The sequence below is a fragment of the Anabaena sp. CCY 0017 genome (assembly GCF_963920885.1).
GTDB lineage: Bacteria > Cyanobacteriota > Cyanobacteriia > Cyanobacteriales > Nostocaceae > Nodularia.
Genome location: NZ_CAWUDG010000002.1, coordinates 173,015 through 288,357 on the forward strand (window position 1 = coordinate 173,015; position 115,343 = coordinate 288,357).

At 41.3% G+C, this 115,343-nt stretch carries 100 protein-coding genes, 1 tRNA gene and 2 riboswitches (2 of these 103 running past the window's edge); of the genes, 54 read left to right on the plus strand and 47 right to left on the minus strand.

What is annotated here, in order from left to right; all coding sequences use genetic code 11:
- A protein-coding gene (locus tag ACM0OW_RS03005) for a type ISP restriction/modification enzyme (RefSeq protein WP_414548555.1) crosses the window boundary here: on the plus strand, window positions 1–286 show its final stretch. It extends 1,949 nt beyond the left edge of the window; only the last 286 of its 2,235 coding nucleotides appear in the window; its start codon lies beyond the left edge, outside the window; its stop codon occupies window positions 284–286.
- A gap of 85 nt (window positions 287–371) precedes the next feature.
- Here ACM0OW_RS03005 and ACM0OW_RS03010 read toward each other — a convergent pair whose 3' ends face one another.
- Window positions 372–1,925, minus strand: a complete 1,554-nt coding sequence (locus ACM0OW_RS03010; protein WP_414548556.1) for a hypothetical protein — start codon at window positions 1,923–1,925, stop codon at window positions 372–374.
- Window positions 1,926–2,271: 346 nt separating this feature from the next.
- On the opposite strand from ACM0OW_RS03010, the gene ACM0OW_RS03015 reads away from it, so the two are divergent.
- Window positions 2,272–2,826: a Uma2 family endonuclease gene (locus ACM0OW_RS03015; protein WP_414548557.1), complete on the plus strand. Its 555-nt coding sequence runs from the start codon at window positions 2,272–2,274 to the stop codon at window positions 2,824–2,826.
- 81 nt (window positions 2,827–2,907) lie between these two features.
- Here ACM0OW_RS03015 and ACM0OW_RS03020 read toward each other — a convergent pair whose 3' ends face one another.
- Window positions 2,908–4,218, minus strand: coding sequence for an aminopeptidase P N-terminal domain-containing protein (locus tag ACM0OW_RS03020; RefSeq protein ID WP_414548558.1), 1,311 nt, complete (start codon window positions 4,216–4,218; stop codon window positions 2,908–2,910).
- A gap of 444 nt (window positions 4,219–4,662) precedes the next feature.
- Here ACM0OW_RS03020 and ACM0OW_RS03025 point away from each other — a divergent pair, with 444 nt between their 5' ends.
- Complete coding sequence (locus ACM0OW_RS03025) at window positions 4,663–5,901, plus strand: FG-GAP repeat domain-containing protein (RefSeq protein WP_414548559.1); 1,239 nt, start codon at window positions 4,663–4,665, stop codon at window positions 5,899–5,901.
- A gap of 305 nt (window positions 5,902–6,206) precedes the next feature.
- Here ACM0OW_RS03025 and ACM0OW_RS03030 read toward each other — a convergent pair whose 3' ends face one another.
- The 7 genes from ACM0OW_RS03030 to ACM0OW_RS03060 form a co-directional block, all read right to left on the minus strand.
- On the minus strand, window positions 6,207–6,971 hold the full coding sequence (locus tag ACM0OW_RS03030) for an MBL fold metallo-hydrolase (protein ID WP_414548831.1): 765 nt from the start codon (window positions 6,969–6,971) through the stop codon (window positions 6,207–6,209).
- A 288-nt stretch (window positions 6,972–7,259) separates the two neighbouring features.
- The gene (locus ACM0OW_RS03035; protein ID WP_414548560.1) at window positions 7,260–7,859 is read right to left on the minus strand and encodes an anthranilate synthase component II; all 600 of its coding nucleotides are present in this window, start codon (window positions 7,857–7,859) and stop codon (window positions 7,260–7,262) included.
- Window positions 7,860–8,124: 265 nt separating this feature from the next.
- Complete coding sequence (locus tag ACM0OW_RS03040; protein WP_414548561.1) at window positions 8,125–8,580, minus strand: diacylglycerol kinase family protein; 456 nt, start codon at window positions 8,578–8,580, stop codon at window positions 8,125–8,127.
- Between the two features lie 129 nt (window positions 8,581–8,709).
- Window positions 8,710–9,237, minus strand: a complete 528-nt coding sequence (gene ybeY / locus ACM0OW_RS03045; RefSeq protein WP_414548562.1) for an rRNA maturation RNase YbeY — start codon at window positions 9,235–9,237, stop codon at window positions 8,710–8,712.
- A 42-nt stretch (window positions 9,238–9,279) separates the two neighbouring features.
- Window positions 9,280–9,432: a DUF3285 domain-containing protein gene (locus tag ACM0OW_RS03050; protein ID WP_414548563.1), complete on the minus strand. Its 153-nt coding sequence runs from the start codon at window positions 9,430–9,432 to the stop codon at window positions 9,280–9,282.
- A 187-nt stretch (window positions 9,433–9,619) separates the two neighbouring features.
- A protein-coding gene (gene prfB, locus ACM0OW_RS03055) for a peptide chain release factor 2 (RefSeq protein ID WP_414548564.1) occupies window positions 9,620–10,742 on the minus strand; the annotation gives its coding sequence in 2 pieces (ribosomal slippage) (window positions 9,620–10,669 and window positions 10,671–10,742; 1,122 coding nt in all).
- Window positions 10,743–10,879: 137 nt separating this feature from the next.
- Window positions 10,880–11,608 (minus strand): Bax inhibitor-1 family protein, encoded by a 729-nt coding sequence (locus ACM0OW_RS03060; protein WP_414548565.1) that lies wholly within the window; start codon window positions 11,606–11,608, stop codon window positions 10,880–10,882.
- A 445-nt stretch (window positions 11,609–12,053) separates the two neighbouring features.
- On the opposite strand from ACM0OW_RS03060, the gene ACM0OW_RS03065 reads away from it, so the two are divergent.
- A complete protein-coding gene (locus ACM0OW_RS03065) occupies window positions 12,054–12,839 on the plus strand; it encodes an RNA polymerase sigma factor SigF (RefSeq protein ID WP_414548566.1) in 786 nt (261 codons plus the stop codon).
- Between the two features lie 57 nt (window positions 12,840–12,896).
- On the opposite strand, the gene bchD is transcribed toward ACM0OW_RS03065, so the two are convergent.
- Window positions 12,897–14,939 (minus strand): magnesium chelatase ATPase subunit D, encoded by a 2,043-nt coding sequence (gene bchD / locus ACM0OW_RS03070; RefSeq protein ID WP_414548567.1) that lies wholly within the window; start codon window positions 14,937–14,939, stop codon window positions 12,897–12,899.
- Between the two features lie 145 nt (window positions 14,940–15,084).
- On the minus strand, window positions 15,085–16,275 hold the full coding sequence (locus tag ACM0OW_RS03075; protein WP_414548568.1) for a sensor histidine kinase: 1,191 nt from the start codon (window positions 16,273–16,275) through the stop codon (window positions 15,085–15,087).
- Between the two features lie 323 nt (window positions 16,276–16,598).
- Window positions 16,599–16,732: riboswitch (cyclic di-AMP (ydaO/yuaA leader) on the plus strand.
- Between the two features lie 153 nt (window positions 16,733–16,885).
- Between ACM0OW_RS03075 and ACM0OW_RS03080 the strand changes: the two genes are divergently transcribed.
- A complete protein-coding gene (locus ACM0OW_RS03080; RefSeq protein ID WP_414548832.1) occupies window positions 16,886–17,521 on the plus strand; it encodes a universal stress protein in 636 nt (211 codons plus the stop codon).
- A 114-nt stretch (window positions 17,522–17,635) separates the two neighbouring features.
- The gene (locus ACM0OW_RS03085) at window positions 17,636–18,973 is read left to right on the plus strand and encodes an SLC13 family permease (RefSeq protein ID WP_414548569.1); all 1,338 of its coding nucleotides are present in this window, start codon (window positions 17,636–17,638) and stop codon (window positions 18,971–18,973) included.
- Window positions 18,974–19,241: 268 nt separating this feature from the next.
- On the opposite strand, the gene ACM0OW_RS03090 is transcribed toward ACM0OW_RS03085, so the two are convergent.
- Together ACM0OW_RS03090 and ACM0OW_RS03095 are read right to left on the minus strand one after the other, a co-directional pair.
- The gene (locus ACM0OW_RS03090) at window positions 19,242–19,454 is read right to left on the minus strand and encodes a chlorophyll a/b-binding protein (protein WP_414548570.1); all 213 of its coding nucleotides are present in this window, start codon (window positions 19,452–19,454) and stop codon (window positions 19,242–19,244) included.
- A gap of 43 nt (window positions 19,455–19,497) precedes the next feature.
- A complete protein-coding gene (locus ACM0OW_RS03095) occupies window positions 19,498–19,710 on the minus strand; it encodes a chlorophyll a/b-binding protein (RefSeq protein WP_414548571.1) in 213 nt (70 codons plus the stop codon).
- Between the two features lie 636 nt (window positions 19,711–20,346).
- On the opposite strand from ACM0OW_RS03095, the gene ACM0OW_RS03100 reads away from it, so the two are divergent.
- On the plus strand, window positions 20,347–23,466 hold the full coding sequence (locus tag ACM0OW_RS03100; RefSeq protein WP_414548572.1) for an MFS transporter: 3,120 nt from the start codon (window positions 20,347–20,349) through the stop codon (window positions 23,464–23,466).
- 220 nt (window positions 23,467–23,686) lie between these two features.
- On the opposite strand, the gene ACM0OW_RS03105 is transcribed toward ACM0OW_RS03100, so the two are convergent.
- The 3 genes from ACM0OW_RS03105 to ACM0OW_RS03115 all read right to left on the minus strand — a co-directional run bounded on the left by ACM0OW_RS03105 (window position 23,687) and on the right by ACM0OW_RS03115 (window position 27,000).
- On the minus strand, window positions 23,687–24,565 hold the full coding sequence (locus ACM0OW_RS03105; RefSeq protein WP_414548573.1) for an NAD(P)-dependent oxidoreductase: 879 nt from the start codon (window positions 24,563–24,565) through the stop codon (window positions 23,687–23,689).
- 609 nt (window positions 24,566–25,174) lie between these two features.
- The gene (locus ACM0OW_RS03110; RefSeq protein WP_414548574.1) at window positions 25,175–26,347 is read right to left on the minus strand and encodes a class I SAM-dependent methyltransferase; all 1,173 of its coding nucleotides are present in this window, start codon (window positions 26,345–26,347) and stop codon (window positions 25,175–25,177) included.
- Between the two features lie 146 nt (window positions 26,348–26,493).
- Window positions 26,494–27,000: a pentapeptide repeat-containing protein gene (locus ACM0OW_RS03115; protein ID WP_414548575.1), complete on the minus strand. Its 507-nt coding sequence runs from the start codon at window positions 26,998–27,000 to the stop codon at window positions 26,494–26,496.
- Window positions 27,001–27,270: 270 nt separating this feature from the next.
- On the opposite strand from ACM0OW_RS03115, the gene ACM0OW_RS03120 reads away from it, so the two are divergent.
- From ACM0OW_RS03120 to ACM0OW_RS03155, 8 genes are all read left to right on the plus strand, one after another.
- Window positions 27,271–27,567, plus strand: coding sequence for a hypothetical protein (locus ACM0OW_RS03120; RefSeq protein WP_414548576.1), 297 nt, complete (start codon window positions 27,271–27,273; stop codon window positions 27,565–27,567).
- Entirely contained in the window at window positions 27,564–27,941 is a 378-nt protein-coding gene (locus tag ACM0OW_RS03125; RefSeq protein WP_414548577.1) for a type II toxin-antitoxin system VapC family toxin, read from the plus strand. The genes ACM0OW_RS03120 and ACM0OW_RS03125 overlap by 4 nt, the downstream gene beginning before the upstream one ends.
- Window positions 27,942–28,403: 462 nt before the next feature.
- Window positions 28,404–29,744 carry a mechanosensitive ion channel family protein gene (locus ACM0OW_RS03130; protein WP_414548578.1) on the plus strand — a complete coding sequence of 447 codons (1,341 nt, stop codon included), beginning with the start codon at window positions 28,404–28,406 and terminating at the stop codon, window positions 29,742–29,744.
- A gap of 51 nt (window positions 29,745–29,795) precedes the next feature.
- Window positions 29,796–30,149, plus strand: a complete 354-nt coding sequence (locus tag ACM0OW_RS03135; protein WP_414548579.1) for a YhjD/YihY/BrkB family envelope integrity protein — start codon at window positions 29,796–29,798, stop codon at window positions 30,147–30,149.
- Between the two features lie 185 nt (window positions 30,150–30,334).
- On the plus strand, window positions 30,335–31,372 hold the full coding sequence (locus tag ACM0OW_RS03140; protein ID WP_414548580.1) for an AI-2E family transporter: 1,038 nt from the start codon (window positions 30,335–30,337) through the stop codon (window positions 31,370–31,372).
- A 232-nt stretch (window positions 31,373–31,604) separates the two neighbouring features.
- Entirely contained in the window at window positions 31,605–32,654 is a 1,050-nt protein-coding gene (gene fni, locus ACM0OW_RS03145) for a type 2 isopentenyl-diphosphate Delta-isomerase (protein WP_414548581.1), read from the plus strand.
- Window positions 32,655–32,737: 83 nt separating this feature from the next.
- Window positions 32,738–34,573: a signal peptide peptidase SppA gene (gene sppA / locus ACM0OW_RS03150; RefSeq protein ID WP_414548582.1), complete on the plus strand. Its 1,836-nt coding sequence runs from the start codon at window positions 32,738–32,740 to the stop codon at window positions 34,571–34,573.
- Window positions 34,574–35,230: 657 nt separating this feature from the next.
- Window positions 35,231–35,449 (plus strand): DUF4327 family protein, encoded by a 219-nt coding sequence (locus ACM0OW_RS03155; protein ID WP_414548583.1) that lies wholly within the window; start codon window positions 35,231–35,233, stop codon window positions 35,447–35,449.
- A gap of 65 nt (window positions 35,450–35,514) precedes the next feature.
- On the opposite strand, the gene ACM0OW_RS03160 is transcribed toward ACM0OW_RS03155, so the two are convergent.
- From ACM0OW_RS03160 to ACM0OW_RS03170, 3 genes are all read right to left on the minus strand, one after another.
- Window positions 35,515–36,771, minus strand: a complete 1,257-nt coding sequence (locus ACM0OW_RS03160; protein ID WP_414548584.1) for a protein kinase domain-containing protein — start codon at window positions 36,769–36,771, stop codon at window positions 35,515–35,517.
- A 378-nt stretch (window positions 36,772–37,149) separates the two neighbouring features.
- Window positions 37,150–39,141, minus strand: coding sequence for a serine/threonine phosphatase (locus tag ACM0OW_RS03165; RefSeq protein ID WP_414548585.1), 1,992 nt, complete (start codon window positions 39,139–39,141; stop codon window positions 37,150–37,152).
- Window positions 39,142–39,342: 201 nt separating this feature from the next.
- Window positions 39,343–39,972, minus strand: coding sequence for an rRNA large subunit pseudouridine synthase E (locus ACM0OW_RS03170; protein WP_414548586.1), 630 nt, complete (start codon window positions 39,970–39,972; stop codon window positions 39,343–39,345).
- 185 nt (window positions 39,973–40,157) lie between these two features.
- Window positions 40,158–40,254, plus strand: a riboswitch (TPP riboswitch).
- A gap of 7 nt (window positions 40,255–40,261) precedes the next feature.
- Here ACM0OW_RS03170 and thiC point away from each other — a divergent pair.
- From thiC to ACM0OW_RS03185, 3 genes are all read left to right on the plus strand, one after another.
- Window positions 40,262–41,635 (plus strand): phosphomethylpyrimidine synthase, encoded by a 1,374-nt coding sequence (gene thiC, locus ACM0OW_RS03175; RefSeq protein ID WP_272051986.1) that lies wholly within the window; start codon window positions 40,262–40,264, stop codon window positions 41,633–41,635.
- 111 nt (window positions 41,636–41,746) lie between these two features.
- Window positions 41,747–41,914 carry a PCP reductase family protein gene (locus tag ACM0OW_RS03180; RefSeq protein WP_414548587.1) on the plus strand — a complete coding sequence of 56 codons (168 nt, stop codon included), beginning with the start codon at window positions 41,747–41,749 and terminating at the stop codon, window positions 41,912–41,914.
- Between the two features lie 64 nt (window positions 41,915–41,978).
- Entirely contained in the window at window positions 41,979–44,414 is a 2,436-nt protein-coding gene (locus ACM0OW_RS03185; RefSeq protein ID WP_414548588.1) for a restriction endonuclease, read from the plus strand.
- A gap of 214 nt (window positions 44,415–44,628) precedes the next feature.
- Here the strand turns inward: ACM0OW_RS03185 and ACM0OW_RS03190 are convergent, their stop codons facing one another.
- Window positions 44,629–44,853 carry a DUF433 domain-containing protein gene (locus ACM0OW_RS03190; protein WP_414548589.1) on the minus strand — a complete coding sequence of 75 codons (225 nt, stop codon included), beginning with the start codon at window positions 44,851–44,853 and terminating at the stop codon, window positions 44,629–44,631.
- A 135-nt stretch (window positions 44,854–44,988) separates the two neighbouring features.
- Window positions 44,989–45,129: a hypothetical protein gene (locus ACM0OW_RS03195; RefSeq protein WP_414548590.1), complete on the minus strand. Its 141-nt coding sequence runs from the start codon at window positions 45,127–45,129 to the stop codon at window positions 44,989–44,991.
- Window positions 45,130–45,146: 17 nt separating this feature from the next.
- Between ACM0OW_RS03195 and ACM0OW_RS03200 the strand changes: the two genes are divergently transcribed.
- The gene (locus ACM0OW_RS03200) at window positions 45,147–46,028 is read left to right on the plus strand and encodes a DNA-methyltransferase (protein ID WP_414548591.1); all 882 of its coding nucleotides are present in this window, start codon (window positions 45,147–45,149) and stop codon (window positions 46,026–46,028) included.
- Between the two features lie 322 nt (window positions 46,029–46,350).
- Here the strand turns inward: ACM0OW_RS03200 and pyrE are convergent, their stop codons facing one another.
- On the minus strand, window positions 46,351–46,968 hold the full coding sequence (pyrE, locus tag ACM0OW_RS03205; protein ID WP_414548592.1) for an orotate phosphoribosyltransferase: 618 nt from the start codon (window positions 46,966–46,968) through the stop codon (window positions 46,351–46,353).
- A 100-nt stretch (window positions 46,969–47,068) separates the two neighbouring features.
- Here pyrE and ACM0OW_RS03210 point away from each other — a divergent pair, with 100 nt between their 5' ends.
- Window positions 47,069–47,503, plus strand: a complete 435-nt coding sequence (locus tag ACM0OW_RS03210) for a hypothetical protein (protein WP_414548593.1) — start codon at window positions 47,069–47,071, stop codon at window positions 47,501–47,503.
- 102 nt (window positions 47,504–47,605) lie between these two features.
- On the opposite strand, the gene ACM0OW_RS03215 is transcribed toward ACM0OW_RS03210, so the two are convergent.
- Window positions 47,606–47,678 (minus strand) — tRNA-Ile (locus ACM0OW_RS03215).
- Window positions 47,679–47,956: 278 nt separating this feature from the next.
- Here ACM0OW_RS03215 and ACM0OW_RS03220 point away from each other — a divergent pair.
- Complete coding sequence (locus tag ACM0OW_RS03220) at window positions 47,957–48,655, plus strand: hypothetical protein (protein ID WP_414548594.1); 699 nt, start codon at window positions 47,957–47,959, stop codon at window positions 48,653–48,655.
- Window positions 48,656–48,718: 63 nt separating this feature from the next.
- Window positions 48,719–50,083 carry a hemolysin family protein gene (locus tag ACM0OW_RS03225; RefSeq protein ID WP_414548595.1) on the plus strand — a complete coding sequence of 455 codons (1,365 nt, stop codon included), beginning with the start codon at window positions 48,719–48,721 and terminating at the stop codon, window positions 50,081–50,083.
- An 87-nt stretch (window positions 50,084–50,170) separates the two neighbouring features.
- Here the strand turns inward: ACM0OW_RS03225 and queC are convergent, their stop codons facing one another.
- Window positions 50,171–50,845 (minus strand): 7-cyano-7-deazaguanine synthase QueC, encoded by a 675-nt coding sequence (queC, locus tag ACM0OW_RS03230; RefSeq protein WP_414548833.1) that lies wholly within the window; start codon window positions 50,843–50,845, stop codon window positions 50,171–50,173.
- Between the two features lie 628 nt (window positions 50,846–51,473).
- Here queC and ACM0OW_RS03235 point away from each other — a divergent pair.
- The 7 genes from ACM0OW_RS03235 (at window position 51,474) to ACM0OW_RS03265 (ending at window position 60,228) form a co-directional block, all read left to right on the plus strand.
- Complete coding sequence (locus tag ACM0OW_RS03235) at window positions 51,474–52,556, plus strand: Gfo/Idh/MocA family oxidoreductase (RefSeq protein ID WP_414548596.1); 1,083 nt, start codon at window positions 51,474–51,476, stop codon at window positions 52,554–52,556.
- A 521-nt stretch (window positions 52,557–53,077) separates the two neighbouring features.
- Complete coding sequence (locus tag ACM0OW_RS03240) at window positions 53,078–54,229, plus strand: ParM/StbA family protein (RefSeq protein ID WP_414548597.1); 1,152 nt, start codon at window positions 53,078–53,080, stop codon at window positions 54,227–54,229.
- Between the two features lie 5 nt (window positions 54,230–54,234).
- Window positions 54,235–54,720, plus strand: coding sequence for a plasmid segregation centromere-binding protein ParR (locus ACM0OW_RS03245; RefSeq protein WP_414548598.1), 486 nt, complete (start codon window positions 54,235–54,237; stop codon window positions 54,718–54,720).
- Between the two features lie 952 nt (window positions 54,721–55,672).
- The gene (locus ACM0OW_RS03250) at window positions 55,673–56,524 is read left to right on the plus strand and encodes an SDR family NAD(P)-dependent oxidoreductase (protein ID WP_414548599.1); all 852 of its coding nucleotides are present in this window, start codon (window positions 55,673–55,675) and stop codon (window positions 56,522–56,524) included.
- 216 nt (window positions 56,525–56,740) lie between these two features.
- Window positions 56,741–58,237, plus strand: coding sequence for a glycosyl hydrolase family 57 (locus tag ACM0OW_RS03255; protein ID WP_414548600.1), 1,497 nt, complete (start codon window positions 56,741–56,743; stop codon window positions 58,235–58,237).
- Window positions 58,238–58,459: 222 nt separating this feature from the next.
- Window positions 58,460–59,263 (plus strand): hypothetical protein, encoded by an 804-nt coding sequence (locus tag ACM0OW_RS03260; protein ID WP_414548601.1) that lies wholly within the window; start codon window positions 58,460–58,462, stop codon window positions 59,261–59,263.
- 392 nt (window positions 59,264–59,655) lie between these two features.
- Window positions 59,656–60,228 carry a hypothetical protein gene (locus ACM0OW_RS03265; protein WP_414548602.1) on the plus strand — a complete coding sequence of 191 codons (573 nt, stop codon included), beginning with the start codon at window positions 59,656–59,658 and terminating at the stop codon, window positions 60,226–60,228.
- Window positions 60,229–60,637: 409 nt separating this feature from the next.
- On the opposite strand, the gene ACM0OW_RS03270 is transcribed toward ACM0OW_RS03265, so the two are convergent.
- Entirely contained in the window at window positions 60,638–61,993 is a 1,356-nt protein-coding gene (locus ACM0OW_RS03270) for a sensor histidine kinase (protein WP_414548603.1), read from the minus strand.
- Window positions 61,994–62,461: 468 nt separating this feature from the next.
- On the opposite strand from ACM0OW_RS03270, the gene ACM0OW_RS03275 reads away from it, so the two are divergent.
- The 5 genes from ACM0OW_RS03275 to ACM0OW_RS03295 all read left to right on the plus strand — a co-directional run bounded on the left by ACM0OW_RS03275 (window position 62,462) and on the right by ACM0OW_RS03295 (window position 68,365).
- Entirely contained in the window at window positions 62,462–62,638 is a 177-nt protein-coding gene (locus tag ACM0OW_RS03275) for a hypothetical protein (RefSeq protein WP_414548604.1), read from the plus strand.
- Between the two features lie 11 nt (window positions 62,639–62,649).
- The gene (locus tag ACM0OW_RS03280; protein WP_414548605.1) at window positions 62,650–63,705 is read left to right on the plus strand and encodes a permease; all 1,056 of its coding nucleotides are present in this window, start codon (window positions 62,650–62,652) and stop codon (window positions 63,703–63,705) included.
- A gap of 168 nt (window positions 63,706–63,873) precedes the next feature.
- A complete protein-coding gene (locus ACM0OW_RS03285; RefSeq protein WP_414548606.1) occupies window positions 63,874–64,641 on the plus strand; it encodes a TIGR03943 family putative permease subunit in 768 nt (255 codons plus the stop codon).
- 200 nt (window positions 64,642–64,841) lie between these two features.
- Window positions 64,842–66,332 (plus strand): hypothetical protein, encoded by a 1,491-nt coding sequence (locus ACM0OW_RS03290; protein ID WP_414548607.1) that lies wholly within the window; start codon window positions 64,842–64,844, stop codon window positions 66,330–66,332.
- A gap of 542 nt (window positions 66,333–66,874) precedes the next feature.
- Window positions 66,875–68,365: a hypothetical protein gene (locus tag ACM0OW_RS03295; protein WP_414548608.1), complete on the plus strand. Its 1,491-nt coding sequence runs from the start codon at window positions 66,875–66,877 to the stop codon at window positions 68,363–68,365.
- Between the two features lie 247 nt (window positions 68,366–68,612).
- On the opposite strand, the gene ACM0OW_RS03300 is transcribed toward ACM0OW_RS03295, so the two are convergent.
- Window positions 68,613–70,754, minus strand: a complete 2,142-nt coding sequence (locus ACM0OW_RS03300; protein ID WP_414548609.1) for an NAD(P)/FAD-dependent oxidoreductase — start codon at window positions 70,752–70,754, stop codon at window positions 68,613–68,615.
- 165 nt (window positions 70,755–70,919) lie between these two features.
- Here ACM0OW_RS03300 and ACM0OW_RS03305 point away from each other — a divergent pair, with 165 nt between their 5' ends.
- Window positions 70,920–71,153 carry a hypothetical protein gene (locus tag ACM0OW_RS03305; RefSeq protein WP_323212104.1) on the plus strand — a complete coding sequence of 78 codons (234 nt, stop codon included), beginning with the start codon at window positions 70,920–70,922 and terminating at the stop codon, window positions 71,151–71,153.
- A 20-nt stretch (window positions 71,154–71,173) separates the two neighbouring features.
- Here ACM0OW_RS03305 and cimA read toward each other — a convergent pair whose 3' ends face one another.
- Window positions 71,174–72,844, minus strand: a complete 1,671-nt coding sequence (gene cimA, locus ACM0OW_RS03310; RefSeq protein ID WP_414548610.1) for a citramalate synthase — start codon at window positions 72,842–72,844, stop codon at window positions 71,174–71,176.
- A 75-nt stretch (window positions 72,845–72,919) separates the two neighbouring features.
- On the opposite strand from cimA, the gene ACM0OW_RS03315 reads away from it, so the two are divergent.
- From ACM0OW_RS03315 to ACM0OW_RS03335, 5 genes are all read left to right on the plus strand, one after another.
- A complete protein-coding gene (locus tag ACM0OW_RS03315; RefSeq protein ID WP_414548611.1) occupies window positions 72,920–73,258 on the plus strand; it encodes a 2Fe-2S iron-sulfur cluster-binding protein in 339 nt (112 codons plus the stop codon).
- A 24-nt stretch (window positions 73,259–73,282) separates the two neighbouring features.
- Window positions 73,283–73,744, plus strand: a complete 462-nt coding sequence (locus ACM0OW_RS03320; protein ID WP_414548612.1) for a hypothetical protein — start codon at window positions 73,283–73,285, stop codon at window positions 73,742–73,744.
- An 87-nt stretch (window positions 73,745–73,831) separates the two neighbouring features.
- Entirely contained in the window at window positions 73,832–75,805 is a 1,974-nt protein-coding gene (gene thiO, locus ACM0OW_RS03325) for a glycine oxidase ThiO (RefSeq protein WP_414548613.1), read from the plus strand.
- A gap of 166 nt (window positions 75,806–75,971) precedes the next feature.
- Window positions 75,972–76,151 carry a photosystem II assembly protein Psb34 gene (gene psb34 / locus ACM0OW_RS03330; RefSeq protein WP_414548614.1) on the plus strand — a complete coding sequence of 60 codons (180 nt, stop codon included), beginning with the start codon at window positions 75,972–75,974 and terminating at the stop codon, window positions 76,149–76,151.
- Window positions 76,152–76,555: 404 nt separating this feature from the next.
- Window positions 76,556–78,772, plus strand: coding sequence for a tetratricopeptide repeat protein (locus tag ACM0OW_RS03335; RefSeq protein ID WP_414548615.1), 2,217 nt, complete (start codon window positions 76,556–76,558; stop codon window positions 78,770–78,772).
- A 148-nt stretch (window positions 78,773–78,920) separates the two neighbouring features.
- On the opposite strand, the gene ACM0OW_RS03340 is transcribed toward ACM0OW_RS03335, so the two are convergent.
- Both ACM0OW_RS03340 and ACM0OW_RS03345 read right to left on the minus strand, forming a co-directional pair.
- Window positions 78,921–80,138, minus strand: coding sequence for a 4-hydroxy-3-methylbut-2-enyl diphosphate reductase (locus tag ACM0OW_RS03340; protein ID WP_414548616.1), 1,218 nt, complete (start codon window positions 80,136–80,138; stop codon window positions 78,921–78,923).
- Window positions 80,139–80,227: 89 nt separating this feature from the next.
- A complete protein-coding gene (locus tag ACM0OW_RS03345; RefSeq protein ID WP_414548617.1) occupies window positions 80,228–80,986 on the minus strand; it encodes an SGNH/GDSL hydrolase family protein in 759 nt (252 codons plus the stop codon).
- 50 nt (window positions 80,987–81,036) lie between these two features.
- On the opposite strand from ACM0OW_RS03345, the gene ACM0OW_RS03350 reads away from it, so the two are divergent.
- Window positions 81,037–81,216, plus strand: a complete 180-nt coding sequence (locus tag ACM0OW_RS03350) for a hypothetical protein (protein ID WP_414548618.1) — start codon at window positions 81,037–81,039, stop codon at window positions 81,214–81,216.
- A 30-nt stretch (window positions 81,217–81,246) separates the two neighbouring features.
- Here the strand turns inward: ACM0OW_RS03350 and ACM0OW_RS03355 are convergent, their stop codons facing one another.
- Together ACM0OW_RS03355 and purE are read right to left on the minus strand one after the other, a co-directional pair.
- On the minus strand, window positions 81,247–82,821 hold the full coding sequence (locus ACM0OW_RS03355; RefSeq protein WP_414548619.1) for an ammonium transporter: 1,575 nt from the start codon (window positions 82,819–82,821) through the stop codon (window positions 81,247–81,249).
- A gap of 697 nt (window positions 82,822–83,518) precedes the next feature.
- Window positions 83,519–84,037, minus strand: coding sequence for a 5-(carboxyamino)imidazole ribonucleotide mutase (purE, locus tag ACM0OW_RS03360; RefSeq protein ID WP_414548620.1), 519 nt, complete (start codon window positions 84,035–84,037; stop codon window positions 83,519–83,521).
- Between the two features lie 37 nt (window positions 84,038–84,074).
- Here purE and nagA point away from each other — a divergent pair, with 37 nt between their 5' ends.
- Window positions 84,075–85,277, plus strand: coding sequence for an N-acetylglucosamine-6-phosphate deacetylase (nagA, locus tag ACM0OW_RS03365; protein ID WP_414548621.1), 1,203 nt, complete (start codon window positions 84,075–84,077; stop codon window positions 85,275–85,277).
- Here nagA and ACM0OW_RS03370 read toward each other — a convergent pair.
- Together ACM0OW_RS03370 and ACM0OW_RS03375 are read right to left on the minus strand one after the other, a co-directional pair.
- Window positions 85,274–85,813, minus strand: a complete 540-nt coding sequence (locus ACM0OW_RS03370) for a DOMON-like domain-containing protein (protein WP_414548622.1) — start codon at window positions 85,811–85,813, stop codon at window positions 85,274–85,276. The genes nagA and ACM0OW_RS03370 overlap by 4 nt on opposite strands.
- Window positions 85,810–86,910 (minus strand): phosphotransferase enzyme family protein, encoded by a 1,101-nt coding sequence (locus ACM0OW_RS03375; protein ID WP_414548834.1) that lies wholly within the window; start codon window positions 86,908–86,910, stop codon window positions 85,810–85,812. The genes ACM0OW_RS03370 and ACM0OW_RS03375 overlap by 4 nt, the downstream gene beginning before the upstream one ends.
- Window positions 86,911–87,269: 359 nt before the next feature.
- Here ACM0OW_RS03375 and sbcC point away from each other — a divergent pair, with 359 nt between their 5' ends.
- A complete protein-coding gene (gene sbcC, locus ACM0OW_RS03380) occupies window positions 87,270–90,296 on the plus strand; it encodes an exonuclease subunit SbcC (RefSeq protein WP_414548623.1) in 3,027 nt (1,008 codons plus the stop codon).
- Between the two features lie 443 nt (window positions 90,297–90,739).
- Here the strand turns inward: sbcC and ACM0OW_RS03385 are convergent, their stop codons facing one another.
- On the minus strand, window positions 90,740–91,192 hold the full coding sequence (locus ACM0OW_RS03385; RefSeq protein ID WP_414548624.1) for an SH3 domain-containing protein: 453 nt from the start codon (window positions 91,190–91,192) through the stop codon (window positions 90,740–90,742).
- Window positions 91,193–91,300: 108 nt separating this feature from the next.
- Window positions 91,301–92,815 carry an AAA family ATPase gene (locus tag ACM0OW_RS03390; RefSeq protein ID WP_414548625.1) on the minus strand — a complete coding sequence of 505 codons (1,515 nt, stop codon included), beginning with the start codon at window positions 92,813–92,815 and terminating at the stop codon, window positions 91,301–91,303.
- Window positions 92,816–92,925: 110 nt separating this feature from the next.
- On the opposite strand from ACM0OW_RS03390, the gene ACM0OW_RS03395 reads away from it, so the two are divergent.
- Both ACM0OW_RS03395 and ACM0OW_RS03400 read left to right on the plus strand, forming a co-directional pair.
- The gene (locus ACM0OW_RS03395) at window positions 92,926–94,218 is read left to right on the plus strand and encodes a P-loop NTPase fold protein (RefSeq protein ID WP_414548626.1); all 1,293 of its coding nucleotides are present in this window, start codon (window positions 92,926–92,928) and stop codon (window positions 94,216–94,218) included.
- Window positions 94,218–96,479, plus strand: a complete 2,262-nt coding sequence (locus ACM0OW_RS03400; protein ID WP_414548627.1) for a tetratricopeptide repeat protein — start codon at window positions 94,218–94,220, stop codon at window positions 96,477–96,479. The genes ACM0OW_RS03395 and ACM0OW_RS03400 overlap by 1 nt, the downstream gene beginning before the upstream one ends.
- Window positions 96,480–96,522: 43 nt before the next feature.
- On the opposite strand, the gene ACM0OW_RS03405 is transcribed toward ACM0OW_RS03400, so the two are convergent.
- The 7 genes from ACM0OW_RS03405 to ACM0OW_RS03435 all read right to left on the minus strand — a co-directional run bounded on the left by ACM0OW_RS03405 (window position 96,523) and on the right by ACM0OW_RS03435 (window position 100,796).
- A complete protein-coding gene (locus ACM0OW_RS03405; protein WP_414548628.1) occupies window positions 96,523–97,029 on the minus strand; it encodes a YceD family protein in 507 nt (168 codons plus the stop codon).
- A 201-nt stretch (window positions 97,030–97,230) separates the two neighbouring features.
- Entirely contained in the window at window positions 97,231–97,752 is a 522-nt protein-coding gene (locus ACM0OW_RS03410) for a protein jag (RefSeq protein ID WP_414548629.1), read from the minus strand.
- Entirely contained in the window at window positions 97,752–98,894 is a 1,143-nt protein-coding gene (gene yidC, locus ACM0OW_RS03415; protein WP_414548630.1) for a membrane protein insertase YidC, read from the minus strand. Before yidC ends, ACM0OW_RS03410 begins: the two co-directional genes overlap by 1 nt.
- A gap of 255 nt (window positions 98,895–99,149) precedes the next feature.
- Complete coding sequence (locus ACM0OW_RS03420; RefSeq protein WP_414548631.1) at window positions 99,150–99,542, minus strand: PH domain-containing protein; 393 nt, start codon at window positions 99,540–99,542, stop codon at window positions 99,150–99,152.
- Entirely contained in the window at window positions 99,529–99,933 is a 405-nt protein-coding gene (rnpA, locus tag ACM0OW_RS03425) for a ribonuclease P protein component (protein ID WP_414548632.1), read from the minus strand. The genes ACM0OW_RS03420 and rnpA overlap by 14 nt, the downstream gene beginning before the upstream one ends.
- Window positions 99,934–99,958: 25 nt before the next feature.
- The gene (gene rpmH, locus ACM0OW_RS03430) at window positions 99,959–100,093 is read right to left on the minus strand and encodes a 50S ribosomal protein L34 (RefSeq protein WP_089091234.1); all 135 of its coding nucleotides are present in this window, start codon (window positions 100,091–100,093) and stop codon (window positions 99,959–99,961) included.
- Window positions 100,094–100,244: 151 nt separating this feature from the next.
- Window positions 100,245–100,796, minus strand: coding sequence for a DUF2808 domain-containing protein (locus ACM0OW_RS03435; protein ID WP_414548633.1), 552 nt, complete (start codon window positions 100,794–100,796; stop codon window positions 100,245–100,247).
- A 519-nt stretch (window positions 100,797–101,315) separates the two neighbouring features.
- Between ACM0OW_RS03435 and ACM0OW_RS03440 the strand changes: the two genes are divergently transcribed.
- From ACM0OW_RS03440 to ACM0OW_RS03460, 5 genes are all read left to right on the plus strand, one after another.
- Window positions 101,316–101,495: a hypothetical protein gene (locus tag ACM0OW_RS03440; RefSeq protein ID WP_414548634.1), complete on the plus strand. Its 180-nt coding sequence runs from the start codon at window positions 101,316–101,318 to the stop codon at window positions 101,493–101,495.
- Window positions 101,492–102,661 (plus strand): Re/Si-specific NAD(P)(+) transhydrogenase subunit alpha, encoded by a 1,170-nt coding sequence (locus tag ACM0OW_RS03445; RefSeq protein ID WP_414548635.1) that lies wholly within the window; start codon window positions 101,492–101,494, stop codon window positions 102,659–102,661. The genes ACM0OW_RS03440 and ACM0OW_RS03445 overlap by 4 nt, the downstream gene beginning before the upstream one ends.
- Window positions 102,662–102,732: 71 nt before the next feature.
- Window positions 102,733–103,026, plus strand: a complete 294-nt coding sequence (locus ACM0OW_RS03450) for an NAD(P) transhydrogenase subunit alpha (protein WP_414548636.1) — start codon at window positions 102,733–102,735, stop codon at window positions 103,024–103,026.
- Entirely contained in the window at window positions 103,023–104,429 is a 1,407-nt protein-coding gene (locus ACM0OW_RS03455; RefSeq protein WP_414548637.1) for an NAD(P)(+) transhydrogenase (Re/Si-specific) subunit beta, read from the plus strand. The genes ACM0OW_RS03450 and ACM0OW_RS03455 overlap by 4 nt, the downstream gene beginning before the upstream one ends.
- 253 nt (window positions 104,430–104,682) lie before the next feature.
- Window positions 104,683–106,440: a pentapeptide repeat-containing protein gene (locus tag ACM0OW_RS03460; RefSeq protein ID WP_414548638.1), complete on the plus strand. Its 1,758-nt coding sequence runs from the start codon at window positions 104,683–104,685 to the stop codon at window positions 106,438–106,440.
- 485 nt (window positions 106,441–106,925) lie between these two features.
- On the opposite strand, the gene ACM0OW_RS03465 is transcribed toward ACM0OW_RS03460, so the two are convergent.
- The 3 genes from ACM0OW_RS03465 to petN form a co-directional block, all read right to left on the minus strand.
- Entirely contained in the window at window positions 106,926–109,979 is a 3,054-nt protein-coding gene (locus ACM0OW_RS03465) for a GAF domain-containing protein (protein WP_414548639.1), read from the minus strand.
- A 219-nt stretch (window positions 109,980–110,198) separates the two neighbouring features.
- On the minus strand, window positions 110,199–110,360 hold the full coding sequence (locus ACM0OW_RS03470) for a hypothetical protein (protein WP_323213627.1): 162 nt from the start codon (window positions 110,358–110,360) through the stop codon (window positions 110,199–110,201).
- Between the two features lie 7 nt (window positions 110,361–110,367).
- Window positions 110,368–110,457: a cytochrome b6-f complex subunit PetN gene (petN, locus tag ACM0OW_RS03475; RefSeq protein WP_006195543.1), complete on the minus strand. Its 90-nt coding sequence runs from the start codon at window positions 110,455–110,457 to the stop codon at window positions 110,368–110,370.
- Window positions 110,458–110,923: 466 nt separating this feature from the next.
- On the opposite strand from petN, the gene ACM0OW_RS03480 reads away from it, so the two are divergent.
- The 3 genes from ACM0OW_RS03480 to ACM0OW_RS03490 are packed head-to-tail and all read left to right on the plus strand — an operon-like array spanning window position 110,924 to window position 114,038.
- Window positions 110,924–111,382, plus strand: coding sequence for a hypothetical protein (locus ACM0OW_RS03480; protein WP_414548835.1), 459 nt, complete (start codon window positions 110,924–110,926; stop codon window positions 111,380–111,382).
- Window positions 111,383–111,424: 42 nt separating this feature from the next.
- Window positions 111,425–112,807, plus strand: coding sequence for a cytochrome P450 (locus ACM0OW_RS03485; protein WP_414548640.1), 1,383 nt, complete (start codon window positions 111,425–111,427; stop codon window positions 112,805–112,807).
- Window positions 112,808–112,865: 58 nt separating this feature from the next.
- Window positions 112,866–114,038 (plus strand): pyridoxal phosphate-dependent aminotransferase, encoded by a 1,173-nt coding sequence (locus tag ACM0OW_RS03490; protein ID WP_414548641.1) that lies wholly within the window; start codon window positions 112,866–112,868, stop codon window positions 114,036–114,038.
- A gap of 146 nt (window positions 114,039–114,184) precedes the next feature.
- On the opposite strand, the gene ACM0OW_RS03495 is transcribed toward ACM0OW_RS03490, so the two are convergent.
- Window positions 114,185–114,859 carry an SDR family oxidoreductase gene (locus ACM0OW_RS03495; protein ID WP_414548642.1) on the minus strand — a complete coding sequence of 225 codons (675 nt, stop codon included), beginning with the start codon at window positions 114,857–114,859 and terminating at the stop codon, window positions 114,185–114,187.
- Window positions 114,860–114,954: 95 nt separating this feature from the next.
- Here ACM0OW_RS03495 and ACM0OW_RS03500 point away from each other — a divergent pair, with 95 nt between their 5' ends.
- Entirely contained in the window at window positions 114,955–115,116 is a 162-nt protein-coding gene (locus ACM0OW_RS03500; RefSeq protein ID WP_414548643.1) for a hypothetical protein, read from the plus strand.
- Between the two features lie 48 nt (window positions 115,117–115,164).
- Here ACM0OW_RS03500 and ACM0OW_RS03505 read toward each other — a convergent pair whose 3' ends face one another.
- Window positions 115,165–115,343, minus strand: partial view of a DUF262 domain-containing protein gene (locus ACM0OW_RS03505; protein WP_414548644.1) — the final stretch only. Its footprint extends 841 nt past the window's final position; the window shows 179 of its 1,020 coding nt (coding positions 842–1,020); the start codon falls outside the window, past its right edge — the gene reads right to left on this strand; the stop codon is at window positions 115,165–115,167.

Consider the following 115,343-nt stretch of genomic DNA (forward strand, 5'->3'; position numbering starts at 1 on the left):
AAATCAGGGAAACAACCAAGTTACCGAAGTTACCTATAATTCAGAGTCGCAAAGAGTATATATCAATAAACAGAGTTATTTTACAGATATCCCTCAATATATCTGGGAATTTAAAATAGGTGGATATCAAGTATTAGATAAATGGTTGAAAGATAGAAAAAATGCTCATCGTCTATTGTCAGAAGAAGAAATTAATCACTATCAAAAAATCGTTGTTGCTTTAACAGAGACTTTGCGCCTAATGCAGGAAATTGATAGTTTAATTCCAGGATTTCCCATAGAATAATATAAGTGTGCATGGTTGACACAATTCTCATTTTTTTATATTTTCACACACCCCAACAGATACAACAAAAAATATCTGAAATTAACTAACCTCTTTCCTTAAACCAGCGTACAATTTTATCAGCTAAAGTATTAAAAAAGTGTTCAGTCAGCGTATCTTCACCACCCCAAGCGGGAATTTTTGCCCCCAATCTAGTGAAAAAATCATAGATAATAAATTGAGCTACCTTGCTTCTTTTTCCAGTCGCTGAATAAATCATCTGACAGGGGTAAGCTAAAGTACCAACAGTAGGAAGTAAACCTACTATCAAAGCGAACCAAGGTACTTCTCTACCTTCCCTGGCTTCTTCAATCATTCTCCAGGATGTATAGATACTCCTATATACTGGACCACCAACCGCGAACCAAATTATCAATACTATTTCATTAATAATCCCGGTAGAATATAATATTGGTAATATTAAAATTTCTAGTGCTTTAAAAAATCCTTTAATGCCCAGATGTACACCAAAATCTGTCAAATAAGCACTAGCATTTTCACTAGATAAACGTGTAAATAGATCATTGGCTTCTTCAGATGTAAGTTGACCACGTTTTTGCCAAGCCAGAATTCTATTAGAAACATAATCGCTGGCAATTTTTAATCTATAACGCTGAGAAAAAAAGAATTTACCCAACTGCTTCACTATTCTTTTATAATGAATAGTTTTTAATTTGTTGAATAGTTTTGATGGCAAAGAAATTATCAACAATTTCAAGCATATACGAATTATTTTACCTAACTCGCGGATATACCAAATCAACGGATATTGAGAAAACCATTTAGCCTGTTTTTCAGTGATATAACCCTTGTGTAATTGATATTTAATACTTCTGTCAAACCTCCTCATTGATTTCCATTTTTTTTGATTATATTCGAGATGTTCGACCTGTTCTAAAATCTCCAAGTATTGTTCAGTTCCTAATATATCTTCTAAATTAACCTTTTCCTGAGAGATATATTGCTTTAATTTATGAATATCTACATCATCAAATAATGGGTTTCTATGTTTAAATGCCTTTGGTAAATAAAATGAAAAAAGGGTGAAAAAATTAATAGGGAATAAGGCCGGAACACCAGACTCGCAGTCTATAAATACAAAACTATATTTTTCTGCTATGTTACTTTCTAATAAAAAATTGTTTAAAGCTGTGGGACTACCTTTACCAGCTTGCCAAACCAGACCATCAAAGCCAGATTTTATTAGTAGTTTTTGCAAAGGTATCATAATAACGTGAACTAACTGATACAACTCTTCGCCTTGATTTTGGCTAAAAGGTTGTTGTAGTTTAACGTGTCTCCCAGCAATAAATTCTGTATCTAATTGATAGGCTTGAAATTCTTCATTCCACCCCATAGCAAATGCGTCAGCAACTCTGAGTTGAGAACCAAACCAAAATTTAACCAATTGCTTTAATATTTTGCGGCGATAGTAAGCACAGCTTAAGGCGTTTTGGTTCCAAACGTAAGGATTAGGAACACCAAAGAAAAAATAATGAATTAAATTGGCTATTTTATCTTCAAAGAATATTTTTCTGGCAATAGAACCTTCAGGTGTATTAACTAAAAAAACTTGTCCTGATCTACCTGCACCTAACAACTTTGGCGGAGAATCCTGTGGAATGTCTACCATCTGAGGTTTTATATTTTAATAAAATTAAGATCCGTCCATCAATACCTTCGCCAAATTGAAAAAAGCCTTAATTCGTAGGTTGGGTTGTTCGCGGTAGCGTTGCGGAGCAATCAGCATGAAACCCAACAAATGCGTTGGGTTGCGCTGTCGCTTAACCCAACCTACAAAAAATGGTTAAGGTATTAGTCCATATACATATTCGGATAGTTTAGTATTGACTGCTACTACCCAGAAGAGGAATTACAGCACACCACAGGCCGAATTAGCGCAGGTGTATAGTAGATGAAAGCATGATTGGGAGGAATCAATCGTCATGAACGTAATTGTGGCTAAGTGGACAATTGACGAATATCACAGCATGATTGACGCTGGTATTTTGTGCGATCGCAAGGTGGAATTATTGGAAGGAGAAATCATCGAAATGTCGCCAGAAGGAGAACCCCATGCTTATTGTAGCCATGAAGCGGGTCAGTATCTCACAAATTTGCTAGGTACACGTGCCACAATACGTCAAGCTAAACCCATTACCCTACCCAACGACTCAGAACCCGAACCTGATTTAGCCATTGTCCAAAGTTTAGGACGGGAGTATCGAGAACATCATCCCTATCCAGAAAATGTTTTTTGGTTGATTGAGTATGCTAACTCTAGTTTAGATAAAGATTTAGCACTAAAGCCTAAAATTTACGCCGCAGCAGGTATTTTAGAATATTGGTTTGTAAATCTCAAAAAGTTACATTTGGTGGTGTTTAGAGACATCCTAGATGGAGAATACGCCACAAAACAAACCTGGACTACAGGAATAATTCAACCCCTGGCATTTCCAGATATTTCTATTTCCGTAGAACAAATATGCGATCGCGCTTAAATCAGTAAACAGTTAACAGTAAACAGTTAACAAGTTATCCCTCTTAACTGATCACTGATAACTGTAAACCATCCCCATTTTTTACCGTTCTACTTCCGCAACTTCCTTGGGAACCCCAGCCGTTAAGACTTCATGTCCTGTAGGTGTTACCAAAACATCATCTTCAATGCGAATCCCAATCCCTACCCAGCGAGGATCTGTTTCTGGTTGGTCTTCTGCTAGTTTGGTCTCTGGAACTATATAAAGTCCCGGTTCCACGGTTAACACCTGTCCAGCTTGCAAAATCTGCGGTTTATCTTCGCCGTGTTGATAAACACCCACATCATGAACATCTAAGCCTAACCAATGGCTGGTGCGGTGCATATAATAAGGTTTATATTTTTCTTCCTCAATTAACTTGTCAATTTCGCCTTTGAGGATACCAAGTTCTACTAATCCTTCTGTAATCACACGCACGGCAGCATCGTGAACCGAGTTAAAAGTATTACCCGGCTTTACTTGAGCGATCGCCTGTTTTTGAGCCTCTAAAACAATCTCATACAATGTTTTTTGCTCTGGTGTAAACTTACCCCCTACCGGAAATGTCCTGGTAATATCAGAGTTGTAATAACCATAAGCACAACCAGCATCAATCAGTAGCAATTCCTGATCTTGCATTTGCCGATGATTTTCGATGTAATGTAATACACAGGCATTCACACCAGAAGCCACAATAGAAGGATAAGCTGGCCCCATCCCACCGCGTAACTTAAAGGTATGTTCTATTTCCGCCTGGATTTCGTACTCATAACGTCCAGGTGCGGTAAATTCCCTCGCGCGATTGTGTGCTTCCACAGCGATGTCCGCAGCTTGACGCATCAATTCTAATTCGGCTTCACTTTTCACCAATCTCATGCTGCTGAGGATGGTTCCAGTATCTTCAATGCCAGTCGGACCTGTGCCACGCTTGGGATACGTCCGTAGTAGATTTTGGTAATGTTTGAGGATAGTATCATTAAAAGTGCGATCGCGTCCTAAATGATAGTAAATGCGATCAGCCTTTTCCAAATACTGAGGCAACTTTTCCTCTAGTTCAGCGATGGGGTAAGCTGCATCAGCACCATACTTTTCCTTGGCTGCATCCACCCCACATAAATAACCGGTCCAAACTTCCTTTTCTCGATCCTTCGGTTGGACAAACAACACAAACCGATGTTCTGGATGGTGTGGCGCTAATACTGCTACGGCTTGCGGTTCGTTAAACCCAGTTAGATAGAAAAAATCACTGTCCTGACGATAAGTGTATTCAACATCGTTGTGCATTACGGCCATTGGCGCACTGCGAAAAATCGCCGTACCATTACCAATTTTTGCCATTAAGCGATCGCGACGTTGCTGATATTCTGCTTGCATAAGTAATCAATTTGTAATTTTTAGTATTATTCTACACTTTAGACGACTGTAACTAGGGAAACTTGTGTCTAATTTAAATTATTTTAGCTAATATTTCTTTGATTAATTACTCACACCCAGATATTAATCTGGGTTGAACTCAAATGCAGTATTTTTAATGTATTGAGAATAACAGTATCTTTGGCAATATTAGCCGTTATTTAAATATAGTTTTTTCATGATAATTCACCTTAGTAAACATTTGACAATTGTCTATTAATCCTGATAATTGACGCAGAAAATAGAATCATTAATTAAACTAAGAAATGTGTAGAATGACTGACATTTACATTTAATAAATGTTTATGAAAAAATATTTAAATTAGAAATAATGTTTTTTGAGTACAGAAAGCAAGACAACAAAAAAGATAAAACTTGTATGACAACAAGTCATAAAAATACACTATGTTTGGACAGCAAAAACCCTCTGGATTTGAGGAAGCAATGAAGATAGCATTTGATAATTCTTTGGCAAAATCGGCATTGTTAGTATCTAATTCTGACACAGAATTAAATACTGGTTTACCAAGTAGTAATAGTTCCTCACCATCAAACCCTATACCAACACTTCCCAATTTGTTTGGAGGAGCAAACCCCAATCCTAATCCTTACTTAACCAGTGCCGCAATAGTTCCTGATTTCAACGCTGATGGCAAAACAGACAAACTGTGGGTAAATGCCGCAACAGGTGAAATCGTCGTTCGGCTGATGGATGGTACAAGGATTATCGAAGAAGCTTCCTTGGGCCAATATGATCTATCAGCTATGACTTACACAATTGCCGATTTCAACGCTGATGGCAAGACTGACTTCTTATTACGTAATGAAGTCACAGGTGAAAATCGCATTGTGTTAATGGATGGCACAAGAGTAGCTAATACAGTTGCACTGGAAACAGTTGACCCCAATTGGACTGCTAAAATTGGCGATTTCAATGGCGATCGCAAGACCGATATCTTCTGGCATAATGCTGAAAGTGGTCAAAATGCTATTTGGACAATGGATGGCATCACAGTTATTGATGCCGCCGTTCTAGAAAACACAGACACAACCTATGCTCCCACCATTGTTGATTTCGACGGTAATGGCAAGAGTGATATCTTCTGGCGCAATCAGACAACCGGTGAGAACAAAGTCTGGTTTATGGATGGCACGAACAAGACCGAGTTTGGTCTCCAATCGCAAGACCCTACCTGGAACTATACCCTTGGTGATTTCAACGGTGATTTAAGAACTGATATTCTGTGGCGTAATGCAGAAACAGGTGAAAACAAGATTTGGACAATGAATGGTATTTTTGTCACTGAAGGAGCGCTAGCAACACTAGACTCATCCTGGCAATCTTCTATTGGTGACTTCAATGGCGATGGTAAAACTGATATCTTCTGGCATAACCAGGTAACTGGTGAAAACACAGCCTGGTTGATGGATGGTACCACAGTCAGCACAGAAGCCTTCCTACCCAGTATTGCTCCTGGCTTGACTCCATCATTGGGTGACTTCGATGGTAATGGCACAACTGACATCTACTGGCGCGACCAACAAACAAGTGTAGATAGAATTTGGTCTATGAATGGCACAACAGCAACTGAGTCTTTTGTCGCTGAAGAAAATAGACTGTCACCAGAATGGTTCACCGCCTAAATCAGTGCTGAGTGCTGAGTATAAACTCAGTTTAATTACATCTTAAAGCTGATAAAAACCCCTATACTCTTTTCCCCTCCTCGCTTGCGGGGCTACCGTGTACACACAAGTCTTATCAAGTTGCCTAAGAGCGTTTCGATCCCCCCTAACCCCCCTTGATAAGGGGGGAACTAGAATCAAAGTCCCCCTTTTTCTACGCCGAAGGCGCATCCCCGAAGGGGTTTAGGGGGATTTAGGGGGATCAGATCACTTGTGTGTACACCGTAGGCTTGCGGGGAGGGGCTAGGGGTGGGGTCTTTTATTAATTAAAACTTGTAAGTTAAAAGCTGAATCTCACTAGTTTCGGGGAGATTACTAGAGCTAATGGCAATAGTATCAGAATTAGCACGACGAACTCTCATCCCCTCCATCAGATTTAAAAATTCATCCACTGGCGTAATATCACACGCAGCATCAGCAGCTGGTGTCCGGTAGTGAGTGGGAACCACTAACCTAGGATTTAACACCCCAATAGCCTGCTTGGCTTCTTGGGCATTATACGCCTTATCACTTCCTCCCACTGGGATTAACGCCACATCAGGACGACCCATCATAATTCTTTGTTCAGTGGAAATAGGTGCAGCAGCGCCTCCTAGATGCAAGATATTAATTCCCCCTTGCTGCCAACGCCAAGCCGTATTTATCCCAAATTGCCTACCACCTCTGCGGTCATGGTCTATAGCAATTCCCTGCAATTTAATACGTTGAAACTCGTAAGCACCAGGCGCAAATACTAACTTCGGGTTTCCTGGTAGTCCGTCTACAGCACCTTCATCTAATAACTGACTACTAATTAGGACTAAATCTGCTGTAACTTTTGGTGGACGATAGCCAGCAGTACAGCCGACTGTGTGAAATGGATTGACAAGAATCCTCACTCCACCACCAGTAAATAAAAAACAAGTATGACCCAACCACTGAACTGATAAACCGCTAGATTGCGCGTCAGCTGTCAGGTGGGAACCTAAATTAGTAACCAGCGCTGTGACTAAACCCGCCCCAGCATAGCCCATCAAATCTCGTCGTTTCATCATAAAAATGGGTAGAAACCCCGTGCTTTGAGCATCGGCTTTTTAAATACTGGTTTTTAAATGGCGATAAGCCCAGGAACCAGCAAACCTGTTTAAGTCCCTTCGGTGCAACAAGGTTAGAATGTCTTGGCTTGACCCAACGCTTAACCAATTAAGCTTACAGGAGGCTCAACTAGGGAAGTATTGAGCCGTGTGTACCAAACCTTGTCTCAATGCGGTATTCACAAATTACGTCACCCAAACTGGTTTGGGCAATCCTCACCCTTAAAGGGTGAGGTTGGTGAATAATTACTCTCTTGACTCTAATTGTTCCAGAAAATTGCGTAATAACTGCTTTCCTGAAGATGTTAAAACACTCTCTGGATGAAACTGGACTCCTTGAATGTGAGGATAGTTCCGGTGTCGCACGCCCATAATTGTGCCATCTTCTACCCAAGCAGTAATTTCTAGAACTTCTGGGCAGGTGTCACGGTCAATAACTAGACTATGATATCTGGTTGCCACCATCGGATTTTCTAACCCCTGGAAAACACCTACTCCAGCGTGAGACACCTGAGAAGTTTTACCATGCATCAAATCTGTGGCCGAAACGATTTTACCACCAAATACTTGACCAATGCTTTGATGCCCCAAACAGACACCCAAAATTGGTAAATTGTGACCTAGCTGTTTAATCAAATCTTGGGATATTCCGGCATTTTCTGGACGACCAGGCCCAGGAGAAATAACTACAAGTGCCGGATTTAATGCTTGAATTTCGTCTACTGTGATTTTGTCGTTGCGAAAAACTTTAATATCTGATGCTACAGGGAACTCTGCTGCTAGTTCTCCTAAATACTGCACCAAATTATATGTAAAACTATCATAATTATCGATAACTATAATCAAAGCTTATAACTCCTGGGTTATATCTCCCATACTATTTATAGTTATTAATTATCGCAAATAACTAGACATATCAATGAATGTCCTGCTTGAAGTCGAATCAAGAAGACATTGACAAACTAAACCTTGTCCATCATGAAAAGTGGAGTTTTTGTCATTGCGACGTAAGGAAGCAATCTCACCATCTTGACTAAAAACTACGGGTCTCAACCTAGACGAGGTTTATGTCCACCTATAAAATATCATCAGGGTGGGAGAACAAGCAAACCTAGAAATTTGACATAATTAAAATCACTAGAGGCGGTAACAAGAGCGTACCCGCAACCAGTAAAGCTACTAAGGCGGAAACTAGCACAGCACCAGCAGCGCAGTCTTTGGCAATTTTCGCCAACTCATGATAAGTCTGCTTAACTGTTAAGTCTACAAGAGACTCAACGGCTGTATTTAGTAATTCCAATGCCAACACTAAACCACTGGTTATAGCAATGACGGCAATTTCTACTGCTTGTAAATGTAAGAAAATGCTTAAAGCGATCGCTAAGGCACAGACACTGAGGTGGATGCGAAAGTTGCGTTGAGTATGAAAACTGTAACTGATTCCAGCCCAGGCATATTTAAAGCTGATGAATAAATTAGAAGCAACTTGCCAGGACAGTTCCCGTTCCTTTGTGACTAGTGTTGGTAGACAGTTTGGTGTTGATGGAGGGGAAACTTGTTGGGACATAAGGTTAAAAATTGAACAATAAAGTAATTACAGAAGAATTTGACTGATTTTACGATTTTTGATGATGCAATCAAGTTGGAAGTATTTTTCTACAGAAGTATTATAAACACTTACAGACATAAAGAATATTTAATATTCTATGTCAATATCAATACTAATAGTCTTCAGTAATATTACTTGCTGCTTTAACATTTGCATCAACTGCTCTTCATCTGGATGATCCCAACCCAACAGATGTAGTAGCCCGTGAGCTGTTAACCAAGCTAATTCGGTTAGCAAACTATGCCCCTGCTGTTGAGCTTGACGTTGAGCCGTATTTACCGAAATTACAATATCACCTAGATACAAAGATGCATCCAACATTTCCGGACTTTGAGGAAAATCTACCTCTAAAGCCGCAAAAGACAAAACATCTGTGGGTTTATCTTGTTGGCGATATTGAGCATTCAATGACTGAATTTCCGCGTCATCTGTCAAACGCAGTCCTATTTCATAACCTACTGCTGGCGGCAGATGCGGGTGTAGAGTTTCCAGCCAGCGATTAAACCAGTTTTCCCAAGTTTCCGTAGCAATTCGACTATTGTTATCCCCAATATCAATAGCTTCTATTGGGGACGATTCGTAAAATAAATCCTGTACATCTAGTTCAACTTGCACCAGCTTTAAACTCTCCTCACAGCTTGTGATGTTGCTTTGTTGTTAGTGAGTTAGGTAAGCAAGACCCACGAAAACAGCTAAAAGCCCTACAGCAGTCAGTAGAAAATGTTTCATGGAAGTGCCTCCCTTCCTCACCATGTTTCGCATGGCCAGTTTTACGTAACTAGGCTTGGGTTCTGTTGGCGAGTTGCTCATAATAATTTGCTCACAAATCTCTATTACATATAAATTTAACAGTTTAACTAGGCTTCTGATGCCATTGCGCCTATTCTGAGTGCTGAGTGGGGAAAGTGCTGTTAGCGGTAGCGGGGCGTTTAGCCCGTGCTGAGTGCTGAGTGAATAAAGTTTTGAGTCAGTTTCTTTCCCCCCTGCCCCCTGCACCCTAAGCAGAAGTGCTGTCTACCAGCTGGTTTTCCTGCCGGAGATAGGCTTGAATAAACGCATCGAGGTCGCCATCCATGACATCAGAGATTGCAGTTGTTTCCACGTTGGTTCGCAAATCTTTCACCATTTGGTAAGGGTGAAACACATAGTTACGAATTTGATTGCCCCAAGAAGCTTCCACCATATCACCTCTAATTTCGGCGACTTCTTGCGCTCTTTGCTCTCTGGCAATCACCAGCAGTTTAGCTTTCAGACGGGCGAGGGCTTTGTCTTTGTTTTGCAGTTGAGAGCGTTCCTCTGTACAACGCACTGCCAGTCCGGTGGGTAGGTGAACAATTCGGACTGCTGTTTCTACTTTGTTGACATTCTGCCCTCCTTTACCACCAGCTCTGGATGTCGTAATTTCCAAATCCTTTTCGGGAATGTCCAGTTGTACAGAGTGGTCTAGTTGCGGCATGATTTCCACTCCAGCAAAACTGGTTTGGCGCTTACCGTTAGCATTAAAGGGTGAAATGCGTACTAAACGATGTGTGCCTGTTTCCGAGCGTAGATAACCATAAGCGTAGCGACCAGTAATTTCCAGGGTGGCTGATTTAATCCCAGCCTCATCACCCTCTGATTCTTCAGCTAAACTGACTTTGTAACCGTGGGATTCTGCCCAACGGGTATACATCCGCATCAACATAAACGCCCAGTCTTGGGCATCTGTGCCGCCAGCGCCAGCATTGATTGTCAACACTGCCCCTTCCACATCATAAGGGCCAGAAAGTAACTGTTGTAACTCCCATTGGTCAAGTTCACGATTGAGCTTGGTGGCTGTAGATTCTGCTTCTTGCAATAGTGCTTCGTCAGTTTCCAACTCCAATAGCTCAACAACTGCTTTGGTATCTTCCAAACTAGAACGCCACTGCTCATATTGCTGGAGGTGGGCTTTGAGGTCGTTCAGTTCTTGCAGCGTTTGTTGTGCTTGAGTTTGGTCGTCCCACAATTCTGGCTGTGCGGCGATTTGTTCTAAATCTTGAATTTTGGCAGTCAGTGCAGGTATGTCAAAGATAGTCCTGGGCTTTACCCAGACGACCGGACAATATTTCGATTTCGCGTTTGAGTTCTAATACTTCCATAGTGCTTTGCTAAAGAAGGTCAATTAATTATTGTAGTATAAAATTGCCATTTTTTTACCTTGCCACAGAAAACCGTGGTTACTGTAGATGAACCACGGCGAACAATTATTGATTAATTTGGATTGTTTTCAGGACGCTTAATCACGACCATTCAGGGCAATTAGCAACCGCAAGATAAATACAAACAAATTGATGTAGGTGAGGTACATCGACAAGGCAGCAGGTAGATATTGGTCATCCTGATAAGTACGGGGCAAGATGTAGAAATCAACCACAGAGACTCCCACAAATAGGAAAACCCCTAAACCTGAGATGCCAATTTCTAACCAACTGGGTGTGTAAACACCAAACATGGCAAATGCAAATTGGGCTAGACAAACAACAACCAAGGCAATGACACCCAGGCTGATAGTTTTGGTCAAAGCCATCCCATCTTTTTCAGAGAGATTGGAACCAATTTGACGGGCGAGAATGAAGGTAACGCCACAACCAAGGGCAGCTAACCCAATACCTTGAATGCCAACGCCTTGGGTTTGCAAGGCAACGAACACTAAGCCACTGAGGGTGTATCCAGATAAGAGACCATAGGTTGCTAGTAGAGGTAGTGCCAAACCTTTGTTACCTTTTTCCGCAACATTCCGGGCAACAAAGAACAGAATTAACTGCACAATCATTGCACCAATGAAGGTGGGAAAGAAAATACTGGGGTTGGTACGGATAACGTTCAGACCGCCATAGGTTCCCACGGCTGTTAGCACCAGACCGCCACCTACAAACGGTAAGGCATTGGCAATGACATTTGGACCAATGAGGGCTTGACTTTTAGCCTCACGAATAGCCTCACGAAAGTTGCTAGTATTACTCATTTGTCAATTTTTTGAGATGAATATTCGGTTTAATTCCATTTTTACCAACTTTTGTGGTGAATAGCGAAATTTGACGCTGAGAAATGAGCGAATTTCTAGATACTATTTCTGAACTAAACTTAGTATCAGACTTTGTTTCGCTCAGGTAGAAATACGGCTATGGGGTAAGGTATGCATTTTTGATCATAAATAGCTAGGTTCTATTGCCAAAACTCAACATTTGTTAGGGAACTATTATTACTTGGAAAAATAAAATAACTCGCAACAGCCAAAACAATAAAAATTTGCGTAAAATTACCGATGATACTAGTAAGACTTTCCCTAATTTCAGTAAAACGACGATGGTTTATTCAGGCTTGACTAAGGAAAATAATGAGAGATTTGAAGGCAATATACGCAACTCCTTTCTTTTGACAAAAGGGAGTTATAAAAAAGGAATTTTTATATGACAACCTGTGAAACCTCTATGCAAATTGATGGTGTGGAGTTATTGCACTCATACCACCAAAATCCCTCTATTAAACTTCGTAATCAACTCGTACAGTTACATACTGGCTTAGTCAGAAAGATAGCTCATAAATTTAGCCATCAATGTAATGAACCTTATGAAGATTTAGAACAAATAGGTTATTTTGGTTTAATTAGGGCTATTGAACGCTTCGACCCTAGCCAAGGATATGCGTTTAGTTCCTTTGCTGTGCCATACATTCGAGGCGAGATGCTGCACTTTTTACGCGATCGCAGTAGTCTAGTAAAAATCCCCCGTCGTTGGCAAGAACTGTACAACGAAGGCCAAAAAGTTCGTAAAGAATTATCAATTTCTTTGGGTCGTTCTCCCAGAGATACTGAAATCGCCGAGCAACTGCACGTCTCTGTCCAAGAATGGCAAGAAACTAAGTTAGCCTCTCAAAATCGGATGCCTTTGAGTTTAGACGCTACCGCAACCCATTATGTGGATTGCCAAATCACTTTAGGTGAGGCGCTTCCTTGTCCTCGTTCTACTGCGCTTCAGCAGCAAGATGAAGAACGGCAACAACTCCAAGGAGCCATTAATATGTTAGAAGACAAGCCCCGGATGGCAGTGGAAATGGTGTTTTTAAAGGAACTTTCTCGGAAGGATGCGGCTAAAAATATTGGCACCAGTCCGATGACAGTCACACGATATTTACAAAAAGGCATTCAGGATCTAATTTGCTATTTACAACCACAAACAGTACCTACAGGTTATTAGAAAGTGTTGCGTGGGGAGACGCGATAAATCGCGTCTGTACAAGAAATTTATGACTAATTATCTTGATTTTAAATCAGCGATCGCACCTTTAGTCATAGCAGCAATGGTTTTATCGCTGGCTTTCGGTAAATGATAATACTTACCTGCGGCTGTTTGCGATAACTCTTTAGCAAAACCCGTAGACACAAATTTACTCTCAGTATCAATTACCAATAGTTGCATCCCCAAAGCTCGGATTCTCGCCGCAATTTCTAACAATTCAGCTTTAATGTCTGGTTTTTCTCCTGGTTCTAACGGTTCACCCAAGGAACGCGCCAAGGGAATATTACCCCTGCCATCGGTGATGGCGACAATCACAACTTGCCCAATATCTCCACTCATTTGGGCATTTACACCCACACGGACTGCTTGAGTTAAACCATGTGCTAGAGGCGAACCACCGCCACAAGGTAGCCTCTCTAAACGGTTACGGGCTAAGGCTATGGAACGTGTTGGGGGTAATAATACTTCTGCTTGTTCTCCTCGGAACGGAATCAAGGCTACTTGGTCACGGTTTTGATAAGCTTCTGTCAACAGTTGCATGACAGCACCTTTGGCTGATTGCATCCGGTTAAGAGCCATTGAACCAGAAGCATCCACTACAAATACTACCAAGGCTCCAGCTTTGCGTACCAAACGCTTGGAACGGATATCGCCTTGCTCGACAATCACCTTTTTATTGGGCTGTCTTTCCCTTCTAGCTTTTTGATAGGGTGCAGCCGCCCTTAGAGTTGCATCTACCGCAATGCGGCGGACTTTCCCTTTGGGTAACATCGGCTTAATGTAACGTCCCCGGTCATCAGAGAAAATAATGCTGCGATTCCCCGATTTGCCTTGTCGTTTCGCCATTTGGGCAAAATAAAGCACGCTCTCATCCAGAATTACTCCTTCAGGGTCAAACACAAATTCCTCTGGAATGTCGGGGGGTTGTTGTTCGTCTTGTTCGTCTTGTTCCTGTTCTTCTTTGTCTTCCTCGTCGTCGTCTTCTTGTTCTTGCTGGTCTTCTTCGTCTTGATTCTGAGGTGGTGGTGGTGGGGGTGGTGGTGGTTGGTCTGGTGGTGGGGTCTGGACGATTGTAGAACGTGGTACAATCACTAATTCCACAGCCCGACGTAAATCTTCGGCGTTGACTGTTGTCCGTCCCTCCAAAGCCGCCGCAGCTTTAGCAACACGCACAGCAAATAATTCAGCGCGATGTCCTTGGACTCCTCCCCGAATCGCTTCATCGACTAAATAGGCAATTTGTTCTTGGGTGATGGTGACTTCTTTCAACCATTCCCGTGCTAGAAGAATTTGGGTTTTCAGCGAGTCTAAGTCTTCTTCGTATTGCTGGAGAAATACTTGGGGAGATTTTGAATAGGCGATCGCTTGCTCTACAGCTGATACTCTTTGATCTAAGCCTAGTACACCATCAGCAGACAGGGAAATGGCAATTCTATCGAGTAAATGCTCTCGTAGTGCGCCTTCTTCGGGGTTATAGGTGGCTATAAATAAGGATTTGCAAGGATGCTGAAAACTAATTCCTTCCCGTTCAATCTGGTTGCGTCCTTCAGATAATACTGTTAAAAGCTGATTGGAGATTTGATCATCTAATAAATTCAGTTCATCTACATACAGCACGCCCCGGTTAGCTGAGGCGAGTAACCCAGGCTGAAATATAGTATCACCTTGCTGTACTGACTTTTCTACATCCACAGAACCCAGGAGTCTATCTTCTGTCACTCCTAAAGGAATCTGAATAAAGGGTGCGGGAATAATTTCTGTAGGGATATCTTGAATATCTTTGTCTGCATACTCAGCAAACAGATAATCATCCCAGTCTTCTGGGTGGTTGGGGTCACAGTTACTAATGGAGCCTTGGACAACTTCGATGGGTGGTAGTAGAGCGTGAATAGCACGAGCCATGACTGATTTTGCCGTACCGCGACGACCTGCGATCGCTACTCCTCCCAATCCGGGATCGACTGCTGCTAATAGTAAGGCTATTTTTATGGCTTCTTGACCGACTACAGCTGTTAAGGGAAAGGCTGTGATTGTGGGGTTAATAGTGGGCGCGGGCATGGTTGGCAAAATAGCTGATCTTGGTTTTTAGCATAGCAATTTTTGGCACATGAAGTTAAGAGTTTTTTTCTCACGCAGAGGCGCAGAGGCGCAAAGGAAGAAGGCAGAAGGGAGAAGAGAGGAATAAAAACTTTTCTTTTGGCTTTTATAACTTTAGTTCCAAAGGCATAGTTACTGTGAAAGTAGAACCTCTTCCTACTTCAGAAACTAAATCAATTTCACCTTGTAATAATTTTACCAAACGAGAAACTATAGCCAATCCCAAACCAGTACTATCGGGAAGATAAGACCGATTCCCAGAATTACCGCGAAAGTAGGGTTCAAAGATTTGGGTTTGGTTTTCTGGACTAATTCCAATTCCTGTGTCACAAACTTCGATTGACCACTTTTGATTATTTAGCAAGTGACATTCTATGCTAATAGTCCCTGAGTCTGTATACCGAATCGCATTACTTAGCAGATTAATCATAATCTGTTGTAATTGAAATTCATCTGTGACTACTTTTTGCGGGATGCTATCGTAATCTGCTACCAGTTTTAATTTCTTTTCGTCAGCTAAAGGCTGCAACATTTCACACACATTGTCGATTAACTCGCGGACATTAATCAGTGCTGGTTTTAATTGTGTCTGTCCAGCATCAAACCGCGAAATTTCGAGGACATCATTAATCAAACGAAGTAACTGTCTACCATTGCGTAACACCCGTTCAATATGTTCAATGTTAGCGTAGTTGTCTTTTATTTCCGGCTTTTTTCGTTGTTGGCGTAAAAATAAATCTGAGTACCCAATAATTGAACTTAAAGGATGTTTTAAATCATGGGCTAGTTGAGAAATATGATCTTGATTGGCAATCACTAAGCGATTGAGTTGCTGATTATGAAGCTCTAGTGACGAATGTAACTGCTTAAATTCCTGTAAGCGTTCTTCAATATAACTATTAACACACTGCGCGATCGCTTCGTCTATGACAGCATCAATCAAACGCATCGAACGGATAATTTCTGAAGGTGTTCCCTTGAGTAACTCTAATTCAAGTGTATCGAATATTACCATTCTTAGTAGATGGTATTCATGAGTAATTTCTGCTGGATCAAAGCCTTGTTTAGCCCGCAGTATCCCATGATGCCAACTAGCAGTAATTATCGACTGAATATCATTACCCTGAGACTTAGACAGCACTGTGACCATTGCTTTTAACACATCGGGAAGATCATTTCGGATTGCTGTATAAGGTAAATCTTCGGCACTTTCAATTTCCCGATCTTTAAGAACTGCTGCAACCCATTTTTTGAGAATGATATCAACATTTTCAGCCAGTAACAGACTAAAATCCATTATTCTAAAGTGCGTTTGGAGTAGATGAGTAAACCTAATATATACAATTATTTTAGCGATTTTTGGACATATTCATAAAATTAGTTATCTGGTTCAACAGCGCCAAAAATAACTCTTGTATGCTTTTATTTAAATTCAACACTGACCTTTGCCTGGAGTGACTGTGGGAAGCCTTGTATAAGTCACAACTTTAGTTAGAAGCCTGGCAACTAAATACAATTGAGGTGTATGGTCGAGCATTGTAATAAATTATCAAGATTATTTCCCATACGGCTGATTAAAGTAGATAATAAATTTGCTGTAATTAGTTAGAATACTATTTATTTAGTGGGTAGCCTAATTCAAATTCATCAAAACTGGATTTGGAACGGAGGAACCAATGTTTGGGGCTAATCTTAACGAGAGACACCTTCCAGTCTTAGCCCGTCAGCTAACTCCGTCGGCAATGGAAGGAACTCCCAAAACTTTGGCTTTAACACCAGTTGTTATTGGGGTTTCTTTGCGGATATGACTTGTTTATCCTCTGGGATAGGGGTTATCCGTTTTTAACCTACTTCTCATTCACCATTCGTTCCTTTGGGGAGAAGTCCAAATCGTGAAAATCAAGCCCATGTTAGTGCGTTTGCAAAGCGCCATCGGTCGAGATGACTTAATTGAGCAAATGGTATTATTACCAGAGCCACAAAAACCTTTGTCTCCAGAAGCTCAAACTGTTAACTTAATCGTTGCTTATGATACTTCAACTAATAGTCATACTGCACTAGATTTAGCCTTCTGCATTGCCCATCAAACGCGTTTAGCTACAAATGCACAAGTGAACGTGCAAGCCGTTTATGTGGTAGAAAATCATGATCGTAATCAGGTTACAGATGTATTTAGTTTTACGAAACCCCTGCCGAATTTAGAATGTCCAGTAAGTGCAGTATCAAGGTCTGAAATCCCGGTTTTAACTCAATCAAAATTCAGAGGGATGACCCAATGCTTACCAGAAAAAACTATTGCTCCTCTCCAAGCAGCCGACAAAATTATTTGGCAAGCACGAAGCCTAGCTGAAGAATGGCAAGGTTCTTTTAAATCTCATCTGCGGTTTGGTTGTGTTGCGATAGAACTGAAAAAAGTTGTGGAATTGGAAGCTGCTAGTATCTTGTTTTTGGGATGTAAGTCTGTTAATCATTCCATCTTCCAAACACTAGGTTCTAATTTTCCCTGTGCCATTTTAGGTATACCCAATTGTATTGATGAATAATTCCTATGCAGGATTATAGTAATTTTTCATCTCATTAAAATTGCCGGAAAGTCATCTATATATAGGTGGCTTTTTCTCTAACATACAACTTCGTTAAACTTCAAGAGGTATAGCGTGGAAAATTGGCAAGCGGTTTTCAGTTTGTTCATTTTTATCAGTGTAATTTTCTTAGTCATAACGGAATGGGTGCATCTCACCATTGCGGCCTTCCTGGGAGCATTATTGTTAGTTTTTGCTAACGTCATGACTTTACCAGAAGCTATCGATTACATCAGTAAAAGTCATGGAACACTGAGTTTATTTTTCGGCGTTATGGTATTTGTGCGAGCATTTGAGTCTACGAAGATATTTGATTATGTCGCGACTCAAATAGTTGTATTCGCTAAAGGTGAAGGCAAGCGTCTATTACTTGGTATTGTCGCAATTGTCACTCCCATTTGTGCAGTTTTACCCAATGCTACAACAGTGATGCTATTAGCACCGTTAATTCCACCAATGGCGCAAGAATTAGGGATAAATTTTGTCCCCTTATTAATTTTAATGGTCTTAGTTGCTAATAGTGCGGGACTCTTAACACTAGTTGGTGATCCGGCTACATTTATTGTGGGAGATGCAGTTAATATCAGTTTTATAGATTATTTATGGCACTTAAGTTTAGGGGGAGTAATTGCCGTTGCTGTTGTCATCTTATCACTACCGATTTTATTCCGAAAAATTTGGCATACGAAACTAGCAACTTTGTCAGAACTCCCACACCCACAAATCAATCATCCACGAGTTCTCACTTTGGGTGCAGTGATTGTAGTTTTAGTATTAATCTTTTTTGTGATTGGTGAATCTTTGCCCATACCTATTTCACCTGCGGGGGCGGCTTTATTAGGTGCAGCTTTAGCTTTGCTGCTATCTCACCATAGCAAAATTGATTCTGTGAATCAGATATTGCGAGATGTAGACTGGAGTACATTAATATTTTTCATGAGTATTTTTGTGCTAATTGGAGGACTGGAGAAAACAGGTGTAATTAATGCTTTATCAGGAATATTTTCCGCACTTATCGGTAAAAATATTTTTCTGGGTTCTCTAGTTTTGTTATTTTTTGTAGGGATATTATCTAGCCTGATACCCAATATTCCCTTAGTAGTAGGGATGGTTCCTTTACTCAAACAATATCTCGTGACTGTGGGGTTAGCACCTACGGAAATTTTAGCCCCAGATTTTATGGGCGAGTTCCCCCCAGAAGTGCTACCACTGTTTTACGCTATGATGTTTGGTGCGACCTTGGGAGGAAATGGCACATTAGTGGGAGCATCTTCTAATATCGTAGCCGCCGGTATTGCGGAACAACACGGACGACGCATTTCGTTTAAAACTTTTCTCCATTATGGGATTCCAATCATGCTAGTCCAACTGGTGGCATTAGCATTGTATGTAATGGTGCGTTTTCTGCTTTGATATATGAATTACCCATAGTTGGGTTCACCTGAACTAGCGCCCCTACCCCGTGGTCTATTTACTTAAAAATAGCTGTAAATGTAGAGACGGTACAGGAAGTTCTTTACAGGGGTTTTGACATGATTACAAATCGTGTTCATACTTCAAATCAGCCCAAAAAAGGGCGTGCTTCAAAAGGCGGTCACCAATTTTGGTTCCGCCTTCTCACATTTGTATTATTGAGGAGTTAATAACTGTCAAATTTTAGCTCCTCGTACCACATTCAGGACTAATATCTAACAAAGTGGAGTATGTCCCGTAAGACACTATATCCAGCTAAATCCCAAAGTAAGTAAGCCAGAAAACCAATCATTGCTAGCCGACCATTCCACAGTTCGGCTTGAGGATTAAAACCAAACAGAAATGAATTGCGGTCTACACCGTTATAAGCTTTAGCAACTGGTGGTAAATCGGTGGAAGGACGAGTTTCTCTAGTTTCCATTTTTTTTACTCCAAAATCAAACTAATTCTTCAGTATTTAAGCGTTAATAACCAATGAGATGTAGCACGTCCCGTAGAACGCTATATCCAGCTAAATCCCAAAGTAAATAGGCAAGAAAGCCAATCATTGCGAACCGACCATTCCACAGTTCGGCTTGAGGAGTCCAACCAAATAGAAATGTATTGCGGTCTCTACCATTGTATTCCAGTGCAACTGGTGGTAAATCAGTGGAAGGGCGAGTCTCTCGAGTTTCCATGTTTTTGTCCTAAATCATTTATTGCTTAACTTAAATTTACCAATTAATCAGTAAATTGCTGTCCACCTGTAGGTACAAACTACACGCACCTCTTGCGGACGATTATCAGAAACTTATACGTAAGGGCATATCCACCTTGAGGAGGTGATAGAAATGCTAATTATAAATAAATGTAAATTAACACTTGAGTAAAGAGCATATCTCTATAATTTAAAAATTAATAGTTATGAGTTATCAGTTACTAGTCAAGAGACATAACTGTGTTGATTTTCTAAGACATCGGGGTTAAGTGACAACTGAAAACTGATAACCCAAATCTGATGAGTGATTGGTGTTGATTGCAGGTCTAAATCCCCTAAAGTAACACTTAGTAACTGCTTACTGTTCACTGTTAACTGATTTAAATAGCTACGATTTATTTATCAAAATTTACCTTGTGAGATACCCAAACTTCTACCTAGCGTTAGATATGGTTTTCAAACTTTAGGGGGATGCACTAAACAGCTAAATTCCAGGATTCTGTAAAGTGATGAAGAGTTGGGTATTGCCATATATACACCGAATAAATAGATGTTTATTTGCTTCTGATGAAATTCCTCATCCTCCCCAAATTTAACCCTAGAAAAAGGAAATATAATGTTTCAATGTACGGAAAATTTACTGGGAGTCTACAACCCACTATTGTGGTTGGCACAGATTCCGGTAGTTCCCACGGGGATTACACCAGCGCAAGCATCAGTTCTTAATTCTGGGCCGCGCTTTTTTGTCGCTTTAATCTCTGGTGTGATTCTCTCTTTTGCTTTCCAACTAGTATTAACTAACCTCTCCGTCGCTGCTGGTATATCCTACTTGGGGCGGCCATCTGACTCAGATGGGACTGTTGGGGAAGCGGGAAGTTTCGGTGGCACAATTCGCAAAATTGGCACAGCACTGGGTTTGTGGACATTAGTGACTGTAACGATCGCTTTATTAATCGCTTGCTTTCTCTCAGTAAAATTAAGTCTACTGGTTTTAGATCCCAGACTGGGAGCAATTCTGGGATTAGTCATCTGGGGCGCATATTTTTTGCTTCTGGTGTGGGTGAGTTCGACTACCGTGGGTTCCTTAGTTGGTTCGGTAGTCAATTCCGCTACTTCCGGTTTTCAGGCGATTATGGGTACTGCTACGGCTGCACTGGGTGCTAAAGCGGTGAATCAGCAGGTAGTAGCAACAGCTGAAGCTGCGGCGGCTGCTGTGCGTCGGGAATTAGGGAATGCTGTTGATCCTGCTAGTATTCGAGAAAATATCGAAGATTACCTCGAACAGCTACGTCCCCCAGAATTAGATTTATCCCGCATTCGTGGGGATTTTGAAAGTTTACTCAAAGATCCGCAATTTCAAGCCATCGCCGGCAGTCCAGACCTCCGCCACATTGACCGCCAAAAGTTTATTGATTTAGTCAGCAGTCGCACCGACCTTTCTAAACGAGATGTTAACCGAATCACCGATACCCTATACAATGTTTGGCAGCAGGTAGTAAGTCAACAACAACCCATCCAAGACAACTTAGGTGAGTTAGTCAATTATCTCAAATCACTGCCACCAGGACAAGCGAAGACAGATGAACTCAACGCCAAATTGGATCGGTTAATTTCACAAAGGCGGACTTCTGAGACAGGAACACCAGCAGAAAAACCTGGTATGATGCAACAGACCTTACAACAGGGAATCACTGCACTGACTGGTATTGTGTTGGGAAGAGCAGATTTATCTGATATTGATGTAGAGAAAATTTGGCGATCGCTGACTACAGCCAAAGACAAAGCCACGGCACAAGCTGATAAACTGGGTTTACCCATGCCATCAGAACCCTATAGCCCCATTCGGGCTGATGTAGAAAACTATCTACTCAACACCTACTCTTGGCAATTGAGTCCAGGAAGAATCGCCGCAGAATTTCGTAATGTCATTTATGACCCAGCCGCAGACCCTGGTATAGTTAAAAGGGAACTAGAACGGCTTGATCGCCAAGATTTCGCCAATACATTGCAACAACGAGGACTACTAACTCAAGAACAAATCCAGGGTATTAGCGACCAGCTAGAAACTGTACGTCAAGAGGTATTAATCGTAGTCAGCGCTGCTGAACAAAGAGAGATTGCACAAGACTTGCAACGGCGAGTAGAAAGTTATCTCTTGGTGACTGATAAAGCAGATTTGACTTCAGAAGGAATTGAGCAAAACTTTAAACCATTATTAGAAGACTCAGAAGCAGATTACGAAACTCTTTCGCTGCGATTGTCACAATTTGATCGCCAGGGAATGCAGGAAATCTTGCTAGAACGCAATGATCTTCAACCATACGAAGTAGACCCGATTCTCAACGACTTAGAAGACCAACGCGATCGCGTTTTGGTAGAATCTCAAGGATTGGCAGAACAAGCTAAATATCAAGCCGAAACCCTATGGTTGAATGTAGAATCATATCTGCGGAATACTGGCAAAGCCGAGTTAAATCCTGATGCGATTCGTGCTGATATTCAAAAGCTGATTGAAGATCCCCAATCGGGAATGATCGCTATGCGTGCGCGATTAGCTCGCTTTGACCGTAATACTTTAGTACAGTTATTGAGTCAACGCCAAGACTTGAGTGAACAGCAAGTTAATCAAATCATTGATGCTGTGGAAGACTCTTGGCATAATATCCGCCATACACCCCAAGCTTTAGCACACAAAGCCAAGGAACAGTACGACTCTGTAACCGCGACCATTGCCGATTATTTGCGGAATACTGGCAAACAAGAGTTAAATCCTGAAGGTATTCAACGAGATTTTACCAGATTATTTGAACAGCCCAGAGAAGGAGCCGTAGCTCTGCGCCGTCGCTTGTCTCAGGTAGACCGAGATACTTTAGTCCAGTTACTCAGTCAACGACGAGATTTAAGTGAAGAACAAGTCAATGAAGTCATTGATTCTGTACAAACTTCGATTCAGAATATTGTGCGCGCGCCTCGTCGTTTAGCTACCCGCACACAGCAAAGAATAGAAACATTCCAAGCTTATTTACAAGAGTATTTGCGGCAAACTGGTAAAGAAGAACTCAACCCAGAAGCGATTAAACGCGACGTACAATTATTGTTGCATGATCCGCGCGTGGGAATGGAAAGTTTGAGCGATCGCCTGTCCCATTTCGACCGTGACACAGTGATCGCTTTGCTGAAAATTCGCGAAGATATGACTGATGCAGAAGCCGCCACAATTGCCGATAATATCGTCTCCGTGCGGGATCAATTTGTAGAACAAATCAGTGGGATTCAACGGCGGATTCAAGATGTGGTAGAAGGGATTTTTGCCCGGATTCGTAATTATCTCAACTCCTTAGAGCGTCCTGAACTTAACTATGACGGCATCAAGCGTGATGTTCGCACGTTCTTTGACGATCCACAGGCAGGGTTTGATGCGTTACGCGATCGCCTGTCACATTTCGACCGCGACACCCTAGTGGCGATTCTCAGTTCCCGTGAGGACATATCTGAAGCGGATGTCAACCGAGTTATTGACCAAATTGAAGGCGCACGGAACAAAGTATTACAACGCGCCGAACGCTTACAGCATGAAACCCAACGCCGTCTAGAAGAAGTCAAGCATCAAGCACAACTGCAAGCAGAAGAAACCCGCAAAGCCGCCGCCACAGCTTCTTGGTGGTTGTTTGCCACTGCCTTCGTCTCAGCCGTATTTGCCGCATTAGGAGGAGCGCTAGCCGTGGTTTTGGTGTAATTCGTAGTTCGTAGTTCGTAATTCGTAATTCGTAATTCCGATACTACAAGCGTTTCATTGATGTGGAATGGGTGGTTGATTTACGCCGTGCTGTACTAGGAATTGGGACTGGGTATTGAGAAAAACTTTCTCCCTCCCTGCTCCCTGCTCCCTACTCCCCTGCTCCCTACTCCCCTGCTCCCTGCTCCCCTGCTCCCTGCCCCCTGCACCCCTGCCTCTTCTACTCCCCAACTCCTTCTCCCCATTGATTAATGGCAGAAAATATTGATGAGTAGTCATCATTAGCAAATGACATTTTTACGGCTGTTTGCACAAGTTGGCGCACAGCTTCAATACTGCCGAGATCCAAACCCAGTGATTTGGCTTCTGAGATAAACAAATCTGTATCTTTGAGTAAGTGTTTTGTGGGGAAATTGGGGTTGGTATAATTGCCATCTAACATCCGCCGAAATTTTTTGTCGAAAGTAGGCGCATAAAGTGAACTTTCGCGCAGGATTTGCATAAATAAATCTATGTCAATACCTTGACGCTCAACAAAAGCTAAACTCAGCGCAAAGCTAGTGGTTAGGGAAGCAATGAGTTGATTTAGTGCCAATTTTACCCCAGCCGCAGCACCTACTGAACCTATAAGTAATGGTTCTGAACCGAAATTTTGCAGTAGTTTTAAATGGCGTTGATATTGTTCTGGTTCAGCACCTACCATCACAATTAGCTTGCCAGCCTTTGCTTCGGGAATACTACCTAATACGGGAGCTTCTATATACTCGCCACCACCACCAATTACGGCATCTCTAATTTCTTGGCTTTCTGTGGGAGTAATAGTTCCCATCTGAATCACAGTCCGCCCTTCTAGTGTTCTCCAAGAAGTATCAGAAAGCAGAACATGATAAATTGCGGCGGCGTTAGTCAGCATGAGAATAATGCAATCAGCCGCCCGAATTGCTTGACGGGGATGTACGGCAATTTCCGCACCAGCTGCCTGTAATGGGGCTAATTTTTCTGGGGTGCGATTGTAGGCCACTAGCTCGATGTTGGCTGCTAACAACCTTTGAGCCATCGGTAATCCCATGAGTCCAGTTCCCAGAAATGCCACCTTCATTTTTCACGTTCCTTTAGTACAGGTGTAGCTAGTCCTATAGCAGTTATCGGTTGAGTGAGTGAGATACAAGAACCCCACCCCCAACCCCCTCCCCCCCAACGAGGCTACGGTGTACACACAAGTGATCTGATCCCCCTAAATCCCCCTAAACCCCTTCGGGGATGCGCCTTCGGCGTAGAAAAAGGGGGACTTTGATTCTAGTTCCCCCCTTATCAAGGGGGGTTAGGGGGGATCGAAACGCTCTTAGGCAACTTGATAAGACTTGTGTGTACACGGTAGCCCAACGAGGAGGGGGCTATGATGTACTTCATTCAAGTGCATACCGCTATATGTTTGATTGTACGTTTACTGAACAATTATCTTTGTCCAGTGATAACTGTTCACTGTTTACTGATAACTGACTAAAAATCAGCCACCTGCGGCGAATGTCACCATAATGATTACGGATAGCAAGATGCCGGGGCTAAGTAATGTTATTAATAAAAAAAGTTCATGAGCCGTCATAATTAATACTTTCCTGTTATCTTTATCTGCACAGTAGTCAATGTCATGCTAATCTATATCACCATCAGATAGCATTGTTAAAGACTGTTTTAACTTTTCTCAAGTTTAACCTGGCACTGTTAGCCCTTTGAGCGGTTGAGTTATTTCTGTCTGCTGGAGTCCTTTGCTTTGAACTAACACGCCAAAGTTACCTAATTCCGTAGGGTCTATCAGTTGGTGTAATGCTTCGCGTCGTTGCAGCAGTTGTGAGAGGGGTAATTCTTGCTGAGAAATGGCGGAAAGACGCTCGCCTAAACCCAAAGCCATTAAAAATAACCCTTGCTGGATAAAGCCGATTTTTTTTAACTTGAAGCGATCGCCCCAGCGTTCCAAAGCTGTAAAATCAACATGGGCGGTAATATCTTGCATCCCGACGTTGATATAAGGGTTATCGTGGTGGCGATGATTGTAGTAGCACTGTAAACTTCCTTGGGAACGCCTGGGATTATAATAACGATCAGCCGGGTAGCCATAATCAATAGTTAACACATACCCCCGATGCAAGCGGTCTGCTACAATACTCAACCAGTCACCAGCCGCCAAACTAATTTCACTGCGATAGCCATCTTCATAACCACGAGCCGTTAAATCAATCTCTACTAAATCCAGATATTTTTGCAGTTCAGGTGTAGAAAGTTTTCCCGTAACTTCCACAAATACCGGCTCAGACTCATCTTTCCCGGTTGTCACATAAACTTCGTGCATTTCCCCATCTGCTAAAATAAACTGATGTACAGGCAAAGCATCCACCAATTCATTAGAAAAAAAGCAGCCAGTTATCGAGTCAGAAGGGATATCTGCTAAACTGCACCAACGCACAGAAAAATTTTGCAAACGTTGCTGCTGTTCTTGCTGAAATCCTGGCGACTTTTCCACAATCACATAATCCAGCGCCGCAAAAAAATCTGGATGATTTAGCTGAGAGTAATTGAGGATATGCATAGCCAGCAGACCTTGACCGGCTCCCATTTCCACCAAAGAAAACGGTACAGGACGGGCTAAAATCTCCCACATCTGCCAAAATTGTTCCGCCAGTAACTCGCCAAAATCAGCACCAAGATGAGGCGAAGTAAAAAAATCACTACCCTCAAATCCAATTTTCACAGCATGGCTAGAATAGTAACCGTGTTCAGGGTGATATAAAGCCAGATCCATAAATTCAGCGAAAGTAATTCGCCCTTGAGGACTGGTAGAAATATGATAGGCGATCGCGTTACACAATGCTGGATTTGAAGTCATGGAAAAACTATAAAAATGTAGGGTATGGCTACGCTAAAGCTACAGCGTCACCCACCATCATCCTAAAACACCCGCCCTGGAGTCGCATTAAAATCCCCCCTCTCCTTGATAAGGAGAGGGGCTGGGGGTGAGGTTCTTCCCTATTCCTAATCTAAAATTGTTCCGCCTACATCCGCATTCTCTAAATTAGCACCATTCAAATTAGCCGCGTGCAAATCAGCTTCAGAAAGATTTGCATGAGTCAAATCAGCTACACTTAAATCGGCTCCACTTAGGTCTGCGCCATCTAAATTTGCTGCTTGTAAATTTGCTTCCTGCAAATCGGCCGCACTTAAATCAGTTTCAATCAGCTTGGCAAGTTCCAAATTAGCCTGACTCAAATCAGCACCATCTAAAATAGCACCATCTAAAATAGCACCAACTAACTTGCTTTCAGTCAGATTAGCATTACTCAAATCGGCTCCATTCAGGTCAGCTTCAATCAAACTGGTTTGGACTAAATTAGCATAATTCAGTTTAGCGCCATCTAAAATAGCTCTATCTAAAATTGCGCCACTGAGGTCAGATTCTCTTAAATCCGCCTCGCTGAGATTAACGCCAGTAAAATCTCTAACGCCTGCATTATAGCTTTTCAGGAGTTCGTGTACTTTCATATTTGTCGTGCGAGGATCTGTTAATTCGGTTAGTAATTTTGAGAAAATCCAGATTGAGTTCAGCAATCCTCAGTACGCGCTGCCAAGAATTAATGTGGTGAATTCTGGTTTCCATTTATCTAGATTATCTATTTTAAATTGCTTCTGCCACTATCTAGAGTAGTAAATTAATTTCATCCTTTAGAAATATATATTAAATAATTGCCCCTCGACAAATGATATACTGTTAAAATAAGTCTTTTTATTCTGTGATTAATAAGGGAAACAAAAATGATAGCCCAAGAAATAATGGGAAGTGTTGACCAAAACGGTCAACTTTGTTTAGATACCCCCTTAATGGCTCACAAACATAGCCGTGTCAAAGTAATTGTTTTGTTCATAGATGATGAAAATGATTCTGGTTTAAGCAATTTGGAAACTTCGCTTAAAAATACACCAGTTTCTCAATTTGGGGAAGCAGTTGACCAGGACTATGAAAAAATTACTCAATCCCAAGGCATTTTAAAGCATAAAAAAGCAGCTATGCTGGCTCATTTAGATACTCTGCGTCAGGAATGGGACGAATGAGATATATTTATGATACGAATATTTTTATTTACTATCTGGCTGATGAGTTAACAGTTAGTTCATTATTTACAGAAAAATTTCTGCATTTGCACGAAGTCCTTATTTCACCAATTATCCGTATGGAATTACTGAGTTTTGCGGGTTTATCAGCAGATGAACAGCAGTCGATTGAAGATTTACTATCTCAGTTTAAGTCAGTTCCACTGTTAAGAGATATTGAAGATCAAACAATTAAATTAAAACGACTATACAAAATTAAGCTTCCTGATGCAATTATCGCTGCTACAGCAATACATCAAGATGCAGTTTTAATTACAAGAAATGTTAATGATTTTCAAGGAATTACTGGACTAAAGATTGATAATCCTTTTTAACGCAAAGGTATGCGGAGGTTTAAATTGAGATTGCTGCAACTGGGGCAAAATTTCGTATCTTCGTGAACTGGCGGGTTATCACACTCTGGATTGAGACAACATATCTGGTTCATAGCTGGGTGGCGATAGACACATTTATTATAAAATATTTATCAGTATATAGGAAATTATGGCAATATAAAAAGAGGCTCAGATCCCCGACTTCTTGAAGAAGTCGGGGATCTTTGTTTTCGTAACTTATTTAGGATGGCTATATCTATAGTAGTAAGTTTATATCATCCTGAAGAGAGATATTTAGTAATTGTTATAAATCAATACTGAGGGTCAAGCGATCGCACTGAATATTATGATATAAATCAAACAAATTCCACTGATTTTTTGAACAATGAGAACTGGCGATCGCTCAGTTATACTTCTTAAAAGTGGGGAATCTCTTTTAGTGACAAAATTACTCTCTTAACAATGATGGTGAGTTTCATTCCAAAAGTTAATAGCAGATATTACTCCCGCCAATTTCTAGCTGTAATCTTCCTCTTGAGTGTGCTAATTGTACCTACACAAAAAGCCATCTCACAGGAGGTTTCCCCTATACCTGTAACATCCCCATCCTCTGAAACCGAAGACACTCCCACAACTGGACTATTTTTTGCTGACATCCTCGTTAGAGGACGGCCTGTGTTTCAAATTGGTAGCTTGGGAGAACTCACTGCTACACAACGGGCGCAGATTATCAATCGCCGCATTGCTAGCATTTTAGTCCGTTCCCCAACTGACAAACAAGTTTCTGTAGTCACAGATTCCCAGCGTGGTATCGCCACATTACAACTGAATAACCGGGTTTTGATGACTGTCACCCAACAAGATGCCGAAGATTTTAACTTAGAAGTGGAAGCATTAGGACAATGGTGGGCAAATCAGTTAAATCGAGCATTTGACCAACCTCCACTAGCAATTGATGTGGGGCAAAGATTATTATCAACCCTGAGAACATTTCAGCGAGAAACCATCGATAACCTCCCCTCTGTTTTAGGAATGCTATTAGTAGTAATTATGACAGGAATAATAGCAGCTATTATGCGCCATCTCACCCTGACTGGGGCGCAACATTGGGAAGTAGATCGCAACTCGAAAATATTAGTTAGTCGTTTAGTATATGGCTTTATTTGGGTAATAGGTTCAATTGTAGCTTTGGGAGTTTTAGGGTTAGACTTTGCCACATTACTGGGAACTTTGGGATTAACCAGTGTAGCCATAGGTTTTAGTCTTAAAGACATTTTAAGTAACTATTTTTCTGGTATTATTTTACTGGTATCTCGTTCATTTCATTTAGGAGACCAGATAGTTATTAAAGAATTTGAAGGTACTGTTACCCAAATTCAACTGCGAGCTACAACTTTAAAAACTTACGATGGGCGTGTGGTTTATATCCCTAATCAAGAAGTTTTTAGTGCCATCATTATTAATAATACAGCCACAACGATTCGCCGCAATACCATTATAGTTGGTATTAATTATAATGCAAATATTGCCAAGGCTAAAAAAGTTATAAATGATGCTGTTTTGGAAGTGCCAGGAATTGAAAAAGAACCAAAACCAGATGTCTTAGTCCGCGAATTAGCTGCTAGTACAGTTAATATTGAAGTGCGGTGTTGGGTAAATTCTCGGCGATTAACATTCTTAGAAACAACTTCTTTAATGGCTCAAGCAATTAAAGAGGCATTAGAAGCAGCACAAATTGATATGCCGACAGATATTTACACATTGAAATTTAGTGATGTCTTAGCAGTTTCAGATCAAAAATAGCAAAAATAAATTGCCTTTTATGCCTATTTCTTGATTCAAAAATTATTGGACATGGTGACTTTGCAGAAAATTCGGCGATTATTTAGAGAAATTGCTTCGGAGTGGCAAGTTAACGAAGTCTCTTTATTAGCTTCATCACTAGCATATTACACAGTGTTTTTCCTAGCGCCACTGATGGTACTAGTGATTATGATTGTGGGGACAATTTTTGGGGAAGCTGCGGTTCAAGACGAGTTGAGTTCTCAGTTGAGTAAACTGTTTGGTGAGGAGGGGGCGCAATTAATCTCTACAGCTATTGCCAATTTGAAAGTCGATCCTGGAGAACAAACCTGGCAAATTCTGCTGAATATTGCTTTTTACTATTTGGTGCGACTGGAGTATTTACCCAAATTCAAACAGCACTAGACAGGATTTGGGAGGTAAAGCCAGCCCCAGGACACCGTGTTTTTAATTTATTGCGTAAAACAGTCATCTAAACCGAAAAAACGTTACCGTAGATAAATGAAATTATCTTTAATTATTTAAGACAATTTTTTCGGCAGGTATCGATAATTATTCCTGATTAGTATCAGATAAAATTTGTCTAATTTATGAATGAGCCAAGTGTCAAAAGATTTTGGGATCAATTAAATCATACAAAGCTATTACGCTATGTATTACTATTAGCTATTGGTTGGGCAATTGTTCAAGTTATGGCTTATTTTTCTACAGTAATTGTTATTTTTATGTTTGCTGGTATTCTCGCATTTTTACTGAGTTATCCAGTTAAGTGGTCTGAACGCTTTTTACCACATGGTATTGCGGTTATTATAGTTTTTTTACTGAGTCTGGTGATTTTGGGTGGGTTGATAGCAACCCTGGGCTTTGCGATATTATCTCAATTTCAACAAATAATTGAACAAGCGCCTCAATTTATTGATTATGTAATTTCTATATTAGAATCTTTACAAAAAATCCTAACTAGATTCAATTTTAATATAGATTTAAAAGCAGTTGAAGAGGAGTTACGCAATCAAATTCTAGTAGGTATTGGCACGGGCTGGTCAACGTTTCAAGTTTTATTAACTAATTTAGTCGATTTAATTTTGATTGCTGTTGTAGCTTTTTTTATGTTGTTGGATGGTCAAAGAGTTTGGAATTTCATGATCAAAATTTTACCACGAAATGTTCGTCATAAGTTTACCCTAGCCGTCCAACAAAACTTTTTAGGCTTCTTTTGGGGTCGTTTATTATTATCTTTATTTTTTGGTGTTTCAATATTTGTTGTATTTGTTTTTCTGCAACTACCTTATGCCTTATTTTTAGCAGCGATCGCCGGAGTATTTGATTTAATTCCTGGCATTGGGGCTACAATTGGAATTACCCTAGTTTCTCTGATTGTTTTACCTCAAGGAATTTGGCTGAGTGTGAAAGTCTTAATCGGTTGCGTTGTCCTTCAGCAAATCGAAGAAAATCTACTTATGCCGCGCATTATGCAAGGCTCAATCAATATGAATCCTGTCTTCATGTTCTTTGCTTTATTAGTAGGTGCAAGAGTGGCGGGTTTAGTAGGTATTTTTCTCTCAATTCCTCTAGCAGGAGTATTAATTAGTATGTTTAAAGTTGAAGAAATGCAGGGGGGAAATTAGCCCAACAGAATCCTTCCCATTTGTAGAGACGCGATTCATCGCGTCTATTCATAGATTCATAGATTCATCGCGTCTATATTTCCAGCGTCTTTCTCATAACGAACCGCTTTCGCGTTAGCGTCTCCCTTTGGGAGAAAGGCACAAAGTACACAAAGGAAAGAAGGAAATCAGACCATAAAAATCCGATAACTGTAACAATAGTGAAAACAACTGCTTTAAGTTAGATTTACCAGTGAACGCCTCTACCCACAACTCAGAACAAATCCAGTCACGCAAAGCAGATCATATCCGGATCTGTTTGGAAGAAGATGTTCAATTTCGTCAACTCAGCAGTGGACTGGAACGCTATCGCTTTAACCACTGCTGCTTACCAGAACTAAACTACGACGATATTGATCTTAGTACAACTTTCCTGGGGAAAGACCTCGCAGCACCTCTGTTAATCTCTTCTATGACGGGAGGAACAGAACAAGCTGCAATCATTAACCAGCGTCTGGCAACAGTAGCTCAACACTATAAAATTGCTATGGGTGTTGGTTCCCAACGGGTAGCTGTGGAAAAACCTCAAGTGGCTGATACCTTTGCTATCCGCAAGTACGCGCCCGATGTTTTGCTATTTGCCAATTTGGGCGCAGTACAACTGAATTACAAGTATGGCTTGGATGAATGTCTCAAGATTATTGATATTTTAGAGGCTGATGCCCTGATTTTACATATTAACCCACTGCAAGAGTGTATTCAGCCTAGTGGTGATACTAACTTTCGAGGATTGCTTGACAAAATTAATTTATTGTGCAGTAAGTTGACAGTGCCAGTAATTGCCAAGGAAGTGGGTAATGGTATTTCTGCAACAATCACAGAAAAACTCTTAGCTGCTGGAGTGACGGCTATTGATGTGGCCGGTGCGGGTGGTACTTCTTGGGCAAAAGTGGAAAGTGAACGGGCGGAAAATGCCTTGCAAAGGCGCTTAGGTAAGACTTTTGCGGATTGGGGCTTACCAACGGCAGACTGTATTACCAGTATTCGCGCGATCGCACCTCATGTCCCCTTAATTGCTTCGGGAGGACTGCGTAATGGCTTAGATGTAGCTAAAGCGATCGCTCTAGGAGCAGATATTGCCGGTTTAGCTATGCCTTTCCTCCAAGCCGCAGTGGAATCAGAAACAGCATTGTATGATTTAGTTAAGGTATTATTTGCTGAAATTACCACAGTATTATTTTGTACTGGCAACAAGACATTAAATAACTTGCAAAACTCACAAAGTTTACAAAGAATACAATAAATTGTTTCGTGATTCCTCCCACACTCCCCGATGGGTGCAAATTTGGGGCTTTTTGACGATTATGATTATGTTAAATAACTAAAATGCGTAATTTTTTCAAACAAACCTTTGCCAGTTTAATCGGTACTGTACTAGGACTGTTCATTTTCTTCGGTATCAGCACAACAGGAATATTATTACTGTTATTTGCAGTTTCCTCCTCCAGAGATACTACTCCCCAAGTCACAGATAAGTCAGTCGTGGTTTTTGACTTGTCAATGACTATTACCGATAGAGCGCCTGGTTCTGGAGAATTGCTACAACGAGCCTTATCAGGAGCCGAAGCCCCCAGGATGACCCTTCGTAGCGTTCTCGATACCTTGGAAAAAGCCAGGCTTGATCCGCGTATTGTCGGGATATATTTAGACGCAAGAGGTACAACTACATCCGGTAACACGGGCTTTGCTTCCCTAACAGAAATTCGCCAGGCGTTGGAGAAGTTCCGCGAATCGGGAAAAAAGGTTGTCGCCTATGGAATGGGTTTAAGTGAACGGGACTATTACCTGAGTTCGGTGGCGGATACAATCATCCTGAATCCTATCGGCTTGATGGAAGTTAAAGGTTTGAGTAGCCAACCGATGTTTCTGGCTGGGGCTTTAGAAAAGTTCGGGCTTGGTGTTCAGGTAGTGCGGGTGGGCAAATTTAAAGGCGGAATCGAACCATTTATCCTGAACGAATTAAGTCCAGAAAACCGCCAACAAATTCAAAAATTACTTGACGATGTTTGGGGCGATTGGCGGACTACAGTCGGTTCTAATCGTAAAATTACCCCTCAAAAGTTGCAAGCGATCGCAGATACTCAAGCAATCCTGACAGCCAGCGAAGCTAAAGCCAGTGGTTTGGTAGATCAAGTAGCATATATGGATGAGGTAGTTACTGACCTCAAAAAATTGACAGCCAGCAAAGAAACAGATCGGACTTTCCGGCAAATTAATCTCCGAAACTACGCTGAAGTTCCCGATAAAGCCTTGGGTGTAGAACGCAACTCCCAAAATAAAATTGCTGTAGTTTATGCTGAAGGCGAGATTGTCGATGGGCAAGGGGAAGATGAGCAAGTCGGAGGCGATCGCTTTGCGAGAATTTTGAATCAAATCCGCCAAGATAATGATATCAAAGCAGTTGTCTTGCGAATTAATAGTCCCGGCGGCAGCGCTACGGCATCCGAGGTAATGCAGCGAGAAGTACAATTAACTCGCAAAGTCAAACCGGTTGTAGTCTCAATGGGTGATATCGCCGCCTCTGGTGGTTACTGGATTGCGAGCGATTCCAGCCGCATTTTTGCCGAACCAACTACAATTACAGGTTCTATTGGCGTGTTTGGAGTGCTGTTTAATGGGCAAAAACTAGCGAATGATAATGGTATTACCTGGGATACGGTAAAAACTGCACGTTATGCCGATAATCAAACCGTGACACGCCCGAAATCACCCCAAGAGTTAGAAATTTATCAGCGCAGCGTTAACCGGATTTATAGTCTATTCCTCGATAAAGTTGTTCAAGGTCGCAAATTACCAGCACAAAAGGTAGCAGAAATTGCCCAGGGAAGAGTTTGGTCAGGGATGGGGGCGAAAGAAATCGGTTTAGTAGATGAAATAGGCGGTCTGAATGCAGCTATTAATTATGCTGCCCAGGAAGCTAAACTGGATAACGATTGGCAATTGCAAGAATATCCCAGAGTCAGTAGCTTGGAAGAACGGTTTTTTGGACGGGCGGTTCAAGAAATCACCACTATTTTAGAGATAGCGGGAGTGTCTGTTCAACCGACTAATCCTTTGATTACGGAATTCCAGAAACTGCAACAGGAAATGCTGATTCTGCAAAAGATGAACGATCCTTACGGAATTTACACTCGTTTACCCTTTAATTTTCGCCTTGAGTAGGTTTTTCTTGGGTGTAATCACCGAATGCTGAGTGCTGAGTGCTGAGTAGAAACCAAGTAGGGGCGGGTTTACAGATACAGCAGTTTTCATGTCTTTGAACCACATTTGTCGTAGGGGCGCAAGGACTTGCACCCCTACCGCGTGGTCTATTTACCTGAAAATAGCTGTAAGCTGCTGTGGATTTTACGGACAAATATTAAATTTGTATAAAGATTGAGCAGAAGTTTGTTTAATTCTCGATGTTTGCGATAGTCTATATAAGGGTTAAATATGCGTAATCAATTGTCTTGCACCATTACGCAAAAATCATCAAAAATCCCCAGGTTCTATCGTCTTTTAAAAATCACACAGATTCTGGTGACTATAAAACAAAAAAATTTGCAGGTCGTCCCCAGTAATTTATCCATGTAATTTTTCGGACGGCTAACTTTCTCGTATAGCATTCACGATGACGGCTTGGCCTGATATAAGTTTTGTAGTGGTGATTACCGTACAAAACCGAATTTCCCAACCAACTAGTAGAGTTTGTTATGGTATAGTTAAGAGGTTAAGACTAGCTTTGCCAATTACAATACTCCACGCATCGATGAAAATTGCAAAACGGAAAGCAGTTTTGATAAAGCATTTACCAAACATAATCTGAATTGAATCGAGGCTATGACTCAGCAAGTGATTCACCCAATGGTGAAATTGCAGCGTAACGTGCAATCACTCATCGAATCTAATATCATCAAACCAACTGACAGCATTTGGAAAATCGCATTACTCTATGGCAATGACTGGCAGCACTGGAAACAGGAACTGCAAGAGTTTGGCTTTGAGATGCAAGATCCAATTGGCGATTTACTAGAAGTAGAAGCTTGGGACGAAGAGTAGGGCATAAAGCATTGGGAGTCATTATTTCTAACACTCCCAACATCCAACTCCCTATTCCCCAATCCCTATACTTTGCAAGCAGCTAATGCTCCAGCCAGTTCTTTAGCACTTTGGTAGCGATCGCGTGGCAACTGCTGCGTAACGCATTCAATAATTTCTCTCAGTTGAGGGCTAATTGTGGGAATTTTGACCACATCAAACCGGGAACTTTGACCCCGGTGGCGATAAAACTTGAAAGGATTTTCGCCAGTGAGCAGAAAAATTAGCGTCGGACCAATGGCATATAAATCGGATTGCGTTAAGGGTTGTCCTCGCTCTTGTTCAGGGGCGCAGTAACCCTCCGCACCAATCCGAGTGCCAGGGGTAGTACCAATCTCCTTCACCGCCCCAAAATCCAATACTACTATCTGATTATTGGCATTTCGCACCATCAGGTTAGCGGGTTTGATGTCACGGTGGATCAGTGGTGGCTTTTGGCGATGGAGATAGTCTAATATTTCGCAGGTTTGAATCATCCAAGCGATCGCTTGGCTAGGTGTCACTGGCCCAGTGGCATAAACTCTTTTTTCTAAATCTTGCCCATGAACTAATTCCATGGCCAAGTATTTTTTGCCACCAACCACAAAAAAGTCATAATACTTAGGAATCCCCGAATGGTCAAGGGATTTAAGGGTATGTGCCTCCCGTTCAAATAACTCTTGGGCTTTGGCAATTTTAGCCATGTCAGCATTCATTTGCTTTAAAACCAACAATTGTGGTTTTTTTTCAGTCAGACTTGCTCCATCCCAAGCCAGATAAGTAGTACCCATACCTCCCTGTCCCAGAGTTTGCAGCACCTGGTATTGGCGAATTTTATGTTGAACAGACAGAGGCTGACCGCAATGAATACAAAATAGATTATTTGGTGAATTACCTTCGTGTTTGCAGGTGTAGGCTGAACTTGTCTCAATTTTGGCTTGAGCGTTGCCACCTTCAGACTTTAGCACCAAAGTATCAGGTATCTTCTGCAATTGAAATTGTAATATTGGCCCTCCCTGCGCCAGTTGTAGTAAGGAATTATCCGGCAAAGGACACTGAAGTACAAGCTTACCGTCCAAAAAAGTGCCATTAGTACCTTTACTAAACATCTGCCAAGAAGCAACATTTGTATTTTTGGCAGAATTAATTTGCCTCAATTCCAAATGGTGTCGCGAAACCAAACTATCAGATAAAACCACATCATTATCCCCCGCGCGACCAATGCGAATCACGGAGGAATTTTCAAAGCACCACTCCTTGAGTGACGTTTTTTTTTGCGGTTCTAACAAAGTCAGAATAACCACGATACAACCTGCATAAGCTTAAACAATTAGGGATTGGGAATTAGGGAAGGGGAAGTAATCAAAATATAGTAACTGGTTTTCTACTCAGCACCCAGCACTCAGCACTGATAAATCCTGTACGGGCGGGTTTACTAAGGATTTTGGCGAACCACAGACTGACTGCTTAAACCCGCCCCTACCCATTCAGAACTCTTGTACGGGCAGGTTTACTAAGGATTTTGACAAACCACAGACTGACTGCTTAAACCCGCCCCTACCCATTCAGAACTCCTGTACGGGCGGGTTCACTAAGGATTTTGGCGAAGAACCACAGACTGACTGCTTAAACCCGCCCCTACCCACTCAGAACTTTCCTCACTCAGCACTCAGCACTTATTTTTAACTATCCATATTGGGGCGCACTTTGGCCCGGATAACTATAGCAGTAATATTGTCATGCCCATTATGTTGGTTTGCTAAATCAATTAATTCCGTCACCCCCTTTTCCAAGTTAGCGCCGGAACTAAGTAAGGGAATGAGTTGATTCTCCGCATGAATTTCTAATAGATCATTATCTGTTAAACCATCCGATGCCAGGATAAAAAGGCAATCTTCAGTAATCTCGAAAAACTCGACATCAGGATTAATTGAATTGTGATCACGAGGTCCCAAGGCTTGAGTTAGCTGGTAAGCATCTGGACGAGCATAGGCTATGCTAGCTTCCACACCTCTAGAAATTTCTCGTTGACCTACTTCGTGATCTACTGTGATTTGTTCCAATCCCCGCTTGCGTGTCAGGCGGTAAAGGCGACTATCTCCTACATGGGCGACTGCGGCTTGAGTACCTTGAATTAAGAGCATAACCAAGGTAGTACCCATTCGCTTAGTGCCAGAACGGACTTCTTCTTGATTTACCTCATAAATTGCTTGATTAGCTAAATGTACCGCCTCTGTGAGCATAGCTTCCAGGGGCATTTGTTTCTCAACCCAATGTTCATCAAAGTATTGTCTGAGAGTTTTAACTGCCAATTCACTGGCTACCTCACCTCCCGCGTGTCCACCCATCCCATCGCAAAGAATATACAAACCACGAGCTTGTAAGACTCGGTTTTTGGGCAAGTCCAACTTGCTGATTTTGGTTTCAATTCCAAAGTAGTCCTCATTATGATTACGTTGACGGCCAACATCAGTGCGTCCTGCATCTTCCAAACTATTCAATTGCATTGACAGCACAACAGTGGGCAAATCATCAACTTTAGTAGAGAAATCGTCTACATCATCTGATTGCAAAATTGTGGGTGCGGCAGTATTGTTTTCTTCCATGTGATCAGAAGTTGTGGTGATGGGTGGTTCTAATTCAGTGGCGATTTCTTCTAAACGCGATCGCAACTGCTCAATAGTCTGAATGTTACATAATTCCAAATCTTCTAAAATCTGAATTACAGAACCAAATTGAGTGCGTTGGGATTCTCTAAATAGTGCTTGCCAAACTTTCCCCAAAGCTTGGATAGTTAAAGGTTTCTCTGAGGTTGTTAATGATTCAACTTCACCCTCTTCCGAGGATACCGTTTGGGGCGGCTCATTCAGTGGTTCCAGGTACAATTGCTGTAGCGCTAGTGTTTGGTCTTCATCTAAGCGGAGATTCGATAAATCCAACAAACTTTGACGACAATTCACTGTTCCCAACACATCCCAAAGTTGGGTCATCTGATAAAAGCAGTGTAAAATCTGTAACCCCGATGTTTCCTCAGATTGCCATAAATCCAGTAAAGACTGCCAATTGGAACGGTCTTCAATTAATAGCACCTGCACATCAGATTGTTGCCAGGCATCATGAATTGTTGGTATACCTGGGTGACTTTGAGATTGTAAGACAATATAAGCTTTAGCAAGGCGAGAAATTTCACTCATTTCAACTGATGGCATCACCAGTCCCTGTTGCTGATTAGCTAGTATGGCCTCAATCGGCGATATTTGATATGGCTGACAATCCAACACTTTCACGCACATTTCAGCCTGAGACGTATTTTTCTCTCTGGCTGATAGCGGTTCTAACAATTGATAACGCTGTTCTTTGTCTAAATAAGAACCTGCTGTGAGTTGTAATAGAGAAATAGCGGGAGTAACTGAGATTCCTTGATTATCTTGTCCTACAGTCGTTTCTTCAGTTTCCTCCTCCATTTTTAATTTCCAGACATTATTCCCTTCTTTCCCAATAATTGCTTGCCAAACTGTTCCGCATTCCGCACCACAGTTATGACAAAGTTGTGCGTTCACCGGGACTTCGGTGCTGCACTCAGGACAAACCTTGTGAGTCAGGGACGCACCACAGCTTTGGCAATATTTATTTGTGTTGGGGTTTTCAAATGTACACTGAGGGCAAATCAGCATAATGGAAGTTCCTTTATTCCCTTTCCAAGCTGCTTTTAGTCACTAATATCCAAAGTGCCACAATTGGCTGTCCCTGCCTAGAGTAGAAGTACAATTAATTGTGGTTTTACCAATGAATGTTGGTGTTAGTATTAATTGTGACTCATATTAGCTTAATATTTCAGATATTGGTAGCTAATTTTTCTTGACAGATCACTAGCATCATTTCCGCCTGGCAATCATAGCCTGAGCAGAGTTTTTGTAGTTTTTAGGCAAATTGTGCAAAAATTCCAGTTCTGACGGCATCAGGTCGCGCCACTCACCCAACTCTAAACCATCGAGATTGAGATGGGCTATACTCACCCTCACCAGTCGCAAAGTTGGAAATCCCACAGCCGCAGTCATTCGCCGCACTTGACGGTTTTTGCCTTCAGTCAGCGTCATTTCTAACCAAGCTGTAGGAATATTTTTGCGAAATCTAATTGGCGGGTTACGTTCAGGTAAGTGCGGTGCTGCTAACAACAACCGAACTTCTGCGGGTTGAGTGCGATAATCTTGAATTTCCACACCTGTTTGTAACTTGTGAATTGCATCCACATCAGGAATGCGCTCAACCTGCACCCAGTAAGTGCGTTGATGTCCAAAGCGAGGATGAGCGAGGCGATGTTGTAACTGTCCATCGTTCGTCAAGAGTAATAAACCTTCGCTATCCCAGTCCAACCGCCCCACTGGATAAACATCCCGAACCGGGATATAGTCTTTCAATGTGCTATGTTTCGGTGTTTCCTGCGTAAACTGGCTGAGAACTCCATAGGGTTTGTAAAAAATAATATATCGGTAATGGTTAGCCATTAGTTATTAGTCATTGCTCATCAGTCAATTTTAATTTGAAAAAATTCTTGATAAATATCTAAAGACATAAGAAGTGTAGGGTGTGTTGTCACGCAGCGCAACGCACCTGCAACAATTTCAGGTCACTTTCACCTCAGAAACTCTCAACAGCCCAACCCGTATTCATAACTAAAATGGTACAATTTCATTCATGCTAGGGGTGCCTGAATTTTCAGGCTGAGATCACACCCTTAACACCTGAGTCTGGCTAATACCAGCGGAGGGAAGCTGTTTATTGAGGAATTCAAATATGCGGACAGAATGGGTTGCTAAACGTCGTGGCCAGAGTAACGTAACTCAAATGCACTACGCGCGTCAGGGTGTTATTACCGAAGAAATGCACTACGTAGCCAAGCGGGAAAACCTGCCTGTAGACCTGATTCGTGATGAAGTAGCGCGGGGACGGATGATTATCCCAGCTAACATTAATCACACCAATTTAGAACCGATGGCGATCGGCATCGCGTCCAGATGTAAAGTTAATGCTAATATCGGCGCTTCTCCCAACTCTTCTAATCTTCAAGAAGAAGTGGATAAGTTAAACCTAGCCGTTAAATACGGTGCTGATACCCTGATGGACTTATCCACAGGTGGCGGTAACTTAGATGAAATTCGCACCGCTATTATTAATGCTTCATCTATTCCTATTGGTACTGTACCAGTTTATCAAGCCTTAGAAAGTGTCCACGGCACAATTGAAAATCTCACCGCCGACGACTTTCTGCACATTATCGAAAAACACGCCCAACAAGGTGTAGATTATCAAACTATTCACGCCGGGATTTTAATTGAACATTTACCGTTAGTCAGAGACCGGATTACTGGTATTGTCTCTCGTGGTGGTGGTATTTTGGCGCGGTGGATGCTGCATCACCACAAACAAAACCCCCTGTATACCCATTACAACGACATCATTGAGATTTTCAAAAGATACGATGTTTCTTTCAGTTTGGGTGATTCCCTGCGTCCTGGCTGTACTCATGATGCCTCAGATGCTGCACAATTAGCCGAACTGAAAACCCTCGGACAGCTAACCCGCAAAGCCTGGGAACATGATGTACAGGTGATGGTAGAAGGACCTGGACACGTCCCAATGGATCAAATTGAGTTCAATGTCCGCAAGCAAATGGAAGAGTGTTCTGAAGCACCTTTCTATGTGTTGGGACCATTGGTGACAGATATTGCTCCTGGTTATGACCACATTACCTCGGCAATTGGGGCGGCAATGGCTGGGTGGTACGGTACAGCAATGCTGTGTTATGTTACACCTAAAGAACATTTAGGCTTACCCAATGCTGAAGATGTCCGCAATGGTTTGATTGCTTATAAAATAGCGGCTCATGCGGCGGATATTGCTAGACATCGCCCAGGTGCGAGAGACAGAGATGATGAACTCTCAGCAGCTCGTTATAACTTTGATTGGAACCGTCAGTTTGAATTATCTTTAGACCCCGAAAGAGCTAAGGAATATCACGACGAAACTCTACCAGCAGATATTTATAAAACTGCTGAGTTTTGTTCCATGTGTGGTCCTAAGTTCTGCCCCATGCAAACCAAAGTTGATGCTGATGCGTTGACTGAACTTGAGAAGTTCTTGGCGAAGGAACCTGTAACTCAAGGTTAAGTTAATTCTCGTTAAATGTCGTTACTGGGGTTAACCTGGTAACGATGTTTATGTTGAGGGTAAATTTGGAACAATCGAAATATTTATATTGAAATTAAAGCCTAAAAATCAATGAGTGAATCAATTAAATGGACTGCGGACGCTGAAGCTAAACTCAAGGAAATCCCTTTTTTTGTCCGTCCTTTTGCCCGTAAAAAGATTGAAACCTATGCTCAAGAGAATAGTATCTCTCTAATCACTCTGGAAATTTATGAACAGCTTAAACAACAATTTAACTGAAATTTTAACTAATATTTTAACTAAAATATCCACCTAAATCATCAGGCTATCAAACTGTTAAGCAATGAATACACTATCAAATATTAATAAAAAATTAAAGGTTGTCGTTCCTAAACACTGGAGTAATGATAAAAAAGGTAAGTTTTGGGAAAAGATTATAGCACCCTTATTTATTGAACTACGTTGCGAACCAATAAGTAATATTGAATTTGAAGGAATGCAAACTGATATATATGTTAAGGATTTATTAACTGGAAAAACAGGATTGGTAGAGTGTAAATTTCACGAAAAACATATTTCGCCTGATATAATACACCAGCTAATGGGTCAAGCAGATGATGAAGGAGTAGAATATGCTTATTTAATTTCAACTTCAGAACTGACTCCAAAAGCAAAAGCTGTTATGGAAAGGCAGGAAAAGAAGACAAAAAATCAAAGATATAATCTATTATTTTGGGGACCTGATACACTAGCAGACTTGTTTATCAAATTGCAAAATATTCCATTACCTGATTTTACAAAATTAAACATAGATACAAAAAAAATTAAACAGTTAACTCTATTATTAACTCAAGCAGAGGATTTTTGGTGGATTGCGGATGAGATGGGTCAAGATGGGGATATCAATAGAGCTATTATTTTCTCAATTAGAAATCAAAATTTATCTATAAATGAATGGAAAGAATATTTTTATCAACATAGTCTTTATTGGTCTAGCCTTGATATTGCGGTTGTTAATGATGGTGAAAACATATTCCAAAATAATGCACCTTTAGAAAATATTGATATAACAATCTCAGAAATTAATGAAGCAGATAGTTTTGATGATTATCATCGTCCTTGTCGTCCAGAAGATTTTTTTGGAATGAATAATACTCAGGATAAGTTTTGGGATTTTGTCAAAAAAGTCAGAGATAACAAAACTAAACTAAGAATTCTTTGCTTCTCAGGAAAAACTGGTATCGGAAAATCATCTTTAGTTATAAAATTAGCATCAGACTGTTTAGATACACCGGAATATCAAAATAGTTTCTACATATATCATGTTGATGTTACAAGTGTTGATCCTGCACAGTCAACGCTTTTTATTCCTAGCATTATTACTAAAGCATTGCAAACAGCTATTGATAATAAATTTATTGAAATACAAAATCATAAAATATCTACTAACCTTGAACCACAATTCTTTGCTACTGAATCAATTAGATTAATATTTGATCATCTCAAGAAAAATAATAAAATATTAATTCTTTTCTTTGATCAATTTGAAGAAATAATAATGAAAGAAAATCTATCGCCTTTGTTTGATATCTTTAAAAGATTAGTATATGAAGTTGATAGCTTAAAAGAAAATATAGTTTTGGGATTTTCCTGGAGAAATGATCTTTACATCCCAATGGACGATCCTAGATATTATTCTTGGCAAGAATTAGAAAAAATTAGTAAAAAAATTGAATTTGATGATTTTTCAAATCAGGATGCATTAAAATTACTAGATAGATTTTCAGAATATCTAAAGCAAAATGGTAAAGACTTAGACCAGAAAATAAAAAACTGGTTATATGAAAATTGTCAGAATTTACCTTGGTTGCTCAAAAAGCTATGTAGTGATATTTACAATCAAAACATTGATCAAAGACAAATATCTTCAGGAAACAAAAATCTAATTAATAAATTTGATATTAAAAAAATCTTTGATGCTGATATTCAAAGATATGTAAATAATAATCCAGAATATTATAATTGTTTAGAATTTATTGCTAAACAATCTATACAATCTACCGTTAGCAAAAGTGAAGTATGTGATAAATTTAATCCTGATGTAATTAATAGACTTGTAAAAGCAAAACTAATAATTGAAACAGGAAAAAATTATAAAATATATTGGGATATTTTCAGGGAGTTTATTATAGATGGAACTTTACCTAAAATCACCATAACGTATAGATTTAGAACAAGAATTTCAACGTTATTTAATGTTTTTAGGCTCATTCAACCTACTACAACTATAGTAGAACTTATAGAAAAAACTAAAAATGTAGAACTTACAGTTATTAATGCAATTCAGGATTTACAAAACTTTTTCCAAGTAGAAAAAGATATAGAAAGTAATAAAATCATTGCTCCAGAAAATTTAGTGCCGTTACAGGATTATGAACTTGCTGAATATCTAGCAGACCAAATAGAGGATCACATTATTATTCGAGAAATTTATGAAACTCTTCTGCCTGATCAATATATTTGGGATGACGAATTTAAAGATTTAGTACGCAAAAGATATGGTATTCTAAAGCCAAAAACTGCAAAAGACTATAGTAGCAAAATGCTTTCATGGTTTTGTTTTACAGGGCTACTAGAAATAAGACAAACTCGTTTGATAGCAAGACCTATTAGAGCAAGAGACGGACAGCAAAAGGGTAAACTTGCAGAATGTGAATTTGACAAGCCCAAAATCCATAAATCTTATATCACTCCAGGACAAACCAGCTTTTTAGATTGATTAGATTCATGATTTACATAAGTTATTAAACATAAACATCTTTATTGATGGGTATGAAGTTAATAAATCACCTCTTTTCTTAACTAACATTCTCAATGTTAATTGTGATTATTATACACAGGTTTTATTACTTAACTTATCTTTGAAAAAATGCGCGATCACCTATGATGAAAGTACCAAAATGTTGCCAGTAACTGAGCATCAATCTAAATCTTCATGCTGTCAACCGGACAAAATCAGTGCGACGTGCAGCAAACACAAGACAAGCTTGAATATCTTCTGGTTCTAAATCAGGAAAGTCCTCTAGAATTTCGCTAACGCTGACATTTTCCGCTAACATTTCTAAAATGTCACTGACTCTAATTCTCATACCTCGAATGCAAGGACGACCCCCACATTGACCCGGAATTTGCGTGATACGAGTCAATAATTCACTCATTTAATTAATGGTTTATTGGAATATAAAATTATATTTTACCATAATTTCGATATGATAAATTGGCTGTACATTTTTTTTCAACATTTTCAATATTCATTATGATTGTTGTATACAGATTTTATTACTTAATTTATTTTAATAAAATGCGCGATGGGCAAAGCCCCGCCTCCGGCGATCGCATATCATGAAAATAGCAAGCTGACAAAGTGCCTCTCCTTGGCGTTCTTTGCGTCTTGGCGGTTCGTTGTTCCATTCTTCTGCAAGCCAAAATCCCATAAATCAATCAGAAAAAATTGCAACCTTTAACACAGGGATTTCAACTGCAATATACACATCCTCACGGAAAACTTTATCAAGGTAATTCCCTAGATTGGCTGAAATCACTTGCAGATGAAAGCATTGATCTAGTTTTTGCTGACCCACCTTATAACATTAAAAAAGCTGAGTGGGACAACTTTGAAAACCAAGACAAATATATCGAGTGGTCAATTGAATGGATTAGCCAAGCTTCACGTATTCTTAAGCCCACTGGCTCACTTTATATTTGTGGTTTTTCGGAAATATTAGCTGATTTAAAACATCCAGCCTCAAAGTATTTTAAAAGTTGCCGTTGGTTAATTTGGCACTATAAAAACAAAGCTAACTTAGGTAATGATTGGGGACGTTCCCATGAAAGCATCATTCATTTTCGTAAATCTGATTCCGTTAAACTCAACATTGACGATGTGCGAATTCCTTATGGCGCACACACATTAAAATATCCCTCTCACCCGCAAGCCCAAACCAGCGCCTACGGAAAAGGAACAAAGAAGAAACACAATAACTGGACACCTAACCCAAAAGGTGCAAAGCCTAAAGATGTTATAGAAATTCCTACTACTTGTAATGGAATGGATGAGAAAACACCCCACCCAACTCAAAAACCAGAAGAATTAATCAGAAAATTTGTATTAGCATCCTCTCAAGAAGGAGATTTGATTATTGATCCATTTTCAGGTTCAGGAACAACTGTTGTAGTTGCAGAACAACTTAATCGTTATTGGATGGGATGTGATCTAAATATTGAGTATAACGATTGGGCTACTAAACGATTAGAAAATGTCCGTCGCCTGACCAAAGAAGAATGGCTAGCCTTTGATCGGAAAAATACCGAAAGAAGAGTATCTATCAGATGAATATAGAAGCTAAATTATCAGGAATAATGGTGCGTTACGCTACCGCTAACACACCCTACTAAAATGTTGCAATAGTCAATGTAGGTTGGGTTGAACGAGAGTGAAACCCAACGCTGTCGATGATGTTGGGTTTCGCAAAGCCTCTACCCAACCTACTTTAATTATAAGTGTTTAACCGAACCCAAAATTAAACGTTTTGTGCTGACATCTGCGGATTTGGTCATGGTGTTGTAGATGCGCCTACAAGTAGTAGATATAAATATTAAAGAACGCAATTAAAAATTTTGCTAGGGAGAGTCGCAGCGCGACTCTCATCCCCTGACTAATTAGCTAATTCTTGATACCGTTTTTGCAGGTCAGCAATTGTGAATACCGTCTGAAAGTTCAACCCCACTGACTGATAAAACTCTGCGCCACCTTGTAATCGGTCTACAAGTGTAATTACGGTATCAACCGTATAACCAGCGTCCCGAAGACGCTCAACGGCTTTCATGGCTGATTTCCCAGTTGTCACCACATCTTCCAAAACGATGACTTTTGCACCTTCTGGCAAATTTGGCCCTTCAATATAAGCCCTTGTCCCATGACCTTTGGCTTCTTTACGAATAATCAGCGCTGGTATGGGGCGATTTTCATAAGCAGAAACCACACTCACGGCTGACACAATGGGATCAGCACCCAATGTTAAACCGGCTACAGCTTGAGTATCTGTAGGTAACAGGGATAAGAGAATGCGACCAATAGCTAAAGCACCTTGGGGATGAAGTGTTACTTGCTTACCATTGATGTAGTAAGAACTGCTTTGTCCTGAAGAAAGGACAAAATCACCCTCTTGATAAGCGAGTTGGCAAAATAAATTTAGTAGTTTGTCGTGCAGGGTTGTCAGGTCAGTAGTAGCTGCACTATCTGATTGGGTAAAGGTTTCAGTAGTATACGTCATTACAAAACAGGCAAAATTATGTTACACCAAAGGTTGAACTAATCAGAGTTCTGAAATTAAGCATAAGTTACGATTGCCCAAAAGTTGAGGAGTACAGAATATGGGTATTAATTTTAAAACCTTTGGTGGTTTATTAGTGTTGCTAGTTTCTGGTGTGGCTTTTCCTGCTGTTGTAGTTGCTCAGACGGAAACACCCAATTATGAAACTACAAATGATACATTTGAGCGATCTTTTTTTCAAAACGATCGCAACTTCTACGAAAATAGCACCCCCAAGCGTCAGATAGACTCATTTGTGGGTACTGGTTCGATTTTGCGTAATTCTTTCCCAGAAAATGAAATCGCCCGTGATGCTGAGTTGGTTAACATTCTATATCGTGATGTCCTCCAACAGCAGGTAAGCAATGATCCCTATCTTCGCACACCAGATTTACCAAATCCTTATGACACATCTATGCTGATGTCTCCTCGCTTTAATGCTAACAAGCTGAGAGTTGGGACTGAGTTTAGATTTGAAAATGTGACCAGACGGTAAAATTTTTAAGTTTTACTTGGAGTCTGAGAAATTAACTATTCAGCACTTAAAAAATTCTTATGGAGACGCGATGAATCGCGTCTCTACTTAGCACTGAAAAAATCCAGGGTGCAGGAGTTGAACCTGCCTTGGGCAAATTATGAGTTTGCTGCCTCAACCGCTCGGCCAACCCTGGTCGAGTTTCTATTGTAGCTTAAATTGATGACTTGTGTAAACTCCACAATAGTTTATCTACTGGAATGACCACTTTGCTATATGCAGCATATTTAATTTTTGAGAGGTACACTAATGCTAGCAGTCCTTGCCCTCCCTGATAAGACTTTTAGGATTAATATCTGTACCTCATCTACCTGCAAACTGCTGTGAAGTATTTTTAGATGGGGGCGGCAGTCAACATTTTTTGTGCAATAGGCTTAGAATAGGGCAGGATTTTTCCGCAATAGCTTGTCAGCGATGAAAATAAATTCAACTGTACTTCTAACTTTAACGTTGTTAATTCTGATGCTGGGTGCAGGTTCTGTCAGTGCATTTTTAGGTTTTGAGATGGGGAGTTCAGCCCTCAAAGGTGTCACAACACCAGATGGCCGCCCTACTACCAAATTTCCGAATAGTAAGACCAATAACTCTCAACAGTTAGGGGTGACACTATTGAAAGAAGATGAGATCCTGAAAATTGTTAAGGCTCGCATCGAAGGTAAAACCAAGGCTGCTAAATCAGAAAAGCTAGAGGAAAATGACGAGGAAACTAGAAGCAGTCGGCAAAAGCCCAAGGAACAACCCGCCGTGGTTGCAGAAAAACTTCAACCAGGATTTCCAGTGACTGCTGAAAGTGAGGGCGTGACTTTTGCTGTGCAATCTGTTCGTTACTCTGGTGGTGATTTACTGATGAGAGTGAATATGCAGAATAAAGGTAGTGATTCTGTGCGCTTTTTGTATAGTTTTTTGGATGTTAGTGACGACAAAGGAAGAACACTGAGTGCCAGCACCGAGGGTTTACCATCAGAGTTAGCTCCCGATAGCCCAGCCGTCTCAGGGACAGTGATTATTCCTACGGCTTTATTGGATGATGTAAATAAGATATCTCTGTCTCTAACAGATTATCCTGCTCAAAAACTGAAGCTAGAGGTGTTAAATGTGCCTGTAGAAAGGTAAATAGGGAGTGGGGAAGAGTTTTCTGGCGACCTAAGACCCGATATTTAATCCCAAAATGGGGGCGTGATTTTTACACGATCTTTGGCGGTGACTGGTTTTTCTAGCTTAATTTGGACGGATGTGGGACTGAGATTGTTATCAGCACTATTGCTGATTGCGATCAATGCTTTTTTTGTGACGGCAGAGTTTTCAATGGTGACGGTCAGGCGATCGCGTATCCATCAGCTCGTTGAGGCTGGTGACATTCCGGCGATCGCTGTTCAAGGACTACAACGTAGTATCGAAAGATTATTATCTACAACTCAGTTAGGTATTACCCTTTCTAGTTTGGCGCTGGGATGGATTGGTGAAAGTTCCATTGTCGTCTTGGTGAGGTCATGGCTTAAATCCTGGCCTTTACCTTTAGAGATGAGTAATGTGATCGCTCATTCCCTATCAATTCCCATCGCCTTTTTTCTTATCGCCTATCTGCAAATTGTTTTAGGTGAATTATGTCCTAAATCACTAGCGATGTTGTACTCCGAAGAACTGGCAAGATTTTTGGGGCCTTCGATCAAAGCGATTGTCCGTTTTTTTAATCCCTTCATCTGGATTCTCAACCAATCAACCCGGTTTTTATTGCGGCTTTTTGGCATTGAATACACGGGTCAAAGTTGGCGATCGCCTGTAACTTCAGAGGAGTTGCAACTGATTATCTCCACAGAAAGAGAATCTACTGGTTTAGAACTTTCAGAACGAGAATTGCTGAATAATGTCTTTGAGTTCGGGGATGTCATCGCCCAAGAAGTGATGACTCCCCGGACTAGCATTGCAGCCTTGTCAAAAGATGCCAATTTCCAGACCTTACTTGAGGAAATGATCTCTACTGGTCATTCACGCTATCCCATCATTGGAGAGTCTTTAGATGACATTCTCGGCATAGTTTACTTTAAAGATTTGGCACAACCCTTAGCAATGGGGAAACTAACCTTAGAAGCAAACATCCAACCTTGGATGCGTCACGCCCGCTTTGTACCGGAACAAACACCCTTGAGTGAATTATTACCTATGATGCAGCAAGAGAAGCCCGCTATGGTGATAGTAGTCAATGAGTTTGGCGGGACTGTGGGCTTAGTCACCATCCAAGATGTGATTGCTGAAATTATTGGTAACGCCGGCGACCCTGACAACTTCGACGACTTGCTGGTGGAGATGTTAGACAACCAGACATTTTTGGTACAAGCCCAAATTAACCTCGAAGACTTTAACGAAGCCTTACATCTCAATTTACCTCTAACAAAGGAATACCAAACCCTGGGAGGTTTTGTGCTGTATCAATTACAGAAAATACCCGTCAAAGACGAAACCTTCTGCTATGAAAATCTGGAATTTACCGTAGTTTCAGCCGTTGGTCCACGCCTGCATCAAATTCAAATCCGACGATTATGAGTGCTGAGTGGGGAGAGTTAAGAGTAAGTTTATTTCCCCCTGCTCCCTGCTCCCCTTCTCCCTGCCCCCTGCCTCTTCCCTGAGCCTCTAGGCATAAGGTAATGGGTCTTTCAAGCCTAATTCGGCGAAAGCTGCTAGCCTTAAACGGCAAGAATCACAGACTCCGCAAGCGACATCGTTACCTGCATAGCAAGACCAAGTTAGATCCCAAGGCACTCCCAATTGGTTGCCAAGTTGGATGATTTCAGTTTTTTTTAAATCAATTAGGGGTGCAACAATTTCGATAGGTTTGCCCTCACGTCCTTGTTTGGTTCCTAGCTGGAAAACTTTCTGCATCGCCTGGATATAGTCTGGACGACAATCAGGATATCCAGAGTAATCTAAGGCATTCACACCAATATAGACCCGTTCAGCTGCGATCGCTTCCGCATAGCCTAGAGCAAAGCTTAAAAAGATAGTATTCCGTGCAGGTACGTAGGTTACAGGAATATTTTGAGACATTTGCTCAAGCGATCGCTCTTGGGGTAAATTAATTGTGTCGTCTGTCAGTGCGGAACCCCCCCATTGTCTTAAGTCAAAATTCACTACCTGATGTTTAACTATCCCGGCTTTTTCAGCTACCAGGAAGGCTGAGTTTAACTCTCGGCGATGTCGCTGCTGGTAATCGAAAGAAATCGGGTAACATTCATAACCATCAGCTTTGGCTTGATACAAAACGGTAGCAGAGTCTAACCCTCCAGATAACAAAATTACAGCTTTCATCTCAGTTTTAACTTTCGGATTTCTCATGAACAAATTACACTTCCACAAAATGCCATAAACAATGCTACAGTCCTCCTAAACCCATTTTAGTTATGGCGGTTTTTACTGGATTTACCATAGCCAAACAAAACTGACTATACCAACGGTTGTAAAAACTATACGGGTCAAGATGTAAAAATTGCAGATAATTATGCAAAAATTATTTGAGTGTTTAAGCGGTAGCGATCGCGTGAAACATCCAAGACTAACATCACCTTACAGTTTTTTCAAATTTCTGTATTTTTAACAACAAAATAATCTTATTTTTGAATAATGCCAAGTTCAGAATTGATTCCAACCATTAATTGCCCAACTGTTTTTATGAGTTATTACTTACGTCTTTCTGGGTTTCTAAAGTCAATAAAGGAACTTGTCATATTTTATGTAAAGAAAAAAATATTGATCAATTTACAACTGAATATCCAAAAAAAGCCAGATTTGGGGAACTGAATACAAACTTTGAAATTCTTCATAAATGTAACCTCTATGTTACCATCTGGATGGTTTTCGACAGAGCATAACTGGCTTTCAAGTATAAATGCCAACGGCCGTAGCATCTCTAAATTTGGTGGTTGAGGAGAGAATAATAGTGCAAAATAGCATTTCAGTGGCGGAACCAAATTCATATACACAGCGCAGTCAACCAAAACCAATTCGCATAGGCGTAATTGGCGTAGGTAACATGGGACAACATCATGCCCGCATACTGAGTTCAATGAAAGATGTTGAACTAGTGGGTGTGTCAGATATTAATGTTGAACGAGGCTTAGAAACAGCTAGTAGATATAAGGGACACTTTTTTGAAGATTACTGTGACCTGCTACCCCACGTGGAAGCAGTTTGTGTTGCTGTCCCCACCCGGATGCATTACGCAGTCGGCATCAACTGTCTTTTGGCCGGAATTCATGTTTTGATTGAAAAGCCAATTGCTGCCAGCATTTCTGAAGCAGAATCATTAGTAAATGCTGCGGCTGATTCTCAGTGCATCCTGCAAGTGGGACATATTGAGCGCTTCAATCCCGCATTTAAGGAACTGAGTAAAGTTCTGAAAACAGAAAATTTGCTAGCCCTAGAAGCTCATCGCATGAGTCCTTACTCAGACCGAGCCAATGATGTTTCAGTGGTTCTGGATTTAATGATCCACGACATTGACCTGCTACTGGAACTAGCGGCTTCTCCAGTGGTCAAGTTAACGGCTAGCGGTACTCGTTCTTTAGATTCTGGGTATTTGGATTACGTCACAGCTACCTTGGGCTTTGCCAATGGAATTGTTGCTACTTTAACTGCCAGCAAAGTCACTCACCGAAAAATCCGCCGCATTGTAGCCCATTGTAAAAACTCATTTACAGAAGCCGATTTTCTGAATAATGAAATTTTAATTCACCGACAAACAAATCACAATACTCTAACTGACCATCGACAAGTGCTTTACAGGCAGGATGGTTTGATTGAGAAAGTTTACACCACTAACGTCCAACCCCTGAGCGCAGAATTAGAGCATTTTGTCAACTGCGTACACGGTGGTAATCAACCTTCAGTCGGTGGTGAACAAGCCCTGAAAGCTCTCAGATTAGCAAGTTTAATTGAGCAAATGGCTTTGGAAGATCGGGTTTTGAATCCATTAGACTGGCAATCTGAATCGAGAGTGCAATCATTAACCCCAACAGTTTAAAACCAGCAGGGGCATGAGGCATGAAGAACAAAGTTTTCCTCTTGTCTGTTTGCCCCTACTCCTGGTTTTCTCGGTTTTACCGATACAGCAAAGCACTCAGCACTTTCCTATACTTGATATTCTTTTTATTTTATACAATTATCAGTAGCAATAGGTGAGTAAATTTGCTAACATATTATGGATACGTATTGGTAGTCAGTACGAACTTGTAGACAAGTACCTTAACCTTAGATATACAATCGTGCTGGGGAGTTGGTTTTTAGCATTTTTTGGCTAGTTACTCAAACGGCAAAACAAAAGCACTAAAAGCTAAAATATGCTGATTTTAGTTGGAATTAAGGAACACACCTGGTCAAATTTCGCCTACACTATGCCAAATAATGCTGAAATCGTGATTGCCTAAACTAAACATTTGACGTATTTCTAGTTACACTTGACTGAACCTAGAATTTTTCGTATGTCAAATGTTTGTAAGATGAGCATGATAAATTTTTAAAGTTAAGTAAGGATTAGGAGCTTTCATGACAGACCAACCTTCCGCAGCTACCCCAATGAATGCCGCTGCCATACCTCTAAATAGAGTGTCAGCATCAACCCCGATGAATGCTAATCCAGGAGCCAATAGGCCCAATACTGGACCCGGCAAAACCATTCTCAGTGTTGATTTAGGCAGAACTTCCACCAAAACTTGTATCAGCCGCGAACCAGCTAATGTAGTGTTCGTACCTGCCAACGTTAAGAAAATGTCCATAGAACAGGTTAGAGGTGGCGTTTTTGAAGCCAGAGCTACTGACCCTCTCATGGATTTATGGCTGGAATATCAAGGCAATGGTTATGCTGTAGGTCAGCTAGCAGCAGACTTTGGAGCCAATTTAGGTGTTGGACAATCTAAAGTAGAAGATGCACTGGTAAAAGTTTTAGCAAGTGCGGGCTACTTCAAGCTCAAAGACGAAATCTCAGTGATACTGGGTTTGCCTTTTCTGTCTTTAGAACAATTTGAAAAGGAAAAAGCACAGTTAACCAGCCAAGTCACTGGGCCTCATGTCTTAACCTTCCGAGGCGAATCTATTTCACTGAACATTACCAAAGTTTGGGTCATGCCAGAAGGTTACGGCAGCCTTCTCTGGTCGGAAGCTCAACCTAAAACAGGCGGTAGAGTTCCTGATTTTACTAAAATATCGGTAGCAGTTGTCGATATCGGACATCAAACCATCGATCTTTTGATGGTGGATAACTTCCGTTTTGCGCGAGGTGCTTCTAAGAGTGAAGACTTCGGAATGAACAAGTTTTATGAAATGGTTGCTGCCGAAATAGACGGTGCTGATAGTCAATCTTTAGCACTGATTACTGCTGTTAACAAACCCAAAGGTGAACGCTTCTATCGTCCTAAAGGCGCAAGCAAGCCTACCAACTTGGATGATTTTCTCCCCAATCTCATAGAAATGTTTTCTAGAGACATTTGTAGTCGTGTGCTAGCCTGGTTGCCAGAGAGAGTCACCGACGTAATTATCACCGGTGGCGGCGGTGAATTCTTCTGGGAAGACGTTCAACGTTTACTCAAAGAAGCCCAAATTAATGCCCATTTATCTGCACCTTCCCGCCAGGCTAACGCTTTGGGGCAGTATATTTATGGAGAGGCGCAATTGTCCGCCGTTCGAGCTGCTAGGGCTTAAAACTGATGTTCCAATGGTCAAAAAAGGTAGTTAAGTCGGTAACATTCAACCCAGAAGTTGCTGATGAGAGTTTGTTAGCAGTTGTGGACAACTATTTGGAGCAACTACCTGACAAAACTTTTAGTGACATCTGTAAAGAAGCTTTATGGCAAGCTTTATGTGTACCGGAAACTGTAAAACCTAGTCCAAAAACAGCAGCAACAAATTCGGTTGAACAAAAAATCGATGAGTTGCAACGTCAAGTGACTGACCTAGAGGAACGTTTTTTTGCTAAGGAATCTCATCGTTTGGAGTCGATAGAACACCATATTTTGCAACTTACGCAACAAATAGTGCATTTAGCAGCTATGGTGACTGAGCAGCCAGTTATTCAGTCTTCAACTCCGTCAGCGACAGTACCAGAAGTAGCTAATACTACTTATGCTGATAACCCTCCAGAAGAGGTTGATCCCGTCATCAGCCGCCTAAGTCAGTTTCTTGATGATTTTTAAGAAAGAATTAGGTTTGTGAGCATTTTTCGCTCCTTTTAGCAATCCTTAATAGTTTTTACTATTAAGGATTATTAATATCTTTGAGTATTAAAAACACAGTGAATATGCTGAGATGGTAGCAAGCAAAAGTTACCCATAACTGCGTGCGGAGAAAGTAGGCGCGGGGTTTAAAAAATTTCTCTCATTAATCAATAATTTTCGTGATAGCTGAGGTGGTGTAGCCAGAGCTATTCTTATTCTGCTGCCTTGTACACACAAGTCTAAAAACCTAGATTTGGGTAGTATAGCAAAGTGCAAAGTGCTGTAAAGCCCTGCGGGCATGGCTGCGCTTAAAGCGGTAGCGGGGCGTTAGCCCGTAGAAACCAAGTTAGCTCAAGGCTTTGGGCAATTAACAATGTCCTAACCTCCTTGGCAGTTGCTATATCTGTAAGCGCAAAGCGCAGGCTACACCAACAAAAATTAAATAATAGTAATATATATTAAGAACTGTTAAGAAATTCTTATTAAAGAATATTGCAATACATTGATTTAATTGTTAACGTGTGTATTGTTGGTAACGATGCTGGTGAACGCTCTGAATTTAGGAGAGATAAAACCTATGAGCTATGTCCATTCAGCCCATTATGTGCGGTGTTGATTTTTGATCGAGAAAACACGGCTGAGATGCCTTTAATAAACAATGCAAATTAGTTGAGAAATATTTCGTTGCCAAAGGCTTATTTATAGAGAGGAGGGGCGTAAGCAGATGCGATAAATCGTGTCTCTACAAAACCCAACTCCCAGCTTTGAGTAATCAACACTGTCCTCACATATCTGACTACAGCTATATCTTTTAATTTCAATAACGACTGATTAATTGTCTTACCTTGTGCAAGCCAGCGAGTCGCTTTGATTGTATCTGTCGGCAATCACTAAGAGTAGGGTAAGACCACAATTTTGGAGGTTAAATCCGATGAATATTCAAGGCAAAGTTGCTCTAATTACTGGGGCTTCTCGTGGTATTGGTAAAGCGATCGCACTCGCACTCGCACAACGAGGGATCAAGCGGTTGATTTTGGTAGCACGCGATCGCCAAAAATTAACCGCAGTGGCTGACCAAATTCAGGAAATGGGCGTAGAAACCACAATCTTATCAATTGATTTAACTAAAACTGTTGAAGTCAATATTGCTGTAGCCCAATTGTGGCGCAACTATGGCCCCATTCATCTCCTGGTTAACTGTGCAGGTGTCGCCTATCAAACTTCCTTCTTGCAAACCAAACTACCCCAAGTGCAAGAAGAACTGTCAGTCAACTTATTGGGAATGTACAACCTCACCAGCCTCATAGCCCGACGCATGGTGAGTCAAAAGCAAGGAACAATCGTCAATGTCTCCAGTTTGATGGGGAAAGTAGCTGCACCGACAATGGCGACTTACTCAGCCACCAAATTTGCCATCATCGGCTTTACTCAAGCCTTGCGGCGCGAACTCGCCGAACACAACATCCGGGTGATTGCCTTATTACCCACTCTTACAGACACAGATATGGCGCGTGACTTAAAATTATTTCGCTGGGTGATCCCCATGAACCCTGACGAAGTAGCGGAAGTTCTCGTGTCTGGGTTGCAAAAAGATGCACCAGAAATTCTAGTAGGTTGGCAAAGTCATTTAGCCGTTTGGTGTCAACGTCTAGCCCCTTGGCTGCTAGAAATAATATTACAAATCGCCACTCCGCCCACCTTGGTAAAACCACAGCGCCCCTTCCAACGGAGTTTTATGAGAAAAATTTATCGCTTTAGCGATTTATTATGGTCAAGAACCTAAATTTTCTCTCTCCCTAAAATTTGATAATTTTACCCTGCGGTCAATCACTTAAGCTTTTCAGGTAAAAACGGTAATCACCCACCAGGTAGAACACATTGACCGCAATTAGCATAAATTTAGCCCAGTTTGTCAACAGATTGAGAATTGCGTGGTTGGGAGTATTGATGTAATCGGTGCAAGTTAGAATGGATTGAACGTATTTCGGAGCAAGCATAAATGCTGACATTACCTACCACGCTTCCTACTTTGCCCGAAATCATCGACGACTTACCAAATATCTCCGGTTGGGAAACAGAGGTGCTTTCTGTAGTTAATCATGATGCACCTGTCTTTTTACCCTCCACAAATATCCGTTTAGAGGATGTAAAAGCTGTATTTGCGATCGCCTTACACATGCACCAGCCCACAATCCCGGCTGGACATGATGGTGGCTTAATCAACAATCTGCAATATATGTTTGAGCATACCCACGAAGGGGACAACCATAACGCTGCACCTTTCGCCCATTGTTACAGTCGCATGGGTGACTTGATCCCCGAACTCGTCCATCAAGGTTGCAATCCCCGTGTAATGTTGGACTACTCAGGTAATCTGTTGTGGGGACTCAGACAAATGGGACGCAACGATATTTTAGATAATCTCAAACGCATCACCTGCGATCGCACTTATCAACCTTATGTAGAATGGTTGGGAACAATGTGGGGTCATGCTGTCATTCCTTCCACACCCATAGCTGATATTAAATTGCATATCGTGGCATGGCAACATCATTTTGCCGCCATTTTTGGGTGGGATGCACTAGCGAGAGTCAAAGGATTTTCTCCCCCAGAAATGCACCTCCCCAATCATCCTGATACTTTATTTGCATTTATCAAAGCCTTAAAAGAATGTGGCTATCGTTGGTTACTTGTGCAAGAACATTCCGTAGAAACAATTAGCGGACAATCTCTGATTTACAAACACTTACCACATCGTCTCATAGCCCGTAATTCTCAAGGCGAAACAATTAGTATTACAGCCTTAATTAAAACTCAAGGTTCAGATACTAAATTAGTTGCTCAGATGCAGCCTTACTATGAAGCTAAAACTTTAGATAAACAACAAGTAAGAAATGTTTTAATTCCACCTATTGTGAGTCAAATTGGTGATGGTGAAAATGGTGGAGTCATGATGAATGAATTTCCCAGTGCTTTCAAACAAGCTTGGGGAGATATGGTCAATAATGGAGGAGGTAAATCTGGCGTTGTTGGGGTGTGTGGCACAGAATATTTAGAATTAATCACAGCCGCCGGTTGTCTACCTGAAGACTACCCCACCTGTCAGCCAGTAGGACAACATCAAATCTGGCAGAGAGTTTCACCTGAAAACGGCCAACCTGAGACTGTAGAAACAGCTATTCAAGAATTAAAGCAAATTAATCCTAATTTTCATGTAGATGGAGCTTCATGGACAAATCATATTAGTTGGGTAAAAGGATATGAAAATGTTATTTCTCCCATGTATGAATTAAGCAGTTTATTTCATCAAAAAGTTGATAACTTATTGCCTACTAATTCATCGACATACCGTAATCTGCTTTTGCATAATCTTTTGCTGCAAACTAGCTGTTTTCGTTATTGGGGACAAGGTTCATGGACTGACCATGCACGGAATATTCACCAAAGAGGAGAAAACTTGCTGCAAAGTATATCTGACTCCCCAAATAAACTGTAAATTAGCGGATTAATAGCCATTTTCAAACTTTAATTAGCTTGTGTTTGTAGCTACAAATCAAAGTTACAATTTACTCAACTATAGACAGACTGTATACTTTAATATGTCTGCCTTGAGAACGGTTAAGCATTCAGCTATAATCGCTAAATTAGCCTTAGATAACAAGACAACACCAAGATTAACTTAATCGTTCTTACCTTCTTATCTAAGGAGAATATTAATATGGTTGAAAGTAAGCAGGCTGTAAATAATCAAAGTCAAAATGTTAACCGTACAACTACAGACCAATCTTGCGTCGGGACAGGCAGGGCGGACATAGGAAATGGGATATCGAGTACAGAAGAGGCTAACCGCCCAAAAACAGGCGAGTCTCGTTCGGAAGCAGCAAAAACTGAATCTCAATCTGAAGGTCGGTCCGAAAACGGCAGAATGAATTCGGCATTAAGTAGGGCTTTAATAGGTGGACTGATTGGTGGAACTTTAGGCTCATTAGCTGGCGCGTTAGCTGGGAGAAGAATTGGTGAAGGATTTAACCACACCATGAGAGGTGTTGGAGAAGCAGCCAAAACTATAGGTGAAGGTCTTGGTTATACTGCAAAAGGTGTCGGAGACGTAGCCAAGAGTTTTGCTGAAGGTGCTAGCCACGCGGTTGTTGGTGGTGCAATAGATACAGTCCAAGGTGCTGCTGAGAATGTTAAGCAAACCGCAGTCAGTACATTGGATACAGTACAGAAGACGGCGCAGAATGTTAACCAAGCTGTACAAGACACGACTGAATGGACAAAGCAAGCCGCAGAAAATTCTTCAATGTCTGAAAATGGAGGTAAGCAAGATAGCCAGCAGACTCAAAATCAAGATGTTGGTATGAGTCCGCGAGAAACTAGCACCCAGTCAATTTACATTTCTACTCCAGAATATTCAGAAGGATATTTAGGGGAAACAACAACTTTTGTCAATGAGGAAATTTCAGTAAATTCTTTTGAAGATAGTTCACTTGAAGAAGAAATTAATCGGATTGATAGTTAAGCAGAATTTTGCAGTCAAGATAATCAGCCATTGTTAATAAATTCGCAGTCTAAAAGTAGGTTGGGTTAAGCGCAGCGCCACCCAACGAAGCAAACCAAATATTGGGTAAAGTTGGATTTCCAAAAACCTCAACCCAACCTACATTTACGTCTAATTTTGGGTTTAAAAACAGTCACTAGGCTTTTTATGGATTTTGAATAGGTAAAGGGAGCAGAAGAAACTTTCTTCACTCAGCACTCAGCACTCCCTAATCAGCACTTTGCTATATCTGGAGTTACTGACATCTTCTTGCACCAGGTGACTGGAAATTACAACTCAGGGCTAGGTGCAAGATATAGCAAAATGATTTAAAACCTCAAATCCTTACCCTTAAAATAAATCAAGAGGTATTGATGATGAATGGAAATCAGCAGTTTTCGGATAGGCTTGAGGATAATGATATTCAAAAAAATCAGGACTCAAGTAATGAGTTTTCTAAAATAGTCTTTGGAACTTTCATGGGTGCTACTTTAGGCGCATTAGCTGGTGCTTTAGCTATGAAGGGTTCAGACCAAAAAGTTAACGAAACTATTAAAAATTTAGGAAACTTTGTTAAGGGGACAACTAATAATTTTAATCAAACTGTAAAAGCGGTAGGGGATGCAGTCAAGTCTGTGGCTGAGGGTGTTAACTATACTGTCAAAGATGTGAGTGAAGCTGTTAAGGGTACAGCAGTGGATGTTAATGATACTGTCAAAAATACTGCGGTAAGTGTGAAAGGTGTTGCAGTAGATATTAACGATACTGTACAAAACACTGCGGAGATTGTTAAGGGTGCAGACAAAGGTATTAGCGATACTTTCAAAGGGACAGTCAATATAGCAAAAAGCGTTGTTCAAGATGTAAAACCATCTGGTAGTCAGAATGTTAATTTACCTAACAATGAGACTGCATATATTTTGGTTCCTGTAGACAAGCAAAAGTGAATTTATTAAGTTTATGGTGGGTTACTGACTATCGTCCTAACGCTCTTTTATTACTCTCGTCATATAAAAATCATAAACCCTTATTTTTTATGACTTTGATCAATTTAGACGTAGGTTGGGTAGAGGAACGTTAACGTAGTTTGCCGAAGGCGTAACCCAACACCCACAATCCTTGTTTTCGTTGGGTTACTCTACGAGAAGGCTACGCCTACACAAGGCTTCAACCCAACCTACTCTTTTTTCTTTCATCAGAGTCATAAAAGAGCGCTAACCCACCCTACTGGACTGACAAGTTTAAAATAGTTAATTAGAAGTAAATTGGGTTAAGCGCAACGCTGCCAATGATGTTGGGTTTCCTTTCGTCAACCCAACCTACAATTTTTTGCCACATTTTAAGCTTGCTACGCCACTATAAAGGTAATAATATTTTAAATTCAGTACCTATACCCAGTTGGGAACTAAAATTTAGTTTACCACCATGTCTTCCTGCTATAATTCGATAACTCATTGCTAAACTAGTTTCTTGGTCAGCCCATTTTTCTAACGAAAAAGATTCCATAATTTGCTGTTGTGATTCTGGAGACATTCCAGGTCCATTATCAGCAATGCAGACGGAAACCCAACGAGAATCTGCTGTGTCTCCTTCGTTTGCTGCTAGGGAAATGATTTCTGTAGTAATTTCAATTCGCGGTTTGCTAGCAGTATTCGCATATTCTTGATCAAACTTTTGCCGCACTGATTCATTAATCAAAGCATCTATAGATTGGGTAATAATATTAATAATTACTTGGTTTAACTGTCCGGCAAAACAAGAAATTGGCGGCAGCTTACCGTAGTTTATACTTAGTTGAATTTCTCCTTTCAATCGGCTTTTAACAAGTAGGAGAATACCATCTATACAGGCATTTAAGTCTACTGGCTTGGGATGAACTTCATCGATATAGCAAAAGTTCTGTAATCCTGTTACCAGTTTTTTCAATCTTTCGGCTCCGGTACGAATACTGCTAAGAGCTTTTAATAAATCCTTTTCTAAAAAATCAAACTCAATTTCTTGTTTAAAGTTGTTAATTTTATAAGATGTTTGAGGTAATTCTTTGTCATACTCAGCTATGAGCTTGAGTAAATCTTGACTGTAGTTAAATATATAAGTTAAATTACCCCAGATAAAACTCAGGGGGTCGAGAATTTCGTGTGCTACCCCATCGACTAAACGCCCTAAGCGTGACATTTTGTCATTTTGAATCATTTGGGCTTGGTTGCGTTCATAGCGCACCTGAGTTTCTATTCCTTGAATTTGCCAAGCGGCGATGTTTAAGTCATGTATATCTAATAATTTGTAGGTATTGTCTGCTGTTTGGACTACAATTGGTTCTGCTAAGAATTCAGGCGATCGCCTGAGAGTATGTTGTAGGGCTGTTAAAATCGATGTTGTTCCCGGTAACAGCAAAATAGCTGTGCGTGCATAACTATAAAGCACACCCAATGTTTCTTGGGTAAATAACTCTTGTCCATGAGGACGAATCAAAAATTCTAGCAGTCTTCGCCGCGAAATCATCCCCAGAAATTGCCCTTGTTCTAGCAAGATTGCACCTGGTAGCAGTGGATATTTGTCTAAAAAATGAGCAACTTCAGCACTACTACAACTTATTTCTACCTGAAAGTTGCATATTGGCAGTTCTTCGATTACTGACTCTAAATTGAGATCGCGATCGCTACCACGAGAAAAAATGGGCGGCGAGATGAGAGAATAAAATTCTTGTGGCACTGGTGACTCTAATTTGTATAAAATCTGGCAAGTAATCAGCTAATATTTTAGTCTTTGTGAGTCTCTACTTATCTGAGAAAATTTTACCTGGGTAGATGAGGAAATCTTATATGCAATTTTACGGCGTATTTCAGTCCTTGGGAAGTCTTTACGTAAAAGTACTCTTTTTTATTTACCCCTTTTGTTGGATCTAGGGCTTGCAGTTTTGAAGTTTTTATAGTACAAAATCAACCATCCCTGATCGAGAATTTTGCCAAAAAGCTAGAAAATTACAAAAGTTAGCGATCCCCGAATGTTTAAACACTGTGAACAGTTTATGAAATTTCATGGAAGATCACATCCTGACGCACTAACTTACAGTAAGTATAAACATTAAGTAATCACAGGTCATGCAGCTAGATCCTTATTTCCCAAAACTCGGAACCATTTCGGAAGTGGGACAATCTTCAAATTAGTCAGCGTCAGTAAATGCACACAATTAAACAAAACTATCCACAACACCCTCGTGGTGAACAGCGCTTAAGCTTAACTAGAAACAAAATACTAACTTCGGGTTCAAATCAGTTGGAGTTACCCATAGATGCTTTTGATCCCCATTCCGATAGAATGGCTAAACATAACCTAAAAACTTTCAACCGCTTTTGACTGCGACACCCATGAATCAACTGAACAATGGTTTCACTATATTTCTGAGTTTGCTAGTCGAGGCGATGCCGTTTCTGCTATTTGGGGTTTTATTCTCTAGCGTGCTGCTGATTTTTATCGATGAACGACGATTAGTAGCCAGAATGCCCAGAAATCCGGTATTAGGTGCTTTAGCCGGCAGTCTCATTGGCTTTATGTTCCCGGTGTGTGAGTGCGGTAATGTCCCGGTAGCGCGGCGGTTGCTGATGCAGGGAGTACCCACACCCGTGGCCATTGGGTTTTTGCTAGCAGCGCCAACAATTAACCCAATTGTGATTTGGGCAACTTGGTTAGCCTTTCGCGATCAGCCAGAAATAGTAGTTTTACGAGTGGTATTTTCGCTGTTAATTGCCGTAATTATTGGCGTTGTATTCAGTTTTCAGAAAGATGTAACTCCTCTGGTGCAACCAGCGATCGCCCGTTATATCAAATTCAACCCCCCACCACAGCCAGAAACTCAACGCCGTGGCCAAGGTTACGGAACAACACCACAGGTAAAAGTACCCAGTGTATTGAAATCAGGGACTTATATTCTAGGAGGAAAACCAGGCTTAACTCAGCGCTTAGATCCAAATTTATTGCAGGCGACTAACCCAACCGCCAGCCCCAGTAAATCTGTTAGGGATAAATTCCGCCTGGTTTTGGATAATGTCATGCAGGAATTGCGAGAACTGGGCGGCGTAATGGTCATAGGTAGTGCGATCGCAGCTTGTGTACAAGTATTTGCACCCCGTGACTTAATTCTCAGTTTGGGTGCGGGACACATTAGTTCAATTGTGGTCATGCTGATATTAGCCGCAGTTGTATCAATCTGTTCTACCGTTGATTCCTTTTTCGCCCTGTCATTTGCCTCGGCTTTTAGCAGTGGTTCCTTGTTAGCATTTTTAGTATTTGGCCCTATGGTTGACATCAAAAGTATCGGATTGATGTTAACCGTTTTTAATCCCAAAACTATATTTTACTTATTTGCCTTAGCTGCACAGTTGACCTTTTTGTTCACCCTGTTCCTCAACTTGTATGTGCTGTAAACCAGTTAACAGTTATCAGTGATTAAGCTGGATGGGAGAGAATTTCAGGGATTTCCAGAAAATAAATTGCCCAATTTGATCAAACCATATTTGTTCTTTATCCCCCTTGCCCCCTGCCCCCTGCCTCCCTGCCTCTTCTCCCCTGCTCCCTTTCCTCTTTTTTGACCAATGGCTAAAAAAACCAAAATTTCCCTGCAAAATATTTTATTACCCTGGATTGATGCCTTAGCAGTGACAACGTGGGGATTTTTAATGCTGCAATACTGGATATCGGGCAAATTATATTTGTTGATTCACCCTAATTTCTTCGGATTAGTGATCGTTTGTGGCATAATCCTGCTCGTGATTGGTTTCTTGAAAATGCGAGAGCTTTGGCGGCAACGTCGCCGGGCTAATACATCTAACCTTCAGCATATTAATTTATTCCCACCCGGTTGGGGTAGTGCCTTGTTATTAACTGCTGCAATTTTGGGTTTAACGATTACACCCCGCGTTTTTGCTAGTGAAACTGCCTTACAGCTGGGTGTGACTGATTTACTATCTACCGGACGCGTTCAACCCCAATCCTTTCGTCCCTCTATTCGTCCAGAGGATCGCTCACTGGTAGATTGGGCGCGTACACTTAACGTCTACCCAGAACCAGACTCTTATATAGGTCAAGATGCCAAAGTTCAAGGGTTTGTTATTCACCCCCCGGATATAGGAGAAGATTATATTTTCTTAGCGCGATTTGTGCTGACTTGTTGTGCCGCAGATGCTTATCCTGTAGGATTACCAGTCAAACTCCCAGAAAATCAAAAACGCTATCCTCCTGACACTTGGCTGGAAATAGAAGGAAAAATGATCACAGAAACTTTAGCAGGTAAACGCAACTTGACCATTGCCGCTACCTCCATAAAAGAAATTCCCCAACCCCGCAATCCTTATAGTTATTAATATAGCAACCGCCAAGGTGCTTAAGACCGTGTTGAGCGCTCAAAACCTTGATGTAGGGGTGGGTATGGCTACGCCACGCAAGCTATGACAGATATGCTCAATTACTAATAATAATTTTAATAAACCCGCCCCTACCCACTCAGCACTCTCCCCACTCCCCAATAACTGACGACGAAAAACTAATCACTGATAATTGAAAAATGGCTACATCCAAGACATTTATCCAACCACTAGACCGAGCGGCGATCGCACTGATGCTGCTATTGACTGTACTGATTGGATTCATGATATTAAAAGGTGATGTTGTAGCAGTTCGTGTCCGGGAATTTACTTGGCAAAATCAACAAATTGGAGCAGAAGATGTTTCCTTCACTCTCAATTTTAGTCGCCCAATGGACATCAAAAGCGTAGAGGAAAACTTGAAAATTGAGCCGCCTCTAGCAGGTAAAATTAGTTGGGCAGGGCGGAGGATGGTTTATACACTGCTAACACCAGCACCCTATGGTACGAATTATGAAGTACGGTTGCAAGACGCGAGTGATAGGTTTGCTCTAAAAGAAGGAAAAAATCGAGTTATACAGCCCTTTGTAGGTAACTTTAGATCCCGCGATCGCGTCATTATGTACATAGGAGCCGATGCAGATAATAAAGGTCAGTTAGTTCTCTACAACTTAACCGAAGAAAAGAAAAATATAGTTACCCCCAAAGACCTGATTGTGATGGACTTTAAACCATTTCCAGATGGGGAGAAGATTTTATTTTCGGCTCGTACTTCCAATAACCAAGACCTACTGTCAGCACAGTTATATACAGTGACAACGGGCATTTCTGCAAAGCCTCAAACACCAGCAGAACCAGCAGGTAAAGTTGACCTAGTTTTAGATAATAAGCAATATCAAAACCTGAAATTTGATTTATCGCCAGATGGCAAAACAATTGTTGTGCAACGAGGGAACAAAAACGATCCCAGCGACTTTGGGCTATGGTTTATGTCCACGACTAGCAATAGCAGAGAAAAACCCACCCCTCAACGCTTAAAAAGCCAACCAGGGGGAGATTTTATGATTACCCCCGATAGTAAAGCTGTCGCCGTTGCCCAAGGTCAAGGTGCGGCTATCCTACCACTACAAACCGATGCCAGCAAACCTCTGGATTTTCTCCCACAATTTGGATTAGTACAGTCTTTTTCCAAAGACGGTTCCCAAGCAGCAATGGTAAAATTTAATACAGACTATACCAGGGATTTGTTTTTAGTCACCAACCAAGGCATCCAGAAACCTCTGTTAAAAACTACAGGTTCAATTATTAACTGCCAATTTGACCCCGCCTCACCAACCCTCTACTGCTTGCTGACACAGCTAGTATCTGCTGAAGAGTATGTAGAACAGCCTTATTTATTGGCAATTGACTTGAAAACTGGAGAACAAAAACCATTGTTGTTACTACCAGTTGAACAGAGGAATGTGCAAATGAGTTTAGCACCGGATGGTTTGGGCTTGCTCTTTGATCAAGTTATGCCACAAGTAGATCCCGTACCTTTAACTGCAAATGTACTCAAGACCGAAGATGGAGAGGCGATCGCTACTAGTAGCCTGTGGTTAATGCCTTTATTACCCATTGATGATACTAATACCACCATCCAACCAGAAAAATTACCTCTAGTAGGATTTCATCCCCGTTGGTTGCCTTAAGGAGTGCTGAGTGCTGAGTGCTGAGTGGGGAGAGTGGGGAGTGCTAAGTGAGTAGGGGCGGGTTCAAGAGTCAGTCTGTGGTTTGTTGAAATTCTTAGTAAACCCGCCCGTACAGGAGTGGGGAATGCTGAGTTATAACTATGGAAAATACAATGCATAAATATCAATAAAAGTCAAGCAGGTTTAAACCCTTTCTCTGCATCTGTAAGCAAGCCTGTATATTGGTGGTATTTCCATAATTCCCTTCAATCGGTGAAGCTTGACGGGAGATAAGCTCTTAATGTTATAAAGAAGGCTAGCTGAAAATCCTCTGACCTTTAGGTAAAGGATTGCCAAACTGGCATCAGTTCCAGACACAACAATGGGAGCATTGACTCATAACTAATGACTCACAGTTGGCAATAGTCTAACTTAAGCTTCTGGAGTAAACCCTGATCTGATGTAATTGATCAGTAATGTTAAATATGGCAATACTGAACATTTTGTAAGTGCGTGGGTCAAGAGTCATTAATAAACCTGACACCTCAAACAACAGGGCTGGAATGGAATCCCTAAATTCTGATAATTCGCTACACCCGGAACAGCCTAGCTGTCCATTTTACTCAATTGTGCCTTCTGAAAATATGGCGAATAGACACTTGCCGCTTCTCAAACCTGCGGCCGAACCACAGCCAGAAGAACAAATGCCTGACTCCCCGCAGGATACAACTCAGTCTGACTGGGTTGTGGAGCCTAATCGCGAACAACAAATATTTGTTGATACTGAATTTCAAAAGCTATTGGCATTGAATGAAGAATTGCGGGCGACAAATAATCAGTTATATCAGGAGGTGGAGCATCTCAAAGATGACTTCGCTGAGTCAGAGAAGGCTTTGCAATGGCAAAAAAGGCGTTCTAGCGTCGCTGAGACGATGCTTAACCAACAAACCAAAGAACTGGCCGCAGCTCAAGTACAAATTAAATCTCTATTCAAAGAGTTAGAAACAGTTGTACAAACTGTTCAGCGCCAAGAAAACTTTATTGAAACTTATAAAGCACAACTACAACTTAGCCAACAGCGTCTAGCTCAGTTAGAGCGAGAATGTGCGCTGCTACAAACTAACTATAACGAACAGTCTCAACAGGCATCACAATCAGAAAATACTTGTCGAGAGCTACGTAGTAGGCTCATGCGTCAACAACGCCAGACTCTACAATTTAAAGCAGCTCTGGAAAAATGTCTGGAGTCACCAGGAATGAATGATTCTACTGACGATACAGCCAACCACCAAACGAGATTTTCGCGAAAGGCTCGGTCTTTGTTTCCTAATGTGCAGCCAATTAGGCCTTGGTCGGCAGAATCAGAATCCAATGGTGATCAATTTGATTCTCATTGGAATCCATCTACGGTTCCAACCCCATGCAGTCATGATTCTGAGCATATACCATCATCGCCTGAGAATTTGCCAGTTAAGGAAGAAACACCAGTTGTTTCAGAACCAGTAGCTTCAGAAATTGACGATTCTCTCACTACTTCAGAACCAATTTCATCTCTGGGGTCATCAAAACTAGATGATCAATTGGATAGTCTGATTCAAATGTTTTTTACTCCTGAAGCTGCACCTGCATCGCCACCCCCGGCTGAAGTTCATGTAGAGAACAATCAAATTGAAGCACCTATTTGGGAGACTTGGGCGATAAACAGGGAAAATGAGCATCAATCAGAAATTTTACCAGAACAGCAATTTGAAATCCTGGCAAAAGAGGAAGATTCCCCACCTGCATCTGTAAATAATTCATCAGAGTATTTCACTTTGCCTTTGAGCGAGACGACTATAGACAAGTCATCTAGTGAAGCGTTGGAAAATTATTGGTTAAAAAACTCACAGTCGCATCAGGCTGATTTTGTTTCCGATGATTCTGAGGAGTATGCTAATGATAGTCAATCGCCGTCACCAGTGGTTTATCCTCAGCGTCCACCAAAAGGGCGAAAGTCTTTGTCATCTGTGGAATTACCGAGTTTCCGCATAAATAATAAGTATAATCCTCAGTGATTTTTCAATCAATTAGGATTCAAAACTCAGCACTCCTGTACGGGCGGGTTTACTAAGGATTTTGACGAACCACAGACTGACTGATTAAACCCGCCCGTACTCCCCACTCCCCACTCAGCACTCAGCACTCAGCACTCAGCACTTTCCTAATGGTGGGTTACGCTGTCGCTTTAGCGTAGCCATGCCCCTTGGGCTATACCCACCCTACGATTTGGAAGATTTGGACGATTTTGGGCGTATCTTGCCGCTAATTCAGGATTTTAGCTTCTGATTTGGAGATGATGGCATCTGGATTGACTGGTGCTGAATCGTTTGGCGATCGCACTGACAAGTTAGTTCCCAGTTTACCAGCAGCGATCGCATAGTTAATCACCAACAGCCGCAACCACAACGCCGGATACCGGGGTTCCAGCCAAGATTGACTCCGCATCAACAAGCGGGGAAACCATCCTCTGAGTAAAGCACTGACGAGGGAATCAAGACCGAAGCTAAAATAATTACCCAGCCACCGGACTAAATCCCTAAATCCAGCTAGTTGCCAAATCCATAACAGCAAGGCTGGATTTTTGCGCGCAGCTTTCAGTGCTAAACGGTTAAAAGTCCACCAATCACACCGATCTTTGATGAAATTGTCTGCTACCTCTGGTGGTTCATCGGCTAATAAACCAAAGAAGGTATTCAGCATTGAGTTTATCCGTTGGGGTGGTAAAAATTTCCCAGTGGGAACCATCATGCCTTTAGAAAATAGCCAAGTTACAGAAACGTTACTTTGGTAAGCCCGAATCCTGTTTAAATCGCGGAAACTCAGCAAGTCATGCTTGAGGGCTGTATCTAACAGTGTTGTTAAACGGTCTAAGTTGCGAACTAGAGAACCAAAACCTGTGAACACCAAGGGCGACTGGAGGGATGCAGCATCACCAATGGCAATTAAGCGATCAAAGGCAATGGTGCGATCGCTACTTCCTACACTAAAATGTCCCGGTATATAGCCAAATGTCGGCTTTTTCCACACCAGTTTATCTAAATCACAGCGTCGATACTCTGGCAAAATCGCGAAAAAGTCCTCATACATTTCCAGCAAAGAACCAGGATTTTTGGCATTGACTTCGTGGTAATGAAATAAATAAATTGTCAATTCTTCACCAAATCCGGGGAATAATTCCCAAATTAACTGCCTTCCCCTGGAAATATCACCGTGACTGTAAAGCACATCTCCATACTGGGAATCCCAAACCCCTGGTTCAAATCCCCCCTCAATCACTGCGCCCACAGTGGGACATACACTGTCAAAGGCACGACCACCATTTAATTGCCAAGCAATAGGCGAAGCAGTTCCCATAGCATCAATTAATAGTAGCCCACTGACGCGCTGCTGATTTTTACTGGGTAAATGCTTGACTGTAATCGTCACCTGTGATTCGTCAATATCGGCACGCATGAACTCTGTTTCATCCCAGATGTCGCCCCCGGCATCTCGGAGTTTTTCCCCGCACATCCGCAGCCATTTCTCAGAGTCTAAGGCGATATTTAAGACAGTGGGGGTGTGTAGAATAGGCGATCGCAATTTAACCGGATTATTGCCATCAAAAAACTTATTGAATCCGTCCTTATATTCCCGAACAATCACAGTTTCTAACTCGGCGGCTGTTACCAAACCCAAATTAATTAAACTTTGCAGCTCATCACGAGAAATATTCCATTCTCGATTCATCCGTCCAAAAGGCAAACGTTCCACTAGCAGCACTTTATATCCCAATCTGGCCATCACAGCCGCATGAATTACCCCTAACGCGCCGCCGATGTAAATCAGATCGTAAGTAGATGGTAAGGAAGATGTTATACTACTGTCTTTCTGACCTCCCCCAAATTCTCCATTTTGGGAAAAAATTACTTGACGGGGCTGCCGAGGATTTCGGACACCTTCGCGCCATCTTTGCTCCCACCAGTAAGCACGATTGAGGTCATATTCCCCATTCGGCATTTGCTGAAAATATTTGACTGTCAGGGGGTAAACAGGTTCTAATTCCTCGAAAATCGATTTTTGGGAATCAATAGCCGGAGGTTCAGGGTATTTATGGGCAAATTGCTTTCTGATTTCCTGACTTAGACGTTGCAGAATTTGTCCTTCTCCAGAAACAGGCTGATCTCCCCAACGAAATACTTTTAGATAAGTAGTTCGCTGCACTGACCAGACAAATACAGAAAGTTCCCTCGGTAATTTTCCGGTAATGGCTGCGTCATCATTTTTAGCTGCTGTCGGTACTTTCAGGCGAAAGCCATCCGGTCGGAGTAATTTTTCCCCGGTTCCTGGTTCAAATTCAATTTGCAACCAAGTAAGTACAGTTGCAGTATCCGGTGTGGGAACTTCCAAATAAAGTATTTCTTCCATGATTTTTTGCTGACATCTCCGATGAATCTATTCACTCAGACAGATTTTATAAAGGTAGAAACTACGCTAGACTCCGCCCTATTGGTTCAATAAAGATTGAGTAAAGAATTTTTAATAGTTTGTCAAAGTTTATTGTTCATTTTGTATTTTTTTTAATCCTACGCCATGAATTATCCCATCCCAGACAGTCCCCAGGAAATTTTTGCCCTACGGCAACAGCCAATTGATGCAGAATTAGTCGCCTCAGCCATCGCCGGAGTGATCAAACTTGTGCGTTCTCAGGGACAATCCTTAGAAGAATTAACTGCTCAACTACTAGCTGACGATCCCATGTTAAATCAGCAACAACGGCGTTGGCTGAGTCAATTGGTCACGCAATCCTGGGAACAGTTTTCTTGATGGTCATTAGTCATTGGTCATTAGGAAGTTGCCGTCTTCTCCCCCCGGCTCCCTGCACCCTGCCCCCCTGCCTCTTCCCCCCTGGCTTGGGAATGTAACAACAAACCATATTCCAAGCCCTCTACAACTGCTTGATAGGAAGCTGCCAAAATGTTGGGGGAAACTCCGACAGTTGTCCAACGTTCAGAACCAGTACCTGATTCTACTAATACACGAGTTTTCGCTGCTGTACCAGTATGTCCGTTAAGAATCCGCACTTTGTAATCTGTTAATTCAAAGGTGGCAATTTGGGGATAAAAATTCACTAAAGCTTTGCGTAATGCGGCATCCAAAGCGGCAACGGGGCCATTTCCTTCTGCTGCTTCCAAAATATTTTTCCCATTCACCCCTAATTTTACTGTGGCTAGGGCATTGTTAGTTTCTTTACCTTCAACTAAATCACAATGTACTTGGAAACCTTTGACTTCAAAAAACTTCTGACGACCACCCAAAGCTTCGTACATCAACAGGGCAAAACTCGCTTCTGCTGCTTCAAATTGATATCCTTCACTTTCTAATTCTTTGAGGCGTTGTAGAATTTGTCGGGCGGCTGGTTTGTCCTTATCTAGTTCAATGCCAAAACTCCGGGCTTTGGCTAAAACATTACTGAGTCCAGATTGTTCGGAAATTACTATGCGGCGAAGATTACCGACTTCTTCTGGTTGAATGTGTTCGTAAGTGAGGGGGTTTCGTTCTACTGCTGAGACATGGATACCACCTTTATGAGCAAAAGCTGAACGTCCTACAAAGGGGGCGTGTTCGTCGGGGGCGAGGTTTACGACCTCACTCACAAAGCGACTAACTTCTGTAAGTTGATTTAGCTGGTGTTCTGCGATACAGCTATAACCAAGCTTAAGTTGTAGATTGGGAATTAATGAACAGAGGTTAGCATTACCACATCGTTCACCGTAGCCGTTAATTGTACCTTGTACCATTTTGGCCCCTGCCATGACAGCAGCTAAAGCGTTAGCTACGGCTGTATCTGAATCGTTATGAGTGTGGATGCCGATTTGGGGGGTTGGTTTTTGACTATTAACTGATGAGACATAATTAATTACTGATTCCACGACTTGACCAACTTCGTGGGGTAAAGTACCACCATTTGTATCACAGAGGACTAGCCATTCTGCACCTGCTGCGATCGCCACTTCTAATGTCTGTAAAGCATAATCTTGATTGTGCTTGTAGCCATCAAACCAGTGTTCAGCATCATAAATCACCCGTCGCCCTTGTAAACAAAGATACTCGATAGTATCTCGAATCATGGCGAGATTTTCTGTTAAAGTCGTCTTGAGTCCGGCTGTAACGTGTAAATCCCAAGATTTGCCAAACACTGTCACCCAACGAGTACCCGCAGTTAAAATTGCTTGCAGCATTGGCTCCGTGTCAGCAGTGGTATGAGGGCGGCGTGTAGAACAAAAAGCCACAACTTCTGCTTGTTTTAGCGGATACTCTTGCAATTGCCAGAAGAACTGAACATCCTTGGGATTGGCACCAGGCCAACCACCTTCGATGAATGGAACTCCCAATTGGTCGAGTCTGCGGGCAATGCGTAACTTATCTTCTATAGAAACTGAGAGCATCTCGCGCTGAGTGCCATCGCGTAGCGTGGTGTCATATAGCCAAAGTTGAGGTGAGGGGTTTGTGGTCATAAAACTGAGACTTGCGAGACAACTAGTAAGGCGATGTGCCAATATACAACAAAAAGCCTGTTTGGTAATTAAGATATGCCCAAGGTACTAGCTCAAGGTAAGACAATTGAGTGCTACGCGGGAGCTAATTTACGGCGAGTTTTGCAGCAAAATGATATTGACCTTTATAATGGCGGCGCTAAGTTAATCAACTGTCGAGGTATTGGCAGTTGTGGAACCTGTGCAGTCAAAGTAGAAGGTGAGGTATCTGCTGCAAATTGGCGAGACAAAGCGAGACGTTCGCTTCCTCCCCATTCTCCTACAACAGAACTCCGTTTAGCTTGTCAAACTGAGGTACTAGGGGATGTAAAAGTCACAAAATTTGATGGATTTTGGGGACAAGGTTCCCAAATAGTATGGACACCAGAAGGTTAGGTTAAAAAAGGAGAAAATATTAAGATGGGTAGATGGACTCCACTAATTCTCATGGCCGGAGGCTTGGCAATTTTACTGGGTACGTTATTAGGGATTAATTTCCCGATGGGTGGACAACAAACCGCCAGTAATGATGCTGCTGACGGCAAAACATCCAAAGTACTTCCAGCTAATATTAATGTAAATAGCTCCTCTCCTAGCAGGACTACAAGTAATGAAACAGCCCCTGAAAGTAGCGGTAGCGTTGCTCAGGATAATTTTTCTACTTCTGAAAATAGAGGTAGTGTTGCTCAAGATAGCTTTTCTACTTCTGAAAATAGAGGTAGTGTTGCTCAAAGTAATGATTCTTCTTCCAGTTCTGAGAGGACGACATCAGGTACTAGAAGCACAGGCTTTGGGTCAAGTACAACCTCAACTTCAACCAGCACAGCTAGCACAGCCAGCACCAGCAATCAGGGTAGAAGTCCAATTCGGGCTTTGTGGTAAACCAGCATAGTCGTGACGAGTTATTAGTTATGGGTTATTAGTTTATGTACTAATGGTAAATAGCTAATGATAAATGACTAATGACTAATGACTAGTGACGTTTTGATTATTGGTGGCGGCGTGATTGGCTTGGCGATCGCCGTGGAATTAAAATTGCGCGGAGGCTCTGTCACCGTGCTTTGCCGTGATTTTCAGGCTGCTGCTACCCACGCCGCCGCCGGGATGTTAGCACCAGATGCGGAAAACATTCCCAATGGTGCAATGCTTTCTTTGTGTAGGCGATCGCGTGCCTTATATTCAGACTGGACGCACAAACTCGAAGACTTAACTGGTTTAAATACTGGTTACTGGTCTTGTGGAATTTTAGCACCAGTTTATCAAGGACAAGAAGATAAATTAGATACTGCTCCTGCCCAATTTCCATATTGGCTAAATCAAGCCGCAATTCATCAATATCAGCCAGGATTGGGTTCGGAAGTCGTTGGTGGCTGGTGGTATCCAGAAGATGGACAAGTTGACAATCGGGCTTTAATAAATGTACTGAGGACAGCTGCTGAGTCTCTAGGTGTTGAACTCAAAGATGGCATTAAAGTAGAAGCATTTTTACAGCAGTCTGGAGAAGTTGTTGGCGTACAAACAAACACAGGCGTGATTCGTGCTGACCATTATGTTTTAGCCACTGGTGCATGGTCTAATGAATTATTACCATTACCTGTAAGTCCTCGCAAAGGACAAATGTTGAGGGTGCGAGTCCCAGACTTTATCCCCGAATTACCCCTGACGCGGGTTTTGTTTGGAGATAATATTTACATCGTACCGAGGCGAAACCGTTCTATTATTATTGGGGCAACAAGTGAAGATGTGGGTTTTACGCCCCACAACACCCCCGCAGGTATTCAAACTTTACTTCAACAAGCCATAAGTCTATATCCCCAATTACAGGATTATCCCATTCAGGAATTTTGGTGGGGATTTCGTCCAGCGACACCTGATGAGTTACCGATTTTCGGCACTAGCCACTGTAAAAATTTAACTTTGGCTACAGGTCATTATCGTAATGGTATATTACTTGCGCCGCTCACAGCAGCATTAATTGCCGATTTGATTTGGGAACACAAATCTGATCCCATATTGTCTAATTTCCACTATTCCCGCTTTCATAGTCAGTCATCTACCCCCACTTCTATGCTTACCCACTCTGCCAACTTCTCTAACGGAAATATTGCGGTTGAAGAAAAAGTGGAAGACGCGATGAATCGCGTCTCTACAAGTCCACCTTTGGTAATTGCTGGGAGGACGTTTCAATCGCGTTTAATGACGGGGACAGGCAAATATCGCAGTATTGAGGAAATGCAGCAAAGTGTTGTTGCTAGTGGTTGCCAGATTGTAACTGTGGCAGTTAGAAGGGTACAAACGAAAGCCGCAGGACATGAAGGTTTAGCTGAAGCTTTGGATTGGACAAAAATCTGGATGTTGCCCAATACTGCCGGCTGTGAAACCGCAGAAGAGGCGATTCGGGTGGCGCGTTTGGGGCGTGAAATGGCGAAACTTTTGGGACAGGAAGATAATAATTTTGTGAAATTGGAAGTTATACCTGATCCGAAATATTTACTTCCTGATCCGATTGGGACACTGCAAGCTGCTGAACAGCTAGTCAAAGAAGGTTTTGCTGTACTGCCTTACATTAATGCCGATCCGATGTTAGCCAAGCGTCTAGAAGATGTAGGCTGTGCCACAGTTATGCCTTTAGCGTCCCCCATTGGTTCAGGACAAGGGCTGAAAACAACGGCTAATATTCAAATTATCATTGAGAATGCCAATATCCCTGTAGTGGTAGATGCCGGCATTGGCTCACCCTCTGAAGCTGCCCAGGCGATGGAATTAGGTGCAGATGCTTTATTAATTAATAGTGCGATCGCCCTTTCCCAAAACCCCCCAGCAATGGCTCAAGCCATGAATTTAGCAGCCGTAGCCGGTCGTATGGCTTACCTAGCTGGCAGAATGCCCCTGAAAACCTATGCTAGTGCCAGTTCACCACTCACCGGTACAATTACTAATTAGAGAATCGGTGAAGAAGCAGGGGGGCAGGGGACAGGGGGGAGTTAGAAATTACTTTAACTTTCCTCTGCTTGCTTTTCAACGTAAAGATTTGTCTCTAAGTATGAAAGCAGAATATAGGGCTTATGTAACATAAAACGAATAAAAGCAAATAATCAGGAATTTATTCATGCCCTATACAAACGAAGAAGGCGGTCGTCTGAACAATTTCGCCCGCGAACCAAAGGTTTACCAAGCAGAACCTCCGACAAACAGCCAAAAACGTACCTATATTTTCTTAGGATTCGCTGCTATATTGTTGGTTGCTGGGTTAATTGTTGTTGCCTTCTCTGTTTCTCATGTTACTTGAGCATCCAATTTTTTAATAAAATTTAAAAAATTTAAATCTTGAGTTTCAAGGTTTCTATGTGAGCAGGAACCTTGTTTTTTGTTTTTTTGTTAGAATTATATATAAAGTTTTAAGTATAAATAAATACTTTCTACTTTATATAGCAACTGTCAAGGAAGTTAGCACATTTTTGCTTCCTGAAAGCCTTGATGTAGAGGTGGGTTTATTAAAATTATTATTAGTAATTGAGTATATCTGTAAACCCGCCCCTATTTGGTTTCTATTCAGCACTTGGCTGTACTTCCACAAATCTGAAAAAGCTAAAGCATACTGAGCAGATCAACAGTCATAATTAAATTTTTGTCTGTCTGCTGTCATTTAACCTGTAAAACTTATACATACCATGTTTGGGCTTCTTAGCCGCCATGAGCGTGAATGATACTAAAAACCGCAGTAATTTTACTTGGAACCGACAAGTATATCATCGTTTAAAACTTGCCCTTAGTCTTGGTTTAAGACGACAATTTTTTTTGGCAGTTAGTGACAATTTACACTTACGCAATCAAGTGGCCGCCCGTTTGCATTCTACTTTAGCTTATCCAGTCGGGCAAGTGCTATATAAACCTGTGAACAGTTATGAAACTAGCACTCCAGCTTATCCACGATTGGTGACATTAAGGTTGAATTTAAGTGATCCTAATCCTATTGAACAGATAAATCAATGGCTGGCTAATTATCCGCCACCAATTGTTGGGGCATCAAAAAATACGTCAGGTAGACCTTTACCCATACCGATATTTCAGATTGTCGGTGTGGAACAGTTAACTAAACAACCAGTGGCGATACAGCGTTTATTTTTACATTATTTGCGCTTAAGTGAGCAGACTTTTTCTAGTCAAGAGTCTACTCAGTCTCTAGAATCCAGCGTACTGTTGTGGGTATCGCGTCCTTGGTTATCCGCTATTGAGCAATCAGCACCACAATTCTGGCGCTGGCGGACTGGTGTGTTTGTATTTGCGGGAGAACCCACACCAACGACAGAAAATCAAGGTTATCCAGAACGTTATGACCGTTCTAGAAATGTGGATTTAGAAGATATTGAGCAATCTGTTCTCGATGAATCAATCATCGAAGCTGAACTTAAAGCCTCGTCTGCTAACGGCTTAAAATTTGGGGATGATTTTGACTTTCCAGTGGAATCAACAACGCATTCTTCAGAACAACAACAAGAAACTTTAGCGTTAACTGCGGAATTGTTGAAGACTGCAAAGCAGCAACAAAAATTCACTACCAGATCCAGTCAAGGTAATAACCCATTGCAATTTTCGTTATCTCATATTAATAAAGATTTAACCGAACTAATTATACCAACGCTCAACAGGACTACGGCTGAAAATGGAGAGGATAATCAACCAGCGCAGCAAATTCTCTTCGAGATTGAAGAACTACACTCACAACAAGCTTCTGGAGAGGTATTAGCAGCCGAGTATCTTCGTTTAGGAAATTTATATCGTCTACGCATTGAACAGGGAAAGTCAAGTCTAGAAAATTTGATGGTGGCAATTCTCGCTTATCAGGAGGCGGCTACCTACGATGAAACTTCACCGCAACTGCCAGATATTTTAAATGACTTGGGTACACTTTACTGGATGCTGCACCGCGCCCCTCATAATACAGGCGATGGAAAAGTTTATATAGAGCAGGGAATTGAGTTTTATAATTTAGCTGCAAAGTTGATATATCCCACAGAACAATCAGATACTTATGCACGGGTACAAAATAATCTCGGTACTGCTTATGGTGATTTAGCTCGTTTTGCTCAACCTTCGGAAAATTGGCAAAAAGCAGTCTTAGCTTACAGTGAAGCACTGCGATATCGGACAGCCGATATAGAACCATTAAAGTATGCTGCTTGTCAAAATAATTTAGGCACTGCCTACTGGCATTTAGGGCAGTATAATCAACCAGTGGTGAATTTGCAGAAAGCGATCGCATCATACAGTAAAGCGTTAGTTCACTACAGTCCGAAACAGGAACCGTTGAAATATGGGATGATTCAAAATAATATTGGTACTGCCTTTTGGAATTTGGCACAATATGACGAACAACCAGCAAAAAATCTGCAACTAGCGATTGATGTCTACCTCGACGCTTTAAAATATCGCACTCCTGCGAATGTTCCCACTGCTTGTGCTGCGACACAAAATAATCTGGGTACTGCCTATTGGCATTTAGCCAACTTATCACAAACAACTCAGGAGTCACGACAAAATTTATTACAATTGTCTATTGAGGCTTATGATGAAGCTATTGCCTTGGCTCACTCACTTAGCGGTACACCTTTAAGTTTTGATTTGTTTGCTGCTCATAATAATTTGGCTTTAGCTCATTATCAGCTAATCACAGATAATTCTTTCAATAGTGACAAAGCTGCAAGTTCACAACACCTGGAGGCAGCATTAAAGAATCATTTGCAAGCCTTAAATGGATTTAGCCCAGACTCAGAGGCTTATCAAACAACTTTCACTTATATTCTGAAAACAATTCGAGCTTTCCACAGTCAATTGGGGATACAAGGACAAAATTTAGCTTTATCTCAGATTCCTGGTCATTTGTTGCCGGAAATTTTACCCAGGTTGTAGTTATAGAGAAGTGCTGAGTGCTGAGTGCTGAGTGCTGAGTAGAAATTAAGTAAAAAATTGTAGGTTGGGTTGACGTAAGGAAACCCAACATCATTATTATTGGCAGCGTTGGGTTGCGCTGCGCTTAACCCAACCTACGTTTAATTTACTACTCAGCACTCATTACTGGTACTAATGCCTTTAATGCGAAAATATTTTCCATGATGTCTTCGACTACTTTATCTGGAGTGGAAGCACCAGAGGTTACTCCTACGACTATTTTGCCATTGGGTAGCCAGTTTTGTGCGATCGCTAATTCTCCATTTAACTGGCGATGTTCTATAGCATTTGCTGATTTAATGCGTTCTACACAGTCAATGTGATAAGAAGGAATTTTCCTTTCAGCTGCAATTTGTTGTAATTGAGCCGTATTCGATGAATTAAATCCCCCAATTACTAACATTAAATCTAATTTTTCTTGTACTAATTCCAACATGGCATCTTGCCGTTCTTGAGTAGCATCACAGATGGTATTAAAGCTTTGGAAATGCTGATTTAGCTCAATGGTTCCATACTTCTGCATCATTGTCCGCTCAAACAGCTTACCAATTTGCTCAGTTTCATCTTTGAGCATGGTGGTTTGGTTGGCAATCCCCACTCTTTGCAAGTCCTGATCAGGGTCAAATCCTGCCGAACAAGCTTTAGCGAATTTTTGCAAGAATTCTTCGCGATTGCCTCCATTCAGAATATAATCTGCAACATATTGGGCTTCTTTTAAATTCAGCACAATCAGATATTTGCCAGCGAAGGAACTAGTAGCAATTGTTTCTTCGTGCTTATATTTACCGTGAATAATGGAAGTGTAAGCAACTTTTTTGTGCTTTTCTACGGTATTCCAAACTTTAGACACCCAAGGACAAGTGGTATCTACAATTTTGCAACCTTGATCATGGAGGATTTGCATTTCTTGAACGCTGGCTCCAAATGCGGGTAGGATGACTACATCACCGCTCTGCACTACAGAAAAATCCTTTATACCAGCTTCCATCGGTACAAAACCAATATTCATTTCCTGCATTCGTTGATTCACAGAGGGATTGTGAATAATCTCGTTGGTAATCCAGATGCGTTCTGTGGGGAAATGCTGACGGGTTTCATAAGCCATTGCTATAGCGCGTTCTACACCCCAGCAAAAACCAAAGGCTTGGGCTAGTCTGATGGTGACATCACCTCTTTGCAAGATGTAATTGCGATCGCGAATTTCTTGAATCAAGTTACTTTGATACTCAGATTGCAACTGGGTAGTCACTTCGGCTTTGTGTCCAAATCCCTTGCGGTTGTAATTGTCTGAATGTTGGAGTGTACGTTTAAAAGCTTTTGTATCCATTGTATTGGCAATTTAAATCACTATTTCTTATTTTCTCGTGCTAAGACACGATTTGATAGAAGATGTAAAAATTTAAGTAGAAATTAAGCCTACTTTCTACTCCCTACTTCCATATTGTTATACATTTGTAACGCAGTTCGCCAAACTAGATAACCTGTGGAATTCAGATGTAAACCATCAGTAGTAAATTGACTGCGGAGATTACCCTGCTGATTGGTAAACAAAGGATACAAGTCGAGGTATTTAACACCTACTTTGGTAGCTGTTTTTTGTAGTTGTTGATTTAACTGGCGAATCCGACTGTTGGGAATCTTCAGCAGTTTATCTTTTCCCTCCCAAGTTGCTTCTTCATCCCCATGAGGCAAAATTGACTGGATAACGATTTGCGCTTGCGGATGGGTTTTACGGAGGTAAGTCATAATTTTTCTCTGATTTTCTATAATGACTCGATCACTTACCCCCCGGACGAGATCATTAATCCCAATCATCACAAAAATTACCTCTGGCTGGGTACTGTCAAATAAATCTAATCTTCTTAATAGTCCATCACTGGATTCACCAGAAATCGCCTGATTGAGCCAATTTCTATCTTCAGGTAACAACTCAGGCGGAAACCACAGACTCAGAGAATCTCCTGTAAGGATACTTAAACGCTCAGGAGGTTGGTCAGAGGCCACTTTAGCTTCTTGCTTAAGAATATCTACCCACTGCTGATAAGTGAGTTGATGACGGGAACCTAACTCTGGTGTGGCGACTTGGGTTTGACGAACTTGATCTGGGGAGAGTGGATTGCCAAAAACAGCTTTAAATCGCTGTTGTTGCCAAATGAGCAAGATAACCGCCAACATGAGTATGCTGTTGGTTACTAGCAAGAAAAATCCCCAGAGAGGAAAGGTTTTTGCAGAAGTGGACACGAATAGCAAAATATACCAATGATTTGACTCAGATTTTAAATCCTTCGCGCCAATATGTCATTAGTGCTGACTGTAGAGACGCGATTTATCGCGTCTTGATTTATCAGCTAGAAAAAATTTTGCATGAAAAAACCCGCCAGTTAGACCAAGGTCAAAAATTTTAGGGGCGGGTGTTGTTGAATAATCAAACAGAATTAATATTTATCTTGTGAGATTCCAGATGAACCATATCCTTCAGGAAATCCACCAGGACTAGTTTCTGTGACAAATCCATTGTATGCTTCCATACCGTGTTCGCTGATATCCAAACCTTCTAACTCTTCTTCACGAGAGACTCGGATACCTAAAGTAGCCTTAAGTAATAGCCAGAAGATGCTGCTAACAACAACTGTGATCCCACCTACACTCAGAATACCCACCAGTTGAATGAATAACTGTCCTAAACCACCACCGGCAAATAAACCCGCAGTGGGTCCAGCACCTTCACCGTACCAAGAATAAACACCAGGACCGACAGACCAGAGTCCAACTGCTAGAGTTCCCCAGATACCGCAAACTAGGTGAACTGATGTTGCTCCTACTGGGTCATCAATCTTAATTTTGTCAAAGAGTGTGACTGAGAAGACTACAATGACTCCGGCAATAAAGCCGATGAGTAAAGAAGCCGGAATACCTACGTAAGCACAAGGGGCTGTAATTGCTACCAAGCCAGCCAATACGCCGTTGATAATCATTGATAGGTCTGGCTTACCTAAGTAAATCCAAGCTGTACCTGTAGCGGCAACTGCACCCGCAGCAGCAGCCATATTAGTTGTAACAGCTATGTGAGCGATCGCGTTAGCATCAGCAGCCATTGTGGAACCGGGGTTAAAACCAAACCAGCCCAACCACAGAATTAAACAGCCCAAGGTAGCAATACTCATATTGTGACCTGGTAAAGCCACAGTTTGATCGTCTTGATATTTACCGATGCGTGGACCGAGAAATGCTGCTCCCATTAAAGCCGCCCAACCACCAACGGAGTGAACCACGGTAGAACCCGCAAAATCCCAGAATCCAAATTCACTTAACCAACCACCACCCCAAATCCAATGTCCGGTGATGGGGTAAGCAATACCGACAAGTAGGATGCTGAAGATTAAGAAGTCAGCAAATTTAATGCGTTCGGCGACTGCACCAGAAACAATTGTGGCCGCAGTTCCTGCAAATGCTAATTGAAATAAAAACTTGGCGGCTAAAGGTACACCAGCCCAACTCAGAGAACTGAAGACACCTTGATAAGCATCGCCTGTTACAGGACTGTTATCTGCTCCTGAGATGAAAAACCCAGAGGTTCCCAAGAAGCTATTACCATCACCAAACATAATCCCAAAGCCAATTGCCCAAAAAGCAATACTAGCTAGAGCAAAAACAATTAAGTTTTTAGAAAGAACGTTGACGGCGTTTTTCTGGCGACAGAAGCCAGTTTCTAACATCCCGAAACCAGCATTCATAAAGAATACTAAAAAGGCCGCAACTGCTACCCAAAGCGTGTCCAGAGCTACTTTCAATTCTGCTGTGGTTGGTCCGGCATCTGGTGTTTGGGCAACTGCTACATAACCCCAGCCCAAAACAATCAAACAAGCTAGAGGTATACAGGCTTGCCAGCTAGGAGAGAGTTTCTGAATTCCTAGCTTTAATTTTTGGAATTTTGAGTTAAATTGTGTATTTTTAGCGTATTTTCTTGCAGACAGTGACCTATTTTTTCTTCGGGATTTTTGTTTGTACATGAGTTTAAATTACAGCCTCCAATCTTGTACGAAAAAGATTACTTTAGCCAACAGAATAGAGCCAAAAGTTAAACCTAATGGATTATGATATGTGTCATTTAGACCACTATTTTGCAAAGCATAAATTCACATGAACTAACTAAAATCTTAGGCAAATACTAGTACATTTGTAAATACTTCGTGATGCTCTTTTGGAAAAAGTATTATGCATTTTATGCAACTGTCAAGCCTCCCTCTCTTAAACTTTGAACCTAGAAATAGTCATGTTTTGGAACGAAGAATCTCCACAATTGCCAATTTTTGCGGAAAAATTCCGCTAGAAGGCGATAATTATACTACAAGTTGACTCTTTGAATGCCCAACAACTGGCATGATTAAAATAATTTATGTAACAACTTTTGGTAAAGTCGCTCACAAATTTGATTGATTTTCTATTTCCTGCCACTGAAAGTCTGTATTTTCGGATACTTTTTTATTTTCTTTGACTCTTGTAGCCGTCTGTAACTATTCGGAGCGAGAAACTGTATCCTTTACAGTGTCAGCATTCTCTGACTTCAAGCTCAAAAAGTCAAGAAGATTATTAAAATTTTATAAAAATGTTAAATAAACTGTTAATAACCAATCATGTTCAATGATCAAAATCGGCGAAAATCAACGAATACAGTTGGATAGCAGATATATTGTTGCTGTTACGCAATTACAGTTCCTGTTGCAAATATTGCTGATATCCTAGTTGTTCTAGTTTTGCTTGCTTTGCCATTACCGATTCTGAGAGATTTTGGCGATATTGTTGCACTTTTTCCAGTAATTTTGGTTGATGTGTAGCCAGAATTTGCACTGCTAACAGTCCAGCATTCTTAGCATTACCTATGGCCACTGTTGCGACTGGAATACCTCCAGGCATCTGTACAATCGAATATAAAGAATCAACGCCTTGTAAATTGCGAGTAGCTACGGGAACGCCTATTACCGGAAGTGGAGTTAAAGATGCTACCATGCCAGGAAGATGGGCTGCACCACCTGCGCCAGCAATAATCACCTTTAAACCTCTTTCGTGGGCTTGTTGGGCATACTGCACCATGCGTTCTGGAGTTCGATGGGCTGAAACAATTGCTACTTCAGTTTCTACGCCAAATTCTTCACAAATTGCGATCGCATCTTTCATGGTGGGTAAATCTGAATCGCTGCCCATGATAATACCGATAAGAGGAGCCATATTAATTTTAGATTTTGGATTTTAGCGAACTAAGGTGATGACAACAGCAACACAAAAGCCCATAGATATTATTAATGCACGAGTACCTGATTATCAAGATTTACAAAGAATCTCTGTTAACGATGAGGGGATAATTGAGCAAATCTTGCCCATGAGTTCTGTAGTTACAGGCTGTGAGTCTTCAATAGATGTTGCTGGTGATTGGATTTCTTTGGGTGGTGTCGATTTACAGATTAATGGGGCTTTGGGGTTGGCATTTCCAGATTTGAACGCTGAAAATTCTCATATTCTGCCCAAAATATCGCAATACCTCTGGGATGTGGGTGTGGATGAATTTTTACCCACATTAGTAACAACCTCAGTAGAAAATATACAGCGATCGCTCGCCATAATTGCTGATACTATTTCCACTCAAAAAGTAGGCGCAAAGATTTTGGGGGTACATTTAGAAGGGCCATTTTTAAATTACCAAAAGCGAGGCGCACACCCAGCCGAGTATTTGTTACCTCTGACAATTGATCAGGTTAAAAGAGTTTTGGGCGATTATGCCCATGTTGTGAAAGTTATCACTTTAGCCCCCGAATTAGACCCCACTGGGGAAGTAATTCCATATTTGCGTTCTTTGGGGATAATTGTCAGTTTAGGGCATTCCCTGGCAACAGCAGCCCAGGCAAAAGCGGCTTTTACACTAGGGGCAACAATGGTAACTCATGCTTTTAATGCCATGCCGCCATTACATCACCGTGAACCTGGGCTTTTAGGTGTAGCAATTAATCATCCTGATGTGATGTGTGGTTTTATTGCCGACGGTGAACACGTTACACCCACTATGCTGCAAATTCTCCTCCGCGCCAGTAACTACGCACAAGGGCTATTTTTGGTGAGTGATGCCCTCGCACCTCTGGGGCTACCCGATGGGGTGTATCCTTGGGATAATCGGCACATTGAGGTGAAAAATGGGACGGCAAGATTACCTGATGGGACTTTATCAGGGACTACTTTACCTTTGTTGCTGGGTGTGCAAAATTTGGTGAGGTGGGGAATTTGTGATTTAGGAAGTGCGATCGCTTTAGCAACTAATTCACCTAGAAAAGCGATTAATTTACCGGGTATTATTTCTAGTCCTGCTGCTAATTTGTTGCGTTGGGATGGGGATGGAAGTAATCGGCAAATAACTTGGGCAAGATTGTTTGGCACGCAGAGGCGCAGAGGCGCAGAGAGGGGAGTTGAGGAGGTTTAATTTGGGCGGATTAAAAAGCTATCTCGCAGATGGAAGTCTGGTTTTACTCCTGGATGCGTTAATGCCCAATAAGTAATATCACTATTTTTGTCTTTGATTACTGTTGTAATTGCAACTTCAATTTTTTGTGTTTGCGTCAAGATTTTACTCAAATCTACTTCTAATATCAGGGTTAAATTATCCGATTGTTTTTGAACAGTAAATGGAAGGATGTTAAAGGCTGTTTCTTCTTGCATTCCTTGACGGTAGCTATCAAAATGATAAATATTCCAATGTCCAGATGGGGAAAGGTTAAATTCCCAATACTGGGCAGAATCTTTGATGGCAATGAAGAATTCAAAAGAAGTATTTTCCCATAGTTCATGCTTTCGGGTTGGTGTATCTGATAACGGGGGAATCATGACTTGGTTTAAGTCTCCGAGAAGTTGGTAATGGAGGCTAAGTTTATTGGCATATCGGGCGATATTACCCGTAATTTGTATAGGTAGAGATTTTTCAGACGGAAATGGTTGTAGGGAAAATGTCTGATTTTTCATCTCAAATCTTGGATAATTTGGCGAATATTGGTTTCTTGAGATTCAATACTCTCAGTTAGCTTAAACTGGACTAACGCCCTGGCTAAGTTGTGTTCTGGATACTTAATTTTGAAGTAGACATCCCCGGCTAGATAGTCAGTCAAGAATCTCAGCCCTAACTCAAAGCTAATCAGACGAATCGCAGGGTAAATATAGATATAATCATTTTCTGAGAGAAAAGCTTGAGCAACATCAAGATATCCCTGTAAAATTCCTTGACACAAGTCTGTATCAAAATAAACTTCTTCCCACTGTTCCGTTTCTTCTCCCGCCGGATTACAACCCGACCGCAAACAGTCGCCAATGTCATAATGTACTAATCCCGGCTTTACAGTGTCGAGGTCGATGATGCTAATTGCTTTGTGAGTATTAATATCAAATAAGACATTATTGATTTTAGGGTCGCCATGTATTAGGCGTAGTGGTAATTTGCCTGTAGCTTTAGCATTTTCTAAGATATCTACAAAAGTAGTGCAACTCCTGACAAATTGTAAGCAATAATTAACTTCTGGGGATGAGTGTGGGCAAGCTTTTCTCAGGATATTTTCGTATTCTTGACAATAAGTCGGTGTAATGTGGAAACCTGGTAAAGTATCAGCGAGTTTTGCTGGGGGTAAATCACTGATGAGATTGTGGAACATCCCCAAGGCATAGCCGATTTCGGAAGCTTGTGAACTATCTGCTAAAGTGTCGAATGATTGGGCGTTTTCTACGAAGCTGATAGCCCGCCAGTAACCGCCATTCTGGTCTGTCCAGAGGTTTTGGCTTTCCTGAGTTAATAAAACACGGGGAACCTCCCAACGCCGATTGCCTGCGGCGTGGCTTTGCCGAGCGTTAACATGATCTGTTAAAATCTGCATATTCTGCATCACTAGTGCCGGCTGCCGAAACACCTGCGTATTGATGCGTTGTAGTACAAAATGCTTTTTCCCTGGTGAATCTAGAGTTACTAGGAAAGTGTCATTAATATTACCATTTCCCAATGATTGAATGCCCTTAATCTGACCTTGAGGCGTAAATTGTTCGGCTATAGCAATTAAATTTATCTCATTTATCATGTTCATTGACCTGCACTACTCCCCACATACACTGCACAAAGGCAATAGGGGATATAGTAGCCTAAGTTTTGCGTCAGGTCAGTATAAAATTCATTCCGGTTTGGGAAAGAAAGATTTTCAAACCATAAAAATACAACCCAAGTTAGCAGGTTTAAGTTTTTTCAGGAAATGGAAGTTCCATTTTTCTCCCATATTAAGCAAAATATTTTGCCTAAATGAAAAACCTGGTCTAAATATTGTTAAGATTAGTAAAATTACCGACTTCAAGACTAGAATAGTGATAATCACATAGGTAAACTATCAAATAGTGCATCTGTACTGCAAGTTCGTAAAACATTAGATGCGGCACTATAGCCTCAATGATTCCAGTACAACTTATCCTCAAAAACTTCCTCAGTTACCGTGATGCAACTTTAGATTTTCGGGGTTTGCATACGGCTTGTATTTGTGGTTCTAATGGTGCGGGTAAATCTTCTCTTCTAGAAGCAATTACATGGGCAATTTGGGGTCAAAGTCGCGCCGGTGTTGAAGATGATGTGATTCATTCAGGTGCGAAAGAAGTTAGGGTTGATTATGTTTTTCAATGTAATCAGCAGAAATATCGGGTAATTCGCACCAGAGTTCGGGGTGCTAGTGGTGTTTTAGAATTTCAAATAGAAACAGCTTCTGGGTTTCGCGCCTTAACTGGGAAAGGAGTCAGAGCTACACAAGATTTAATTTTAGAACACATCAAACTTGATTACGATACTTTTATTAATTCTGCCTATTTGCGTCAAGGTCGTGCTGATGAGTTCATGATCAAGCGTCCCAGTGAACGGAAGGAAATTTTAGCAGAATTATTAAAACTAAATCAATATGATCAATTGGAAGAACGGGCAAAAGAGACATATCGCCAGTTTAAAGCGAGGGCGGAAGAATTAGAGCGTTCTCTGGAATCGAGCCAAGTTCAGCTGCAACAACGGGAAGCAACACAAGCCCAAAAAACCGAGTTAGAAACTGAACTGAATCAACTGCAACAAGTCCAAGCTTTTGAGAATATTCAATTACAAAGTTTGCAAGTTGTGCAGCACCAGAGGCAAAATTGGGAACAACAACTGAATTTTGTCAGGCAACAACATCAAAATTTAACTCAAGATGGCGATCGCTTGCAACAAGAACAGTCAGCTGTGCAGAGTCAATTATCAGATTTAGCAGCCATCTTAAATCAGGAAGCTGAAATTAAATCTGGTTTTACCCAGTATCAAACTCTGCAAGCTCAAGAAGAAGCTTTTGCTACTAAATTTCAAGAATACACCCATGCAACGGCTTTACTGCAACAAAAGCAACAGCAATTAACTAACCAAATTCACGAACTAGAAAGGGAACTGCAACAAGTTCAAGGACAATTACTCGCATTAGAACAACAAGAGCCAGAAATTCAGCAGACTCTAAATAAATCGGCGGATGTCGAAGCGGCTTTAACCCAACTTACCGCAGCTCGTCGCCGTGTGACTCAATTAGATGAACTGCAAATGCAAGTTTCTCCTTTGTTGCAACAACGGCAAAATTTGCAAAGTCAACTGGATAAAGTTCATGCTGGTTTATTAGCACGCCTAGAACAGTTACAAGCTACAGAAAACCAACTACAACGCTCCTCCCAACGTCAACCGCAATTACAGCAAGCGGCGAGAGAGTTAGAACTCCAGATTTCGCAGATGGAGAAAGACAAAGTTTATCTGCAACGAGTCCAGGAAAAAGGGCAGGAAAGACGGCATTTTATGGAACGTCTACAAGCTCAACAACGGGAATATGAAAGGTTATTGGGGGAATTAGAGCAAAAACTGGAAATGCTCCGTACTCCTGATGCCACGTGTCCCCTGTGTGAGCGTCCTTTAGATGAACATCATTGGAATCGTGTGGTAGATAAAACCAAAGACGAGTACAAGGATACTGAAGGACAGTTGTGGGTATTTCGGGAACAAAAGGCAGTTTCAGACCGAGAAATTCAGGTACTGAGGCAGGAATATCGGGAGATATTGCAAAAAGTATCACCTTATGACACTCTCAGAGAACAAAGAGGTCAATTAGCCGCACAACTCCAATCTACCAGTGATGCTGACCAACAATTACAACAACTGGCTGAGGAAAAGCAACATTTAGAGCGATCGCTGCAAGCAGGTGATTACGCCCCTGACAAACAAGCCCAACTGCGACAATTAGAAGAATATTTACAACAATTGAATTATAATGAACAAGACCATGCTCTAGCTAGAAGTGAAGCAGAGCGTTGGCGATGGGCAGAAATTAAACAAGGGCAGATTAAAGACGCAGCTAAACGACAAGCTCAAATAGCCGCCCGTAAGCCAGAATTACAAGCAACTATTTCTCAGTTACAGAATCAAATCCAAAAAGATAAAATTGATTCTGACTGTGCTAAAGAAATCACTGAACTTCAGCGTCGTATTGCGGAAATTGCTTACAGTTCAGAGGAACATAATAACCTGCGCGTAGCTGTACGCCAAGCCCAATCTTGGCAATTACGTTATCAACAGCTTTTATCCGCGCAACAGCAGTATCCCCAACTCCAGCAACGATGGCAAGATTTAGAGGTTTCGAGAAGCGAGAGATTACAAGAACGGCAAAAACTACTGACTCAGATTGAAAGTATTACCCAGGAGTTAGCCAAATCAGCCAATCCCACTGAACAAATTAACGCTTTAGAGCAGCAAATTCAAACCCGTCGCCGACAACTTGATGAAAAAATCGCCAGTTTAGGGCGTTTAGAACAGCTGATGCTGCAATTGGAAACTCTGCAAAATCAGTATGAGCAACAGCAGCAGCAGTTACAATCTTGTAAGCAGGAACAACGGGTTTATCAGGAATTAGCGCAGGCGTTTGGTAAAAATGGTATCCAAGCACTGATGATTGAGAATGTGTTGCCGCAACTGGAAGCTGAGACAAATCAACTGTTATCGCGTTTGAGTGCTAATCAACTACACGTACAATTTATTACTCAGAAATCTGGACGCAGTAGTAAAGCTAAGAAGAAAAACGCCAAGCTGATTGATACTTTAGATATTTTAATTGCCGATTCCAGGGGAACAAGAGCTTATGAGACTTACTCTGGTGGAGAAGCATTTAGAATTAACTTTGCTATCCGTTTAGCCCTGGCGAAATTATTGGCACAAAGGGCGGGTGCGGCGTTGCAGTTATTAATTATAGATGAAGGCTTTGGTACACAGGATGCGGAAGGATGCGATCGCTTGATTGCGTCAATTAATGCGATCGCTTGTGACTTCGCCTGTATACTGACTGTAACCCATATGCCCCATCTCAAAGAAGCCTTTCAAGCCCGCATTGAGGTTAATAAAACCCAGCAAGGTTCCCAAGTCAGTTTGTCAATGTGAGTATACCTCTAAGAGGTTGTTTGAAAAGTCTAATTTATTACTAGCCCAGGCGACTAGAAGTCGCGGCTATACAGACAAAACCCGCCTGCGCGGGTTAAAAGCCTTAATTCTTCATTAGTCCACGGAGGTGGACTTCGTTTGTGTAGTAGCGTATCGCTAACGCGAAGCGTAGCCATATTATATTCGCCCAAAACTTTTCAAACACCCTCTAACTAACATTGTTGAAGCTAGAGGTTCATTACAGCGCTTCCGGCTATTATGCAATACAGATTTATCCTGTGTCCCTCTCCTATCATAGCTTTCAGTTTTGGGGATGTACCTCATAGCTGCCGGAAGTGCTGTAACAGCTAAATTACGAACTACGAACTACGAACTACGAATTACGAATTACGAATTACGAATTACGAACTACGAACTACGAATTACGAATTACGAATTACGAATTATTCCACCCGTTCAGTATTACCTATTTTGACCCAACCTTCTTGTTTCCCTGCTGTGCGAATCTTTTGCCAATTTTTATCCTGACTTTCTTCCAAGACAATCACTTCTTCATTAGCACCAACTCCAGCCACACGTTCAGCATCCATGTTTGGTTCAGCTCGCACACTCAAGCCTTGAGGCCAAGTCACACGTCCTTGGTAAGCCCCCGGTGGTAATTCGTCCGTGGGAGTTGGAGTTGGCGTTGGCGTTGGTTTTGGTGTAGATGCACTGCTTACCTCAGTCGCTGGAGGAGCTTCCTCTTTCAACGCCGGAGTATCATTGGCAAACAGAGGTTTAGGTGGGGGCATAAAAGCGCGATTCATGAAATAGAGTGCAACTGCTACACCGCTACCCGTTAAAATGGCGATCGCTAAGATCACCCCTAGAATAAACTTTAGTAAATTAGTAAACATTTTTAAAACCTCATCACCAATGGTCAATAGTCAATAGTAGTTCTTAAATATTGACTATTGACATCTGAATGATTAATTACCTAATTATTACAGCTGTAGCTGAATACGTTAACGTAACTTACCGAAAGTATCAGTCAAAGGATTGTGTTTCGAGGCTAAACGCGCTCTTCCAGATGCAGCCCATTCTTGTAGTTGTTGAATTTGCTCCACAGCCGTTCGCGCCAGGGGTATAATTTGGCTAGCAGCTTCGAGAATATCGTCATTAGTAAAATCGCGATTTTGACTAAATCCAATGTGCATCGCTTCAACCAAGGTTTGTTCAATCTCAGCCCCAGAAAAATCGGGCGTTTCATAAGCTAATCTGTCAATATCATAACTTTTCAGGTTATGGGGGCGCAGTCGGGATAAATGAACGTTAAAAATTGCTTTTCTCTCGTCTTGGGTAGGTAAACCCACAAAGAAAATTTCATCAAATCGCCCTTTACGCAGCATTTCCGGCGGTAAGGCTTGGATGTCGTTAGCGGTGGAAACAACAAACACAGGTGAGGTTTTTTCGGCTAACCAGGTAATAAAAGTTCCAAATACCCGGCTAGCAGTACCTGCATCACCTTTGGCACCAAGTCCCGAAAAGCCTTTATCGATTTCATCAATCCACAAAACGCAAGGCGCGAGGGCTTCAGCAACTTGAATCATTTGGCGAGTGCGGGATTCTGATTCACCGACTAAACCACCGAATAAGCGTCCAACATCGAGGCGTAATAGGGGTAAATGCCAATGATGCGCGATCGCTTTTGCTGTTAAAGATTTACCAGTACCTTGAATACCTAATAACATTAAACCACGGGGGTGTGGTAATCCGTACTGACGCGCCCGATCAGTAAATGAGCCTCCCCGACGCAGTAACCAATCTTTAAGGTTATCTAGTCCCCCTATATCAGAAATCTGCTCAGTGGCGGGGTAAAAGTCCAGGATTTGGGTTTGGCGGATAGTTTGGCGCTTTTCCTCCAAAACCAAGTCTACATCCTCTGGTTGCAGTTCTCCGTGGGATGCGATCGCTCTGGCTAAAACCCGCCGAATCCTTTCCATTGAAAGGCCTTGACAAGAACGCACCAAGTCATCCAGAATTTTTCCAGAAAGGGAGTTGCTACCAGTGCTTTGTAGTAAGCGTTCCACCTCAGTTTTAATTTCTGCGGCTGCGGGTAATGGGAATTCAACCACTGTGAGAACTTCTGTTAAATCGTCAGGAATGGCGATGCGTGGCGATAGTAATACCACATTTTTAGGTTGGGATTTGAGGAGTCTAGCTAAGTTGCGAAGTTTGCGTGCGATCGCTACATCATCTAAAAACCGATGATAATCGCGTAAAATCAAGACAGCAGGAGCAGAGGCTGGCAACTTTTCCACAAATTCCAAAGCTTGTAACGGGTTACGCTTACCAAATCCCGCATCATTGGGGTTTCCCTGGTAGCCATCCACAAAATCCCAAGTATATACAGGACGATTACCTTGATTTGCGGCTTCTTCCCGAATCGCCGTTTCTACCCGTTCCTCCTCATAAGTAGGAATATAAATCAAAGGATAGCGGGCGCGTAGCAGCAATTTAAATTCTTCACGAAAGTTCATATACTAACTCCTATGGATAATTCATAATTTGTAATTAAGAATGGCATATTAAATGTAATTATCCTGCCGGACTTGAAGATGATAATTTAAGTATTCTAAAATATATGGACATGGAAGAAAAAGTTTTGTTAGAAAAGTTTCGCCAATCATATCGAGATTTAGAACTATTTCCCCTGATAGATTGGAGAAAAGTTGAACAGTTTCGAGTTGATTTTGCTAATCATACAATCGCTCGTTTGGAGCAAGCAGTAGAAGATGCACCTGCTAACGGCAAACTTATATTTGCTGGACATCGTGGTTGCGGTAAGTCTACGCTATTGGCAAAATTTTCTGCACAAATGATGGAACAGGGATATGTAGTTACTTTATTTTCTGTAGCTGACATGATTGAAATGTCAGACATTAATCATGTGAATATTTTGTATGCTATTACCCTGACTCTTTTAAACAAACTTCAAGAACTAAAAATTAATATTTCTCCTGACACCGAAAAGTCTTTAAGAGAATGGTTTACTACCACACAGACAGAAACAGTTACTAAAGATTTAAAAACTGAAGTAGGACTAGGTGGCGATTTCTTCAAATTAATTACCGCTAAACTTAAAAACGAAGCAACATTTCGAGAAGAAATCAAGAAAACCTATGAACGAAAAGTTTCGGAACTAGCAAAAAAAGCTGATGAAATTGCGGCGCTGATTCAAGCATATACTAAAAAAGAAGTTTTAGTAATAATTGATGATTTAGATAAACTCGATTTAAGTTTAGTAGAAGAGATTTATAAAAATAATATTAATTCTTTATTCCTACCTAAGTTTAGAATTATCTATACAATTCCCATTGCGGTAATTCGTAATAATGATTTACTAGCTACCTTACAATCAGTAACACCACGTGTCTATCTGATGGCAGTTTGTAAATTCTTTAAGCAAGGAGATAGCCATAAACCTGACGGTGTACCAAAGGAAGAACTGATAAACTTGTTTCTGCAAATTCTCAAAAAGCGGATTCCCGAAGAATTAATGGAACCAGACACTGCAAGGCAAATTGTCTTAAAAAGTGGTGGTGTAGTTAGAGAATTGGTGAGAATAGGTAGAGAATGTTGCTCTCAATGTTTGCTATTAATTCGTTCTGAACCACAGCGAACGGATATCAAAATTAATGATGAAATTCTGCAATTAGCAATCAAAGATTTGCGGAATGATTTTGCTCGTCCATTGGGCGATAAATTATATAGCATATTAGTAACTACCTACAATCATCTGACACCTCCAGACGCAAAAAGTGAAGAATTTCTGTCTTTACTACATGGATTGTCTGTACTGGAATATGAAAATGATGATTTATGGTATGACGTGCATCCCATTGTGGCAGATTTACTCAAACGCAAAAAGTTGATTGAATAATGTTACCAGATGATGTTAAAGCGGAAAATCAACGAAATTATCAGAAATTGATTGTATCCTTGGAAGCCAGCCAAGGAATTTTAAATTTGCTGATTGCGGTTTGTGATGACCCCAATTTACGAGCTAATTTAATTCAGCAGTATGAAAGTGAACTCAAACAGCAGAACTTTCTAACCTATCGCGTGAGGGTACGTAGGCAAGATCCCAGTTTACGTTATGCTTTGGCACATTTGGTAGAAACCGAGCCAGATTTACAACCAGGTGAGGCTGCTGTAATTACAGTTTTGGGAATAGATGAACTGTTATCTGTGAAGTTAGACGCACCCAAATCAGAGCAGGATAGGTTTTTTGGTTATTTACAATGGACAAGGGAAGCGCTAAGAGAATTTACTTTTCCCATTGTGTTGTGGGTAACTGAGTCAGTCTTGATTCGTTTAGCAGAACGCGCACCAGATTTTTGGAGTTGGCGGGGTGGGGTATTTTGCTTTACACGCGAGTCTGTGACTGTAGAAAGTAGAGGGATTTCAGGAACAAATAAAATATCCAAATCTGCACCAGAGGACATTGGTGGTTTACCTCTAGAAGAAATATTACAACTGATTGCAGAAATTGAGGCAAAAGGAAAGGAAGCACCTTTACTGGCGACTTTATATGAAAGTCTGGCAAAAGCCTATGAACAAAGATATGAAAATCATCAAAATCGTCAATTAGCAATTCAAGCCTATCAAAAAGCCATTGCGTTACAAACAAAGTTGGGGTTAAAGGCTGATTTAGCGGATAGTTTGAAGAATTTGGGGCATCTTTATTTTGAACTGAAGAATGAGGTCAAATTAGCTAAAGATTATTATCAACAAGCATTGGAATTGTACCGCGATATTGGTTCTCGCTTGGGGGAAGCATATACATTAAAAGCCATCGGCGATGTTTTACAGTTTCTCAACCGACGCAGCGAAGCTTTAGAAAAATACGAACAAGCTTTGGCATTATACCGCGATGTTGGCGATCTCTTGGGAGAAGCATATACATTAAAAGCCATCGGCGATATTTTGCAGTTCCTCAACCGCACCAGCGAAGCCTTAGAAAAATACGAACAAGCTTTGGCATTATACCGCGATACTGGCGATCTCTTGGGAGAACCTAATACATTAAGAGCCATCGGTAATGTTTTGCAGTTCCTCGACCGCAGCAGCGAAGCCTTAGAAAAATATGAACAAGCATTAGTATTCTATCGCGATATTGGCGATCGCTTGGGGGAAGCAAATACATTACAAGCCATCGGCGATGTTTTGCAGTTCCTTAAATGCAGCAGCGAAGCCTTAGAAAAATACGAACAAGCATTAGCATTCTATCGCGATGTTGGTTCTCGCTTGGGGGAAGCAAATACATTACAAGGCATCGGCGATGTTTTGCAGTTCCTCAAATGTAGCAGTGAAGCTTTAGAAAAATACGAACAAGCATTGGCATTCTACCGCGATATTGGCGATCGCTTGGGGGAAGCAAATACATTAAGAGCCATCGGCGATGTTTTGCAGTTCCTCAAATGTAGCAGTGAAGCTTTAGAAAAATACGAACAAGCATTGGCATTCTATCGCGATGTTGGTTCTCGCTTGGGGGAAGCAAATACATTACAAGCCATCGGCGATGTTTTGCAGTTTCTTAAATGCAGCAGCGAAGCCTTAGAAAAATACGAACAAGCATTAGCATTCTATCGCGATATTGGCGATCGCTTGGGGGAAGCAAATACATTACAAGCCATCGGCAATGTTTTGCAGTTCCTTAAATGCAGCAGTGAAGCTTTAGAAAAATACGAACAAGCATTAGCATTCTATCGCGATGTTGGCGATCGCTTGGGGGAAGCAAATACATTACAAGGCATCGGCGATGTTTTGCAGTTCCTTAAACGCAACAGCGAAGCCTTAGAAAAATACAAACAAGCATTAGCATTCTATCGCGATATTGGTTCTCGCTTGGGGGAAGCTAACGTACTGCAAGAGTTTGGTAAATTACAAGATGACCCAGCACAAGCACTAGAATATCTCCAACAAGCCCAAAGCCTCTATAATCCAATTGGCAATATTTACAGCCAAAGCCGCAACCTGTTATTGATTGCCGATATGCAATTTAAAATGGGACAGACAGAAGCTGCACTTAATTCTTTAACCCAGGCGGCTGAACTCGCTGATGCTATTAACTACGAACCTAAAAAAAAACGCGCCCAAGAAATATTAGCCCAAATTAAAAATAATCCCAAAAACTTGTAGAGACGCGATTCATCGCGTCTAAATCTATCACGTCCCCTTTAAATCATCCCGGAAGTTGCTTTTTCAACGCTTCCAAAGAAGCCCAACGACTATCCCCCGGCTTATCCGAACCATCAGCATCATCGCTCAAAATACCCGGACAATCGAGATTACAAAGCTGACGCTGAGGGAATGCTAAACACATCTGCTCGTATAACCATTCACTGGGATAAAAATAACCTTTAGGTGAGAGCGTTTCCACCAAATCTTCCATCACCACTTCCCGTTCTAAAGGCAAATCCTCTATTTGAGCAGCAGCTTCATCTAACCAAATAACTTCTTTGGTATTTACCGTCAAACGTTGATTATATTGCTGCAAACAACGGTTACAAGTACAAGTGATAATTGTTTCCGCCTGACTGGACACTTCCAAGTAACTACCTTGATGATGCACCCGCAAGCGACCGCGAACAGGTGTCAAGCTTTCCAAACCAGGGAGAAACTCTTGAACTTGAATTTCCTCTGTTTGCTCCGGGGCTTTGGTGAGCTGCGGAATAAAAATTGCGTCCATAGGATTTTGATATAATCACAAAAATTCAGGTTTTACCATCAGCAGTTTTGCTAACAATACAACCCTATTTTAACTCTTCAGAACCATAGAAATTTTGTATTTACAGCAGTTTACAGGTAAGTGTAATACATCAAAAAAAAGACTACAAACAAACACAGATAAATTTGTATTTCTTCTCAATGAAAACTGCTGTAACTACTATTATTCAACCGCCGTTGCTGGACAAACCACCAAATTACGGTGTGGCTCTCTACCACGGCTGAAAGTTTGCAAATCTGCAAATTCTTTCAATAAAGAGTGGATTTGCCGCCTTTCTGCTGCACTCAGAGATTTTAGTTCTACTTCTCCACCAGAAGCCCGGACTTCATTAACTGCGGCTTCTGCCATTGCGTGAATTTCTGCTTGTCTTTTGACACGGTAGCCATTCAACTCAATGGTATAAAAGGCTTGTTCTGCTTCGGGTAAGCCAAGGTTTAGTACAGAATTAGCTAAATACTGAATCGAATCAATAACCGAACCATCAGCGCCAATTAACACGCGAATTTGTTCGGTTGTTAAATTAGTTTGGTCAATGGTTAACCAATAGCTATCTAATTCTGGGGAATCGCCAAATTGAGGCGGGTCAACTTCTAAATTACCCTTAATTTCGGCAGGTGTTCCTGTTAGTTGCAGCAGGGTTGTTAACCACTGCTGCCCTCTTTGCATTGGACTTTCCAGCATCATCAACCTGTAGTCTTTTTCTTAGAACTCTTTGGCTCAAATGGTAAAGTTCTTTGTTCTGCTGCTGTTTCTTTCTCTTGGGTGGCGACGATTTCTTGTAGTCCCTCTGGTAGAGGTTCACGCGAGAGAATATAAGTTTGAGCAGTTTGGAAAATATTACCAATTACCATATACATCAACACCCCAGCCGGTAGGGGGAAGAACAAAAACATCCCAGAAAATATAACTGGTGTGATTTTATTAACTGTATCTTGTTGTGGATTACCTCCACTGGAATTCTGCCCGGAAATCATTTGGCTGACATAAAGACTCACCCCGAAAAACAGGATCATGGAGACGATATCCCAATTAATCTGTCCGTCAGGATTTTGAGCGCCAACCCTACCTAAAGCTTGAATGAATAAAAATCCTTTTTCTGCTGCTAGTCCAGGAATTGAGCCTTGAATTGTCACATCTCCTGGTTCTAAGGCTTCTATATTGCCTTCAGCATCTATTTTTACCCTCTCTTCCCCTTTAGTAATTTTCCATTCAGGAACTAGGTTACTTTCGGGATGTTCTGCTAACAGCGCCTGAAATGGTTTGCCTTCAACAGTCTGATATTGCAGCTTAGTTTTTTCTCCTACGGCTAATTTGTTACCAGCAGGCAGAATAGCTGTGACACGAGTACGTTCCCCATCAGCAATGTAGATGTTTTGGGGAGCAGTCGCAAAAGCTTGGGGTTGAATGCGTTCAATTTGTTCGGAGGGAAAAATTTGCAGGTTAACGCTATAGTTTGCACCAGCAAAAGGTGAACCCCGCAATGTGGCAAACAGCGCTAATAATACTGGCATTTGCAGTACAAGGGGCAGACATCCAGCCAATGGGTTGCCAAATTCTTTTTGGACATTGACCATTTCCTCTTGCTGCTTTTGCGGATTATCCTTGTGCCGCTCTTTAATTTCTGCCATCCGCTTCTGCATCAGAGGTTGTACAATTCGCATTTTCCGCATATTACGAATTGAACCAGCACTCAGGGGATAGAGCGCGAAGCGGATTATCAATGTCAAGGCAACGATCGCCAATCCGTAACTAGGCACAATTCCATAGAAAAAGTCTATGATTGGCAGCATCACGTTGTTTGAAAGAAACCCGATACCAAAATCCATTATTCTGAATTTAACCTGAGCTACTGTAAACTGAACTGAATCTAATTTATCTAAATCATGATTCCTATATAACTATCCTACGCTACGGATAGCCGCACATTCCAAAATTTTGGGAATGGTTAATCAGTAGGGAGTTGGAAGTTGTATGTTTTATTGTGAGCAAATTTAACTTCGCTACTTCCAACTATTTTGTACAGACGCGATCAATACAGATAAATACAGACGCGATGAATCGCGTCTCTACAATTTTATTCCCTATGATTTTTTAGCCCCGCTATAGAGGGGATTTTTAGCTGTAACTCTTTCGTTGATGTAGTCATAAGTTTCGCGGAAATTGGGAACAGCCCGCATTTCTAGGCGACTACCATTTCTCAGGGTTAGTACCATATCTCCCCAAAAGCCAATGCCACGGGGAACTTTGACGATTTTAACCACTTCTGAATAGATAATATCAGTGCGATCGCGTCCTCTCCAACCTCCCGTCACCGAAATTCGGCGGTCGGTGATGCGGTAGCGTAGCCATAAAGCCCTTACGATGGCTCCAACTGCCAATGGTAGCCCCACAACAGTTAGTCCAATCAACGAATTGAGAATTAAGTCCCCAATGTGGGGGCCACCTTCATAATAAACTTCTTCACGAATGCCCATCAAATACCTCAGCTTTTACCAACAACTGCTCTAATTCTTGCAGAAATTGTTGGCTTACGCACTTAGATTCTGCTGCTGTTGGTTTAACAACGATGACTACCCGCCAGCCTGGGGACAATTTTGGCAATAAATCATGCAAAGCCGCCGTAATTTGGCGTTTGATTCGATTACGAATTACTGCTCTTTTGCTGACTTTGGTGCTAATAGAAACGCCAAATTGTGTGCTGGATAGGGGTTTGTCACTGGTAGCAGTATCCAAGGAAGGCTTTTTTGAACTTGAAGGTCGTAAAGCTCTCAAGATGAAATGAGAACTGTGACGACGAATTCCTTCCCGGAAAACTGCCTGGAAATCTTTTCGAGATTTTAATCTATTTGCTTTGGGCAAAGCCACATCTGTTCTTTGTGCTGGAAATTTCCTAAACGCTCAGACGATGACGACCTCTTTTTCTCCTCGCCCGGATCACGTTTCTTCCGGTTGGTGTCTGCATTCTGGCACGAAAACCAGAGGTTCTTTTTCTCTTACGGCAAGTGCCGCCCAGGGTTCTCTTCATACCGTTCTCCTCTTAGGCGATTTTTATAAAAAGTTACAATCCATAACTATATCACTTCAAGAGCCAAAAATCATAAATAATTGCTTAAAATGTGGTCAACGGTTAATGGTGCTGGTAAGTTACCAATTAACAACTGACCACTGACAAATGTTTAATTTATACTCACAAGCCAGGTTCCCACATAACGCAGTAGTGGGACATCCCCAGGAGAAAGAATCTGGCAGTTAAAATGATACATTCCTCCAAAACGCGAAGTTCGCATATCAGATACCACTAACTCCACCTCTCGTCCTGCTGGGACTGGCTCTTCGGGGAAAATTTCCAGTAGGCGAGCTTCTTTGTTCCACTTCACTTCAGTCAGAGGAACTTTTTTGCCTCCAACTTTGACCTCAATCTTTTCGGGATTGAAAGTTCCTTTGAAATAATCTGGATAGCTAACGGCAAACTGAGCTGCTGCTAAATTCATTTTTTTGGCTGGTATTCTCAGTCTGACTCGATCCCAGCTATTAGCATTACCACCAAAATCGAATCTGTAGGGTAGCCGACTTTCGCTTTTGACACCGCCAAATAATATAAGTCCCTCTGAACTTTGCGCTTCATTTACCACTACAAAACCAGCCAGCAAAGAGCTAGTCAAGGCTAAAGCCGAAAGCAGTCTCAGAGGCAATTTGCCCTTAGAACCTGGAAATCGTAAATTTTGCATAGTATAGGCCTCCACCACCAGAAAATAGGTTTGTTACTAAATAAATAACCAAAATTTAGTCGTTGTGACTAAACTGTACTACTGACCCCCTGGCAATTGACGTTAAATTTAAGAAAGAAGTGCCTTCATCTCTATAAGCTCAAGTACCAGAATAATTATTAGGTAATAATTTTAACTTTTGCTTACGTAGACATTTTGACCACCAAATTGGTAAGATTTACACTAAATGAAAATCCAGTTGAGATTTGATTCTGTTTATAAATATGTATAAATGTATCTTAATATAAACCTTTTGTGATAAAAATTGATCTGTATATTCAGCGATCGCCTATGAACTTGGGATAGATTGATGAAAATGGGCTGTAATTAAAGCACTAATCATCCAGAAATAACTGAAAAAATTATCAAGATTCAAAAATATTAGCCAGGAATCCTAAAACAACCTAAAGACAAAGATGCAAATTTGGTAATCAACTTAGGATTTGCAATATGTGAACCTATTTGTAACTATCAGCAAGTGTGACATCTGCAAGGGTCAAAGTGTGGCGGAAACTGGAGAATCAAGATATTCAAGGAAAAATTATCGGTTCAATCTCTCAAAACAAGCCATCGCAGACAGTTACTGCCCTCAAGGTTGAGTCAGGGGAAAATGACCGATTCCCCAAACAAAGAGGTATTTATCTCCAGGAGATTTCATGAAAATAGCGGTTGCTAAAGAAATTGAAGTTTGTGAACGACGTGTAGCATTAAACCCTGACACCGTAGCCAAATTAATCAAACAAGGTTTGGAAGTATCGGTGGAAACAGGTGCGGGAGAGCGCTCTTATTTTAGCGATTCTGCCTACGAAGCAGCAGGAGCGACAATTGTCAGTGATACTGCTAAATTATGGGGCGAAGCAGATATTTTATTAAAAGTTAGCCCACCGCAAGAGCGAGAAAATGGTGGTTCAGAAGTGGAATTACTCAAGGAAGGGGCTGTATTAATCAGCTTCCTGAATCCTTTGGCAAATCCCGCAGTAGCGCAAGAACTGGCAAATCGCCAAATTACAGCCTTTAGTATAGAGATGATCCCCCGTACTACTAGGGCGCAAAGTATGGATGCTTTGTCTTCCCAAGCGTCACTAGCTGGTTATAAGGCTGTATTAATCGCCGCAGCTGCATTACCAAAGTATTTCCCCATGCTGACAACAGCCGCCGGCACGATCGCCCCAGCGAAAGTATTTATTATGGGTGCTGGTGTAGCTGGATTGCAAGCGATCGCCACAGCCAGACGCTTGGGTGCGGTAGTAGAAGCCTTTGATATTCGTCCCGCCGTTAAAGAAGAAGTGCAAAGTCTGGGGGCTAAATTCGTCGAAGTCAAACTCGAAGAAGAAACCACCGCAGCTGGTGGCTACGCCAAAGAAATTTCTGAAGCTAGTAAACAACGAACTCAGGAAGTTGTCGCCGAACACGTAAAAAATGCCGATGTCGTAATTACCACCGCCCAAGTACCAGGGAGAAAAGCACCACGGCTCGTTACAGAAGAAATGGTGGCACAAATGAAACCCGGTTCGGTGATTGTCGATTTAGCGGCTGATCAGGGTGGTAACTGCGCCTGCACGGAAGCAGGTAAAGATATTGTTTGGAATGGCGTAACCATTATTGGCCCGATTAATTTGCCTTCATCAATGCCAATTCACGCTAGCCAGTTATATTCTAAGAACCTAACATCCTTAGTGCAATTATTAGTCAAGGACAAAGCTTTACAGATAGACTTTGCTGACGACATCGTAAATGCAGCTTGTATTACCCACGCTGGGGAAATTCGTAATCAACGGGTGCGGGATGCTTTACAGGCTTTGAGTACTCAGATTGGCACACATTAATTAACCGCCAATAAACACCGATAAAAGTTTATCTGTGTCGATGGGCGGTGATCAACAGGAGATTTTATTTCATGACAGAGGCATTACTTGCTGCTTTGTTTGTGTTTGTTCTGGCATCTTTTATTGGCTTTGAAGTCATCAACAAAATCCCACCGACTTTACACACGCCTTTAATGTCCGGCTCAAATGCAATTTCTGGGATTGCGGTATTAGGGGCGATTGTGGCTGCTGGTGCTAAAGATACCAGCATCTCAGTGATTCTCGGTTTAATTGCTGTGGTACTGGCGACAATTAACGTCGTCGGTGGTTTTCTCGTCACAGATCGGATGTTGCAAATGTTCAAAAAAAAGGAAGTTAAGGCGTGAGCGATTTTCTACCAACTGGGATTCAGCTGACGTACTTAGTCGCTGCATCGTTATTTATTCTGGGTTTGAAAAAACTCGGTTCTCCAGCTACAGCGCGGAATGGTAACGTTGTCGCGGCTGTGGGTATGTTGCTGGCGATTGTCGCCACACTCTTAGATCAGCAGGTGTTGAACTACCAGATGATTTTGGTGGGCTTGGCGATTGGTAGCGGAATTGGTGCGATCGCCGCTTACAAAGTCCAAATGACAGAAATGCCCCAAATGGTGGGTTTACTCAATGGTTTAGGTGGTGCAGCTTCCGCACTCATCGCCGTTGCTGAATTTTGGCGGTTAATCGCAGCATCTGAACCCATCCCTCTAGATGTGAACATTTCCATTTTGCTGGACGTGTTAATCGGTGGTGTCACCTTAACCGGTAGTTTTGTCGCCTTTGCCAAATTACAAGGTTTAATCAGTGGTTCACCGATTAAATTACCTTTCCAGCAACCATTTAACCTCTTACTGCTAGTTGGTTATATAGTAGGCAGTGCCTATTTAATCATCACACCCGACAGCTTACCCATATTCTTCGGAGTCGTGGGAGTTTCTTTAGTATTGGGTGTCATGTTCGTTCTCCCTATTGGTGGAGGCGATATGCCTGTGGTAATTTCGCTGTTAAACTCCCTATCTGGGATAGCAGCAGCCGCAGCTGGTTTCGTGGTCATGAACAATATGTTGATTATCGCTGGCGCACTGGTGGGGGCTTCTGGCTTAATTCTCACCCAGATTATGTGTAAGGCGATGAATCGTTCTCTATTCAGCGTGCTGTTTGGTGCGTTTGGTGGGGCGGTTGCTGGTGGTGCTACAGGTGCTACAGGTGCTACAGGCGATCAAACTGTTCGCAGCATCGATGCTGAAGAAGGCGCGATGATGTTGGGTTATGCCCGTAGCGTTGTAATTGTCCCTGGTTATGGGATGGCTGTTGCCCAAGCACAGCACACTGTGCGGGAATTGGCAGATCAGTTAGAACGCATGGGTGTTGATGTTAAGTATGCCATTCACCCTGTAGCTGGAAGAATGCCAGGACACATGAATGTGTTATTGGCTGAGGCTAATGTGGCTTATACGCAGTTATACGACATGGATGACATCAATCCTCAATTAGAAGCTGCGGATGTGGCTTTGGTAATTGGGGCTAATGATGTAGTAAATCCGGCAGCACGTAGTGATGTAAATAGTCCAATTTATGGTATGCCGATTTTGGAAGTAGATCGGGCGAAGCAGACAATTGTGATTAAGCGCGGGATGAGTACAGGTTTTGCCGGTGTAGATAATGAATTATTCTACAAAGAAAAAACTACAATGCTTTTTGGTGGCGCAAAGGATATGGTTTCTAAGTTGGTTTCAGAAGTGAAGCAGCTTTAACCTTCGCGTAACGCATACCACCAAGGCACAAAGGGCGCGAAGGGACAAAAGAATTTAGTATCCCCTCAATATTTGGGGGTGTGATGCTGCTGCAAACACCGAGAGACTTAGATCCCCGACTTCTTGAAGAAGTCGGGGATCTTTATGTTAGTCACTTATTTAAGTTTCCTATATAAGTGTTAGTTGTTAGTGTGGGTTTTAAATTGGGTAATTTATAGATATAGGCATTCGATATACAGTTGGTGATAAATTAATGAATATTTCTGACCCTGAACTTAATTTAGAATCTTTGGCAGCACGGATTGCCAAATTAGAGATTGAAGAGGATAACCGTAAAAAAAACATTGCTTGGTTAAAACAGTACTTTGATAAATTGAAACAAGCATTTCAGCGCCGACCTGAAATACAGCAAGTTGAATTGATACAACAAGAAATTGCACTTTTAAATGTCCAATTTGCTGAGTTAAAAAAATCCTTTAAGGCATCAGCAAATTTGCCTAAAACTGTGGATAATACTGACTCCGCAATTGAGTCAGGGAATTTTGATGATGCTGAAGTTGTTAAGCACTTTTTTGAAAGAGTTGAACAGCAAAAAAGTCAACCAAGTTTGGTGGTAGCAGTTGCTGATGATAAAAATGATGATATTACAGTGTTTGAACAAGAATTTGTCACATCACTTACTGAAAAAGAGGTAGAAAATAATACTGATTTCGCGAATTTAGAATTTCAGCTTGAGAGAATGATGTGGTTAGTTAACAGAATTTACGCATCAGAATCAGAAAGTCTGGATATACCTATTCATGCTAAAGAATTTTTGCGGCGTTATGAAGCTGGAGAACGAGACTTTAGTCATTTGAATTTAACCGGAATCAATTTGAGTGGGAAAACTCTGAGAAATATTAATTTAAGTCAAGCTAACCTAAAAAATGCCAATCTTAGTAGTATTTGCATTATTTCGGGAAATTTAAGTGCTGCAAATCTTGAGTATGCAGATATTAGTAAAGCCAGTTTACTTGATACAAAATTGAAGCAAGCAAATTTTGATCATGCCAATCTTTATAAAATCACATTCACTTCCATAAGTCTAGAAAAAATCTCACTCAGAAAAGCTAACCTTGTTGGAGCCTATCTTGATAACATTAACTTGAGTGGAGCTAACTTAAGTGGAGCTAACTTAAGTAGTTTAAATTTGCGAAAACTTAATTTAAGCGGAGCAAATTTGAGTAATGCTAATCTTAGTAGTGCTAACTTATTGGAAACCAATCTTGAAGGTGCAAATCTTCAGGAAGCGGATTTGCAAACAGCCATTTACAATGAAAGTACTATTTTTCCCCAAGATTTTATTCCTACTGAATCAGGGGCTTATTTAATTGCTCCAGGTGCATCATTGGCAAATGCTAACTTAGCAGGTGCTGATTTAAGTCGGGTTAATTTAACAGGGGCTAATCTACAATCGGCTAACCTCTATTCGGCAAGATTAGATGGTACAAATTTAAGTCAGGCTAACTTGAGCAATGCAAATTTAACCAAAGCAAATTTAAGTAATACAAAACTTATTCAGGCTAAGATATCAGGGGCAAACTTGAATCAAGTGAATTTAACTGGTGCTAATCTTACTGCTGCTATACTGACAAATGCAGAACTAATGTTATCAAATTTAAGTGGAACTAACCTCACTGCGGCTGTATTAAGTGGGGCTAGTTTGACAAACGCAACATTATCTTATGTCAACTGTAGTGGTGCTGATTTAAGTAGAGTAAATTTTATTGGTGTGAGTCTTCACGGTAATTTCAGTGGTGCAAATTTTCACGAAGCCAACCTCTGTGGAATATCCCTTCAGAATCTCAACCTAGCGGGAGCCAATTTCACTGCGGCTGACTTACGTGGTGCAAATTTGAGCAGTTCCGAACTAGAAAAAGTCAACTTAAAAGACGCGAATATCAGTGGGGCTAACTTAGAAGGAGCGACTCTAGCTGGTGCTATTATGCCAGATGGTACAATTCATGATTAGATTTGAACCATAGCAAAGTGCTGAGTGCTGAGTCAAAACCAGGTAGGGGTGGGTTTACAGATATGCTCAATTACTAATAAGAATTTTAATAAACCCGCCCCTACATCATTGGCAGCGTTGGGTTGCGCTGCGCTTAACCCAACCTACGTTTAGACTTTGAAAACACGCCCTAACGTCCCGCTTCTCTACGAGACGCTACACGAACGCCGCAGGGCTAACACTCAGCACTCGGTGTCCGGGCGGGTTTACTAAGGATTTTGACGCTGACTTTTCACGGTAAGTCCTCAAGCAAAGGAAGTACGTTACTTTTTTCACAGGCTTTTTATCAATAGCTTAAAACTAATGATAATAGCCAACGAAAAAATCAGGGCTTGAGAAAACGTTAAAATCGCCTTTTCCACATCTCGTGAAAAGTCAGATTTTGACGAACCACAGACTGACTGCTTAAACCCGCCCCTACCAACTCAGCACTTTTTTATCCCTGATTATTTTATGGGAATTTCTAAGCAAAACTCACAACCATTACCAGATTCAGAAACGCATTCAATTTTACCACCGTGTTTTTCGACAATAATTTGATAACTAATAGATAAACCTAAACCAGTACCTTTTCCCGGTTCTTTAGTGGTAAAGAAAGGTTCAAAAATGCGCGATCGCAGATTCTCAGGAACACCACAACCATTATCAAAAATCCGAATTGAAATTCTATTTTGGGCTATGACTTCAGTACAAATAGAAATTTTAGGCTGTGCAGTTATTATTCCATCTGCTACAGACTGTTCCAAAGCATCAATAGCATTATTAATGATATTCATAAATACCTGATTCATTTGGGCTGCATAACAGAGGACTGGAGGCAAATCACCATATTCCTTAACTACCTCAATGGAGAAAGAATCTCCATGTGGTTGCAGGCGATGCTTTAAAATAGATAGAGTGCTATCGATACCTTCATGAAGGTCAACATACTTCATTCCAGATTCATCCAGCCGAGAAAAATTTCTTAAGGACAGAACTAGTTGAGAAATACGATTTGCTCCCATGCTGATGGAAGCCAGAATTCTTGGCAAGTCATCAACAATAAAATCTAAATCTAATTCGGCTGCTTGTGCTTCAATTTCTGCTACTGCTTGAGGATATTTTTGCTGGTAAAAATCCAAAAATTTCAATAAATTTTCTGTGTGTTCGTGAAGATGAGAAATATTCCCGTAAATGAAGGTAATTGGGTTATTAATTTCATGTGCTATTCCGGCAACTAACTGACCCAAGCCTGCCATTTTCTCGCTTTGAATTAATCGGCTTTGAGCTTTTTGCAATTCCTTCAGAGTCTGTGCGAGTTCTTCTTTTTGCCTTTGCGTCTGTTCCAGTAATTCTGCTTGCTGAATACCTACGCCTAATTGAGTGCCAATCTGGACTAGCAAATCTATCTCATCCTCTTGCCAGTTGCGAGGTTCAATATTATTGTATGCAGCTAGTAAACCCCAAAGTTGCTCACCTTGAAAAATTGACACTATCATCAAGGCCCTAGCTAAAATTGGCGTGGTGAGGGGAATATAACTTTGAGTATTATTGATATGATAAATATCTGGAATCACCAAAATTTTACCATCAGCAAAATCTGACCCTTGAGTTGATTGCAAATATTCATCTGCAATCATCGGTAAAAGTTCTTGTACGGATGTCAAACTTGGAGATAAGGATTCAGCCACAAATTCGCCACTCCAATCAGAATTGAAGCGATAAATTGTGACTCTATCAACTTCTAATAGCCGTTGGACTTCTTGAGTAGTAGCTTTAAAAATGGTGTCGATATCCAGAGACTGACGAATCTTTTCCACAGTTACAGCTAAGGTTTTTTCTCTTTGTGCTGCTTTGCGTTCTCTTTTAGCCGCTTGAGAAAGTTTTTGGGCTTGGTTTTTCACCTGCTGTAAAGATTCGGCCTGCTGTAATGCTACCCCCAGTTGAATACCAACCTGTGTCAGCAAATTTATTTCTTCTTCTTGCCAATAACGGGGCTGGGAGTTTTGATAAGCTACTAACAATCCCCAGAGTTTTTCCCCTTGAGCAATTATTGGCACAAATACTTCATTCCGTGCGTATTTATTCCCTTGTATATCTAAGGACAGAACATTTTCTGTTATGGGTTGTGGCTTAACCACTGGTGTCCGACCATCAACAATGGAATCAGCAACAAATTCACCATTCCAGTCCGAGTCAAAACGATAAATTGCAACTCTTTCTACTTTTAATAGTTGTAATACTTCTTGAGTCGTGGTTTTAAAAATAGTATCAATATCTAGAGATTGACGAATTTTTTCTATAGTGTTCGCTAGGGCTTTTTGCCTTTTTGCAGCTTTGCTGATTTCTGCTGCTTGGGTTTGCATTTGTTGCAAAAATTCTGCTTGCTGCAAAGCTACACCTAATTGAGTGCCTACTTGAGTGAGTAAATAGACTTCATCTTCTTGCCAAACACGACTGCCTGTGTTTTGGTATACTGCTAACAAGCCCCAGAGTGTTTGACTTTGGTAAATAGCGATGATTACATAAGCTTTGGCCTGATATGTCTCTAAAACTTCTAAGTAACACTCACTAAAATCTGCATTGTAAATATCATTACAAATACGATAGACTTCACCTCTAGTAAAGCGACCACCGGCTGTATCTTGCAAGTAAGTATCTATTTCGGGAATTTTCGCTAAATCTTTAACAGTACATTCGCTAATATTTTCACGTAATTTTGTTTGTTGTGATTGCTGACCAACGAGAGAAGTCCAGCCATCTCCCACAGATTCAAAGGCAAATTCACCACTCCAATCTGGATTGAAGCGATAGATAGCTACACGGTCAGCATTCAACAACTGACGCAGTTCGGCGGTACTGGTGTGAAAAATTATTTCTATGTCAAGAGTTTGACGGATTTTTTCTATAGTTATGGCTATGGTTTTTTGCCATTCTGCGGCTTTTTCTCTGGCTTTTGCTTCTGCTAGTTGTGTCGATTTAATTTTTACCTGTTCTAAGTAGTCTGCTTGCTGCAAAGCTACTCCCAGATGTTCGGCAATTAGTTGCACAAACTCAATTTCCGATGTATTCCATTGGCGAGGACCACTACACTGATGAATACACAATAATCCCCATAAATCTTTGCCCTTCATCAAAGGCGAAGCTATATTGGCACGGACTTGAAACGCTTCTAACATCTGGATATGGCATTCACTCATATCGGCTTGATAGATATCAGCTATGACGTTAATTCGCCCTTGCTGATACAGTCCAACAAACTCCCTAGCAAAGCAGTGGTCATGCAGTTGAGCTTTTAATGCCGAATTCCATTCTGCTGTGACATTTTCATAAATAAATTCTCCTTCCCATCCCAAGTTAGGATAAAAACGAAATACCCCTACCCGGTCAGTATTTAAAAGTTGGCGGACTTCTGTTACCGTGGTTTTAAAAATAGTGTCTATATCCAGAGACTCACGAATGCGGGAAATTACTCCAGATAGAGTTTTCTGCTTGTCGCTGTGAGATAGAGGGGATGTCATATCAGACTTGTTTGGTTATTGTCTAGGATTCAGTCTTATTGCTGGTCTCTGAGCAGGTTTATCGATATCCAGGGAGATTTTCAATATTGAAAGTTTTTTATCTTGTTGTAGAATTACCCTATTGAATAATAATTTAACATTAATTAATTTTTTTATACAACAATGTAGGGACACGATATGCTCATGTCCCTACGAAAAGAGTTTTCAAGTGTGAGTGAATTATCGCCGTTTGGGAGAACTGCGGCGGATTTCGCGTTTTTCGTCTTCTCGGCGACGGCGATCGCGCCAATCTGCTAGGGTTAAGTAACCAACACCACCTGTAACAGCTACGAGCAGTAATAAGGCTAATAAAGCCAAAATATTCAGGAATGGATTTTCCACGCTTCCCCTATAATCCGTTACGTCCCCAAACTACCATCGCAATCGACCAAGTGAACACAACCAAGAGCGATACCCAACCCAGTGTCAACGTTGCCATAGTCTTACTTTCTAAATAATTACAAAACGTCTCTAATACCTATGATAATGGGAAAGGGCTATTGATTCTGCAACGCTTTGGCTCAGGATCATGATGGGTTAAGCGATCGCTCACCCACGCTACTGGACTGACAAGCCTAAAATAGTGCATAAGCATAAATATTGTGGGATAAGCTTCTAGTCCCCCCAGAACAGGCAAGAGGCCTGTTCCATAAGAGAAACATAATGCATTATTTTAAGCATATAGGGCTTACGCATTGACAATAAATACCAAATATGTATAACACTAAAAAACACATATTGCGTAGGGGTTTAGCATTGCTAAACCCCTACAACACGGGTATATTTACTATCAACATAATCATTTTTCAAAGCCGGAAATTGGCTATTTTGGTAACTGCATACCATGATGAATTTGTACAGTGCGTAAGTCCTAGCATAGATCCAAGGTGAACAAAACTTCCGATATGCAATTAATGGCAGAACGCCTAGAATCTCTGAAGGCTGGAATAATTGGGAGTTTTACTCTGTATCTGGCTTTCCTGATGACCAATTTGGTAAATACTCTGGTGTTAGCAAGGTATTTTCCGACACTTGCAAGTCTGGAAAGAGAGATTAATTGGCATTGGTGGCTGAGTGGGGGAATTGCGGCTTTCTCTGGCTTGTTATTTGGTGTCACCTATCGCTATATCATCCGCACAGACCAAAATCCTCAACTCAAATCTGGTGGTGTACTGGCTTTTGGTTTAGTACGAGGCTTAACTCAAATAGATGGTGCTGATTTAGTTTTACCTGATTTTATCTTAGCTGGGGAGAGCGTTTTGTGGTTTGCAATTGGGGCGATCGCTCTCGATACCACAATTAAAATCGGCTGGCTCAAACCTTTTAAGTTGAGTCAAGGGAGTGATGAAGCTAGCAAAAATTAAAAGTTACACTGAAATAATCATAATTTCGGGAGCAAATACCTCATGTCAGCACCTAATAGTTTAAAAACTCCTGCTTTTCTCCAGCAGTTACAGTGGGTAGCCGATCCTGTAGGGTATATGGAAAAAGCCAGCCAACAATATCCTGATATTTTCACGGCTCAAGTCGTCGGTTTTGGTAATAACTTGGTATTTGTCAACCATCCCCAGGCGATGCAAGAAATTTTAACCAATGACCGCAAGAAGCTTTTCGCTGGTGGTAAAGAAAATAAAATTTTGCAGCCTTTATTAGGTGATTATTCCATGATCATGCTAGATGGCGATCGCCATAGAAAACGGCGACAATTGGTAATGCCATCTTTTCATGGCGATCGGATGCGAAGTTATGGTGAAATTATTAGTAAGATTACTGAAGAAGTCTGGAGTCAATTACCGACAAATAAATCTTTTCTGGCTCGTAATGTCACCCAAGATATCACCTTACAAGTGATGATACAGGCAGTTTTCGGCGTATACCAGGCAGAAATCAGCCAAAAACTCAAGAAACAACTAGAGCTAATGGCGAATATATTTCGCTCACCTTTGAGTTCTAGTATGCTATTTTTCTCGTCTCTGCAAAAGGATTTAGGCCCTTGGAGTCCCTGGGGTAAGTTTGTTAGGGATAGACAGGAACTTGATAATTTAATTTACACTGAAATTGCTGAACGTCGCCAGCAGAACTTGGAAAATCGGATTGATATCCTTTCGTTGCTGATGTCAGCAGAAGATGAATCTGGTCATCCCATGACAGATCAGGAGTTACGCGATGAGTTAATGACTCTGTTGTTTGCTGGATATGAAACCACAGCTACAGCACTGGCTTGGGGATTATATTTTATTCACAAACACCCGGAAGTTCGAGAAAAACTGGTGCAAGAACTGGACACCCTTGGTGATTCACCAGATCCTATGAGCATTTTCCGCTTACCTTATCTGACGGCTGTTTGTAATGAAACCTTGCGGATTCATCCTGTGGCCATGTTGACATTTCCCAGAATAGTCAAAGAACCTGTGGAAATTTCGGGTTATGCTCTCGACCCTGGTACGGTATTAGTTGGCTCTATGTATCTGACTCACCAGCGTGAAGATTTATATCCAGAACCCAAGCAATTCCGACCAGAGCGTTTTCTAGAACGTCAATTTTCTCCTTATGAGTTTATCCCATTTGGTGGTGGTGTGCGTCGCTGTGTAGGTGAAGCTTTGGCAGTATTTGAACTGAAGCTAGTCTTGGCAACAATACTCTCACGCTATGAACTCGCATTGACTGATGATCAACCAGAAGTCCCCCGCCGTCGAGGTGTTACCCTTGCGCCTGGCCGTGGTGTGAATATGATGATTACAGGTCAAAGGTTGGCTCAAAAATCTCCCCTGAGTATGGCAGCAAATTAGACTCACAAAAGGTGATAGGATTTTGACTGTCTTATTTTTATCCAAAATCTAATTTTATATGAAATCCCTAACCTCCCGTATGCAGGCGGTACAGTCGCCAATCATTCCTGTGGTTGGGGAATTAATTCAAAATTCTCCTGGCACTATTTCTTTAGGACAAGGTGTAGTTTCATACAACCCACCGCCAGAAGCCATTGAGCTTTTACCCCAATTTTTGGCGGAATCTTCTAATAATTTATATAAAGCTGTTGAGGGAATTTCCCCATTATTGGCAGCGCTGGCGGCAAAGTTACAAACTTTCAATGGGATTGCAATTAATCAAGATAACTGTATTGTGGTGACTGCGGGAAGCAATATGGCGTTTATGAATGCTATTTTGGCGATTACTTCCCCCGGTGACGAAATTATCCTGAATACGCCTTATTATTTCAATCATGAGATGGCGATCGCAATGGCGGGTTGTCGTGCAGTATTGGTAGCCACAGATGCCAATTATCAACTGCGTCCAGAGGCGATCGCCCAAGCAATTACCCCCAAAACACGAGCTATAGTTACAATATCCCCAAATAATCCCACAGGAGTTATTTATCCAGAAGCCGCATTACAACAGGTAAATCAAATCTGTGGAACTCATGGCATTTACCACATTAGCGATGAAGCCTATGAATATTTCACCTACAACGGCGTAAAACACATTTCACCAGGGGCTTTTAGTGGTAGTAGAGGTTACACCATTTCCCTGTATAGCCTTTCTAAAGCCTATGGTTTTGCCAGTTGGCGGATTGGCTATATGGTAATTCCGCAACACTTGTTTGTCGCCGTCAAAAAAATTCAAGATACGATTTTAATTTGTCCGCCCGTTGTTTCTCAGTATGCAGCGTTAGGAGCATTACAAGCTAAATCAGAGTATTTACAGGAAAGTATTGGTGCGATTGCCCAAGTCCGAGAAATAGTTATAGATGCCCTCAAACCCCTAGAAGGTTTATGTAGCATAGCCCCTGCCAATGGCGCGTTTTATTTCTTCCTCAAAGTTTATACTCAGATAGATGCCTTTGAATTAGTGAAAAGGTTAATTAAAGAACATCAAGTAGCAGTGATTCCTGGTACAACCTTCGGGATGAAAGACGGATGTTATCTGCGGGTTGCTTATGGTGCGCTGCAAAAAGATACCGCCAAAGAAGGTATAGAAAGATTAGTAAAAGGTTTAAAAACACTTAGCAGCGGCGATTAGAAATCGCGGCTACACAGACGAAACCCACCTGCGTGGGTTAATTTTTCGTTAGCTTAAACAGCAAGAAGCCTCTCACGAAAGAGCTGTTAGTCCGCGAAGGCGGACTTAGTTTGTATAGCCGCGACTTCTAGTCGCTGGAGCTAGTGTTAGAAACTAAACTCTACAAACTCTGGTTCCCCAGCTAACATATTTTTGTCTACTGCGGACAAAGTTTTATTGTGAGAACCCTGAGAATTTAGACATTTACAAACCAATTGCGCCACATCTGGGCGATGAATAGTGCCAATAATCCGGGGATCTTCGGTTAAAATCCCATTACCTGTTGCTGGTTCCGATTTTAAGCCGCCAGGACGAATGATTGTATAAGTCAGTCCACTAGCAATTAAATGTTGTTCCGCCTTATCCTTTTCCACCAACACAGGCCCCAGAGTTGCTAAAGCTTGGGGAGGTAAAGCACCAGCGCTATTACCAGTCCCAATAGAAGAAACCAAAATAAACCTTTGGACACCAGCTTTAACTGCGGCATCAATGAGATTTTTGTTACCGAGGAAATCAGCCCTAGCACCTTCTGAAGGTAAGCCGCCAATGGTACTAATAACTGTGTGGATAGGCTGGTCTGCAATTATTGCACCTTCAACATCGCCGACATTTAAAGCATCTCCCATTACAGGTTGAATGCCAATTGCTTCTAGTTCAGCAACAGCCGACTCATTTCTCAGGAGTGCTTTTACTTGAAGATTTTGCGCGGTTAAGCATTTGGCAATTTCTCTACCAACACCACGGCTTGCCCCTGCGAGAAAAATATAAGATGCACTTGTCATATTAATTGATTTGTGTGTTTTGATTTATTTTTTCAACTCAAAGAATTTTATCAGATATTCAGATATTAAGTAGGTAGGCGGAAAAATTTCAAGGTATGTCATTATTCACTCTGCAACGACTGTATCTGCGGGATGATGAGCGAGTCATCCGTCAACGTCAACAATGGTATCAGCTTTATCTAGATGGTGAAATTACTCTGACAGGATTAGAAGGTAAAGCTCCTCTAATTGCCCGTGCAATTAGAAAACAGCAGTAAGCGCTTCAGAATCAGAATATGATGTTATTTATATTAAGCATATTTAATTTACAATTTCCAAATTTCATAGTATGCTTTGCGAGCTATTGATTTACCTCGCTCTTTAATTTCTTCCTCAGTCCACTGAGTGGCGGTTAACAAATAGTTATCAAGCGGATAGTTTTTATTTTTTAAAATTTCAATTTTTTTCATAAAATCAAAATCTCTTAATTGTTCCCCATTAGTTA

Excerpts from the sequence above, each read along its gene's own strand:
- ACM0OW_RS03060 (WP_414548565.1), bottom strand. The coding sequence starts at position 11,608 with ATGAGTAATACTAGCAACTTTCGTGAGGCTATTCGTGAGGCTAAAAGT.
- cimA (WP_414548610.1), bottom strand. The coding sequence starts at position 72,844 with ATGACCACAAACCCCTCACCTCAACTTTGGCTATATGACACCACGCTA.
- thiC (WP_272051986.1), top strand. The coding sequence starts at position 40,262 with ATGCGGACAGAATGGGTTGCTAAACGTCGTGGCCAGAGTAACGTAACT.
- ACM0OW_RS03050 (WP_414548563.1), bottom strand. The coding sequence starts at position 9,432 with ATGAGCAACTCGCCAACAGAACCCAAGCCTAGTTACGTAAAACTGGCC.
- ACM0OW_RS03110 (WP_414548574.1), bottom strand. The coding sequence starts at position 26,347 with ATGACTTCAAATCCAGCATTGTGTAACGCGATCGCCTATCATATTTCT.
- ACM0OW_RS03120 (WP_414548576.1), top strand. The coding sequence starts at position 27,271 with ATGATAGCCCAAGAAATAATGGGAAGTGTTGACCAAAACGGTCAACTT.
- sbcC (WP_414548623.1), top strand. The coding sequence starts at position 87,270 with ATGATTCCAGTACAACTTATCCTCAAAAACTTCCTCAGTTACCGTGAT.
- ACM0OW_RS03195 (WP_414548590.1), bottom strand. The coding sequence starts at position 45,129 with ATGGGATTTTGGCTTGCAGAAGAATGGAACAACGAACCGCCAAGACGC.
- ACM0OW_RS03255 (WP_414548600.1), top strand. The coding sequence starts at position 56,741 with ATGCTGACATTACCTACCACGCTTCCTACTTTGCCCGAAATCATCGAC.
- ACM0OW_RS03295 (WP_414548608.1), top strand. The coding sequence starts at position 66,875 with ATGGAATCCCTAAATTCTGATAATTCGCTACACCCGGAACAGCCTAGC.
- yidC (WP_414548630.1), bottom strand. The coding sequence starts at position 98,894 with ATGGATTTTGGTATCGGGTTTCTTTCAAACAACGTGATGCTGCCAATC.
- ACM0OW_RS03395 (WP_414548626.1), top strand. The coding sequence starts at position 92,926 with ATGGAAGAAAAAGTTTTGTTAGAAAAGTTTCGCCAATCATATCGAGAT.
- ACM0OW_RS03090 (WP_414548570.1), bottom strand. The coding sequence starts at position 19,454 with ATGGAAACTAGAGAAACTCGTCCTTCCACCGATTTACCACCAGTTGCT.
- purE (WP_414548620.1), bottom strand. The coding sequence starts at position 84,037 with ATGGCTCCTCTTATCGGTATTATCATGGGCAGCGATTCAGATTTACCC.
- ACM0OW_RS03140 (WP_414548580.1), top strand. The coding sequence starts at position 30,335 with ATGAATGAGCCAAGTGTCAAAAGATTTTGGGATCAATTAAATCATACA.
- ACM0OW_RS03025 (WP_414548559.1), top strand. The coding sequence starts at position 4,663 with ATGTTTGGACAGCAAAAACCCTCTGGATTTGAGGAAGCAATGAAGATA.
- ACM0OW_RS03435 (WP_414548633.1), bottom strand. The coding sequence starts at position 100,796 with ATGCAAAATTTACGATTTCCAGGTTCTAAGGGCAAATTGCCTCTGAGA.
- ACM0OW_RS03135 (WP_414548579.1), top strand. The coding sequence starts at position 29,796 with ATGGTGACTTTGCAGAAAATTCGGCGATTATTTAGAGAAATTGCTTCG.
- pyrE (WP_414548592.1), bottom strand. The coding sequence starts at position 46,968 with ATGACGTATACTACTGAAACCTTTACCCAATCAGATAGTGCAGCTACT.
- ACM0OW_RS03130 (WP_414548578.1), top strand. The coding sequence starts at position 28,404 with ATGATGGTGAGTTTCATTCCAAAAGTTAATAGCAGATATTACTCCCGC.
- ACM0OW_RS03320 (WP_414548612.1), top strand. The coding sequence starts at position 73,283 with ATGGGTAGATGGACTCCACTAATTCTCATGGCCGGAGGCTTGGCAATT.
- psb34 (WP_414548614.1), top strand. The coding sequence starts at position 75,972 with ATGCCCTATACAAACGAAGAAGGCGGTCGTCTGAACAATTTCGCCCGC.
- ACM0OW_RS03390 (WP_414548625.1), bottom strand. The coding sequence starts at position 92,815 with ATGAACTTTCGTGAAGAATTTAAATTGCTGCTACGCGCCCGCTATCCT.
- nagA (WP_414548621.1), top strand. The coding sequence starts at position 84,075 with ATGACAACAGCAACACAAAAGCCCATAGATATTATTAATGCACGAGTA.
- ACM0OW_RS03315 (WP_414548611.1), top strand. The coding sequence starts at position 72,920 with ATGCCCAAGGTACTAGCTCAAGGTAAGACAATTGAGTGCTACGCGGGA.
- ACM0OW_RS03125 (WP_414548577.1), top strand. The coding sequence starts at position 27,564 with ATGAGATATATTTATGATACGAATATTTTTATTTACTATCTGGCTGAT.
- ACM0OW_RS03355 (WP_414548619.1), bottom strand. The coding sequence starts at position 82,821 with ATGTACAAACAAAAATCCCGAAGAAAAAATAGGTCACTGTCTGCAAGA.
- ACM0OW_RS03410 (WP_414548629.1), bottom strand. The coding sequence starts at position 97,752 with ATGATGCTGGAAAGTCCAATGCAAAGAGGGCAGCAGTGGTTAACAACC.
- ACM0OW_RS03220 (WP_414548594.1), top strand. The coding sequence starts at position 47,957 with ATGAAAATAAATTCAACTGTACTTCTAACTTTAACGTTGTTAATTCTG.
- ACM0OW_RS03265 (WP_414548602.1), top strand. The coding sequence starts at position 59,656 with ATGATGAATGGAAATCAGCAGTTTTCGGATAGGCTTGAGGATAATGAT.
- ACM0OW_RS03155 (WP_414548583.1), top strand. The coding sequence starts at position 35,231 with ATGACTCAGCAAGTGATTCACCCAATGGTGAAATTGCAGCGTAACGTG.
- ACM0OW_RS03340 (WP_414548616.1), bottom strand. The coding sequence starts at position 80,138 with ATGGATACAAAAGCTTTTAAACGTACACTCCAACATTCAGACAATTAC.
- ACM0OW_RS03105 (WP_414548573.1), bottom strand. The coding sequence starts at position 24,565 with ATGAAGGTGGCATTTCTGGGAACTGGACTCATGGGATTACCGATGGCT.
- ACM0OW_RS03185 (WP_414548588.1), top strand. The coding sequence starts at position 41,979 with ATGAATACACTATCAAATATTAATAAAAAATTAAAGGTTGTCGTTCCT.
- ACM0OW_RS03335 (WP_414548615.1), top strand. The coding sequence starts at position 76,556 with ATGAGCGTGAATGATACTAAAAACCGCAGTAATTTTACTTGGAACCGA.
- ACM0OW_RS03115 (WP_414548575.1), bottom strand. The coding sequence starts at position 27,000 with ATGAAAGTACACGAACTCCTGAAAAGCTATAATGCAGGCGTTAGAGAT.
- ACM0OW_RS03040 (WP_414548561.1), bottom strand. The coding sequence starts at position 8,580 with ATGTCCCAACAAGTTTCCCCTCCATCAACACCAAACTGTCTACCAACA.
- ACM0OW_RS03495 (WP_414548642.1), bottom strand. The coding sequence starts at position 114,859 with ATGACAAGTGCATCTTATATTTTTCTCGCAGGGGCAAGCCGTGGTGTT.
- ACM0OW_RS03375 (WP_414548834.1), bottom strand. The coding sequence starts at position 86,910 with ATGATAAATGAGATAAATTTAATTGCTATAGCCGAACAATTTACGCCT.
- ACM0OW_RS03240 (WP_414548597.1), top strand. The coding sequence starts at position 53,078 with ATGACAGACCAACCTTCCGCAGCTACCCCAATGAATGCCGCTGCCATA.
- ACM0OW_RS03490 (WP_414548641.1), top strand. The coding sequence starts at position 112,866 with ATGAAATCCCTAACCTCCCGTATGCAGGCGGTACAGTCGCCAATCATT.
- ACM0OW_RS03165 (WP_414548585.1), bottom strand. The coding sequence starts at position 39,141 with ATGCTGATTTGCCCTCAGTGTACATTTGAAAACCCCAACACAAATAAA.
- ACM0OW_RS03405 (WP_414548628.1), bottom strand. The coding sequence starts at position 97,029 with ATGGACGCAATTTTTATTCCGCAGCTCACCAAAGCCCCGGAGCAAACA.
- ACM0OW_RS03080 (WP_414548832.1), top strand. The coding sequence starts at position 16,886 with ATGTTAGTGCGTTTGCAAAGCGCCATCGGTCGAGATGACTTAATTGAG.
- ACM0OW_RS03170 (WP_414548586.1), bottom strand. The coding sequence starts at position 39,972 with ATGGCTAACCATTACCGATATATTATTTTTTACAAACCCTATGGAGTT.
- ACM0OW_RS03460 (WP_414548638.1), top strand. The coding sequence starts at position 104,683 with ATGAATATTTCTGACCCTGAACTTAATTTAGAATCTTTGGCAGCACGG.
- ACM0OW_RS03420 (WP_414548631.1), bottom strand. The coding sequence starts at position 99,542 with ATGGGCATTCGTGAAGAAGTTTATTATGAAGGTGGCCCCCACATTGGG.
- ACM0OW_RS03015 (WP_414548557.1), top strand. The coding sequence starts at position 2,272 with ATGAACGTAATTGTGGCTAAGTGGACAATTGACGAATATCACAGCATG.
- ACM0OW_RS03300 (WP_414548609.1), bottom strand. The coding sequence starts at position 70,754 with ATGGAAGAAATACTTTATTTGGAAGTTCCCACACCGGATACTGCAACT.
- ACM0OW_RS03385 (WP_414548624.1), bottom strand. The coding sequence starts at position 91,192 with ATGTTTACTAATTTACTAAAGTTTATTCTAGGGGTGATCTTAGCGATC.
- ACM0OW_RS03445 (WP_414548635.1), top strand. The coding sequence starts at position 101,492 with ATGAAAATAGCGGTTGCTAAAGAAATTGAAGTTTGTGAACGACGTGTA.
- ACM0OW_RS03030 (WP_414548831.1), bottom strand. The coding sequence starts at position 6,971 with ATGAAACGACGAGATTTGATGGGCTATGCTGGGGCGGGTTTAGTCACA.
- ACM0OW_RS03500 (WP_414548643.1), top strand. The coding sequence starts at position 114,955 with ATGTCATTATTCACTCTGCAACGACTGTATCTGCGGGATGATGAGCGA.
- ACM0OW_RS03465 (WP_414548639.1), bottom strand. The coding sequence starts at position 109,979 with ATGACATCCCCTCTATCTCACAGCGACAAGCAGAAAACTCTATCTGGA.
- rpmH (WP_089091234.1), bottom strand. The coding sequence starts at position 100,093 with ATGAAGAGAACCCTGGGCGGCACTTGCCGTAAGAGAAAAAGAACCTCT.
- ACM0OW_RS03280 (WP_414548605.1), top strand. The coding sequence starts at position 62,650 with ATGAATCAACTGAACAATGGTTTCACTATATTTCTGAGTTTGCTAGTC.
- ACM0OW_RS03450 (WP_414548636.1), top strand. The coding sequence starts at position 102,733 with ATGACAGAGGCATTACTTGCTGCTTTGTTTGTGTTTGTTCTGGCATCT.
- ACM0OW_RS03305 (WP_323212104.1), top strand. The coding sequence starts at position 70,920 with ATGAATTATCCCATCCCAGACAGTCCCCAGGAAATTTTTGCCCTACGG.
- queC (WP_414548833.1), bottom strand. The coding sequence starts at position 50,845 with ATGAAAGCTGTAATTTTGTTATCTGGAGGGTTAGACTCTGCTACCGTT.
- petN (WP_006195543.1), bottom strand. The coding sequence starts at position 110,457 with ATGGCAACGTTGACACTGGGTTGGGTATCGCTCTTGGTTGTGTTCACT.
- ACM0OW_RS03210 (WP_414548593.1), top strand. The coding sequence starts at position 47,069 with ATGGGTATTAATTTTAAAACCTTTGGTGGTTTATTAGTGTTGCTAGTT.
- ACM0OW_RS03275 (WP_414548604.1), top strand. The coding sequence starts at position 62,462 with ATGCACACAATTAAACAAAACTATCCACAACACCCTCGTGGTGAACAG.
- ACM0OW_RS03190 (WP_414548589.1), bottom strand. The coding sequence starts at position 44,853 with ATGAGTGAATTATTGACTCGTATCACGCAAATTCCGGGTCAATGTGGG.
- ACM0OW_RS03485 (WP_414548640.1), top strand. The coding sequence starts at position 111,425 with ATGTCAGCACCTAATAGTTTAAAAACTCCTGCTTTTCTCCAGCAGTTA.
- sppA (WP_414548582.1), top strand. The coding sequence starts at position 32,738 with ATGCGTAATTTTTTCAAACAAACCTTTGCCAGTTTAATCGGTACTGTA.
- ACM0OW_RS03075 (WP_414548568.1), bottom strand. The coding sequence starts at position 16,275 with ATGGATTTTAGTCTGTTACTGGCTGAAAATGTTGATATCATTCTCAAA.
- ACM0OW_RS03245 (WP_414548598.1), top strand. The coding sequence starts at position 54,235 with ATGTTCCAATGGTCAAAAAAGGTAGTTAAGTCGGTAACATTCAACCCA.
- ACM0OW_RS03370 (WP_414548622.1), bottom strand. The coding sequence starts at position 85,813 with ATGAAAAATCAGACATTTTCCCTACAACCATTTCCGTCTGAAAAATCT.
- ACM0OW_RS03285 (WP_414548606.1), top strand. The coding sequence starts at position 63,874 with ATGGCTAAAAAAACCAAAATTTCCCTGCAAAATATTTTATTACCCTGG.
- ACM0OW_RS03290 (WP_414548607.1), top strand. The coding sequence starts at position 64,842 with ATGGCTACATCCAAGACATTTATCCAACCACTAGACCGAGCGGCGATC.
- ACM0OW_RS03020 (WP_414548558.1), bottom strand. The coding sequence starts at position 4,218 with ATGCAAGCAGAATATCAGCAACGTCGCGATCGCTTAATGGCAAAAATT.
- ACM0OW_RS03480 (WP_414548835.1), top strand. The coding sequence starts at position 110,924 with ATGCAATTAATGGCAGAACGCCTAGAATCTCTGAAGGCTGGAATAATT.
- ACM0OW_RS03260 (WP_414548601.1), top strand. The coding sequence starts at position 58,460 with ATGGTTGAAAGTAAGCAGGCTGTAAATAATCAAAGTCAAAATGTTAAC.
- bchD (WP_414548567.1), bottom strand. The coding sequence starts at position 14,939 with ATGCCCGCGCCCACTATTAACCCCACAATCACAGCCTTTCCCTTAACA.
- ACM0OW_RS03100 (WP_414548572.1), top strand. The coding sequence starts at position 20,347 with ATGTTTCAATGTACGGAAAATTTACTGGGAGTCTACAACCCACTATTG.
- thiO (WP_414548613.1), top strand. The coding sequence starts at position 73,832 with ATGACTAGTGACGTTTTGATTATTGGTGGCGGCGTGATTGGCTTGGCG.
- ACM0OW_RS03400 (WP_414548627.1), top strand. The coding sequence starts at position 94,218 with ATGTTACCAGATGATGTTAAAGCGGAAAATCAACGAAATTATCAGAAA.
- ACM0OW_RS03250 (WP_414548599.1), top strand. The coding sequence starts at position 55,673 with ATGAATATTCAAGGCAAAGTTGCTCTAATTACTGGGGCTTCTCGTGGT.
- ACM0OW_RS03065 (WP_414548566.1), top strand. The coding sequence starts at position 12,054 with ATGACAACCTGTGAAACCTCTATGCAAATTGATGGTGTGGAGTTATTG.
- ACM0OW_RS03180 (WP_414548587.1), top strand. The coding sequence starts at position 41,747 with ATGAGTGAATCAATTAAATGGACTGCGGACGCTGAAGCTAAACTCAAG.
- ACM0OW_RS03345 (WP_414548617.1), bottom strand. The coding sequence starts at position 80,986 with ATGTTGGCGGTTATCTTGCTCATTTGGCAACAACAGCGATTTAAAGCT.
- ACM0OW_RS03095 (WP_414548571.1), bottom strand. The coding sequence starts at position 19,710 with ATGGAAACTCGAGAGACTCGCCCTTCCACTGATTTACCACCAGTTGCA.